Raw genomic sequence first — 113,185 nt, 5'->3', positions numbered from 1 at the left:
CTGAACCATCACTTGCATGTTCAAATGGATCAGCTCTTAAGTTGGTAATCAAAGGCCAAGCCGGAACTTTTCTATAGGCTTCGTTGATAGCACCCTCTTCAATAGCAAATGCCACTTTAAAGTCATCTATACGAATAGCATTAAGCATACCGCTTGCTGCGAAATAGTAGATCTCTCTACGAGGACCTTTTTTCTCTTTACCTTCAAAGTATGGCAAGAAGTTATATCCATCCAGGTGAACTCTAAATTTCTTACCATTGGCTTTCATACCCTCTTTAGAAGCAAGTTTCTCTTTTACATCAGGTACACCTGCAGCTGCAAGAAGTGTAGGCATCCAGTCTTCCTGAGACATGATGTCATTGTAGATGGTTCCCGGTTTGATCGTGCCTGGCCATTTAACCATTTGTGGAATTCTCATACCGCCTTCCCAAGTCGTACCTTTTTCTCCTCTATATGGTGAAGCACCACCATCAGGCCACGTAAATTTCTCTGCACCGTTATCTGTAGAGAAGATAACGATAGTGTTATCTTCAACACCAAGTTTTTTGATATGGTCAAGGAACCCACCCACCATGTCATCAAGCTCTGCCATTGCATCAGGGTAAAGACCAATACCTGTAATACCTTGGTATTTACTCTTTAAGTGAGTCCATACATGTGTACGTGTGAAGTTCATCCATACAAAGAAAGGTTTGTCAGCTTTAACTGCACGTGTCATGAAGTCTTTTGCCGCTGCACCAAACTCACCATCTACCGTTTCCATTCTTTTTTTAGTCAATGGTCCTGTGTCTTCTATCTTACCGTCTGCAAAAGAATGCAGTACACCACGTGGTCCAAACTTCTTTTTAAACTCTGGATCTTTTGGATAGTAGTATGTTTCCGGTTCTTCTTCTGCGTTCAGGTGGTAAAGATTTCCAAAGAACTCATCAAAACCGTGTGCTGTTGGCAAGTGTTTGTCCTGGTCACCTAAGTGATTTTTACCAAACTGACCTGTCGCATATCCCTGATCTTTAAGCAGATCAGCAATGGTAGGTGCCCAGTCAGGAATACCATGATCAGATCCAGGCATACCAATAGTAAGCAGTCCTGTTCTAAATGGTTGTTCACCCAAAATGAATGATGCACGTCCTGCAGTACAGGACTGCTGTGCATACATATCTGTAAAGAGTGCACCATCGTTTGCAATAGAGTCAATATTGGGTGTTTTGTACCCCATACTTCCGCGGTTGTAGGCACTTGTATTCCAGATACCTATATCATCCCCCCACATGACTAGAATGTTTGGTTTTTTAGCCAGAACTTGAGTTGGCATTGCTACAGCAGCCACACCCAAACTCAAAGCCAGCAGTAACTTTGAAGTTGTTTTTTTCATAGATTTTCCTTTAGATTTTAAGATCCTAAAGTATAACAGAACATAATGGCAGAAAAATGTCATTTTATAAAATCCCAAATCTCGAAATAGAAATTCAGCACTTTTCACCATCATCGTATCCATGGACTTTGCTTCATATTCATCACCGCACCTACGGGTGCGCCTCAAACATGAAAACAAACCCCATGGACACGAGCATGGTAAAGATTACAAGAATTCTATTTCGAGATTTGGGAAAATGAACAAAAAATAGCTAGCTATCTATGAAGAAGAGATGCGGTATCCCTCACCGTAAAGATTTTCTATGAGTGCTTCAGGGAGTTTCTTTCTTAGTCTTTTAAGAAAATGTCCAAAGGCATTATAAGGATCTTCACATACCTCATAATCCCATAAAGAGTGTATGATCTCATCCTTGTTTACAATATGGTTGAGATTATCTGTCAGCAGTGTTAAAAATTGACGCTCACGTTTGGTCAAAGTGATCATATCATTTCCATAAAAAAGTGTTTGACTCTCTTGTCTCCAAACATAAGGCCCTTGAAGCTGAAGATTATTCTCAGCACTTTTCTTTTTCTCATAGCCGGCTGCCATTTTTTCAAGTGATGTAAGAAGTTCTTTGTAGGGAACCGGTTTGATCATATACTGTGAGAGCCCCAAAGTCACTGCTTTGAGTAGTTTTTCCCGGTCAGAATAGGCACTCAGGATCATGATCGGTGTGTTTTCATCTTCTTTTCTTATCTTCTCTATCAACTCAAGCCCACTCATTTTTGGTATATTGATATCGACCACCATCAGATCAGGTTTACAGGTTTGGTACATCTCGTAAGCCTCAACACCGTCAGCAGCTTCATAGACTTCATTAAATGCAGGTTTGAGCACACGAAGAAACTGCTCTCTGAGCGCTTCGTCATCTTCAACATACAGTAAGTTCAACACTTTTGTTTTACTCATCTTTTTCCCTCCTCAGCTCTATTGTTACTTCTGTACCATCATCAACATTTCCAATTGACAGTTTCCCCTGCATATTTTTTTCAATGATCATTTTAGACATATAGAGTCCGAGTCCCGTACCATTGGATGAATCTTTACTCGTAACATAAGGTTCAAATACCTTATTTATCATATCAATATCTATGCCGCCTGCATTGTCGGAAATGCGTATGATCCCTCTGTTCCCTTCGTAAAAGATCTTTATTTCTATAGTAGGATGGGCAACACCTTTTTCAACCAGTGCATCTTTTGCATTCCCAATGATGTTGAGTATGACCTGCTGAAACTCACTGGCATACCCCAAGGTAGAAAAACTCTCTCCACTGATAGTGACAGTAATGTCATTTTCCTCTAACTGATACATTTTCAGGTCAAGTACAGCGTCTATCTTTTTTCTTACATCAAATATTTTTTTCTCTTTATCTATTCTGTAAAAATGTTGAAAATCATCAATAGTTCGAGACATATACTGGATGATACGGCTGTTTTTCTCGATAAAAGTCGATAAGAAGTTTTCATCAACCCTATTTTCCCTATAATCAGCCTCAAGCATCTCAATATTGATATGCAGCGTACTCAGTGGCTTTCTCCACTGATGGGCAATGGAGCCCATCATCTCACCCATGGCCGCCAGTTTTGTTTTTTCCATCAGTATGGCATCTTTGTAGTGCAGGAGCGCCACTTTTTTAGAGATCTCCTCTTCAAGGTTTTCATTCAGCTCTTTGAGTTCATTTTCAATAAATTTACGTTTTTCGACCTCTTTGGCAAGTTTTCTGATCCAGTAAATACTTACCAGCATAAGCAGGAAAAAAACAGCGGTTACCTGTACAAGAAGTACATAGTTAAACCCTTTTTCCACCTTTACCGATATCCAGCGATGGACGATATCACGTACTTTCTGCGGGTCAATTTGATCGATCGCTTTATTCATGACAGACAAAAGAAGGGGTTCATCCTTGCGAACACCCAACGCACCGGCCATAGGTTTCTCACTGACCCGGTCTATGATCTTCAGCTCATTACTGTACAGATTGAGAATATGGTATGCCAGCGTATACGTCTCATCTATATACCCGTCCGCTTTCCCTTTTGCGACAAGGTCGAGTCCTTCATCGATACTGTTGACAGTGATGACCTTTACTTCAGGGAACCTCTGTTTTACGAAGGCGGCAATACTCTTCTGCCCTTTCAGGGATGCAATACTTTTGATGTCAAGTTTTGATATATCCTCAGTCAACGGTGCCGTTATCTTTGTTGCAAGTCCGAGAGAGGCTTCTATGACTTTTTTGCTGGGAACAAGGTGTGTATGTCTGTTGGGAGAAGCAAGTATCAAAGCGGCAATGTCTACCGTTCCCTTTTTGCTCAAAGCAATACACTCTTTCCAGTCCTTGACTGGAACATAACGCAGGGGCACAGGCATTTTGTCTTCTATCAGATGCATCACTTCGGGAAGAATACCGATCTTCCTGTGATCTTTGGAACCATAAAGCGGCAGCCCCTTTGGGCTCAAACATACCTTGATCTCTTTTTTTTCTTTAAGATAGTTTTTTTCATCTTGGCTGAGGTCGAGATTTGCATGTGCATAGGAGAAGAGAATAAAAGCAGAGAATAAAAATAGTTTTAGGATTATCATAAATAAGAGTTTATCAGAATAATGATTAGAGGTGTTCACATAGTTAGTAAGCCCCAGAGATGCAAAAAGATTCTTCCATCTCTGTTATAAAGTTAGATCACCGATTTGATCGCTGACTTGGCTGTCTCTTTTTTGAGCGTCTCTTTCCCAACAGCTTTCTCAGCTTCACCTGCAGCCACATCTGCCGCTTTGTCTTTAGCCTGACTCATGGCATCATCTTTTAGTTTATCTGTTACAGATGACTTAGCTTTGTCTGTCACTGACTTGGTTGCATTGTCCGTCATTGACTTGGTCGCCATATCTGTCAAAGAGTTTGCAAAAAGTCCTGTTGCCGCGATCGCCGTAATAAGTATGATTCTTGTCATATTTTTCCTTTGTATAATGTATTTTACAATGTGTATTGTAACTAAAAATAGTGTCACAAAATTGTCATTTAGAAGAAGGGAAAACGGTCTATCTGAAAGAGCCGCTGAAAAGTTAAATACTTTATCCCCAAATTTTTTGCCATTATTTGAAATGACAATTTTGTGACAGCATTTTAGGCTATAATATAAATGAGATATCAAACAAAAGGATGAAATATGAAGATACATAAACAACTTCTTTTTCTTGCAGGAGCGGGACTTCTGTTAGGAAGTACGGCACTGATGGGTGCGGAAAAGTCAGCCCGGTCGATCTTGGACAATGCCAGCCAATACATCGGTGGGATGGACAGGTATGCTTTCAGTGCTGTCGTATCGGATACGGATCCCAAAGACGGAAAAAGCTATAAGCAAAATGTCTCCGTCAAGGTTGACAGACCTGACAAACTGCGTGTTGATACCAAAGGGGACATCAAGGATAGAAGCGTCTATGTCAATGACGGCATCTTCACCCTGATGGACCACAAGTTCAACTATTACGGACAGCTCAAAGTGCCTAAGACCATAGACGGGGCACTGGATTATATCTTCGAACGCTACGGTATCACGCCGCCGCTGGCATCGCTGATCTACAGCGACATGCACAAACGTGCGAAGTTCAGCAAAGGCAAGTATTTCGGTACGGTCGATGTCGCAGGGACCGAGTGTGACTACGTGGCTTTCCGAAACAGGGCTGGAGAGGTGCATATCTGGATCGCTACCGGCGACAAGCCTCTGGTCAAAGCCTACAGCATCATAGACACCCATGTGGAGGGTAAACCGAGAAAGAACACATCGATAAGATGGACGCTGGATCCGAAGTTCCCGGAAAGCGACTTCATCTTCAGTGCACCAAAAGGTGCTTTCAAAATCTCGATAGAACCGGCAAGTTAAGGAGGGGAAGATCATGAAAAAGTATAATAGATTTTTAGTCAAATTTGCAGTTATCGCTGTAGCCATAGGTGTCTTTTCTCCTTCGGTAAGCGTCAAACCCGATATTCGGACAGCCCATAATGGGTTCACCGCATTCCCTACAGCCCTCGATGTCTCACTGTTCAATACGGCAGAAGCGAGAAGGGGCGGCGGTGGTGCCAGAAGGGGCGGTGGTGCCAGAATAGGCAACGTCCACAGAGGCGGAAACCGTGCGCATACACGGAACAGAACAGCCAACCGCGCCAACACCAGAAACAGGAACAGGAACGTGAACCGGAACAGAAATGTCAACAGAAACGTGAACCGGAACGTCAACAGGAACGTGAATGTCAATCACCGTTACTATGGCGGAGGTGGGCATTATCACGGGCATGGACATTACGGATATTACCGTGGTGCGCCGATCCTCGCCTTTGCAACAGGTATGGCCATCGGTTCTGTTGTTGCCGCTTCCACGATGCCTTCTACCTGTACGACAGTTCATGTCGGCGGCGTCAGTTACAGAAGATGTGGAAGTTCATACTATCAGCCGTTCTATGAGGGCGATACACTGGTTTACAGGGCCGTTGCCTCTCCGTATTGATTGGAGCAAGACTCATTTATTCCCTGTTACAGCTGCCCTTCCAGGGGGAGCAGCTGTAAAAGATTCACTTTCACTTTGTCCCAGGCGCTTACATCTGGTTCAGAGGTATAGATCACCTTCCTGCCGTTCTCGATCGTGGTCCATGTAATATGTCCCTTCGCATCGAGCCCGAGCCGGTATGCATTTCTCAGGTCGATCCCTTCATTCATGTAGCTCTCTATCTTTTTTGTCAGGGCAGGGCTGTTGACATAGAGTCCGCCTTCGGTGTTGATGACGGATGATCGCGGATCAAGATTGAAACTGCCTACAAAAACATCTTTTTCATCAAAGATCATTACTTTGGAGTGCAGCCCCGTACGGACATCAGTCTTGACCGCATGATGGTTGATGATCCTGCTTGATCCTGCGTCGTCCCGCAGCTCATAGATCTCTATACCCTGCTGCAGGAGCTCTTTCCGGTACTTTTCATACCCAGCATAGGTGGCGAGTACATCGTTGGCCCTCAGTGAATTGGTCAAAATGCGTATGCGTACACCGCGTTCTCTCATGGCGGCCAAACGTTTTACTCCGTTCTCCTGAGGAACGAAGTAGGGGTTCTCTATCAAAAAGCTCTTCTTGAGATGTTCGAGACGGTTCTGAAGCTTGGTTATCATCGTGTTGATCTGCTTCTCCCTGTCCCGCTGCATCTGTACAGGATCGTTCCATATAATTTTCCCTTTGGCCCATACTGCCTGCTGCAGAATCTTTCTCATGTCGTGTTTCAGACGCTTATTGTCCTCTGACAGAGGATACGGATATCGGTCTTTCTTTACCTGTGTTTCGAGTCTTTGCCGCTCTTTTTCGAGGTCTTCCATAGTATAGTGTTTTTTCACCAAAGCAGAAATAGGTACGGACCATTTCCCGTTCCAGTAATAGTCGTACATCTTTGAGACGTCGCGTACGACAAGCCCTACCGTAGCGATATCGAGGTCCCTGAAGTTGATGTCGTCGGAAACGCCGAAATAGTGGTTCCCTATATTCCGTCCACCGACAATAGCAAAGGTATTATCCATGATAACGGTCTTGTTGTGCATACGGTGGTTCACCCTCTCCATGTCGGTCATGAAATCAACCAGATGCATTCCGCGGCTTGAAAAAGGGTTGAAGATACGTATCTCTATATTCGGGTGGGCATCCATGGCCGCGATCATATCGTCACGACCCTGCAGGCCGATATCATCAAGAAGTACGCGCACCTTGACTCCTCTGTCTGCGACACGAAGTGTATGAAGGGCAAGCAGACGGCCTGTTTCATCCTGGTCCCAGAGGTAGTACTGCAGATCCAGGGTTTTATCTGTCAAATCGGTCATGGCGATACGTGCCGTAAAAGCGTCGCGTCCGTAGGGGATCATATTGAAACCCGATCTTCCTGGGTGTTTTGATACTTCCTGCTCAATGCGCTTTCCCAGATCCGTAGATCTGTAGTTTTTCAGGGCATGGGAGGAGGTCCGGGAGTAGAGTTCAGGCGCGGGGGTGCATCCTGCAAGAAAGAGTGCAACGGTGATAGGTATGACATGGGACAGTCTCATCTTTCAGATCTTTTTACTTGCTATAAAACGTGATACTTTTAATAAATGCTTGCGCACCGCCGCTGGTGTCTTCTGTATTCATCTGGAAGGCAAAAGCTGTGACCGGCGGGGCAGGTTTTTTGAACTCCTGCTGGTACTTTTGGCTGATGCCGAAATGGGTTGTGACCGTTGCTCCGCTATTTTTGTTGGAAACACAGTAGTAGCGGCCACCCTTTTTGTAAAGCTTACCGAGGTAGCGTCCCCCCACACGTTCTTTCTCTCCTATAAAGGGACCGAAAAAAGGAGGAGCGGCGTTGATGCCCAGCGGAAGGCCGGAACTGAGTTTTTCCGTTCCCAGGGCGATTAGTGCTCCGATGGCAAGCCGGTTGTTCCCGCCGGCCCAGTCCGCGCCTTTGGGGAATTTGTCCACGCCCCAGACGATCTTGACGGACCCTATATTTTTAAGATACCTACTCGAGGGCAATTTTACACCGATCATGCCTGCATATTCGCCCGAAGTTGAGATGACCAGTTTCCCGCCTTTGAATTTCATAGAAAGCTTGGAAGCCTCGAGCATAAACTTGAAACCTTTGGAGCGCAGCCACGCTTTGGCGTCACCGTCTTTCTGTTTCGTGAAATCGAGAGAGTAGAGTACGTTCCCTCCTGCAAACGAGAAAGTACTTGTGATGAGCAGGAAAATAAGTATCTTTTTCATTGTCCTTCCTCCCATTTGCATGTACCGTAAACAGTGAACCCGTCCTCTTCGGTATTGGTAGCGAGCAGAACCATCTTTTTGCTTTTCTTGTTGATCCGGAGGACCCAGTCATATTCCGAATCGGCATGGGTCCCGAAAAAAATGAAATTTTTTTCGTTTCCGTGTCTGCTGATGATATTCTCTACATCCACCGTAGCATTACCGATCTTCCCTGCTAGTGATTTCTTTGCAAGGTCGATCTCAAAATACTGGATATCTGCTTCATCAATATTTACCACTTTTATTTTTTCACATCCCTGCAGGGTACATTTGTATACCATGGAAGGTTCACATGAAATTGTGCTTACCTTTTTTTCGGCTGCTGATGTAAAAATCGTCAGAGTGATCAGGGGTATCAGTATGTATCGTAACATCTTTCCTCCTTTTGTTATAAAAAGATCTGTTCGATCGGTATTCTTTTTTATAATATCTTAATTTACGTTAAAAAATGGGGCTGAAAAAAGGGCAAAAATAAGCCTGTTTTTTATTTTTTCCATACCAAAGGTCGAGAAAATGTTTAAAAGATGTTATTTTGCGAGGTAGAGGGGTTATTTTGGATTTTAGGGGTATTTGCAGGGTGCTGTCCCCTGTTGGCACCATTTCTTTTTAATGCCCAATATATTGATGGGTGCTGTGAGGATACAGCACCCTACAGTATCAAACGAAAACTATTGGCATCCGACGCATTCCTGGCTTCTGTCTTCCACGTCGTTGGAACTTTCAGGCGACTGGCTTCTCAGATAGTACGTTGATTTCAAACCGAACTTCCAGGCGTTCATATAGATCTCGTTGAGGTATTTACCGCTGGCTTTGTCCAGAGTGATGAAGATGTTCAGACTCTGACCCTGGTCGATCCACTTCTGCCTGATCGCACCGGCTTTAATGAGTACGTTCTGGTCAAGGTCATACGCCGGTGTATAGTACTGCCAGGTATCCGGAGAAAGCTTTGGTGCAGTTACAGGAATGAGTCCTGAGAGATTCTCTTCGAACCATTTTCTTTTGTAGACCGGTTCAATTGCCTGGGTGGTTCCGGTAAGAATGGAGATGGAAGAGGTGGGTGCGACTGCCATCAGGTAACCGTTTCTCATACCGTCTGTCTTGACCTTTTCTCTCAGTGCCGTCCAGTCATGGCTGTATCCGAAAAGGCCACCTCTGTCAACGAGTTTACAGGCATTTTCATTGGCCTTGTCAATAGGAAAGATCCCTTTGGACCAGTCGGAACCGTCAAAGGTAGGGTACTTTCCTTTTTCAAGTGCAAGGTTGCTGGATGCCTCTATAGCGTAGTAGGAGACGGACTCCATTACTTCATCGATCTTGGTAAAATGGTCATGGCTTCCCCAGGCGATCTGATTTTCCGCAAGCATCTGTGCTTCACCCATAACACCGAGTCCGATAGACCTTGACTTCTCATTGGTCCTCTTCACTTTGGCCAATGGGTAGAAGTTGAGGTCGATGACGTTGTCAAGCATACGTACAGCGGTAGGCACAACGCGTGCGATGTCCTCTTTGGTATGGATCTTGGAGAGATTGATGGAAGCGAGGTTACATACAGCCGTATCCCCGTCGATCTTCTCTTTGTCAACGATCCAGATCTGTTTGCCGCCCAGACTGTCAAGTGCCGTGACCTTCTTGGCAGGCTTGGTCGTACCGTTGTCAACTGTCAACATTTCGTTCTCGTCATAGGACTCTATGCTGCCGTCTGTAAAGGTAAAACGTGTCTTGTAGGTGTTGGGTGCTGTATTCTGGAAGATTTCCGTACAGAGGTTTGAAGACCTGATGATACCGACATGTTTGTTCGGGTTGGCTCTGTTGGCAGCATCCTTAAAGGTCAGGAAAGGGTTCCCCGTTTCAAAATAGGACCGGAGGATCTCTTTCCATAGACCTTTTGCAGAGATGACTTCCCTGGTGATGTCTGCATCGGAGTGTTCAAGCTCCACATATCTTTTTTCGAACTCCTCACCGTAAAGTTCTGTCAACTCTGTCACTTCGAACGGATCGAAAAGTGTCCACGTTGCATCTTCTTCAACTCTTTTCATAAAGAGGTCGTTCAGCCAGAGTGCAGGGAAGAGATCATGTGCTCGTCGGCGCTCTTCACCGGAGTTCTTCTTGAGATCAAGGAAATCCCGGACATCCACATGCCATGGTTCCAGGTAGACGGCTATGGCACCTTTACGTGTCCCCAGCTGATCCACCGCAATGGCAACGTCATTGGCGATCTTGAGGAAAGGTACGATACCGCCTGCAGCATGTTTGTGACCGTCGATATAGGAGCCCATACCGCGAACAAGCGTCCAGTCCCAACCGATACCGCCACCGAATTTGGAAAGCAGCGCCATCTCTTTGTATCCGTCAAAAATACCCTCGATGTTATCAGGCGTGGACCCAATGTAGCATGAGCTGAGCTGGTGTCGTGGTGTTCTGGCATTGGAGAGTGTCGGGGTTGCCGCCATGACCTCGAATTTACTCAAAATGTCATAGAATTTCTTCGCCCAGGTCTGACAGTCGAATTCATTCTGTGCAAGGAACATCGCAACACCCATGAAAAGCTGCTGCGGCAGTTCGATGGGTACACCGTTCCTGTCTTTGAGAAGGTATCGGTCATACAGTGTACGAAGGCCAAGATAGTTGAACTGCAGATCACGCTCGGGCTTGATGTAGTCATTGAGATCATCAAGGTCATACTTGTCTTTAAGCCCAAGGACGATACGCCCTTCTTTCTCGCCACGTTCAAAGTACTCACGCAGATGGTTATACCCGGTAAAGCCTGTTGCTTTATGATAAATGTCATAGAGGAAAAGTCGGGCGGCAACGAAGGTCCAGTTCGGTCTGTCAATATCGATCTTGTCAACAGCTGTTTTGATGAGCGTTGTCTGTATCTCTTCGGAAGTGATCATGTCACGGAACTGCAGTTTGGCATCAACTTCCAGTTCACTTTGACTTACGTCGTCAAGCCCTTCGACAGCTGCCGATGTATATTTCTGGATCTTGGATACATCCAGTGTCTCTACTCTTCCGTTACGCTTTACAACTCTGACCATTGTTACTCCCAGGTAGTTAAAAAATACGCTCATTTTCGAGCGAAAACTTGAAACGATTTTACAGAAAATATACTTGTAGATTTGTTAATTTCTGTATCATTTTTAGCCAATATTGTTATAAGGAAAGATGATACTTTCTGAAAGCTTGTCTGGGTGGGCACTGGTGAAAATATAAGAAATTTTTTTGAAGAAATATTATGATTAAAAAGGTAATTTTGCAGGGCGGGATTCCCCACCCTTCGCGTATCGTGTTACTTGTTGAACACTCTGTCGAAGATCCTGTCAACGTTCTTCGTATAGTAGTCGTAGTTGAAACAGTCACGGATTTGCTCTTCGCTGAGAGATTTGCGTAACTCGTCATCTGCAAGAAGGTACTGAAGGTAGAGAGATTCTCCTTTTTCATTGACGGTAGGTTTTCCCTGCTGGATCTCTTCCCATACTTTCATGGCATTGCGCTGCACGATCTTGTAAGCATCTTCACGGCTTACACCTGCTTTAGGCAGTTCAAGCAACACACGCTGGGAAAATACAAGTCCGCCGGTCTGGTTCAGGTTCTTCATCATATTTTCCGGCATCACGGTCATGTTGGCGATCACACCATTCATACGGTGGAGCATGAAGTCTGAAGTGATGAATGAATCCGGAAGCCAGAAACGCTCCGTAGAAGAGTGGGAGATATCTCTCTCATGCCAAAGCGCCACATTTTCCATAGCCGGCACAGCATAGGCTCGGATGATACGTGCCAGTCCTGTGATGTTCTCCGTAAGGATCGGGTTTCTTTTATGGGGCATAGCCGAAGACCCCTTCTGTCCTTTGGCAAAATATTCTTCCACTTCATAAACCTCTGTACGCTGCCAGTGACGTACCTGTACCGCGAATTTTTCAATGGAAGAGGCCAGAAGCGCCAATGCAGATGCCAGACGTGCATAACGGTCTCTCTGGATCACCTGGTTGGATACCGGAGCAGGTTTGAGTCCAAGCTCTTCCATGGCGTACTCTTCAAGCTCGAGCGGGGCGTGTGCGAAGTTACCCATAGCGCCTGAGATCTGACCTACCCTGATCACTTCCATGGTCTGTTCGAGGTTCTCGAGATGTCTTGCCATTTCGTCATACCAGACGGCCAGAACTAGGCCGAATGTGATGGGCTCACCATGGATCCCGTGGCTTCTTCCCACCATCAGCGTCATTTTGTGCTCAATCGCTCTTTTCTTGATGGACTCCATCATCATCTTCACATCTTCGATGATGATCTTGAGGGAACGTACCATTTGAAGCGCTACGGCAGTATCGACAGTATCGGAACTTGTCATGCCGTAGTGGAACCAGCGGCTTTCTTCCCCCAGTGTTTCGGAAACGGATGTGGTAAATGCAATAAGGTCATGCTTGGTGACCGCTTCGATCTCATCGATACGCTCTACGGAAAAACCCGCATTCTTTACGATCTTCTCTGCATCCTCATCAGGGATAAGCCCTATCCTGTTCCATGCTTTGACCACGGCAAGCTCTACATCGAGCCATGCCTGATACTTTGCTTGCATCGTCCAGTTCTTCGCCATCTCTTCTCGTGAATATCTTTCTACCATGCCATACCTTTATGTCTGTAAAATTTTGGTATTATTCTACCAAAATAGCAGTTACATAAGGGTTAGAACATATGCCATTTGTCAAAGAGAAGTTTCACGTGAAACATAAGATGCCTGCCTTTCTGTTCATTATGAGACAATTCAACTTTACACAGGGACAGGCACAGCGGGTATTGGCAAAAGGACGCTTACTGATAGACGGTGAGTCCATCTTCAATACCGGTGCCTCCGTAGAAGGTGAAGTGGAAGTAGTATATTTCAAAGCGGCTTCACAGGGAAGATGTCCACTCTTCTCTAACAGGGACTTTATGATCTTTGAAAAACCCTCCGGCGTACTGGTGCATCCCAATACCATGTCAACCCCCTATTCAATGCTTGACGAGATACGTCATATCAGTGGCGACAATGCCAATGCGACACACCGCATAGATATGGAAACATCGGGATTGCTGCTCGCTAGCAAGCATAAAAAAGCAGAAACGCATCTGAAGAATTCCTTTGAGGCCAAAACGATCAAAAAGAGCTATCTCGCCTGGGTGGATGGCAGGCTAAACGAACCTTTTTCGGTCTCGGAAAAGATCAAGATAAACAATGACTACAGTCGGGTCAAGCACAAAGTTTTTATCTCTGATGCGGGCAAGGCATCACACACAGATTTTATACCTCTTCGATACAATGAAAGACTTGATGCCACACTGGTAGCCTGCTACCCACAGACAGGACGAACACACCAGATAAGAGTACATTTGTTTCACGTGAAACATCCTATTCTTGGTGATCCGATCTATGGTACGACATTTGATACTGCCAACCGATATCTCGAAGATGAGATCAGTGAAGAAGAACGTTTCCTGGAGACGGGAGCACGACGTCTGATGCTGCATGCGCATACACTCTCTTTCACTTATGGGAATAGGTTTCATATAAAAAGTAAGAGTGATTTTGGACAGATGTATGACCTTATCTGTCCGAAAGATGAACGTACCTTCAACAAGAAGTAAATCATTTTCTCTGTAGGGTGCGTAAACACGCACTGCTAAAACAATTTTCATACGATCAAAATTTTCTAAAAGGTAAAGCTAATTTGTGTTTGTTTGTAAAGTTGCCTCCAAGTTATTCTCGAGGCGTGCTACTCTCTTCATTTTTTTAGAAAAAACGAAGCAAAAAAGCGTCGTGTCTCTCGAATCGCTTCGCTTTCAAGGTCGTTCGACACGACAATGTATTGTATTAATAGATAGGCTATCGCCGAATATGAAATTGTTGAGTAAATATGCTTCTTTTGTCACTGAGCAGCAGTGTACCGATGTGACGTTTTTTTCCCTACTTTTTTAAAAAAGAGTAGGGAGAAGAAATTTGAATAAAGTAAAAGTCAAGATAACTTTTGTGGAGGTGATTTCAGATGTTATGCTTTTGTTTCACAGGAAACAATAACCTACTCATCCCTGTTCGCTTCATAAATAAACCAGCCGCCGCCGACACCCACAACCAAAACGATAAAAACCAATAACGCTATCTGCACATCAGGCATTTATATCTCTCCCTCAAGTTCTTGTTCCCGCAGTTGTCCGCAGGCGGCTGAAATATCAAGCCCCTTGGACTCACGGATGGTGCAATGTAGTCCTCTTTTGGTTAAATACTCCTGAAACTTTTTCATATCTGCTTCGGAAGGCCGTTTGAATTCCGTACCCCCGTAAGGATTGAAGTAGATCAGGTTGACCTTGGCTTTGATGCCGTCAAGCAGGGAGAGCAGTTTCTTTGCCGCTGAGATATCGTCATTGACATCCTTGATGACAAGATACTCGAACATCACACGCTTTCTGTCGTTGACAGGGAAATTCTTTACTGCGGTAATGATCGACTCGATATTGTAGGCTTTGTTGATAGGCATAAGCTGTTGACGTAGTTCATCATCAACAGCATGCAGGGAGATGGCCAGGTTGACGCCAAGCTCCATTTTGCCAAGCTTCTCGATCTTTGACGAGAGGCCGGAGGTTGAGATGGTCTGGCGATGTGGGGCAATAGCCATACCTTCCTCTTCTGCGAATATCTTGACAGACTTTGCTACGGCTTCGAGATTGTCAAGAGGCTCACCCATTCCCATAAAGACGATGTTGACACGACGGTTGGCAGCGATGTCATTGTCCTTTTTGATCATACGGAGCTGTTCAACGATTTCACCGGCAGTCAGATTTCGCATAAAACCGCCCTTTGCGGTCAAACAGAAGGCACACCCTACCTTGCACCCTACCTGGGAGGAGATACACACTGTATAGCGCTCCTGATGCTTTACAGAGCCATCTTCATGATATTCTTTGTCACGCATCAGGAGAAGCACGGCTTCGACTGTATGTCCGTCATGGAGTTCAAAGAGATACTTCCGACTGCCGTCCATACTGTCCTGTACCGTAACTGTTTTAAGGGGTGCAAGCGTGTATTCTGCGTCTAGTTCTTCCCGCATTGCTTTTGGAAGATTTTTCATCTCCTCAAAGGAGGCAGCGTATTTGTGGTAGATCCAGTCATAGATCTGTTTGGAGCGGAAAGCAGGCTTGATCTTTTCTGCAAGTTCTTCTTTGGTGAGGTCCTGTATGATTTTTTTATGCGTCGGCATTGCTTGCCTCCATATACTGTATTTTAATTCTTGATTTCATTTCAATTCTTTCGTAGGTCGGGATGAGGACACCCCGACCTACACTTTTACTTCTTTGCCCGCTCTTTTACGTAAGCATCCAGACGCTTCATCGCCTCTTTCTGATTCTTTTCAAAATCCTCATGCGCATTTTCATCACAGTAATTCGTCACACAGAAGATACCTCCGGCGGAGATCTTGTAAAACTGGGCGACTTTCATCACGGCAAAGAACTCCATATTCTCGATATGCACATTCTGTGCTGTATAATAGGGACCCATCTTCTTGTCTGTGGTGATATAATTCGAGGAGTTCACGATTGTTTCACGTGAAACATCCATAACACTTGTAACAACATTGTCAAGCGGGCTGTATGAACCACCTGTAAAGAAACTGTTCTCTATGTTGGCTGCGGTCTTGGACTCGATGATGTCGAAGATCTTCTTCTCCCCGTAGGAACCCGCTGTACCTACAAATAGGATATAGTCCGGTTTTTTGGCTTCGCAGAGTCGGGTGAGGTTGATCGCAACCTCCATCATTCCCACCCCTACGGGCATAGCGAAATCGAACTGTTCGCTCTTTCCTGCACAAATGATCATCTTATATCCTTACCGGTATGTTTTTTGTTTTGAGATAGTGTTTGAGTTCCATGATGTCTATCTCTCTGAAGTGAAAGATCGAAGCGGCAAGTGCTGCATCGGCATTCCCTAAGGTAAATGCCTCCTCAATATGCTGCATGGTTCCCGCACCACCGCTCGCAATGACAGGAATGTTGACCAGTTCTCCGATCTTTCTGTTGAGCTCGTTGTCGAACCCTGCTTTGGTGCCGTCCGCATCCATGGAAGTGACGAGCAATTCACCGGCACCTCTCTCGTACGCCTCTTTGGCCCACTGCAAGGCATCGATGCCGGTGTCATTTCTTCCACCATGTGTAAAAATATGCCATTTGCCATTTCCGACTCTCTTTGCATCAATGGCCACAACGATACATTGTGAACCGAAACGCTTGGCACCTTCCTCGATGAATTCGGGACGTTTGATGGCAGCCGAATTGATGCTGACCTTGTCACAGCCGACATTGAGAAGGTTGTAGATATCGGGCAGTTCACGTATCCCTCCGCCTACGGTCAAGGGGATGAACACTTCCTGTGCCACTTTCTTTACGACATCGACAATGGTGTCACGCCCTTCATGGCTGGCGCCGATATCGAGAAAGGTGATCTCGTCTGCGCCCTCTTCGTTATAGCGTTTGGCCACTTCCACCGGGTCGCCTGCATCGCGCAGGCCTACAAAATTGACACCTTTGACCACTCTTCCTTCATTGACATCGAGACATGGGATGATTCTTTTTGCGAAATAATCCATCTATTACCTAATATTACTGTATTTTTATGGTAGAATTATACAAAAATTATCCCAAATAGGGGATTAGCATCAGGTATAAAGGTAGATTATAGTATGATTATTGAAAATTTAGCCGAATTTGCGAGTAAGAAATTTGGCCAGAATTTTCTGAAAAGTGATTATTACCTTCAGCAAATCATCCAAGCGATGCCCAATGACGGCCTTCGGGTCGCAGAGATCGGGCCTGGCTTAGGTGATTTAACCAAAGAGCTTGTAAAAGCTCGAAATGTCACAGCATTTGAGGTTGATAAAAGATTATGCGAGCATCTTACATCGGAATTCGAGGAGCCTATCCACAACGGGAGCTTCGAACTGCGCTGCGGAGATGTGCTTGAGCGTTGGGCGTCGGGGAGCCTGCTGGATGAGCCTTATCATCTAGTAGCCAACCTGCCCTATTATATCGCGACCAATATCATCTTAAAAGCATTGAAGGATGAACACTGCCGGTCCGTACTGGTCATGGTTCAGAAGGAAGTTGCCGTAAAATTTGCGGCAGAGGCAGGAGAGAAGGCGTTTTCCGCTCTCTCTGTACTGGCCTCGACCGTAGGGAAGGCGACGCTCTGTTTCGAGGTTGAGCGCGAAGCATTCGTCCCTCCCCCGAACGTCACTTCCGCCGTGCTTTTAATTGAGAAGAACCGGTCATTCGATGATGAGAAGTTTGAAGCGTTCCTGAAGATCGCTTTTTCGCAGCCGCGAAAAAAACTTTCCAAAAATCTTATGACGGCTTTTCCCAAAGATTTGGTAAAAAAGACTTTCGCAGAACTGGAACTTCCTTCCACGATGCGGCCTCATGAAGCTGGGACATCTATTTATCATCACTTATACAATGAATTAAAGGATAATTTAGATGGAAAACAACAAACCAAACAGCGAAAACTCTCAAAATCAAGGGCCAAAAACCGGGGATAATAAAGCGCAGGAAAACAAATCTCAGCGTAATAGAAGACCTAACCCCCACAGACAGAACAGAACAGAGAGCAGCCAGGGCGAAAATAGACAAGGTAACAATCCCAACAGAAAGCCCAACCAAAACCGTAAACCAAACCCGAATAGACAGCAGAACGCTTCTGAAGGCCAGGGAAACAACCAGAACAGAAGACCAAACCCTAACCAAAAGAATAATCAAAACAGAAAATCTAATAACAGTCAGAATAGAAATAGCAACCAGAACAAGAACAGGAGCAAACGCAAGAATGTCACGACAGTGAATGATGCGATGCGCGCTTCTATGGAAGAGAATAAACGTGTCCAGGAAGCCAGAATGGCACCATGGAAGCAGATCGACATCAATTCCAAGGGCAAGGTACGTTTTACACCGCTTGGAGGACTTGGCGAGATCGGCGGGAATATGGCAGTACTCGAAACGGAAAGTACTGCGATCGTCATTGATGTGGGCATGAGTTTCCCGGATGAAACGATGCACGGTGTAGACATCCTGGTACCGGATTTCTCTTATCTGCATGCGATCAAGGACAAAATCAAAGGGATCGTGATCACACACGGGCACGAAGACCACATCGGCGCAATGCCCTACCTCTTTAAAGAGCTAAAGTTCCCAGTGTACGGTACACCGCTGGCTTTGGCGATGATCGAGAACAAGTTCAATGAACATGGGCTCAAAGCAGATGCGAAATACTTCAATTTTGTGACCAAAAGAAAGCAGTACACTATCGGCGACATGAAGATCGAATGGATGCATAACACCCACTCAATTATCGATGCCTGTTCTCTTGCAATCGAAACACCGGCAGGCACTTTGATACACACGGCTGACTTCAAAGTGGACCATACGCCTGTGGATGGCTATACAATGGATCTTCAGCGTTATGCCTATTATGGTTCCAAAGGGGTATTGTGTCTCTTTTCCGATTCCACGAACTCGCATAACCCGGGATTTACCAAGAGTGAGACAGTGGTCGGTAAAACCTTCGATTCCCTCTTCGAAATGGCCAAAGGGCGGGTCATAATGTCGACTTTCTCCTCGAATGTCCACCGTATCTTCCAGGCGATGGAACGTGGGGTGAAGCACGGAAGAAAGATCTGTGTGATCGGGCGATCCATGGAGCGAAATGTCGAAACCAACCGTGCACTCGGCTTTGTAGATATTGAGGATAAACATTTCATCGAGGTACATGAAGTACCAAAATATGCAGACCATGAAGTCCTCATCGTTACTACAGGTTCTCAGGGGGAGACTATGGCGGCATTGAATCGTATGGCGACCGATGAACACAGACATATCAAGCTCAAGCCGTCTGATACGGTCATTATCTCCGCTTCAGCAATCCCGGGGAACGAAGCTTCCGTTTCCAAACTGATGAACCTGCTGGTCAAAGCAGGTGTGACGGTACGTTACAGAGAATTTTCCGATATCCATGTCTCCGGACACGCAGCACAGGAGGAGCAGAAACTTATCCTCAGACTGGTACAGCCAAAGTTCTTCCTCCCGGTACACGGTGAGTACAATCACATTGCAAAGCATGCGAAAACTGCGGTAAGCTGTGGTGTGGATGAGAGAAATATCCTTCTCATGAGCGATGGTGACCAGGTCGAGATCACACCGAAGTACCTCAAGAAGGTCAAAACGGTCAAATCAGGCAAGACTTATATCGACAACCAGAACAATATGACGATCGAGAACGATGTAGTACTCGACAGACAGAAGCTGGCAGAAGACGGTATCGTGACCATCGTGGCACAGATCGCACAGAGTAACGGAAAAATGGTCGGTAAACCGGTGGTTTATACCCATGGCCTTGTTCCTGACAAAGAAGACAAGAAATTCGCCAAAGAGATCGAAGTACTGCTTGAAACGATGCTTCTCAATATGAAAGGAGAAGGCCTGAAAGACCATATCCATGTCGAGAACGAGATCCGTAATGCAGTGCGCAAGCATGTGATCCGCAGCAAAAAGCGCTATCCGCTTATCATCCCTACGGTCTTTATCGTATAATTCCCATTTGCCGGGGTAAGGGGTACCCCGGTTTACATCTATGTTATAATCACAAATACATATCTTATTTTAAAGCAGAAGCATGGATCTTATTCAAATCGCACAGGAAACATTTCAGACGGAAGCAGAAGCCCTGCTGACCATGACAGAGCGTCTTGACCAGAATTTTTTGGATGCGATAGAGACGATCTTTTCCACCAAAGGCAAGCTGATCGTTACCGGGGTAGGAAAATCAGGTCTTGTCGGTGCCAAAATGGCGGCGACGTTTGCCTCTACGGGCACTTCGAGTTTCTTTCTGCACCCTACCGAAGCCTTACACGGTGACCTCGGGATGATAGGAAAGGATGACACGCTGCTTGCGATCAGCAGCAGTGGGGAAAGTGAAGAATTGACCAAGATACTGCCACATATCAAACGCTTTGAGATACAACTGATCGGCCTGACAGGCAATGCCGATTCGACACTGGCACGTTATGCGGATGTCTGGATCGATATCTCTGTGGAGAAGGAGGCCTGTCCGCTCAATGTGGCTCCAACGACCTCTACAACCCTTACGATGGCTCTGGGAGATGCTCTTGCGGTCGCACTGATGCACAAAAGAGGATTCAGAAAAGAGGATTTTGCCTCATTCCATCCGGGAGGTTCCCTGGGCAAAAGGCTGTTTGTCAAGATCAAAGACCTGATGCGCACGGAAAACCTTCCTGTTATCAAAGAGAATACACCACTCAAAGAAGCCGTAGTAGCTATGAGCGAAGGGAAGCTCGGTACCGTACTCGTTGTAGATGAAAATGATGCTTTCACCGCTTTGCTAAGTGATGGTGACCTCAGGCGTGCCTTGATGCGTGAGGATTTCAGTATGGAGCAGCCTGCCATTGACTATGCAACGCAACACCCGAAGAGTTACAGCAATACCGAGCTGCTTGCGAGTGAAGCATTGGAAATTATAGAGAATGAACGTATACAGCTTCTTCCGATCACGGATGAAGCCGGAAAGATCATCGGAGTACTGCATATCCATGACCTTGTCAATGCGGGGATCAAAAGCAGATAAACAAGACAGGAACACACATGAGACTGAACAAATACATTGCACACCACACAAAATACTCACGACGTGAGGCCGACAGGCTGATCGAAGAGGGAGAAGTCACTCTGAACAAAAAAGTGCTTCGGGATTTTGCCTATGATGTGCAGGAGGGTGACCATATCTATGTCAAAAGCAGACCGATTAAGCCAAGCAACGAGATAACCGTCATTGTCTATAATAAACCCAAAGGGGTGCTGGTCACTAAAAAGGACGACCGGGGACGTGCAACCATCTACCACAAGCTTCCGGGTAAATTCAGGCATTTTGTGCCTGTAGGAAGGCTGGACTATGCCTCAGAGGGACTTTTGATCCTCACGGACTCTGTAGAAGTTGTTACGGCGCTTATGGGGAGCGATCTGGAGCGTACCTACAACCTCAAGATCGATAAACCTGTCACACAGGAGATGGTTGCGGCGATGAACGAGGGGCTGGTCCTGGACGATGCAAGAGCCGGAGGCCATGAAAAAAGTAAAATATATGGTATGGAGTTCGCCCCTTTTGCGCACTTCGAGATCCGCTCCGAAGGAAAGAGCTATACCAAGCTCCGTGTAACAATTACGGAAGGGAAAAACCGGGAACTGAGACGATTCTTCGGACACTTTGATGCCAAAGTCCTTGACCTAAAGCGCGTAGCATACGGCGGGATAGAGCTCAACAACCTTCCTACGAACAAAACACGATTCTTTTCACGTAAGGAGTACGATGACCTGCACAAGTTTATGAAGCAGCTCAAAGCGGAAAAGAAAGTCGAAGTGAAAAACCGAGCCAATGCCCTCAAGCAGGAAGAGGCGAACAAAAAAGCCAAAAAGTCCGACAGAAGAGATTAGATCGTGGTCAATCTTGCACTGAAATACCGCCCCAAAACACTTGATGAGATGGTGGGGCAAAGACACCTTCTCGGCGAAGAAGCACCGCTGAGAAAGCTCATAGAAGCGGATGCCCTGCCCCATATTTTTCTCTATGGCCCTCCAGGCTGTGGGAAGACTACCCTCGCACGTATCATCGCGACACAGCTTGGTAGACCTTTTTACGAAATGAATGCCACCACCCTCAAGATTGATGATTTGCGCAAGATATTCAAAGAGTATGCCAATGCTCTGCAGAAACCTCTTATCTTCATCGATGAGGTGCACCGTTTGAGCAAGAATCAGCAGGAGGTATTGCTTCCTTTCATGGAGAATAATGCTGCCCTAGTTATCGGTGCTTCTACGGAGAATCCCTACTATTCCCTGACGGCGGCTATGCGTTCCCGTTCACATCTTTTCGAACTTGAAGCCCTTAAGCAGAAAGAGATGCAGGATTACTTGGCCAAGATCATAGCACTTCAAGCAATGGATGTAGAAGAAGATGCTGTGGAATACCTGGTCTTTTCAAGCGGTGGGGATGTCAGAGCGATGCTGAATCTGCTTGAAAGTGCACAAATGGTTGCTACCCCCGTTACATTGGAAACACTCAAACAAATACGCCCCCACGCCATGCAGGCAGGAAGCAGTGAGAGTGAAAGTCATTATGAACTCACTTCGGCCATGATCAAAAGTATCAGAGGCTCCGATATCGATGCGGCACTCTATTACCTTGCTCGCTTGATAGAGGGAGGGGAGCCCGCAGAGTTCATTGCCAGACGGCTGGCAATACTGGCAAGTGAAGATATAGGCAATGCCAACCCCCCTGCCCTGAATCTCGCCTCATCCGCCTTGAATATCGTGAAACACATTGGATATCCTGAAGCGCGTATCTCGCTATCACAACTGGTGATCTACCTGGCCTCCTCGCCCAAGTCGAACAGTGCCTATAAAGCCATCAACAATGCGCAGAAAGTTATAAAGAATGGGGAGATACACCCTATTCCGGATCACATCAAGACCCATGCAAAAAGTTATCTCTATCCGCATAATTTTGGGGGGTGGGTTGCGCAGAAGTACCTGTCTGTCCCGATGTATTTCTATGAAACGGAACAGATCGGGTTTGAAAAGACACTTTTTGAATGGCATGAGAAGATTGTCAAGGGCTGATGCCCTTCTTGTTTTAGATAAAAAAGATTATTTGAATGATGCAAGAGCGGCTTTAGCCTGCTCAGTGGTTAGTTCCCCTGCAAAGAATTTGGTCTCGACATCATCCACATGTTTCAGGAGTCTGCTTTTAATGGGTTCACCATGGACACGATTCTTGATGAAATCTTTCATCAGTGAGAAATCCGGGTAAAGATCAAGGAACTCCTCTTTCAGTGAGCCTTCGTTCCAGGCACCAATCTGTGTAGCGGTATCCACTCCTTCCACATTAAGTACGGCACGTCCCACGCTGTCCATGCCTTTATAGGTATCATATTTGTGTTTCTGCTCATAGGTATTGTTCCTAAAACGCTCATCCTCTTCCTGAATACCCCCGACAAAGTGGGTGATAAAGTAAAGAAAGGCCAACCCAATTGCAAGAAATACTAAAAAACTCTTATCCATTCTATTATCCTATTGATGATCTCTATGATATTATTATACAATGATTTTTAGAAATTAGGTAGGCTGAAAAGGTTTTAGAAGATTCTGGTTAAATGTGTTTTTTAGATTTTTGTAGATGGTGCGGATGAGAGGACTCGAACCTCCACGCCGTAAAGCACCAGATCCTAAGTCTGGCGTGTATACCAATTTCACCACATCCGCACAAATAACCTAACAAAAATAAGGTGGTACACCCGTCAGGATTCGAACCTGAGACCGCCCGCTTAGAAGGCGGGTGCTCTATCCAGCTGAGCTACGAGTGCATGTATAAGTATAATAAAATTAAAAAAAGTGGTACGCCAGAGAGGACTCGAACCCCTAACCCTCAGATCCGAAGTCTGATGCTCTATCCAATTGAGCCACTAGCGCTTCACTGGTAGAAAGGTTTTCTCTTCATTACCAATATGGGGTGGACGACGGGGCTCGAACCCGCGACAACCTGTGCCACAAACAGGTGCTCTACCAACTGAACTACGTCCACCATACAATTGTTTTATTATACTATCGATTTTAAATATCTAAATGGTCGGAGTGAAAGGACTCGAACCTTCGACCCCCTGGTCCCAAACCAGGTGCGCTACCAGACTGCGCTACACTCCGTTACCTCAAATCTAAGAAGATCAGATTTAAAAAGGACTGCAATTATAGTCAAAAGGTTTCGATTTGTCAATAGATTTTGCAAAAAAATGTAAAAAAATCAAAATATAGGCTACTTTATGCCGGAAAGTGTATAATAATCCATTACAGTTTGGGGAGAATTATTTATGGACAGTATCTTTGATCAGATCAATAGTATTCTGGCATCCGTCTTCTTTTTTGATATATTTTTCGGACAGGTCAAGGGGGCGACTATGCCCTTTATCGTTGCCTGGCTGGTAGTAGGAGGGGTATTTCTCACCTTCCGCTTCGGTTTCATCAATGTCCGAATGTTCTCCCATGCTTTCAAGATCATTACCGGGCAGTACCGTACGGCGGATGATGTGGGAGAGATCACTCCTTTCCAGTCTCTCACAACGGCACTCTCCGCGACCGTAGGGCTTGGTAACATCGCCGGTGTTGCCATTGCAATTGCCGTGGGAGGGCCGGGAGCAACATTCTGGATGATCCTGGCAGGGTTTTTCGGTATGACCCTGAAGTTTACGGAAGTCACATTGGCCCAGATTTACCGGGAAAAAAGACCGGATGGTCGAATCATGGGAGGTGCGATGCAGTACCTTTCCAAAGGCCTGGCCTCCAAGGGGCATGCAAAATTGGGGAAAGTCCTGGCAGTCCTGTTCGCCATTCTTGCCATAGGGGGAAGCCTGGGGGCGGGGAATGCTTTCCAGACTTCCCAGGCTATGGGTGTATTGACGGACCGTGTGCCGTTCTTCGCTTCCTATCCCATTGTGTTTGGTCTCATTATGGCAGCCATTGTCGGTTTTGTCATTATCGGGGGGATCAAACGTATCGCGAGTACGGCTGAAAAGATCGTTCCGCTCATGGTGTTGATCTATCTGGCAGCATCACTGTGGATCCTGGTGGCGAATGCTTCAGCCGTGCCTGCGGCCATTGTGACCATTTTTCATGAAGCCTTTACTCCTACTGCCGCTGTCGGCGGTATGATAGGTGTACTGGTCCAAGGCTTCAAACGTGCCGCCTTCTCAAGTGAGGCAGGTATCGGTTCAGCTGCCATCGTCCACTCTACAGCGTCGGTAAAGTATCCCGTAAGACAGGGGATGGTCGCACTGTATGAACCTTTTATCGATACGATCGTTATCTGTACTATGACAGCACTGGTCATCGTGACCACAGGTGTGTATGACCCTTCCGGAGAATTTGCCAACCTGGTAGCTGCGAAGCAGGGTGCTGCGCTGACGGCGGCAGCCTACGGTACTGTGATCTCATGGTTCCCGGTGATCCTCTCTTTCTCCATCATCCTTTTTGCTTTCTCTACGATGATCTCCTGGTCCTACTACGGTGAACGTTCATGGACCTATTTGTTTGGAGAAAAATACACACTGGTCTACAAACTGATCTTTATTGCCTTTACTGTCATGGCATCAGTCACCAGTGCTTCAGCGATGCTGGAGTTCTCCGACCTGCTTATCTTGACGATGTCCCTGCCGAACATCATCGGGCTCTATATACTGCAGGGAGAGGTCAAGGCGAACCTGAATGCCTATCTGGCGAAATGGAAAAATGGGGAACTGGACAGGGAAGCGATACGAAAGTAGGGTGCGTAAACACGCACCCTACGCGAGAAAGCGTGATTTTAAACTAAATCTACACCCTTCTCACCGGTGGCTAGCGCCCCGATAACATATCCGTCTGTGTTGGCAAGTACGGCATCTACCTCTTCGGGCTCTACGACCCATACCATGCCCACTCCCATATTGAAGGCTCTGAACATCTCCTCTTCATCGATATACTGGCTCATGAACTCAAAGATCGGAAGTATGCGGATGGAATCTTTGTCTACGACCGCTCTAATGCCTTCTGGAAGGACTCGGGGAAGGTTCTCGACGATCCCTCCGCCCGTAATGTGTGCCAGCGCTTTGATATGTGCTTTGTTGGCTTTGTACTCTTTGACATAGATGCGTGTCGGCTCCAACAGTGTCTCAAGCAATGGTTTGCCTTCGAACTCTGTCTCAAGACTCATTCCAAGTTTGTCGAAAAAGAGTTTTCTCACCAGTGAATATCCGTTGGAATGTACTCCTGAGCTTGGCATGGCAATGAGTATCTGTCCCTCTTTGACATTGGCGACCGTATCCATTTCGGAACGTTCTGCGATCCCTACGGCAAATCCGGCAAGGTCAAAGTCGTCATCGGAGTACATTCCGGGCATTTCAGCCGTTTCCCCGCCTACGAGGGCGCATTCGCTTCTGCGGCACCCTTCGGCGATACCTGCTACGACATCTTTGGCATTTTCGGGAAGCAGTTTGCCTGTGGCATAGTAGTCAAGGAAGAACATCGGCACACCGTTGTTGCAGATGAGGTCGTTAACACACATGGCGACCAGATCGATCCCCACCGTATCAAGCTTACCGCTCTCTATAGCGATCTTCAGTTTGGTACCCACGCCATCTGTTGCTGAGAGAATCACCGGCTCTTTGTAGCCGGAGGGCAGGGTATAGGCACCGGCGAACGAACCGATCCCGCCAATGACATTGCTGTCAAAAGTCGATTTGACATCGGCTTTAATCGCCTCTACGAACTCGTTCCCCGCATCGATATCGACACCGGCATCTTTATAGGATATATTTGACATTATTGTTCCTTTCTTTCTTCTGACTCACAAGGAGGAAAGATCTTTTTTAAAATTTTAAGCCCTGGACAAAAGCCAGTCAGTCCAGCTATAACCAACATCACCATCATTGCTACTTGAAGTAAAAAAGCGATTTGAAGCATGCTTCTTTCTCCACCTTGTATACCCAGTGCAGCAAACAATAGTACAAAACCCAATATGCTCGCTTGAATTAAACGTTGTAACCTTTCAGCACATAACATCTGATATCCTTGTGAAAAATTACGCGTATTATATCTAATCTTAGCTGTTTAACTTACGTTCGAGTTTGGCTTCCACCGAACCGACTTTTTTGTTCAGTCTGCCGATCGGTCCCTCTCTCCAGTCGATCTTTATGGAGGAATAGATACGCCCGCAATCCTTCTGAAGCTCTTCATAGGCGGTGTTGATCACGGCAAGGACCTCTTCGACCGTTTCTCCCTCGATGATGGTTCCCATAGGGGTGAGCTGATATTCCAGCCCGCTTTTGTCCACGATGTTCAGAACTCTTGCGACGAAGGCGCTTTTGCTTTGGGTCTGTTCTGTTGGGAACATTGAAAATTCAACCAGTGCTGACATGTTAATCCTTGATAGTATGATTTGGGATATAATATCGTATGAATAATGAAGAGTTGATAATCATCGGGGCAGGGGCGGCAGGGCTATGTGCTGCCATTACGTCGGCAAGGGTAGGGCGGCAGGTTCTGCTGTTGGAACAGAACAGTAAAGTGGGTAGAAAGATACTGGTATCGGGTAACGGGAAGTGCAATATTACCAACCGGCACATCTCTGCATACCGTTTCCATTCGGAAAAACCGGCCTTCATCGAAAATGTACTGGATGGGTACGGGTACGATAGGGTTGAAGATTTTTTCAGATACATAGGACTTGAACTCGTTGAAGAGAAGGAAGGGAAAATGTTCCCGATGTCCCTTCAGGCCTCTTCAGTGGTCGACCTGCTGGAGTATGAAGCGAAGAGGGCAGGGGCGGAGATTCTTTGCGACTGTAAAGTGAAACGCATTGAGAAAGAGGCTGACGGTTTTGTACTCGATACGACTCAGGGCAAGAAACGTTCTTCGCAACTTCTGATCACTTCGGGTTCTCCTGCCGCGCCGCAGCTTGGAGGGAACGACTCAGGATACATCTTTGCTACGACGATGGGACATACGCTGATACCTAGACACCCCTCACTGGTACAGCTTTGTTCGGAAGAGAGCTGGGTCAAAGAATGTGCAGGTGTAAAGATTGCCGGCGTAGCCAAACTCTATGCCAACGGAGAATATATCACGGAGAAAGAAGGTGACCTGCTCTTTACCAATTACGGCATCAGCGGATTGGCCATTCTTGACCTGAGCCGAGAGGTCAGTGTGCGGTTGGCAGCATACGATTACTGTGAACTCAGCCTTGATCTGATGCCCAAGCTCAGCAAAGAGAAGCTGACGAACCTCCTGCTTTCCCGAATAGGGAAGGGGAGCGAAAAGCCCATAGGGCTCTGGCTGCAGGGTATACTTCACAAAAAACTCATCAGGATCGTTTTGGAGCAGTCCAAATGCAGAAGCAGGGTGGAGTCGGATCTTAACAGAAAAGAGATCAACAAGATCGTACACAGCATCAAGAACCTTAAACTTAGCATCAATGATACCAAAGGTTTCAAAGGTGCCGAGGTCTCAACCGGAGGTATCGATACCTCCGAAGTGGATTTGCAGACCATGGAATCGAAAATCGTTCCCAGTCTCTATTTTGCCGGAGAAGTACTCGATGTGGACGGAGACAGGGGAGGGTTCAACTTTCACTGGGCGTGGGTAAGCGGCATGAGAGCGGGAAAAGCAATTAAAAATTAAAAGTTAAAAGAGTTTTTTATAAAAGGAATAGTCTTTTAGTTGGCTGTAGATTTGGTCTGATGGAGTATACGTAGAGAGGGAGCTTACATGTAAGTAAGTGACCGAAAGGAGCAGGCTCCATCCGATCAAAGATATAGGGAAATAGAAGAACTATTTTGCGTTCTTTTTGTCTCTCGCCTGTCTTTTTCTTACCACCGGATCAAGTGATTTCTTACGGATCCTGATGCTCTCAGGTGTGATCTCGATCAACTCATCATCTTCGATCCACTCCATGGCATTCTCAAGTGTGATCTGTCTTGGCGGGACCAGTTTAATGGCATCATCAGCACCGGAGGTTCTCATGTTTGTCAGCTGTTTTCCTTTGAGCGGGTTCACGTCGAGGTCTCCCGGTCTCGCACTTTCCCCGATGACCATACCGGAGTAGACTTTGTCCTGCGGTTTGATAAAGAGGGTACCACGTGCCTGAAGGTTGAAGATGGAGAAGGCAACAGCCTCACCGTTATCCATGGAGACAAGCGCACCCGGCGTACGGCTGACCACTGTACCGCTGTACGGTCTGTACTCGATGAAGGAGTGGTTCATGATCCCTTCACCCTTCGTGTCTGTCAGGAATTCCGAACGGAAACCGATGAGGCCACGTGCAGGGATCTCAAACTCGATCCTTACCGTACCATCAGGCATAGGCGTCAATGATGTCATCTCCGCTTTTCTTTTACCGAGCTTTTCAATGGCTACACCCTGGAATTCTTCAGGAACGTCAACGACAAGGTGCTCGAACGGCTCCATTTTGACTCCGTTCTCTTCTTTGACCACGACTTCCGGACGGGCAAGCAGGAACTCGAAACCTTCTCTTCTCATGTTCTCCGCCAAAATACCGATCTGAAGTTCACCCCGTCCTGATACCTTGAAAGAGGCGTCTCCCATTGGCTCCATACGCATTGCGATGTTCGTTTCCATCTCTTTTTCCAGTCTTTCCTGAATCTTGTTGGATGTGACGTGCTTTCCTTCCGTACCAGCCAAAGGACCGTCATTGACCGACATGATGACTGACAGTGTAGGTTCTTCCACATGCATAGGATCCAGGGCAACAGGATTGACAGGGTCACAGATGGAGTCACCGACATCGATATCGTTAAAACCAGCGATCGCCACGATATCGCCTGCCTCGGCTTCCTGGATCTCCATTCTCTCGAGGCCTTTGAATCCGATCAGTTTGCTAACACGTGACTTTGTCTTCTCCCCTGATGCCTTAACCAGGAAATATTCGTCTCCCTTTTTGATTTTCCCGTTGAAGATACGTGTAATACCGATACGCCCTACAAAGTTGTCGTTGTCAAGTGTAAAGACCTGTGCCTGCGTATCTGCATCCGGTGAACCCTGTGGGTAGGGGACTTTTTCAAGGATTGCTTCAAAAAGCGGTGTCATATCCTTGTTCTCATCTTCAAGGTCCCATTTCGCATACCCGTCTCTTGCCGCAGCATAGAGCACGGGGAATTCGAGTTGCTCTTCATTGGCGTCGAGTGCGACGAGAAGATCGAACATTTCATCGAGAACTCTGTCCGGCTCTGCACCATCCTTGTCGATCTTGTTGATGACGACGACAGGGATTAGGCCGAGCTCGATCGCTTTCTTGAGTACGAATTTGGTCTGAGGCATAACACCTTCCTGTGCATCTACAAGCATCAGAACACCATCGACCATTTTGAGTACACGCTCGACCTCACCACCGAAGTCTGCGTGGCCCGGGGTGTCGATGATGTTGATCTTATGATCACCATAGGTAATGGCTGTATTCTTGGAAAGGATTGTGATCCCTCTCTCTTTTTCAATATCGTTGGAGTCCATGGCTCTCTCTTCGACCTGCTGGTGTGCTTCGAATGTACCTGACTGCTGGAGCAGTTCATCGACAAGAGTTGTTTTCCCGTGGTCAACGTGTGCGATAACCGCAATGTTCTTGATTTTTTGCATATAAAGTATCCTAAAAATGGGCAGTGCCCTATATATATTTCGCGCATTATATCCAAAAATTACTATAGTGCAGATTTTGTATCGAAATTGGGAAAAAGATAAAAGTATCGAAGAGACAAAAGAATATAGAAAAAATGATTTTTATAAGAGATAGCGAGGGTGCCTGAACACCTCTGAAGGGAAGAATCCCAATTAGCTTAAGATGCTACTCTTCGTGCCAGCTTGAAGCGTTGGCTGTAGAACGGCTTGTTAAGGCTGGTGATAATGACTTTTTTCTTCGCAGAGCTTGCATGGATGAATTTGTTATTGCCAATGTAGATACCCACATGGTTCACATATCCTTTTCTGTGCTTGGAAGTATCGAAGAAGATGAGATCACCCGGCTTGAGGTTCTTTCTGCTTACGTATTTACCATACTTAGACTGTTCAATGGCCCTACGCGGTATCTTGATGCCGTTTTTCTTGCAGACATAAGAGGTAAGTCCGGAACAGTCGAAGGTGTTTTTCTGTCCTGTTGCACCCCACACATACCTTCTTCCCAGTTTCTTTTTGGCGATTGAGATAAGTTTTTTGCCTTTGATGCTTGAGCCATGCGTGCTGAAAAGTATATCGGAAAGTGCGAATTTATTGGATTTTTTAACTTTAGATATTTTTTGGGACTTGATACCTTTGAGTGCCTGAGCCAATTTTTTTTCAGTATGCCGTTTTTTCGCTTTGCTGGTCTTTATGGAGTGTTTTTTGCTCTTCTTGGCAAGCGTAACAGGTTTTTTCTTTGATTTGGAAATTGTCGGTACTTTAATTGTTTTACCTACTTTGAGAACAACACTTTTTTTGAGATGGTTGACCTTCCTGAGCTTTGTGACCGTAATATGATTTTTATGTGCGATCGAATAAAGGGTGTCACCCTTTTTGATCTTATGTGTCAGCGTTTTTGTTGTAGCGCTTAACGACGCTGTACCTAAAGTCAACATTAACAATAGTGTAGAAACTCTTTTCAATAAATCCTCCTCATTTATCAATGTAGTATTGATCAATCATTTTTTAATACTAAAAAATATTTCTCAAACTGTTACCAAATTGTAACTGCTTTTAATTAATGAATAATAAATCCAGAATAAAAATGATCTTAAACAAAAATGCTTGAGATTGAAAGCATCGCATAATATAATACGTTATATTGGCAACCTTAATCAGACAAGGCCGATGCTTTTTGTTCTCGCTTCACAGTCTGGTTTAGCGTTTCAACTTCTCGAAAAAAGTCTACAGAATCAACTTTCAAAATAAAATAAAATTATACTGTTTTTAATGAACGAATAATATAATCAGCCACCCTAAAAGCATTGGCATAGATGGTCCAGGTGTATGGAACGGAGCCTCCTGTCGGCATAAAGGAGGCATCCGCAACATACAGATTCGTGATGTCATGGGCCCGGCATTCCAGGTTCAGGACGGATGTTTTCGGGTCCTTCCCGAACCGGCAGCCACCTGCAACCAGATTTTGTGGCGGTGCTGCCGAAACGGAGGAATAGATATTCTTCGCTCCCATCTCTTCGAGGACCTTTTCACATTTCTTGGCAATGTATCTGCCTACTTTCAGATCCTGAGGATGTCCCTCTATACGTAGTTTTCCTACCGGCATGCCATATTTGTCTTTATGGGTCGGATCCAGTGAAACGAAACAGTTGTCGTTGGGTAGCCAGTCGTTAAATACCTCAAAACGGATGCTTTTGCTCTGGGTGAAGCGTTTGACCAGCTTCTCTCCTAGTGCCTTCCCCCAGACCATTTTACCGTCCTCTTCATTGTTCTTTCTGGCACGTGAGATGATATTCTGGTGTTCGAACATGAATTCCACGGAGCCTCCTTTGAATTTTCCGTCCCACCAGTGGTCCACAAAATACCAGTCGAGTATGGATCGATTGACAAAGTATCCTGTCTGCATCAGCTCATCAAAACCTATCTCTTTGAGTGAATCCTTGTGCAGTTCTCCCTGGCCTGACCCGCCGGCTGAAAAGATCAGGTTCTTTCCAAGTTCTCCACTGCTGTTAGCCAGGCCGTTAGGGTGATGCTCGTTGGCAGAGTTGAGAAGAAGGCGAGCACTCTCGTGTGCTTGTGCCGCGACCACAAAGATTCTAGCCGCTATTCTGCGCTCTTTGCCTGTGATCGTATCGATGACGATGGCATACTCCACTTCGTCTTTTTTACCTGCATGCAGTCTCTTGACATAGGTATTGCTCATCAAAGTGAGGTTTCCTGTGGCCAGTGCCGGTTTCAGCAGGGCTTCACGGGAGCTTCCCTTCGCACCAGAAGAGCATCCGTAGCTGCCGCAGAAGTTGGAGTAGTAGCAGGCGTTTCTATCCTCTTTGTCTTTAGAAAGAACCGCACGGGGTGTTACCAGTGACTTGATATTCAGTTTATCACAGCTTTTGTCCAGCAGTTTTACCACAGCATTCTCCTTGGTGGGAGGCTGGGTGAAGTTTTTTGTGCTGCGCGGCGGTTCAAAAGGGTGGGGCGTAAAGTGTCCCGAAATACCGATGATCTCTTCGGCTTTGGCATAATAGGGCTCAAGTTCCTCATAGGAGATGGGCCAGTCAACGACATTGGCACCTTCTATAGCTCCGTATTTGCTTTTGAGACGGAAATCATCAGGATGCATACGGTGCAGCATGCCGCTCATCAGATTGGATGATCCGCCTACGATGTTCCCGTTCCAAAAGCTCCATCCCGACTCGTAGGTAGGGGTAGCCACCCATTCCTCATCCACTTTCTCTTCTATGGTATGGTATTCGTCAAAGAGATTTGGCGTGACGATATCTCTGCGTACATAGGCGATCTCATCTTTGGAGAACTCATCCCTGTTGATAAGTCTTCCTTTTTCCAGTACAGCGACCTTGTACCCGGCTTTGCAAAGCGTATAGGCCACTGCTCCGCCGCTGGCACCTGAACCTACGATGACGACATCGAATGTCTGTTCTTTCATAGTTCTATATACCTGCTTTTGGGCCTCGGCTGTCCGCCAAATGCATGTAGTGCCTTCCATCCGGATTCTTTTATATTGGATCCGTAGATAGGATCGCCGAATATACCTTCCATTGTGAGCGTCATGATACGCGAAAGCCAGTTGCTTCCATAACTGCTCTCCTCATAATCGCGCAGTGCTTTCTCTTTTTCTTTTGTATTCATTGAGGCGAACTTCCCTTTTTCCCTTATTTGCAGTTCTTTGGCCCCTTCGATGACAAAGGCCCTGATATCCCTGTCATAGGTCCTGTGTGAAACGGTTTCAAAAAGAAACTGTGTTGCATTCATTTCCCTGGCAGAAGGGAGTTCACTGCCTTCGGGGAACATGTGTTCCTGCACGGACGCTATAGTCGCTTCCACCTTGTTGAATTCCTGTGTGAACCGGTCGGGCCTTTTTGCGTTCAGTGCGGAAGAGAGGCCAAGTACCGAACCCAGTATCAAAAAATTTCTTCGTTGCATTTTTATATCACTTTCTAACTATAATGTGTGCCATTCTAATGGATCTCTGTGTACACAAAGTGCAGTGGAGAGTACACAGACCCTCCACGTAGAATAGATTATACTTCGAACTGTCTAAAGGATATCAATCCAAATCTAAAGGAGACACTATGAAAAAGATTCTATTTGGTTCATTGATCGGCTTGTCACTGATCGCCTTGAGCGGATGTACAGATGCAAAAGATGCAGAAATGGCCAGCAGTGCCCAATCCGGGAAATGCCAGGGTGACAAGACCATGGCTAAAAAATGCGGTGATGCCAAAGCAGCATCCAAAAAATGCGGTAGTTAAAAGAGACATCCCAAGGAGGTGAATTATGTTAAAAAACATTTATCCCGTCGCAAAAAATATTTTGAGTTATGGCCAAAGTCTTTCTCTATTACTGGCTAGACTGGCAGTGGCGTACGGATTCTATGAACCGGCCATGCAGAAATGGTCGGATATAGGAGCGATCGCAACATGGTTCGGTTCCATGGGCATTCCTTTTCCTACGCTGAACGCCTATATGGCAGCAACGACAGAGATCACGGGAGTCGTATTGTTAACACTGGGTCTTTTTACCCGTCTTATCTCACTCCCTCTTATGGTTGTCATGATCGTTGCGATAACGACCGTACATTTGGCACACGGATTCTCGGCAGGAGACAACGGCTTTGAAATACCATTGTATTATATGCTGTTCCTCTCGATATTTGCTTCATTTGGAGCCGGAAAATTCAGTTTGGATCACCTTATATTTGGTGACGAACAATAAACAATAAAGGAAATACAATGAAACAACTACTTAAAGCAGGACTTATTATTACAGCAGCCACGGCACTTTCCATGACTGTGGCAAATGCTAAATGCGGGGGTGAGAAAAAAGAGGCTCCCAAAACAATGAAATGTCAGGCAGGCAAATGTCAGAGCGGCAAATGCGATTCAGGTAAAACCGGTATGAAAAAGAAAGCGGATGAGAATAAATCGGCAAGCACAAAAGCAGCCGGCAAATGCGGTCAGGGCAAATGCGGCGCAGGAAAATAGCTTCTCCGTCTAAAACTTCCTTCCACATACAGTATCTTCTTGAACGAGAAGATACTCTACTCCACATATCCTACACAAATAACAGTATAATATTCTTCCATAACCTCACAGTCAAAGGATATACTTATGAAACATACATTTATCACCATCATACTTGCTGGAGGACTGCTTCTCTTTAGCGGTTGTCAGGAGAGCCAGAAAGAACATGATGCCAAAGTGGCACAGCAGGCAAGGGAAGAGTTGCTCAAAGAATTGAAAGCCAAAGAAGAAGCCCGGCAAAAAAAAGAGGCTAAGCTTGAAAAAAAGAGCAAACTCTCACAGATTGGGTTCAGAAAGACATCCGACGGAAAGATCATCATCGATACGAACAAGACCAAAAGCTATTTTCAAGGGCTCGCAAAACAAATGAAGGCAAAGGTCGAGGAGATGAACAAAGAACTCGAGAGTGGGAATATCGATGAGAAAGAGGCGGGCATTGAAGTCAATCAGACACACATCAATATAGACCTGAACAAAACCAAAAGTTTTCTTGACATTATGGGTAAAAAAATGCAAGGATATGTAAAAGAATTTGAAAGTGTTGTTCAGGAATTGAATGACACATCCGTAAAATCCAAATAATACACAAAGGACATTGTATATGGTACAGATAGATATGAATTCTGATGAATTTCAGGCAGAACTTGAAAAAACATGGAATTTCGTAGAGAAAGTGAACAAACAGTTCGATTTTGTGCAGAACCCCAATGAGGAAGTTAATGAGGGAGTTGCCATGGGCCTTGCCCGCAACAGACTTATCTATGGGAAACGCTACTGTCCCTGTTTTATGGTCATAGGCGAGACGAAAGAGGAGCAAAAAGCAGCAGACAACCGCATCTGCCCCTGCAAACCCGCTTTGGAAAAGGAGATCCCCGAAGACGGCCTCTGCCACTGCGGGATATTCTGCACACCTGAATATGCAGAAGCAGAAAAGAAGAAGCATGAAATAGAAGAGATCGTTCACCAGCACTCCAAAGGTCTCACCAAAGAACAGGCAGAGCAACTCCTGAAGGAAGAGCAGCTTGACGGTGATGAACTGGAGGCCCTTATTGAGGCACGCTCGCTGGGTATGGTAGACTTTACATTGATGGACGTTCGCGAATTCATGGAGTTCCAGATGGGGCACATCGTCGGAACGGATGTATTGGTCCCCACTTCGCAGTTCTACGCCAAGATCGAAGAACACGTTGACAAGAAAAAACAGCCTATTATTGTCTATTGCCATACCGGCAGTAGAAGTTTCCAGGTTCAGCATGCCATGAAATCGCTAGGCTTCGAACACGTCAGCAATCTCAGACCTGGTATCATCGGCTACACCGGAGAGATCCAAAAAGGATAATACCCAACGTCTCTGTGCCCAAGGAACAACATGTTTAACGTACATAACGTTACGGTGTGGAGAGAGGGAATTACCGACATATTATGGCACCTTGGTAGGTTTGGCCATGCCAAACGTTCAGGCAATGTCTGAATTATATGATCGTTGAAATGTAAAGAGATGTGATTAAATAGTGAAGGTCGTATTCAAGGCGGTGCCTTGAAATACTGAAGTGGGATTATACGAGTTCGATAATCGCCATTGGTGCAGAGTCGCCTTTTCTCATACGAGTTTTGATGATTCTTGTATATCCACCGTTTCGGTCTGCATACTTGGGTGCAATTTCATTTACGATAGTGTTCGTAGACTCTTTGTGCTGCAACATTGCGAAGATCGCTCTGTGTGCGTTGAAGTCACCAGATGCTGCTTTTGTGATCAGCTTCTCATAATAACTTCTCAGTTCTTTTGCTTTTGGCAAAGTGGTTTCGATTTTACCTTCTTTTGTCAAAGCAATAGAAAGGTTCTTGAGAAGTGCCGCTCTGTGAGCAGACGTTCTGTTTAACTTACGGTAACCATGCTTATGTCTCATGTCTGTCCTTTATTTACTGTTACGTGAACAACTATGCTTTAAGTTGTTCTAATTTTTTGACAAGATTCGCTCTTGTGTTCTCTTTGAGTTCAAATTCAGGACCAAATCCGTGCTCTACAAGACACTCATTGGTCTCGTCAAGAGATTTCTTGCCGAGATTCTTGATATTCTTGATCTCATTTTCACTCATCAATACCAGTTCGCCAAGGAACTTGATACCAGCTCTGTCAAGTGAGTTGAATGATCTTGCACTGAGCCCAAGGGCATCTACCGCTGCAAGGAATGGTTTAAGTTCATTGTCATCATTCGTTCTCTTTGGTAAAGTTGTGCTGATATCCACATCCAATACACCATTAAATACAGAGAGTTGTTTATTCATAACTTCCAATGCATTGGTAAATGCTTCAACTGGACCTATCTGTGCATCTGTTTCGATGTCAAAAGTGATCTTCTCGAAGTTTGGATTGTCTTCTACTAGTACAGGCTCGATCTTATAGTTTGCTTTTCTTACCGGCGTAAAGAATGCATCCAGTGCAATGCTGTCTGGCGCAACTTCATCTCTGAGGTCTTCACTTGGTACATAACCGATACCTTTGGCGATGACCATAGTGAAGTTCAGTTCCGCATCTTCATTTAAAGTCGCCAACGGAAGGTCACCGTTCACTACTTCGATCTGATCATTGTTCAGATCCTGTGCCGTAACTTCTTTATAGCCGGAAAAACTATATTTAAGCTCTACCCTGTCACTTCCGTCTTTGATTTTGAAACGAATGTTCTTGAGGTTGATGATAAATACAGCGACATCTTCGTGCATACCTCTGATGTTGTCAAACTCGTGTGCAGCACCTTCAATCTTTACAGAGATCGGTGCATACCCGATGGAAGATCCAAGAATGAGTCTTCTGAGCGGGTGAGCGAGTGTAACAGCATAGCCACTCTCGAAAGGATAGGCTACAATCTCAGCACGGTTTGCGCTGATCTCGTTGACTTCTACCTCTGTTGGCATAAATGGTGCAACTTTAATTTTTCTCATTAACAGGCCTTTACTAAGATTATTTAGAATAAAGCTCGACGATTAGACGCTCTTCAACTGGGATTGCTATCTCTTCTCTCTCTGGAACTCTGCTGAAGATTCCGAAAAGTTTCTCTTTATCAACATCAACCCACTCAACCATACCTGTTTGGTTGGTCAATTCGATTGCTCTAAGGATCTGAGAGTTTGTTTTACTTTTCTCTCTGATCTCGATCTTCTGGCCTGCTTTTACTCTGTAAGATGGGATGTCAACTCTTTTCCCGTCAACAAGTACATGCCCGTGGTTTACAAATTGTCTTGCAGACGCTCTTGTCGTTGCAAAACCCATTCTGTAAACGACGTTGTCAAGTCTCTGCTCAAGAAGTTGGATAAGGATAGAACCTGTGTTCCCTTCTTTTCTGTTTGCTTCTTTGTAAAGTGCTCTAAACTGCTTTTCGCTTGTTCCATACATGAACTTTGCTTTTTGCTTTTCCTGAAGCTGAAGACCATATTCGCTGATCTTCGTTCTTCTCTGCCCATGTTGTCCCGGAGCATATGGTCTTTTTTCCAATGCAGATTTGCCAGCGAGTCTTCTCTCGCCTTTCAAACCAAGATCAACACCAAGTCTTCTTTCAAGTCTTTCAACTGGACCTCTATATCTTGCCATGCTTATACCCTTCTCTTCTTAGGTGGTCTACAACCATTGTGTGGAAGCGGAGTGATGTCTTTAAGGAATGTTACACGGATTCCTTCTGTTGCACCGATCGCTTTAACTGCTGTATCTCTACCAGAACCAGGACCCTGAACTTTGATCCCTACTTCTTTAATACCGTTCTCTTTTGCTTTAGCCATTGCATCCGCAACCGCTTCAGTTGCTGCAAAAGGAGTTGATTTCTTTGAACCCTTGAAACCAAGTGCTCCTGCAGAACTCCAAGAGATAACATTTCCCATTTCGTCAGTCACTGTGATCACAGTGTTATTGAAAGTTGCAGCTACATAAACTACACCTTTAGCAATACTTTTTTTTGCTTTTTTCTTAGCCATACTTCGCTACTCCTTATGCTGCGCCGACAGTTTTACGCTTACCTTTTCTGGTACGCGCATTTGTCTTTGTTTTCTGACCACGACAAGGTAAACCTCTTCTGTGTCTGAGACCTCTGTATGATCCAAGATCCATAAGTGCTTTGATGTCAAGTGTCACTTTTTTTCTAAGGTCACCTTCCACCATAACATTTTCTTGGATGTCATTACGGATCGTTGCCGCCTGAGCATCTGTAAGCTCATGCACTCTTGTATTGTAGTCAATACCTGTTCTGTCAAGGATTTTTCTTGACGTTGTCAAACCGATACCATAGATGTATGTCAATGCATACTCTATTCTTTTCTTTTGTGGTAAATCAACACCTGCAATACGTGCCATGTTTATCCTTGTCTCTGTTTATGTTTTGGATTTTTACAAATCACGCGTACGATACCCTTGCGCTTGATCACTTTACAATCGTCGCACATCTTCTTTACTGATGGTCTAACCTTCATGGTTTGCTCCTAAATAGTTACGAACAGGACCAGGGTCCATATTCGTGATGGTTGTGCACCTTTGTTTTGCGTGGATCATTGAGTCTATCATGGTCCAACCCTTGAGTAATCGGTGCGAATTAATCAAAGATTCTTCGCGCAGTTTCCTACTACCCATAGTAATAGGGAGGAGGATTATACCGAAATGTTTCTTGATGTTTTCTTATATTGAAAGAGTGTATGAAAAATAGGGGGGGAAGGTGTAGGGTACTGTGTCCCCACAGCACCAATTTTATTATTTGTATCTGAAAGTGATTCGCCCTTTGTCAAGACTGTAAGGTGTCAGCTCGACTTTTACCTTATCTCCTGGAAGGATCTTGATATAGTGCATTCTCATTTTGCCAGCAATGTGACAAAGAACGATATGCCCGTTGTCCAACTCTACTCTGAAGGTTGCATTTGGCAATGCTTCAACCACTTTCCCGTCAATCTCTATTACGTCATCTTTTGCCATTTTGAATTCCTTGTTTTTCTACGTTATTTCGCTTCTGTCAGTATGACAGCTTTGCCGTCAACCACCGCTACCTGATGTTCATAGTGACTGGTTCGAAGACCATCTTCGCTCACGACTGACCACTGGTCTTCAAGCAGTACGGGTGTACCGCTCTTCTGACATACCATGGGTTCAAGACAGAAGACCATTCCATTCTTAATCTTGGGCCCCTGATTGGGTTTACCCTCTAGATAGTTTGGAATATTGGGTTCGTCATGAGGTTTGGTCCCGATACCATGACCACAATAATCACGTAACGGTACAAAGCCCGCTTCGGTGATATAATCCTCAAGGATCTTGGTCAGCTCTTTAAAACGCATGCCGGGTTTTATCGATTTGATCGCATGGTAGAGTGCACCTTTGGAACACTCGATAAGTGCTTCATCTTCTGCGGAGATTTTGCCTATTGCCATCGTGATGGCAGCATCGCCAAAATATCCATCGAGTTTCGTACCGATGTCAAGTCCGAGGATATCTCCTTCCTGTATAACGGTATCATCGGGTACACCATGGATACATACTTCATTCAAAGAAGTACAGACAGAACCGGTAAAACCGTAGAGGCCTTTGAATGAGGGGATCGCACCGTGTTCACGGATAAAGGTTTCACCCAAAGTATCGATCTCTTTGAGTGTCATACCTGGTTTGATAATGCTTTGGAGATATTGGAGTGTTTTGCCAACGATCTCGCCAGCTTTTTGAAGCTTAGCGATCTCGTCTGGTTTTCGTAGTGCAATCGCCATTATAGACCTACATTACCTAATGTATCATATTGGTTCATGGTTCTTTGCGCTTCGATCTTTCTCATCGTGTCAAGTGCGACCTGAACGATAATAAGTACGGAAACCCCACCAAAGTAGAAGCTCGCACCCATACCCGAAATGACCGCAAAAGGAACAGTAGAAATAATCGCAAGATAGATAGCACCTGATCCCGTCAGTCTGCTTGCAACTTCGTTCAGGAATTCTTTAGTGTGCTCACCCGGTCTGACACCGGGAATAAAACCACCCTGTCTCTTGAGATTGTCCGCAATATCCTTGGCATTGAATGCGATCGATGCATAGAAAAAGGCAAAGAAGATAACCAGGAAGAAGGTTGCCACATTAAAGACAATACCTCCCGGTGCCAAAATATCTGCGATGGCAGTGACCCATTTTGTTGTACTCGCCTGAAGTACCGTAAGCGGGAACATTAGTACAGCAGAAGCAAAGATAGGAGGAATAACACCTGAAAGGTTCACTTTGACAGGGATGTAGTTCATCACTCTCTTTGACTGGTTCTGCATGATTGTCTTTCTTGAATAAGAGATAGGAACCCTTCTCTCGCCAAGCTCAACATAGATAATGACAAATACCGTAAGTAGCATTACCGCCAAAATAGCTATGATCAACAGGAAGTTCATTTCACCGGCGTTCACTGCTCTAATCGTATTGGAGATCGCTGCGGGAAGCCCGGATACGATACCTGCGAAGATGATCAGTGAGATACCGTTACCGATACCTTTCTGTGTGATCTGCTCACCGATCCACATAAGGAGCATTGTACCTGTCAACATGGAGAAAGTTGCCAAAATGGTAAATGTCATAGGATCGATCATTACTGCACTCTGTCCTGCAGTACCTGTCATACTCTGAAGCCCCATCGATACACCGATAGCCTGAACTACAGTGATAAAAATAGTGAAATAACGGATGATCTGCATATATTTCTGCATACCGTCACGTTCTTTTTTCATTTGGCCAAGTGCTGGGAAGGTTGCTGCAAGAAGTTCCATAACGATGGAAGCAGTAATGTAAGGCATAATACCTAGGGAGATAATACTTAAACGCTGAACGGCGCCGCCAGAGAACATATTTGCCATCCCCAAAGCGTTGCCTGAGTTGCTGTCAAAGAAATCTTTGATAACGCCCAGGTCAACACCTGGAGTTGGGATATAGGCTAAAACTCTGTACGCAAAAAGGAATCCTAACGTAATGAGGATTTTTTGAGTTAAAGCGTTACCCATCTTATTTTCCGCTTGTAGTAACAGCGTCGTCTTTGATCTTAGGTGCAAGGTCTTTGGCAGACGCACCGATCAATTTAACTCTTTTCACTGTTTTTTGCAATTTATGAACAGATGCAATACTCTCAAGAGTGATCTCGTCCAATTCAGCGATCGCTTTGATCTTTTCGACATTGATCACATACGGTTTCTCAACTTTGGAAGTGAAACCGACTTTAGGCAATCTTTTGTAAAGTGGCATTTGACCACCCTCGAAACCTCTTTTTTTACTGTAACCGGATCTTGCTTTCTGACCTTTGTTACCGCGTCCAGCTGTTTTACCTGTTCCTGAACCCTGACCACGACCTACTCTTTTTCTGTTACGAGTTGACCCTGGAGCAGGTTGTAAATTATGTAAACCCATATTTTACCCCTTACGCTTTGATTCTGGTAAGTGCTTGAATCGTTGCTCTTACCAGATTATTTGGGTTGTTAGAACCGATAGACTTGCTCAGTACATCTTGAATACCTGCAAGTTCGAGTACTGGTCTGGCAGCACCACCGGCAATAACACCTGTACCTTCACTCGCCGGTCTGAGCACGATTCTACTTGCGTTGAATTTGTGCTCGATGTCGTGAGCGATAGTTGTACCTTTGATGTTGACTTTCACAAGGTTTTTGTGTGCATCATCAACCGCTTTTTTGATCGCATCAGGAACCTCTTTGGCTTTACCAAATCCGTATCCTACTGTACCTTTCCTGTCACCAATGACAACAAGTGCAGTAAATCTGAATCTTCTACCACCCTTTACAACCTTGGTAACACGACCGATATTTACGATCACTTCTTCAAATTCTTTTTCGATTTCTTCGTTATGATTGTTCTTTTGCATCATGCTTCCTTAAAACTTGATTCCGGCTTCTCTAAGCGCATCAGCAAATGATGCGACAACACCGTGGTATAAGTAACCATTTCTGTCGAAAACAACAGTTTCAATGTTTGCAGAAGCAAGGTTTTTAGCCATCTCGGCAGCTACTTTTTTAACATCTTCCCGGTTTGCACCAAGGCCGAGTTTTCTACCGTCTGCCGATGCGAGTGTCGCACCGGCATTGTCATCGATAGCCTGAGCATAGAAATGCTTGTTTGACTTGTAAACAGTCAGTCTTGGAAGTTCGGCAGTTCCGAAGATCTTCCCTTTGACTCTGGCTTTTCTCTGAGCGCGGAGTTTATTTTTTCTTTTTTGAATACTTTTTAACATTTATCCGCTCCTTACTTACCAGCTGCTTTACCAGCTTTTCTGATGATAACTTCATCTGTGTACTTCACGCCTTTACCTTTGTATGGTTCAGGTGGTCTGTATGCTCTGATCTCAGCTGCAGCCTGACCGACTGCCTGCTTGTCCGTACCACTTACAGTGATGATGTTCTTGTCTACTTTGATATCGAGTCCCTCTGGGATCTCGAAGTTCACATCGTGAGAGAAACCAAGTTGCAATTTAAGTGTTTTGCCTTCAACTGCCGCTCTGTAACCAACACCGTTGATCTCCAAAGATTTGCTGTAACCTTTGTCAAGTCCGACCATAATGTTGTTGAACAATGCTCTGTATGTTCCCCAGAACGCTGCATCCTGCTTCTCGTCACCTACTCTTGTAAATGTCACTTCCGAACCATCAATGTTGATGCCTACTCTTCCGTGCGTCTCAAGTCTTTTTTCAAGATTGCCTTTTTTAGCCACGAGAGTCGTACCGTCGAGTGATACTTCAATACCACTTGGAACAGTTACTGGTCTTTTTCCTATTCTTGACATCTTGTCTCCTTACCAAATACTACAGATTACTTCGCCGCCGATTCCACGTTTATACGCTTCATCGTTTGCGAGTACACCCTGGCTTGTCGAAACAACCAGCGTACCGTAACCGTTTTTAAATGTTCTGATCTCGTCTTTACCCTGGTGAACACGACGTCCGGGCTTGGAGATCTTCTTTATCTCATTGATAACGCTTTTTTCATTGTCGTCATATTTAAGAACCACTTTGATAGTTTTCTTGTTTCCGTCTTCTTTCACTTTATAGCTCTCAAGGTACCCTTTGTCTACGAAAATCGCAACGGTCGCCTCGATTGTATTTGAGTGAAGAAGTGTTGTAACGTCCAGTCTTCTCTGCGCAGCGTTTCTTATACGAGTAAGAGAGTCTGCAATTATATCTGTCATCATCTTTTTCTTCTCCTTACCAGCTTGCTTTACGCATACCAGGAATTAGACCTTCATTGGCCATTTTTCTTAAACACACACGGCAAAGACCGAAGTCTCTGTATACTGAGTGAGGTCTACCACAAATGTTACATCTTGTATACGCCTGAGTAGAGAACTTTGCTTTTCTCTGCTGTTTTGCGATCATTGATTTCTTAGCCATTAGTTTCTCCCTTTAGCGAAAGGCATACCGAGCTTTTCCAAAAGCGTGAATGCCTGTTTGTCGTCTTCGGTACTTGTCACAATAGTGATGTTCATACCGTGGGTTTTGATGATATTGTCAAACTCGACTTCCGGGAACATCAACTGCTCCTGAAGACCGAAGTTGTAGTTACCGCGTCCGTCAAAACCTTTTCTTGGTGTACCTCTGAAGTCTTTTACTCTCGGAAGAGCGATAGATACGAGTTTGTCAAAGAAGTTATACATGTTGTCACCTCTAAGTGTCACTCTGATACCTGACGGGGCACCTTCTCTTGCTTTAAAACCTGCAACAGATTTCTTAGCGTTTACGATGACCGCTTTTTGACCGGCGATCAGTGAGATGGTATCTGCCATGTTGGCGATGAGTTTGGAGTCTCTACCTTCTTCACCTGCACCGACAGAGATAACGATCTTCTCAAGCTTCGGAGTCTGCATCGTGTTCTGTACACCGCACTCTTCTCTAAGTGCAGGAACGATGTCATTGTACTTTTGCTTCATTCTACTCATAAGATTATGCCTCTACTTTTTTTACGTTCGAGATGTGGATAGGCATTTCAGCGTTTGCAAATCCACCCTCTTTGTTCTGTTCGCTTGGTTTAATAGCTTTTTTAGCCATTTTGCAACCTGCAACGATTACTGCTTCTTTTTTAGGAAGAACCTGGAGAACCTCTCCTGTCTTACCTTTGTCATCACCAGCGATAACCATTACCTGGTCACCTTTTTTGATTTTGAACTTAGTTGCCATTACCATACCTCCGGTGCAAGGGATACAATTTTCATGAATCCTGCATATCTTGTTTCACGACTTACAGGGCCAAAGATACGTGTACCTATTGGCTCTTTTTTGTCATCGATGATTACTGCAGCGTTGTCGTCAAATCTGATAAGTGAACCATTTTCTCTCTGGATCTCTTTTTTTGTTCTGACAACAACGGCTTTAACAACCTTACCTTTTTTCACTTTTCCGGTTGGAAGCGCTTTTTTGACTGAAGCAACGATCACGTCACCTACAGATGCGTATCTTCTTTTGGATCCGCCAAGAACCTTGATACACATGATCTCTTTCGCACCAGAGTTGTCTGCTACATTTAGTCTTGTAAAACCTTGGATCATTACACTTCTCCTCTCTTCACGATTTCAAGAAGTCTGAAGCTCTTTGTTTTTGAAAGTGGTCTACACTCGATGGCAGTCACTGTATCTCCAACATTGATCTCGTTCTTCTCATCATGGATAAGATATTTCTTAAATCTTTTTACTGTTTTGTGATATCTTGGGTGAAGTACTCTTCTCTCAACCAATACGGTTGCAGTTTTGTCTCCGGCCTTTTTAATCACAGTACCTGTTATTTGTCTTTTTGGCATAAATGACCCCTTACTTCGCTCTAGCAGCAGTCAATGCTGTCTGGATTCTAGCGATATCTTTTTTCGCTACTCTCAACTCTGAAGTGTTTGTAAGCTGCATAGTCTTCTGCTTTGCATTCAATGTAAACAATTCAAGTTTTTTCTCTTTAAGCATCGCAAGCAATTCTGCTTCGCTTTTATCTTTCAAATCAATATAGTTCATGACTATCCTTTGCAGTGATGATTTTACACTTAAATGGCATTTTATGGATCGCCAGTGTGAGTGCCGCTCTTGCAAGCTCTTCTTCAACACCTGCCATTTCGAAGATGATTCTTCCCGGCTTGATATTCATAACCCATCTGTCAACGGCACCTTTACCTTTACCCATTCTTGTTTCGAGTGGTTTGGCAGTCAAAGGCTTGTCAGGGAAAACCCTGATCCAGGTCTTACCTGTTCTGTTGATCTTTCTTGTCATCGTAATACGTGCCGCTTCGATCTGGCGGGAATCGATTCTACCCGCTTCAACCGCTTTGATCGCGATATCGCCGAACTCAATCTTGTTACCTCTGAAAGACTTGCCGCGGTTACGGCCTTTTTGTTGCTTTCTCCATTTGGTTCTTTTAGGCATTAACATGATTATTCACCTCTTTTTCTTGATGGTCTGCGACCACCTTTTTTCTCTTCTGCCGGCTCAGGTTGAATACCTTTAGCGAGGACTTCACCTTTGAAGATCCACACTTTGATACCAATGATTCCGTACGTTGTTTGTGCTTCGGCAAAACCATAATCGATCTTTGCTCTGAGTGTATGCAAAGGAACTCTTCCCTCGAGATACCACTCAGTTCTTGCCATTTCAGCACCACCGAGTCTACCGGATACAGAAATTTTGATCCCTTTTGCACCTGATTTCAGGGCGCCCTGGATCACTTTTTTCATTGCACGTCTGAAGGCAACACGTCTTTCAAGCTGTGTCGCAACGTTCTCAGCTGCCAACTGGCCTGAAGCTTGAGGACGTTTTTCTTCTTTGATGTTGATCGCAACATCTTTGCCAAGCATCTTGACAAGCGTTGTTTTCAATTTTTCAATATCAGCACCTTTTTTCCCGATGATGATACCAGGACGTGCAGTAATGATGTTGATTCTCAGTTTTTTTGCAGTTCTTTCAATGATGATGTTGGAAACACCTGCATAGAAAAGCTCTTTTTTCAAGAATTTTCTGATCTTGTAATCTTCTGCAATAAAATCAGCTGTTCTCTCTTTTGCCGGGAACCATCTTGATTCCCAGTTTCTGTTGATTCCAAGTCTAAGACCTATCGGATTGACTTTTTGACCCATATTATGCGTCCTCCCCATCTTTTTTAGCTGGACCAACTTCTACCAGGATGTGTGCTGTTGGTTTAATGATTCTTGATGCAGTACCTCTTGCTCTTGGTCTCCATCTTTTCATTACGGCTGCTTTATCCACTCTACAGGATGTGATCTCTACCTCTTCAGGTTCGAAATCACCGTTCGCAACCGCTGATGCGATCACTTTAGAGATGATACCCGCCGCTTTGTTAGGCATGAATTCAAGAGATGCCAATGCAAGCTCTGCATTCATTCCCTGAACTTCTCTGGCGATAAGTCTAGCTTTAGTAGGAGAGACTCTTACAAATTTCAATAATGCTCTACTCATAATTAACCTACCTTCTTCTGAACAGAACCTTTGTGGCCCTTGAACGTTCTTGTTGGTGCGAATTCACCCAGTTTGTAACCTACGTGGTTCTCGGTAATGAACACAGGGATGAATTGTCTACCGTTGTGAACATTGATTGTCAAACCGATGAACTCAGGGAAGATCACAGATCTTCTTGACCATGTTTTGATCGGTTTTTTATCTCCAGCTTCTTTAGCTGCTAACACTTTTTTCATTAGGTGACCATCGATGAATGGACCTTTTTTTGTCGATCTTGCCATATCTTAGCCCCTTACTTTTTTCTCTTAGAGATAATTAATTTATCACTAGCTTTTTTCTTACGAGTCTTGTAACCCTTAGTTGGCATACCCCAAGGAGATACCGGATGACGACCTGAGTTTGTCTTACCTTCACCACCACCGTGTGGGTGATCTATCGGGTTCATTGCAGAACCACGTGTCTGAGGTCTGATACCAAGGTGTCTGCTTCTACCGGCTTTACCGATCACGATGTTTGAGAAGTCTTCGTTCCCAACAGTACCGATCGTTGCCAGACATTCACCAAGAACGTATCTCATTTCACCAGATGGAAGTCTAAGGGAAACGTATTTGCCGTCTCTACCCATGATCTGTGCGTAACCACCTGCAGAACGTGCGATCTGACCGCCATGTCCCGGGCTAAGCTCGATATTGTGTACCAGGGTACCAACAGGGATGTTCTTCAATTTCATTGTGTTACCGGTCTTGATATCAAGACCAGACTCAGCTGACATGATCTTGTCGCCGACGTTTAGACCTTTTGGTTGAAGAATGTATCTTCTGTCACCGTCAACATAATTGACAAGACAGATTCTACAGTTTCTGTACGGATCGTATTCGATCGTTGCTACAGTACCTTCGATACCAAATTTATTTCTTTTGAAGTCGATGATTCTGTAAAGTTTCTTCGCACCTGCTTCTCTGTGACGAGAAGTGATTCTACCGTTACTGTTTCTACCTGCAGATCTTGGAAGATTCTTCAGTAGAGCTCTAACACTTGCTTTGGCAGTGATGTCACCACTGTCAAGGTTAGTCATATAACGACGGGAAGGTGTGGTTGGTTTATATGTTTTAATTGCCATCTTCTATCCTTATACCGCTAAGCTTTCGATTTTTGCATCTTCTGGAAGCTTGACATAGAACTTTTTCAAGTCCGGTCTTTTCCCTTCGATACCTTTAAATCTTTTCACTTTACCGTTGACTCTCATGGAGTTAACTCTAAGTGGAGTGATCCCGAAGAACTCTTTGAAAACTTCTTTAAGACCATTTTTAGTCATTCTTGGAGTTGTTTGAACTACGATGACACCTTCTTCTTGAAGAGCCAAGCTCTTCTCTGTATACATAATTGATTTAATATCTGTAATATCTGCCATCTTAAGCCTCTTCTGTCAATTTATCAAATACTGCTTTTTCGATCACTACCGAGTGATATGCAGCTGCAAGATAAGCGTTAAGCTCATTTGCTTCAACAAGATATGCATTTTGAAGATTTCTGAATGCCAAGAATGTTTTGTCATCGATCATCTCTTTTACTACAAGCACATCTCTCTGCTCAAGACCGTTTACGAATGCCAAAGCATCTTTCGTCTTGCCGGATTCGATAGCGACATTGTCTACAACGAAAAGTCTTTCGTTTGCAGCCAATTCAGCCAATGCGTGATACAGTGCAAGTTTCTTCTGCTTCTTGTTCACTTTCTGATCATAGTTCTTGTTCGTGCTTGGTCCGAATGCCACACCACCGCCAACGAAGATCGGAGATCTAAGTGAGCCGGCACGTGCACGTCCGCCACCTTTCTGTGCCCATGGCTTTTTACCACCACCGCTGACTGCAGATCTGTTCTTGGTTTGAGCAGTGTTTGCTCTAAGACCAGATGCATACGCTTTACAGTAAAGGTAAAGGTTATGAGGGTGAACTTCCAAAAATGCTTTTGGCAGGTCTGTTGTTTTAATTACTGTTGTTTTCATTATTTAACTATCCTTACCAATCCTCTGGCACCGTTGTGACCAGGAATTGAACCTTTTAATACTAAGATGCCGTTCTCAGCATCGAATGACACAACGTCATTTTTAACTGTAACTTTAGTGTTACCGTACTGTCCAGGCATTTTCTTGCCTTTCTGTACACGTCCAGGCCATTCAGCGTTACCGATCGAACCGATTCTTCTACCGAATCTGTGTCCGTGCGAACCTGGTCCACCACCAAAGTTGTGACGCTTCATACCACCGGAGAAACCTCTACCTTTGGTGTTAAGGGAAGTTTTCACTGCTGCTGCTTCAGCCAATGCCGCTGGGTTGAGATCACCCGCTTCAGTACCTTCAGCCACTTCGATTGTCATGAATTTGTTGAACTCTTTGGAGACACCGAATTTGGTCTGCTGACCTTCGATGCTCTTGTTGAGTTTCTTGCTCGAGTTGTACGCTACAAGTGCTTTTCCGTCTTCTTTCACTTCACAAACTTTCGTATCAACGACTTTAAGAAGTGTAACTGGAACACTTGGTACGTCAACAGTTCTGCTCATACCAATTTTTTCTACAATAAATTCCATTCTCTACTCCTACTTGTCCATTGATCTGATTTCAACTTCGATTTCAGGCGCAAGATCCAACTTCATAAGTGAATCAATTGTATCTGAAGTTGCCGAAACGATATCGATCATTCTTCCATGAATTCTGATCTCAAACTGCTCACGCGCATCTTTATTGACGTGAGGTGATTTAAGAACAGTATAACGCTTCATCTTAGTTGGCATTGGAATCGGCCCTCTAATCTCAGCACCTGTACGTTTAACTGCATCAACGATAGCAGCAACTGACCTGTCTAACACTCTGTGATCGTAAGCTTTAAGCTTTAATCTAATTTTTTCCATATTTACCCTTTAAAGAACTCGTCAGCATGGCAAAGCCAAGGTGCCTAAAACACAGGGTTTGGACCCTCTAACATAAATTTAGGAACGCGAATTATATCCAAACTTTTTGAAAGGTGCAATGGTTTTAACAGCAAAAACGCTACAATATGAAAATTTATTTCCTTATAAAAAGGAAGGATAGGAGATTTTTTAATGGATCTACTGGAACATTATCATGAACATCCACCCCAAAATGACCATTTCATATTACGAAAAACAGTCATCCCCGCTGAAGGCAATGTCAATCTTTACGGGGCTAGGGGAAGCGGTAAAACAGCTCTGGCACTTGATTATCTCAAAGAGAGGGATGATGTGACACTCTATATCGACCTGGAAGATCCCAATCTTATCCTCAATACACTCGATACACTCCCCCTGCAGGCGTATATGGACGAATACCACATCAAAGAGCTGATACTCGACCACTACGAGGAGGGGATGATTGACGATTTTCCTGTTGTGGAGCGACTCATCGTTATCAGCCGTATTCCCCTGCATGATGCATGTTTTGTACCGGTCCAGCTTCTCCCTTTGGATTATGAGGAGTTCTTCGCCTTTGAGAATGCGAGTTCGGATACTGTGGCATTCAACCATTTTCTCAAGGCCGGTACCCTCCCTGCTATGGCAAAACATACCAAAAACACTACGCTCTTTATGAAACAGTTCTTCCAGCAGCAGTTCAGCCCCAACGAACAGTCCCTTATCCTCATTCTCGCACGCTACAACACACAGCCCATGACCACGCATCAGATATACAGTTTTACCAAAGAGCACTTCAGAATCTCCAAAGATTTTGTCTACAGTACCATAAAGCGCTTTCAGGAAGAGGGACTGCTCTATTTCATTGACAATGCCATCAAGCGAAGCGGAAAGAAGATGATCATGTACGACTTCGCTTTTGTTAAGTACCTCACCGCCCAGCAGTCTTTTGGTAACCAGTTTGATAGCATGATCGCCCTTACACTTATAAAGCACGGCATCCAATTTAAAACACTGGGCGTACACGGGTATGTCACTGAAGAACATGAACTTATTATCCCTGCTCCTTTTGAGAGTGAAGAAAGTCTCTGGGTAAAATCGCAGAACAAGTTTTCCATTTATAAAAAACATGGTATCCGGAAGATCACCATTGTCACGGTAGCCAACAGCTATGCCTTTGACATTGAAAAGCTCCATTTTGAAGCGTTGCCGTTCAATGAGTGGAGTATTGCTCATACAGAAAAAGACGCGTAGGGTGGGTTTACCCACCATGAATAAATTCATTTTCTCATGGACACATTAAACTTTTTGGTGGATAAATCTACCCTGCATTAACCTCGATTAATGGTTCTTTTGCTATAATTCGCGTGCCTCTTTTCAGACCTGTGCAACGGGACTGAGGGACAACGGGTCAGGACGGGAACGTAGCAGCCCACCCCTCTTTCTCGTGTGCCGCAGCCATCTGGGGAGAGGTCTTACAGACCGTAGAGAGGTGGCCGAGTGGTCGAAGGCGCACGACTGGAACGCGGAAATAAACTTCTATATATTTCATCATAATTCTTCACAATAACCTATAAACCGTATCTCAAATAGAATTCCACTATTCACACTACTATACAGTTCAATATTTCTATGCTATCAAGAGGTTATCACAAGTAAAATTTGCAAGCTGTGCTAATGTTAGCACGAACCTCTTTATACTCCAACGGAAAAGAATACATAGCTATATCTGGATAGGGAGTGTTAGAAGTTTTGTGTCAGTTCGATCTAAATAAAGTACTTGAACAGATCAGGGCAGGTGCAAAAACAGAAAGTAAAGATGGAGTACTTGCTCCGCTTATCAAACAACTCATCCAAGCAGTTCTCGAAGCAGAGCTTGAATCCCATCTCTCAACTGAAATACGAAACCGTAAAAACGGGGAATCCTCCAAGACGATGAAAGTAGTGTTGAAGAGTTTGAGCTTGATATGCCCGGAGGTCGTAACGGCTCATTTGAACCACAATTAATCAAGAATACTCAAAAGAAATGGCCACTGCTGATGAGAAACCGGAGTCTGACAATATCACAATTATCTATCTTTTTTGGAGTGGGAAGGCTTGATGATTATTTAGAGATGTAGTTATCTATTGGATACGGTAGTCGAAATAGAGCTTATACACTTCATTTGGCTGCCAATTGAAAACCTCATAAAATTATATATTTTATAAGGTTTTACAAAGAGGATATTTTGTCTTTTATTACCAAAAATTGACAATTAATGGAATACTGTGTCCAAATAATGGCTATTTTTAGGCTGAAAGGACATTAGAAATTGTTATAAAAAGATGGAATATTGTTAAAATGTACAAATTTGATCTATTTTCTCAAATAACAAGACATATTGGATATATACTTTTAATACTTGAATATTTTAATAGAAGGACATTGTGTTCCTTAAATAAATAGTTAGGTGATTATCGTGCATCCAAAAACTGGAGAAAAACATGGCTAATACTTTTCTTGTTGGCATCCGTGGAGAATCGCATCAAAACGGTGATGGAACTGACAGACAAGAGATAATAAAAGAATTAAAAGTTGGCCAGCCGGTTAATCTTGTTGCAGATCCAATGAATAAACACGATAGAAATGCTGTTGCTGTATTAACGGTGGCTGGAAAACAGATAGGTTTTCTCCCTTCTGATGCAAGAGATTCAAGTTCAATTCTGAGGGGCGAGCCAATTAAGGCGACTATTCACAAACTTACAGGCGGAACTAATTGGTTTGCTCGCTCTATATTAGGAAAAAAGAATATTGGCGTTGTTCTAAAACTATCAAAACCAGAACCAGATTGGTCTAGATTTAATAAGTTACGGGAAATCGCTGAGCAGTTTGATAAACGAATAGAAAAAGCCGAAAAAACTGAGAAAAACGGAAATATTGAACAAGCTGTATCGGATTACAAATCAATAACTGAGGAAATTTACAAACTAACAGAACAAGACAAATACGCCTCAGCCCATCGTTACAAGCCTTCTCCCATTAACAGGCTTAGCATGTGTCTTGAGAAGCAAAAAGATTATGTCGGAGCACTAAATGTAATTGAACGGTATGAAAAATCATTCGATCCAGTACAGCCAACAAAATCAGAAAAGAAAGCAATTGAGAAAAGAAAAATAAGGTTGGTCAAGAAATTGAAAGGGACGCAGTAATGGTATTAATACATCACCTAACAAGGCACTCGTTCGGATACAAACAACGCTGGGCTTCGTTTGTGCCGCACAGCTTGGTTGTGCGACGTTTCAGCATAAAGAAGAAGAAAAATTGGCTCTAACAGAACAGCAGTTACTTGCACAGGCTGAATACTTGCTCAGAAACCGACCGAAAATTGACGATATTGATAACGAAGAGGGCCTTGCTTGGCGAGCAGATATTAGAGCATTATTTACCATTGCAAATCGTATAGATCTTAAAAGCGAGTTTTTGACACTTGAGCCAAGATTGAAAAGCAGTACATTTCGATACGACGCACTACCTCAAATTCTTGTCATAATACAACAACTTATATCAGAACTTAGACTTAAAATGTTTGGACCAATTAGCTCTGCCATCAGCTCAGGGCAAATGTTCGATTATTTTGACTCTGTTCGCAAGATCATTGAAACTGCAACAAAAGATATTCTCTTTATTGATCCTTACTTAGATGCAGAATTTGTTTCTCGGTATCTACCTCATGTTCACTCAGATGTATCTGTACGCCTTTTGGGAGGTAAATTCAAGACTCTAGTTCCAGCAGTTGATATGTATTGTAAACAACATGGAGTCTCTGTTGAAATACGAGATAGTGGAGAGTTACATGACAGATTCGTAATGGTTGATAAAACCAACTGCTATCAATCTGGTGCTTCGTTCAAAGATGGGGCAAAGAAAGCGGACACAATCATTACAGGAATTACTGATGCATTTGAGCCAATTTTAGATATGTACGAAACTCGATGGGAAAAAGGGGTTGTAAAGTATCCGTAACATATTGGCTTTTTTGTTTTCCATTTCTGCGAATAAAATGAGCCTAACAAATCAGTGGAGCCAATAAATTACCCTGCAGGCAATTTATTGGTCATTTTAGACGCTATAAATTAAAACCTTATAATCTAATATATTTTATAAGGTTATTCGCTGTAGCGACGTTTGCGAGTCATAATTTTGTACACTTCAATAGAAAAACTTATAAAATGTTCTATATTGGGATATTTTATAAGGAAAACCATCAAAGGAAATGTGGTTTAAAAAACGTATAAAAGCAGATGTTTCAATTTGTCTAATTTTTCCTCTTGTAATATCAAAAATCAAACCAATTCCTCCAAGCATAAATCAGTTGAACTGAAATATTATTATAATCCAGCAAGCAGCAAACTATAAGAGTACAAATTTTTCTGTATTTTAAATGCAGGGTTTTCTTTTATGAAATAAGTATCTAAATTTTTTACTAGTCCATAAATTTGCCACATTGGACCATCTTCAAAGTCTGTTAAATCCTGAGAAAGACACAGGCAAGCCCCTTTTGCTTGATCGAATTTGTCTTTATGCCTTTGTAAGTTTTTCAATAGTGTATGAAGAGATATATTTTGCTTTGTTTCACCAAATATTTCCCCATCAATACCCAATATACTTACAAAATCTTCAATTTGTATAACGCGTAAGTATTCATCAAAATCCATTTTGTTCCTTTGTGTAGCATTAATATTGTATATCCGTTCTGTATCTATTTTGCAGCCATGACTCTTAATAGGTTCTATAAGCTTCTTCGGGTACTTATAGGCTGTTGAAACATTACATTGTCATATAATCTCTCAAGATTCTTCCGATTTTAGGGTTCCTTAACTTCTTCAATGCGGAGGACTCTATTTGCCTTACTCTTTCTCTTGTCACTCCGAGAACCAAACCGATCTCTTCAAGAGTTAAATCGGTGGATCCGCAATATTTTAAGGCATGATTGATGCATTTGATATCATGCTGACATTCCAAAAGCCTGCTCATTATTCTGTCTGATGCAAACCTGTACTTTAGTGCAATTTCTTGTTCAATTTTTGACATGGGTATATCCTCCATTTATTTGGATTTGTTAGAAATTATTTGGTGATGCAAATTATATTTAATTGTCGGGAGTGTTAATCAGGTCGATGGTTTCCTGAATTTCCCTCATTGCTTCTCTATTGTTTGGATGCCGAAGTTTTCTAAGTGCTCTCTGTTCGAGTTGCTTCACCATGGTTTTGCCAAGACCAACTATTTCGGCTATTTCCTGATAAGTCAAAGGTTCATCAACGTCTAACCCATAACGTAAACGGATAACTGCAGATTCTTTTTGAGTTAACTTCATGTGGCTCCTTCTCTTTATCTATATATATTTTTCCTGATCTAAACTTAAATTAGTCATAAATGAATAATTTGTTCCAAATATTAAGAAGAGGGGATCATGAATGATTTTATAAGCTCATAATCTTTTTCACTGTATCCATAGATTACTACATTACAGTCAAAAGATACATCCCTTGAAAGGAAAGATTTATAAAGATTGCTTACCTTACAAACATCTAAACCGCCGGTACCACAGCCAAGCAAGGGAAGTACTAATTTCATTGGTTCGGTATGCTCTTTTGCATACCATTCCAGATAGGGCTCAATATTTTCAAGGGCTATTTCAATATCGTTAAGTGCAGGGTACTTGTTACACTCCTTGGTGCCTTTATTGTAATCCATAATGGCTACATGAAGAGCATATCTGAAATTTTTGGCATTGGCTGATGAGGTCGCAACTATATCACCTTTGCGTAGTTCCTCTCCGATAGCATCAAGTTTAAAACCCATCTCTTCTTGCAATTCGTGTCCACAATGCCTTTTAAATGACATTGATACACCGGAACCAAGGATCAAGCGTGTATTGGAAGCATTGACAATAAAAGTGGCATTCTCTTCTTCCAGAAGATTACCCTGTTTAACAGTGATCTTGTAACCCATTTTTAACCTTTCGTATTTTTTTAATGGTTCACCTATTGGTTGATAGCAAATTCTAATAGTTCATCCAATAGCTTTCTTAATATGCTATGGTTTATGTACTTGGAAAATTTTTCAAGCTTTGGAAAAGTTCTGAGTTGATGTATTTATGGATGTAATGAAGTTTGTGTTTTTATGGCTGAGAGGAAGGGATTCGAACCCTCGGTGGGTTGCCCCACACAGACGTTCCAGGTCTGCACCTTCGACCACTCGGACACCTCTCAACATTTTGAAGAATGGCATTATACATAGATTAGGCTAAATATCTAATAAAGCCAGACAAAAGTATACCGAGTCTCCATCATCCACATTTCATCTGTTATTGGAACCACTCTCTAAACCAAGCATCAATCAGTAATTTATCTTTATTTGGCACCTCCTTATTGTATTTTCCGGAAGACTGTTCTGTGACCTCCCTATAAATTTCTACAGCATAAACAATTTCATTACCTCTGAATATTCCGTAGATTGCAGTTGTGCCCGATAAAATATCATAAGCATATCCTGTCATGCAATTATGAAGAGTTCGAGCCCAACTTGAGAGTTCCGCACCAGTGTAAGGCAGTTTAAATTCCAAATCGTTTATTTTGGAACAGGCTGAACGGTATTTGGGTTTGTATGAAAATGTAATAGCTTGAATCTTTTTATTCTCTTTATACTCACTGCATCGTATTATTTCACTATGTAGATTTCTGATTGTAGGCTTTACTTTTCTAAATACCTTTTTGATGACATTTTTAAAATGTTTTGCAAGCAGCAGCGTGTCCATCCATTTATCCAGATCTCTTTCAGCTTTTAACAACAGTTTTGCAATCTGTTTTTCCGTATAGTAGTTTTTTAGAAACAATATAAACCAAATAAGATCATGCAGATACAATTGATGTTCATCTTTCATAGATGATTTGGTTTTTTTATATGAAATATCCGAACCAAAGCGTAAATCACCATGTCCATATCTGGTATCAAAAATAACGAAATCTTCTGCCAGCAAATTTGATGCAATATTCGGATCATCAATGCATCTACAAATAACAAATGCGGTTTTAGGATCGAAAGTGTAGTCATCCGGAGTAAATGGGCAGAGCTTGTCGGAACTTTTGATATTGTCTTGCAGTTTTTGATGCTTTTGGAAAAGAGCACGCTTTACGGTACGCTCTTTTCTTCCGTTTAGGACATACTGGAGCATCTCTTCTGTATTGACAGGTTTTTCAGGCTTGTAGAGTTTTGGTAAACTTTGATCTATATCCCAATAATAAAACGCAAAGTTCAATAATTTTGGATTGGATAAGAAGAATAAGATCGCCTCTACTTTTTCTTTCTTGCTCTTAAATAGTATCTTTGGAAATCCTTGATACTGACTTATAATATATTCATGCAACATTGTCACTAAAGTATTTTCAATATTTGTATTTTCTAAATAAATTTTTGTATGTTGTTCAGTTTTCCCGTTTAGATATATAGTGTAATATACGACCGGATATTTTGCAAACACCATCTTTTTACGCATAAAATCTGTATCTTCCGGTATATCAATAAATGCCGCAGCCCTGAAACCATTTTCAATTTTTTTGCATTCATAAGTTACTTCCAGCTCTTTTCCATACAGGGAGAAGTCGCTTTTATCGACATAGTATCTGTTGGCAAACTCTTTATTGTCACAGGCTTCACATGCATATACTGGGATATCACTCTGGGCGGTAATAATAACCTCACTCCAACCGCACTGACAATGATAGAAATGTGCTAAATATCCCCGATCTTCTTTTTGGAAAAGGTTTCTACACTCACAAAGAGGCTTGTTTAGGTACCAGCTGTTTTTTGTTAAACCATTTATCATTCTTTGCATCACAATATCTATTTCATCTCTAATGTATCCGAAGAATAATCAGTATAGATTTCTTGCATTGTTTTAATGGCTATATGATAGATATTTATATGACTGATGCCTTTTTCTTCTATTGTGATGCCATCTGCCTTAGTTTCATCAACAATAAATTTTGCCGGTATCATATACATTAAATGCGTACTGGACGTTTTCACTGATATCGGCTCAATTAGGTGGACGTAATAATCTTTTGACCAATAGTGAATCTTGCCTTTTAAAACGGTTCCATCCGGTGCCACTGTTTCTATTGGGTATTCTTTGTATGCTATTTTTGCCATTGGTATCCCTTTGTATTTTGTTTACAGGTCTTCTATATGGTTTTTTACTGTAAGGAAAGTTTCTTGTTTGGTTTTTCTGCCCTTTAAAATACCATGCTCAAATTCTAAAACTACAAGCTCCATCGTAGTTTCATATCGAGTTTTCTCATTTATGAAGATTGATTTCTGTTTGGATTCTTTCACCAATAGCCTCATGGGTTCATTAACCCATTTTGCAAAGATCTTGTCTTTCCCAAATATCTTTTGCATATTGCTTCTATGGTCTACGGAAGATATGCATTTTGTTCTTCCTACTTTTAGTTCTCTGGTCTCTCCATTCATATCCCCTATCATCTCAATTCTTTTTTGTCCTTCATAGCCAACCGAATAACTTTTTGACATGTCAACGGACAAGTCAATATCTGTCAAGTATAATTTACCGTCTTCTATTTCCCATTGAGGCTGATTATTTGTCCATGGTGCAGTCAAGGAACGTGCAAAGGGTTCTCTTCCCTTCAGAAATTTCTTTATTATGTTTTTTGTTGTCTCATCTAAGTATGTCTTTTCAAGTACTCCGAGACATTGACCATCAAGTAGAAATTTTCCAAATATAGTATTTTGTCTTAGTATGCTCATGCAGTCCTCCATTGGGGATGAATATTTTTATCTTTCTGTAGCTCCCATCTTCATAATGATACTTTATACCGATGATGTCACCATAACTATTCAATATCTTTTCCGTTGCGATAATCACTCTCATCTGGCTACGAAAGTGCCGCCTCATTCTTGTGGGCAATGTGTTTACAAATTCTGTCAACATGGTAAAGCAATGCCATTTTCAAAGGTTTACCTTCTGAATAATCTGCGGGGAGTAACTGTTCGGCACGTTTGCTTTTTATGGCAAGCTCATATCCTGCTTCATAATTTTTAAATGTCTGTTCCGGATTAACACTGCCGTCACCGTTTTTACTCTCTCTGTAAACAGCTATACTGGTGCCTCCCATTTTCTGAACCAAAGAGAAAGCGGGGACATCGGTCAGTCCATCACCCACAAAGATCATGTGTTCAAACGGTATTTCATAACCATCAACGACTTCATTCACATCTTTCTCCAATCCTTTGGCAATCTGAAAGATTTTCTGTGTTTTTATTGTGTGTCCGACAGTCTCTTTTGGAAAAGCAATATTCCCATCGCTGTTTTCAACCAACCTGCAAGCATATATTTTTTTGAAGAATGGTGTAAGCTCATGACTTTCAATAGCACCATTTATCATTTCTGTTAACCCGCCACTGATACAGTAGCATTCTAATTCAACATTCAAATCACCATATGTTTTGCTATTCACTATATCAAGCATATCATCGAATATATTTTTCTTACTCTCCCTTCGACTTAAACCATCATATAGGGATATTGACCGCCCTAAATTAAAGAGATCGTTGTTTGATAGGCTCAAGCTTTGTTCTGCTATGTATTCGGTAATGACCTTGATATATCCGTGTTCCAGATCATACTCCTCATCCGTTACTTTCTTAGTACATCGTTTCCAGAATTCACTCTCATCTATATTCCAATGTTCTATCAGTTTTTTCTGTTGATAATACGGTGACATTGTTATATCGAAGTCAAAGATTAATGCTATTTTTTTACTCATATGAATACCCTCCATTATTTTGGATTTCTAAATTTTTTAGTGGAATAAGTTTTTCAAGATATCTTGGTTATTGGCTTTTCTATCTCAAAAGAATATTCGCTCTATATATACAATGTGTTTTTAGAGTCGATTCTTTAACCCCTAAATAGGTTTTTGGGTTGAGAAGTGTATAGCGTGTTACTATTTGATACATAAAAGAGTGGTTTGGAAGGAATTTATATCTTCCATTTTTTAAAGTATTTATTTGATTTTTGGGATATAGATAAAGCTATTTGTAAACTTTTTAATATCTTTTTCATCTGGTTTTTCATAACCATTTTTATCTATTAAATATGCAGTTAAAGCACAAATAATTGCATCATAATCATCATCTGTTTTTATCAAGTCTTTATCAAAAATAACATCATTTTCTATAAGTTTTAACATTCTGTATTCATTTTTTTTATTCCAACAAGGGCTACTCTTTTGTAGGTTTTTTATAATTTCCTGCTTACTTTTATTGAAATTCTTTAACTTTTTTATAGAATAATTATCTTTTATTTTCTTCTTCCAATATGTATTTTTATATGAGATTAATGTAGTACTGCTTAGTTCTTTTTCTATCTGATCAAACTCTTCTAGATAATTTTGAATATTTATTTTTTTATTTTTATAAAGATAAGTTATGTATAAATATAAAGTTGCTGCAGGAAATACCTCAATTGTAGATACAGATTCATTTTTTTTCAATGTAGGTGTTTTATGTATTTTTAAAGTATTGGAATAATTATCAATGATATGAACCATTCTTGCAGTCATTTTTCCAATTTTATCTCCAGCTGGAGCCAATGGTTTTTGATAAGTGTGTTCAAATACAAATCTTGCAGAGTTATCAAAGATATAAGGATTTGAAATTTCATTATAAACCTTATCCCATTTATAGTTATATGATCTTTCCTTATTACCTTGCTCCAGCATAGAGGGTACAGAAAAAGGGCTATCTATAGCTATTAGTGCATTACCTTCTGCTTCTTCTAATAAAAAATCAACTAAATATTTATTTTTATTATCTGGGGTTAAATGTGCATTCCAATTAGTTGCATTTAAATATTTCTTCTTAGTATTTTTAAATATCTCTTGTATTTGTGATTGACTATAAAAAGTTTCACTACCATACTCTTTATAAATAGAAGTAATTTTTAGTTTTCCTTTGCTCTCCACACCAATAGCAATACTTGTTTTATTCTGTGTATGGTACCAAGCTCCCAAGTCAACCCCAATATATTTTCTTCCCGACATATTTCACTCACCTATAAATGATTAATATGTCATGTTAGCCGTTTTTGTATTATCAATCACTTATACATGATTGATGAATAGGTGCTTATTTACGTAGAATCTTCAAATGATAAATGAGGATGAGTTTTTTGACAAGATCACTGAAATTGTTAAAATGGAGAGGAAAAAGAGAAAGGTCAGCCAACTATCTTTAGCTTTGATATTGGGCCACCAATCACCTTCCTACGTTGCAAGAATAGAGCTCAGGCAAGATAACGCAAATTACAATCTTCATCACCTTCTTCTTATCGCCGACGAATTCCAAATGGATATTTTACAATTGATTCCATCTGTTCTTGAAAATTGATTTTTTCTACTGAGGAGATGGGTTTATTATTTAAGAGCCAGATATAATTTTTCTGACTCTTTCTGGATGACTGTATAGATTACAGTATTCAGTAGTAATCCACTTTTTCCCCAATCACAAAAGTAAAGTCATTGTAATTGTCATCCATGAAACACTAAATCTGCCTTGTGCTGAATAACCCAAGAAGCATGTCAAGTTGGAATACCGCAGAACAAGCATTATAACTCATTTATTTCTATATTTGAATCCTCATAATTGTCATCATCCTCCCATTTGTCTACGTTAGATGGTAGGTAGTAATAGGTAACTGTACTGTCATATCCAAATTTTCTTGTTTCTGACTTTATCCCCTCATCTTGTGTGGCACATTCTAGTACTTTATTAAAGTTTGTTTTATTTAATGCCTTTATCCCCCTAATAAGTTTTGAGGTTGCCAGCGGTTTGCTTTCATCATATCCATATTTTTTAAGATAATTTTTTATCTTATGTGCAATGTCTCTATAGTTATCTTCACGATACTTTTTCTCATCTTTTGCCGATCGTCTGACAAGTAGAAAATTTTTAATTTGGCACATTGCCTCTTCTGCAACTATAATACCTATATTCATATATTTTAAATCAATTTCTTTGGGAAGTGTTTTGTCACCATTATAAAAAGTATCAAAAATTTGGATAATCATCGCATATTTTATGGCTGCCGTTTTTTGTCTTACAAGAAATGCAGTAAATTCTTCACTTTCCCATATGAGTTCAAAAGGATCATAAGCCCCACCTTCATTATTACGCCATATCTCCTTAAATGTTTTGCTAGAAGCTAATTCATACCAGCTTTGATATCTCAAGACAGACTCTTCTGATAATTCCATTTCAAGTTTGTTTTCTAGTTTGTTCAAATAGTCCCATATCATTATTGAAACATTCTGAAACTTCTCAAAGTCATGCTTTTTTCTGCTTGCGAATGGTTTCATTTCAATATCTTTGTTTATGCGATAAATAGAGAATCTATTGAGGAATCCACTGACAAAATCATTGTTTTTTACATCAGAATTGAACCAGTGCGGATTTGAAATCAAAATCAAGGAAATGAAAGGATTGTCGATCCAAATTTGTTCACCACTGCCTTCTTTCCCTACTAAATCCTTTCCATAGCTTTGCTGTGCATACAGCGATGTAAATGATGCCTTATTTTGTTTGTCATTTAACATTTTATTTAAAAATTCAGAACCTTCGTCATACACAGAAAGGAGACCATGTTCATTAAATGAAAGTTTTTTGATCATGCCGGCAAATGTGGAACCTTGCCCGGAATATATTTGCTGAAGTCTCGGATTTTCTGCATTTTCTCTTTCCTCAAATGACAACTGATTATATGTTATTTTTGCTATTTTATACTCATGTTTTAGCTTTTTCTCTAATGCACCAAGAACAATATCTTTAAGCATTCCTAATGTTGTACTTTTAGCAGAAGCACCACTGCTCCCAATGACAATCCCCCATAAATTTACTCTCATTTTTTCCATAGCACCATTAAATGTTGTGGCTTTTGTACCTATGGCAGCACTCATTATTGGAAGAATGATTGATAAGATCATACTTTTAGGTACATCAATATAGGATCTAAGTTCTTCTGCTGCATCTTTTATGAAGTCACCAGTCATATCCGTTATATCATCTTTCGTGTAGCTATAATCACAGCTAAACATTTTTGCATCGATACCTTCGTCTTCAAATGTTTCGTCTTCAAATGTTTCGTTTTCAAATGTTTCTTCTTCAAACGCTTCTTCTTTTAACATGTTTATTCCTTTATAGTGTTTGTATTGTATTTTTATCAAGATATTTTAAAAGATCACTCTTTTTATATCTAACTACAGAACTTCTGCTCTGACCTAACTTTATATACGGTATCCCTACTCCAAGTGATCGCCATTTTTGCAGTAAATGTGTTGAGATACCAAGAAGCGTTGCTGCTTCTTTTGGAGATAAGTATTTAGAGGATTTCATATTGCTCCACCTTATGTAATAATTTGTGAAGGTCAATTTTCACTGAAGTCTCAAGATCAGACAGTAGCATCTCATAATCATGTTGAGCAATATATGTATTGATTGCGCCTCCAACACTTACCAGATGCTTCCCCGCTGAATGATATTTTAAGATAAGAGACAATTCCACATATTCACCAGCCTGAGTAGGAATTTTCCACCCACGCCCTCCAGTTTTGAGTAGCAAGTAGAATCGTGTAGCATCAAGAAGATAAACTCTTCCATCTTCTCTATTATTTGTTAGTCTAACCGTGTTGTTTAATAGTACCTCTATACTTAAGTTGTTGGTGAAATAAATTGATTTAATCATTTCGTATCCTTTGTTTATTTAGTGAATTCAAAGAGATAACTTTAAATTCCTGCTCGTATACTAACGGAAATATGTGATTAATATTTTAGGAGGAAAGTGTATATAATTTACCAAAAGGAGTATTATAAGTTTTGTGTCAGTTCGATAGAAATATTCTAAATGATTAACACATGTGCGGACAATTCGATTTAAATGAAGTCCTTGAACAGATCAAGGTAGGCGCAAAATAGAAGGTAAAGATGGAGTACTTCCTCCACTTATTAAATAAGTTACCTAAGTAAAGCTTGAATTCCATTACCTCAACTGAAATACTGAACCATAAAAACGGGAAATCCTCCAAGACGAAGAAAAGTAGGGGAGTGTTTGAGAATTTGAACTTGATATACCCACTATCTATTCCAAGCACGATTAACTTTTGCTGGTAAAAATCAAGATTGTGTGTGATATGGTTTCAAGATATATCTAAAAACTTTTAATGATTTTAGTTTAGTTTGAGTATCTCTCGAGGTAGTTCTTCCAACTGATTATGGGATAGATTCAAGTTTTCAAGAGAGGACAACTCAAATATATGTCGGTATTGAATTTTTTGAATGATAAATCTAAACTTTTTACATTTTGATTTTTTTGTTTCCTCATCTTGTAACATTTTAAATTCCTAATATTATGTTATTAGAAGTTTAATCTATTTCATAGACAGTTTTGTATCTGTTTATTTATATTTCTTTAGAATTAAATACACCATTATAATCCTCAAAATCTTTAACCCATAATTCTCCAGATATTTCAGGTATTAAGCTCCTATAATTGTCATAATTGAATATCCTTATATTTTCGAATTCTTTTAATTTGGCCCTATTTCTTGTTATGGATAAAATATTAGAAGAGTTTCGAGCTGGTTCATGTGCATAAATAAGCATTCTTTCTGCTATATCTATCATCTTATCCCATTCCTTTTCTGAACTTGGTTGTTTCTTTGCAAATAGTCGCCCAACATAAAATTTAATATTTTTAGAATCTGCATTAAACTCCCAACCTTCCTGAGATAATCGTTTTGAAAATGTTTGTTGTGCAGATTGTCCAATATAGAGTAAAACATCGTTTCCATATATTGGATGATATCCATAAACTTGATATATTCCAAAATCTGTATACTCATTACATAAAGAAGGATTAACTTTACCTTTGTAATTCTCGTTTGTCTCATCATAGCCAATATCTGTCAAACTATAAGGTCCATCCCATTCAATTCTAATATTTTCAATTTTTTTATTCATCTTTTTCCTTTAAATATTTTTTGAGGTCTGCATTTATCAACTCTTGAATCCACAAAGGCTCTAATATCCTCAAATGAGGCAACCAATATTTAACAATAGGTATAATCTCCATCTCGTCAGTAATAGTCACAACAAACTCCATAGTACCGTCTTCCCTTAAGGTCTCTATGCTTTGTGTGGGTAATGCTCTGCGTTTAAAATATTTTGCAGCAACTTTATCTGCATAAATTTTCACTTCAAAAGGTTCAATATCTGATTTGAACCATATGTTTATTGAGTTCTTCAATAACTCTTCTATATCTTCATCTACTGTAAACGTTTTAGCCGTTGGCTGTATGTTTGAGAGAGTTTTAATGTAGTACTTTTGAACAGTCCCATCTTTAAAGGCAACCAAATACCAAAAGCCTTCATAATTAACTATTTTAAGAGGTTGTATATTAGCTCTAAAAGTTCCCTCTCTTTCATTTTCATAACTACATTCTAATTCGGTTTTATCTTTGATGGCTTTTTCTATGAGTTGTATATCATCAAACCTATCACTAATATCTTCTATATTCAATTTTGTATAGATGGGGTTAAAATCTTCATTTTTTATTTTAGAGAGTAACTTATGTGAGGTTGTAGCAAATTTACCACCTATACTTTCAGTCATTTTTTCTATTATGTCCAAAACAAGCTGTTCTTCAATGGATTTGATTTTTTCTATTCGAAACCCATCCTGCATCTTCCATTTCTTTTTATCCTGATAGATAGGAAAAGAAATGAGTCTTTCATTGAAATCTCTTTGGATGGTGCGCCCACTCACATTGAACTCTTCGGCAAGCTCCGTAACAGAAAGTGCTTCTCTGTCGTAGAGGCGGGAAAGTATAACCGTCAGACGGGTCAGTATTTTGTCGTAATCTTTTTTATATGGCATTTGTTTTTCCCTGCATATTTAAATTTATCATCAGGACGGTTCACTTGATAAATTGTTTTGACGGACTCCAACCAATGCAAGCATCGGAGTAGCGCTTTCAGATTATAATAAAATATACCTATTTTCTTTCACTTTTTTTGAGGTGAGTTGTTTTTTCTCTTCATTTTTAAACTCTTTGACTAGTTGCTTAATAAGTGCAATATCAACTTTTTGTCCAAGCAGATCAGACAATGCATATGCTTTATGTAAAATTCCCTCTATTTTCGGTATCTCCTTATGGTACTTACTAATACGATGAACCATTTTATCATTTAGTTTCAAACCAAGTTCATGACATTTTTTGTGAATAAGTTTGTCTATTGTTTCTCTGTGCATTCCTTTTAGTTCACAAGATAGACCTCTTAGTAAATGGTTCTTTAACCTATCAGAAATAGAAAACGTTCTGACAGGATGCCTACTCATGGCAATCACTATATTTTTATGGTTTTCGTTATAAAATTCAATAAATTTTGACAATTGCTTTTGCGTTTCAAACATATTGGATATATCGTCAAAGTTATCGAGGAGCAAAACATCATTCCTTTGATATTTATTTCTAAACCGATTCATTGTTTGGGACATTAAATACATCGCATATTTATTAGCGAAATCTTCAACGGTAACATATATTGCTTTCCTCCCCATTTGATGCACTCATTGTAAATGGCTTTTAGCAGATGTGTTTTCCCATTGGGCGAAGAGGAGTAAAAAACAACGGGGCTTGGTAGGATATCCCTGGAAGAACACACCTTCTTCGCTACTTCAAATGCAAGATGATTACTGTCAGCAACCACAAAATTCTCAAAACTTTTTTCTTTAATCACAATAATTCCTCCTAGGAGTCTGTCGGACTCACTTTTCAAATAGGCAAAATAAGACACTTTTGGGATACAGAAAATTTTGCATAAGAGAAAGTACGCTTATTTTGTCCGTAGGGGCTTGGATTTTCCTTAAAAACAGTCTATTTTTGCAAAAATGGCTTCAGTCCGACAGACTCCTAGTTATGTAAGTCATCAAAATCTATGTTTTAAGCATCCGGATCAATAAACATCCGTTTCAAATAGTCAAACACCCTCAACTCTTTACTCATCTTTTTTGCTAACTTGAAGGAGTGCCGGGTACCCTTACTCTCACCATCCCAAAAGGCTATGCCTACATCTGCTTCTTTCCAGATCTGTGCATTTCTCATATATCCTGCTCGTTTGCCATAGCGTTTCCATTCAGGCTTGAAAACGATCACCTCTATGCCATGCTCTTTCGCATACCGTTCTGCCAAACTATCCGCACCGCTGGCACCACCACTTACAAAAGCCACTGACTCAAAATCTGCAAGGAACTTGTCCATAACGGTTTTAAACAGTACATAATCCTCAAATCCCCGGCTTCCTACAACTGCCACTTTTGTTATATTTTCCATTTTTATACTCCAATATCTTCGTTGGAGTATTGTGACAAATGGGTTTGACGGCTTTATGTCTGGATTATGTTTTTATAATACTTATTAAGTTCTTCTGCTGCTGTTTTAATCTTTTCATAAACATCATTAAGATTTTTGTAACAACCAACCCTAAAATACCCGATTTTGCCTTCCCACTCCATCCTACCCAGCATAGCAAGTTTTGATTCCGCTACTTCCGGTCTGTCATATACATAAATTATTATCGAAAAAGAGCCATTGGATTTTAATACAAGTGCAATATTTGTATTTGGCCCCCATTCATTTTTGTTGTTTTTTATTCTTATTGCCTTATCATTATTTTCCCATTCCTCTATTTTATAAGCATTAAAGTCATTCTCGCCTAGTGCATAAACAGCTTTTTCTTTAACAGAATCAATATATTCTTTCATCATCTTATCAAATTCAACAAGTGTTTCATAATGTTCTTTTGCAAACTTTATTTTTTCCATTTTTATACCTCCAGTATATGTATTTGTGAGCATTTTTATAACATCAATGTATTGCTGTATTGCCAAATTTAGATTTGTAATATTTTCAATCTCTTCTTTGCATACTTTCAGCCAATTCAGTATTTCTGCACCATAATGAATGGATTTATAGTTAAATTTTCTATCTTTGAGATTATTCTCAGAACCTATATACTGAAGTTGTTTTTCTGTATTAATCTCAAAATATCCAGAAGTTTGATTTTTTTTCTCTTTCCCAAGACTCAATTCGGTAGGCTTGTCTCTATCTATCGATAGATAAATAACAACCAGATCCTTCTTGCCCATCTTAGGATTTTTCTTCACTATTTTTTCGATGTATCTCTTAATTTGAGCCGGCTGATCACCTGTATACACTTTGTTTTCTATGATTATATGTTTCTTTCCGTCTGTCAGATACAGATCAATATTTTCACATTCTCTACATAGTGTAACTTTTTGTGTATCATCGAAAAAATCAGGTAAATCAATTAGATTTAGAAATTTATCTAAAAAAAGTGTGTTTTGGTAATGTAACCCTTCAGGATTTAAAAGTGAGCCGATCATTCTGGAATGAAGTCTAACTTCATCATGTTCTTTCAGTACCGTTGTCAACAGATTGTAATCATTAACCCCTCTAAGTTTTTTTTGATTTAATTTATTTTTAAATCTTTCATATGTTGTTTGAATAAATTCTTTATATTCTCTATCTTCCATATTTATTATACCTCCTGTATTTATTAAGCATTCTCGTTAACTGCATCCCTCAACTTCTCCCATATCCTCACCATCGCCAAAGTATCCAAACGGCAATAGGCAAGCAGGTCTTTTCGTATCTCCTCTCGTTTGTTTTTATCTTTCAAAAGATGCAGCTTGGCAAAGGTATTCATTGCATCACTGCCATTTTGTACTGAGCCAAGTTTTTTATAGTCAAGTTCATCATTGTCAGGGAACAGTGTCGGCAAAACCACTTTGATGGAGTACCTGCCATTGAACCCTGGATGATAATAGTACTTATGTTGAAACGGGTATGCCAAGTCGACAAATCTGTCGATGAGCGCAAGCAGTGCGTCACTCAAATTGGGATTTGCCTGTGCAAGATTTTTAATCTGTGTGATCTCGAAAGATTGGCTGAACGCTACTATCGACCCAGTCGAAGCAATGTCTTGAAGTATTTGCTGTGACAAAAGCTCTCTGGGGTCACTGTTTTCATCCCCAAGAAACTCTTTGTGCTCCAATATGCCGTCTTCATGGAGAATATGCAGAGAGTATTGAAAAGGGATCTTCTCATAAGGTCTTTGGTTATCAAATCTGGGTACAGCCTCCTGAAACGTCTCGAAGTCAAAGAAATTAATGGGATATACTATAGTATCCAGAAACTCTGAGATCTTCTCTTTGTCAATCTTTACTTCACCCGATTTGTGATGTTTTACCTGGAGTGCTGTATTGACACCAAGGTAAAAGTCATCCGGAATCTCTTCAATGCTCAGTACTCCCTGCCTATAAAGATCCCACTGTTTCCCTCTGGCGTATGAGAGGTCAAATACGGAGTTCTTTTGAGGAATGTGCCTCCAACAGAATGGAACAAAATCACACTCAAACGGATTGAAACAGTGGGGTCCTATATCTATATGAGGTTCATTGCCTTTCAGTATCTCTTCCATCTCATGAAGCTTTTGGGGAATCTCTTCCTGCCGTTCAAGAACGATATCGGTCATATCCTCCCTCTTTAGCAGCTCTCTGATACTTAAATCCCCTGTTCGGACATATTTGTTGTTGATATGCACGATATAGGCACGACCAAGATCGAGCACTTTCGTGATGGTATACCACTGGATGGAGATGTCATCCAGGTAATATTCTTTGACATATGTGGAAGCCTTAACTTCATAGATATCCCAAATATTGCCGTTTCTAACCAAGATATCTGCCATAGCAAAAATGCCATCCTCCATGAAAGTCGCCTCATAGATCACCTCTGCACCACTTTCGATAAGCTCCTTGGTTTTTGCTATCATGCCGTTAAAGTTATCGCTATTGAAAGTTATCTCGATACCATTTGGGAAAAGCTCTTTTGCAAGATCACCGACTTCGCAGCCTGTTTCAAAAAGAGATTCGGTTTGCACATCTGGCTTTTGTCTGAGTTCGGGTTGATGTTTATAAAGCCAGAGTGACTTGTAGCATTGCAAGCCACGGATGTATTGGGATTTGGATAGGGTCATATTCTGCTCCTTCTGTTCAATTATAACCTCAGATTCTTAATGGTCAAACTTCATATAAAAACTTTTTATCGACATATATATAAAGCCATTTTCACAAACCCTGAGCCACATATTTCAATTATCGTAATGAAATCCCGACAACAAGACCTCATACTCCACCATATTGCCAGAGATGCCATTATCTGTTTCAGTGTTAAGCATTATGCTTGCACCTGGGTGAATCAATGCCTCTATCTGCAACCACATATTTTCTATATCCGATTGCTGCATACGTTCATTCATATACAACAGGACTGATACTCCCTGCGCCGACAAAAGAGCCTTCCCTAGTTTTACCTTGACCTCTTCTGCAACTTTATCAATAGAAGTGCTTCCATAATATCCGTTGATGTATCCTTTTTTACGCATAATTGTATAGTAGTCAGCCATACTCAGCGGATCGTTTCTGTCTGCGATCATTTTACCTCCCAATATTTTTATTTTGAACAGCCTCCAGGCTTTGACACCGCAACATTCTCTGTTATAGTTGTGTACCTGCTTATCCATCCCAGCTATGCTCTCTTTAATAAAACTGGAACATCAAGAATTTCATCCTGTTCACACTTACGGGGATCTGATTTGGCAATCACTTCCATGTCAGCATCAAAACCCACTGCGATTAATGCAGCTTTATACTCATATGGGTCCATGCATTTATTTTCTGAGACAGAAAACTTCACCAGCACGCCTTCCCCGCTATGTTCTTTCAATATTTCCATTGCTTTAACAATCTCATCGTAAGAGTAGTTTGAATGTACATCAAAATGAACCAAAATACCTTTGGCTTCATCAAGGGATACATCATGAAGCAGTGGAGACCCAATAGCCTTTTCCAATGCAGATGTGGCACTCATGCTGTTTATATACCCCGATGTACCTACCCATGCAATGCCTTTGTGCCCCAATACGGCTTTTATATTTTCTAAATCAAGACAGACATCTTTTTCTCCACAAGAAACCATACTTTTCGTAATGCTGCCTGCAATCCAACAAACAAGCTTGTCTATTATATAAAAAGCTTCACGGATACCCAGATTGTCTAGTACCATTGATAAAATTTCTTCATTTGGAACTACGATAACCAAGCCACACTCAGCCAACAGGTCTTCAATTCCCTGGTTGGCGATATTTCTTCTCTTTCTGCCTTCAAATTTAAATGGGGTCGTCACAATAGGGATTGCCAAAGCACCTACTTTTTTAGCAGCTCTGGCAACAATGGGTGCAGCACCGGTTCCTGTGGCTCCTCCAAATGCGGCAATTATCAAAATCAGGTCTGCTCCGTGAAGCTTTGTTTTTATCTCCTCATAATTCGCCAAAGCAGCCGATTCCCCTGCGGCAGGATCCATCTCTATATCTGTACCCCCACCCAATAGTATTTTATTTTCTATAGGCGAAGCATCAAGAGCTGACTTGTCTGTGTGAATAACCATAAAATCAACATTTTCAAGTCCCGTATCTGCCATATAGGCAACACTGCTCCCTCCACCGCCACCAATACCAACAACTTTGATGTTAATTTTATCCATGGAATGTCCTTTTGTTTGGGAGTTAATATTCTATACTACAATAGAAGTATGACAACTTTATGTCTGGTTTGTGTAAAAGATTGCGTTTAGCTCTTGATAAGATGATGATTGGGTATTTCGGAATCTTTATGGAATTATGTGAGTATGGATTTTATAAGGCAATTTAGGATATTACCAAAGCCCAAATAGGAGCTTGGTAATTTAGTGAGTTAAATTTAATAAAGATTCTATTATTTCTGTTTGTTTTTTTATCTCGTTTTTTAGTACAGAGTAGGTGATTACATCTCTACTTCTATATACTAGATTCTTGCAAGGTTGCATGTCAGTCGTTTTTGATTTTTCTGAGTATGCAAATAAGAATGCATGGAAAATAAAAATATACCAAGCATCTTTGCTATCTAATACTTCTTCTCCATCCTGAGTATACTGGTATAGAATAAGTGCTTTTTGTAACATATTAATAGATACAAATTTTTCTTCTTTGTGATTTATGGCACTAAGAAGCCTACTCTTCTCTGATGATGATGTAATCCTATGAAATCTTTTTTCTTTCCCATACGCTTCTTTTAGCATATGATCAATATACTTTTTATCATCAAGGATACTAAATTCTAGCACCACTTTGGTTGACTTAATGACCTGAAGAGGAGGCAATCCATAATTTTGCTTATAAATTGGATATATCTCTTTTTGTTTTAGTCCATGCTCCAAGATGGAGTATCCAAAATCACTGGATTTCAATAATTCCTTTTTGTTATTTTTAAGTATGGAGAGAATTGCCTCTGTCATTCTTGAAGAATTATATATTGGTTCATTTCCATACAGTAAATCATCCTCGGAAGATTGTTCATTAATTTTAAATCCATTTGATTTTGCTTGCTGATATTCCTTGGCATCAATACCATATTTATTGTTGAGATATTGGGCAAAGTCTACATATGATTTATAGCCATGATTATAAAGATATTCTGATACTGGTTTAGAATTTTCTATACTTTCTAGTGTACTAATTGTATCAAGAAATATGGCTATAGCTGTATCGAGAATCTGTAAATCCTTTTTACTCTTTTTGTTTGCACGTAGGAACCCCCAGAGTATACGATTCAGTTCTCTTGCATATGGTTTTTCCCTGTCTAAATCTCCTGCTTCTCTTGCTTCTTTATAATAATTACGGACACCATCATATTTCCCCTCTTTTAATTTTTTCATTATTATTTGGCAATTATCTCTATAGATATAGTAGCCTTTTTTATCTACTTGTATCATATCTTTCGCATCGTTAATTATAGTATGTTTTCCCATCGTGTTGATTCTCCTTCGATAATAATATATAAAGAAGATATCATTCTTTTTGATCAAACACAAACATGTATATATGGGCTACTTATTCTATAAACTTCTCTTCCAAACTATTTACTGCCTCTACGCCGGCATCAGGACTTAGCTTCGCATATCGAAGTGTCATATTGATGTCTTTATGCCCCATAAGCTTTTGGATTGTAAAGATAGGTGTTCCATTAATGGCAAGCCAACTTGCAAATGTATGCCTAAGCGTATGGAAACATACCCTATGTTTTGTATCTCTTGAATCCAGCTCACTATTGAATAATTCTCCTACTATGATAGAGTATATGTTTGGTATAGCTTGAAGATGATCATGTTTGCTACCTGCAAACAGGTACTTGTTTGGACTTTCAAACTCTATTTCATTTAGAATATCATAGACTTTTGAGGTAATTTTTATTTTGCGACTAGATCCATTTTTGGTTTCAACCAAGTTAATATATCTGTTTTCAAGGTCGATATCCTTATACTGAATTTTCAATATTTCTCCAGCTCTTGCCCCAGTAGTTAAAGCAAGCAAAGCCATGAAGTAAACATCAAATCTTCTTAGCTTGAGTTCGCTAAGCAGAAGATTGGCTTCATCCTTGGAAAGGTACCTTTCTCTTGCATTATTAATGCTTTTCTTGTTCAAACGCATCAAGGAGCTGCTATCAACTCTTGATACACTTGCCGGATTGTTTCTGCATTTTTCTTTCCCTATTGCCACATTAAATGTAGCAGATACCTGCTGTCTGATCCGGTCAATTGTTGCAGGTGCCAAATTTTTATCTTTAAGCAGCATAATCAAATTATTGATATCATTTTTAGTAATGCTTTCTACGGGTAAATGCCCAAGACTATCCTTGATATGATCTCTATAGCGATTAGCAAATGATTGAGGTTCTTTAAAGTCTGCATACTTCACATACTCAAAGTAATCTTCTGTGATATCATCAAACGTTATAGAAGATTTCTTTCTTATGTTAGATACATCTTCTCCCAAATATTTCATATTGATAATTTTACTTCTATACTGTTTGCAATAGGCAACGGTGACCCCATCTGACTTTCTTCCCACTTTAAGAAACTTATTTTTCCCAAATTCATCCCTGAAATTTATATCATAAATAATTTCACCCTTTGCATCGATTCTTTTATAGATCCCGGTTGCAACCCGTTCTCTTTTTCTTGTATTTCTCATCATCATTCCTTAAGATACATTTTCAATATATATATGCATCTGGAATGTTTTGATTAATAGTGAAATTATGAAGTGTGAGACGTTAGACGGGTAGACCGTAAGACAACTTTTCTCCCCTTGCCCTCCCAAATAACATCACATATTATTATTTTATTTTTATTTTTATATAAATTGATATTTGTACTGGGAGGGCAGGGGGAGAAAAGGATAAAACCTCTCCCCGTCTAACCGTCTAATGGTCTAACACTTCACTACTAATATTGGGGTGTTATTATTGAATTAGAATATTATTCGAATATATTTGAGAGGGTATTTGGTTATCTACTTGTTAGCACGGAGAGAAAAAGGGTGAAGTTGAAACTCTGTAAAGTACGATAGGAACGGCTTTCTGGGGATATTGATTATTTTATAATGGACACGACTGGAACTCGTGTATGGGGCAACTCATCGAGGGTTCGAATCCCTTCCTCTCTGCCATATATCTATACTAAATTTCAATCAATATTCCATGCATTATAATAATCCCTCATCCGAAAAACTGTAGTATCCGTTCTTTGAAAGAATTACATGATCCAAAAGTTCTATCCCCACCAGTTTGGATACTTCTTTGAGCCGCTGGGTAATTTGTATGTCAGCTCTGCTGGATTCAAGTGTTCCTGAAGGGTGGTTATGTGCGATGATGATGCCGGCAGCTCTGTCGGAAATGGCATCTGAAAAAACTTCTCTCGGGTGTACCAGTGACTGGTTCAGTGTACCGATGAAGACGGTTCTCGTGTTGATAATATGTGAAGCGCCGTCAAGAGTGATAGTAAGAAAATGCTCTTGGGTTTTGGTGCTGAACTGCTTAAGCTCATCATAGACGTCCCCTGCAGAGCAGATACGTTTGTTGGAACGAATGAGATAGCGTTTGCTCAATTCCACGGCGGCAAGTATCTGGGATGCTTTTGCCATACCGAGGCCATGGATATCGCAAAATTTATCGAGAGAGAGGTTCTCAAAGTCATCATCAAATAGGGAGATGATCTCTTTTGAGAGTTTGCGTACATCTTTCCCCTGTATACCTGAACCGAGAAGTACAGACAGCAGCTCATCGTTCTTCAGTGCTTTGGCACCTTTGCCTGCCAGTTTTTCTCTGGGTTTATCCTGCCTGTGCAGCTCTTTTATCGTCTTCATATATGAAGTATAGAAGATTTTTCCCGACAGACTTCAAAAAATGTCATATTGACATATTTTTTGGAATTCCCTAATTCCTTCCTGTGGCCAGATCGGTGATCCTGTAACCTACTTTCCAGTATTGTCGTACAGCCCGTCGGAATGCTTTATAGTCATGTTTTCTGATGTAAAGTTCCTCCGGTGAAATTTTGCGTTTGGCATAGAGTGAGAACCATCGATTTGAACCATATTCAAGGTTGACGATCCTGTTCCCTTTTTCCCATTCCTTGTCAATTTGCCTTGTCAGGTCTTCCCATGTTTCGCTAAAAGCATAATGCGATGCAATGAATCCTGTATTCCTGGCAAAAAGGGCAACCCAGGATCCTTCCGCCGCTTCCATATCTATAAGGTCAAATCCCATTTCTTTCTGTTGATTGATGATCTTTTCCATCTCTTCAAGGTCTCGGGTGATGCTCATCCTGCTCTTTTTGAACGTACCTCCTTTTTCCAGAACAGCTATCCATTCACCAACACCGTTCTCGACATTGACGACTTCATAACCCTGTCTGAGGAAATGAAGGACCTCCTTCTTAAAGTCAGACATCAGTCTGCGGTGGATGTAGAGCTGTTTTTCTATGTCTGTACCTTTGCTCAAAACCACGCTCCAGCGTCTGGGAGAATGTGAAAAGTCGGTGATCCTGTACCCTTCTCTCCACGCATCGCGTATTGGGTTTTCCAAATGGCCAAGCTTTGCTTTTGAAAGCAGCATCTGTTCACTGTATCCTGTCTCTTTTTGTAGAACGCCCACATAAAAGAGTTCCGCCGAAGCCAATACGGGTAGGAAGATAAATAGTAGTACAAGACGAGGTAGATGTTTCATGGTATTCTCCGGTAGTTTTAGGGCAACTATAACTATATGATAGCATATAAATCCAGAATAGATGCCGAAATGTGGAGCCGAAGTATTGATGTGGATTCTGTATCAAGTACGGAATAGCACGAAAAAAAGGGTCGGACAAATTATTTCAGCAGGGCTTTCATCGCATCTTCCTGCTCTTTGTTTCGATTGTTGCTCTCTGCCACAGCGGCTTTTGCATCGTCCATGGCATTTACACGGCTGTCCATGTACGTATCGACAGGATTTTTGAATGTCTCTGTTTTTGTTTCTTTGCCTTCATCCCCACAGGCGGTCAAAACAAAAAGAGTTGCCAGGGCCATACTTAGTTGTGTTATTGTTCTCATTGCATCACCTTTTAGAATTTAGTTCGATACGGAAACTTCTTTGACCCGGCCCATACGCTTTTTGGGCATGGTAAATGTAGCTTTCTTGTGTCCTGCCGTAGACTCTTCGATGATCTTGTCGTAGAGGTAGATATCGTTCTTGAAATATGCCAAACCATCCTCTTCGAAAACCGTGAAATAGAGTATGTGCACAGGAATGGCTTTTTTCAGTCTGATGGTCTTTGGTTTGTCCGTTGCTATGATCGCATCGATGTCTTCTCTCGTATACCTGCCTTTGGCATGTTTTAGCAGAATGTCCATCAGATCGAAAGGTTTGTCAACACGCATACACCCTGAACTGTAAATCTTGTAACGTCTTGTCAACAGGCTTTTGTTGTCGGTGTCGTGAAGATAGACGGAGTACTTGTTCGGGAACATGAATTTGATGCGCCCCAGCGCATTGCTGTCTCCGGGGTATTGAACGAAGCGGTAGGGTACTTTTTTGTCGCTGTGCTCGTAGGGGTCGAGCATCTCCTGTGTGACAGTGATCTCCTTGTTCCCCGAAAAGACATGGATGTTATTCTCCTCGAGATAGGCAGGATTCTCCCGAAGCACATGGATGAGATCCCGCTTGATCAGGTTGTCGGGGATCGTCCATGTAGGGTTGATGACCATATATTCTATCTTGTCGCTGAAGATCGGTGTCGGCCTGTCGATGCGCCCTACGACAATACCTGTTTTAAATATCATCTCTCCGTTTCTGTAATAACGCAGGTTGAAGTCGGGCACATTGACGGCGATATATTCATTTTCAAAATGTTTGGGGTAGAGTTTGGTCTTGTCAAGGTTGACGATGATCGCTTTGATGTTCTTCGAGGCAGGCTGATTGAGGTAGTACATCGTTGTTTTGTCAACCTGTCCGGTTATTTTCAGCAGATAACGTTTCTGGTAGGTTTTGACCGCCTGTTCCAGTCTCCGGTCGAATTTCCAGTCGACAGGTGCATTTTTTGGGTAGTCACCGGAGATCTGCAAGCGTTTTTTGACCTCCTTGACACGGGGGCTCCAGTCACCGAGTTTGAGCGGATCGTTGCTGTACTTGATCTTCGGAAACTTCTCCATAACCCGGTAGTTCTCAAGCCGTTTCACCAGCCGTCTGTACGATTTTTCCATCGGAAGCAGGGAGTTGAGGTAGGCATGTATGTTTCCGCCGGAAACTGCCTGGGCCAGCGCCTCTTCGCTTGGAAAGGACTTGGGTGATATCTCCCAGTCCGCACGGATGTCATCACTTTCTCTCAGGGCTTTGAACTTCTTTTGCACCAGGTCCCAGTCTACATCTCCCTGCACTATAAAACGGACAAGGTAGACAAAAGCAGAGCTAAGGACAATGTCAAGCCTGCTGTACACAGCAGCTTTTTTTACCGCAGAGTACTGGTTGTTGTCCAGCATGTAAGTGAGTTTTTTTATCGCGTTCTGGTTGAATGCTTTGTTCTTGTAGTTGTAGAGCGGATCGTTCAGTGCCTGTATAAGCTGGCTCATTTTCTGCTTGTTGGCAGTGCCTACCCATAAAGGTTTCTTCCCTGTCCTGGCATAAAGGTTCTGTACGATCGCTCTGTTCTCGCCTTTGAGCTTGGTCTGCAGGTCGTTCTGTATATTGGCAGAAATAGTATCGACCGAAAGTATCTGTGCAACAAGAGGATGGCTGAAAAAAACAAAAAAGAGTAAAAAGAGAGTAAAGCGCAAAGAGTGCTCCTATAATAAATTCTATACAGAGAGTATTATAGTCAAATAGTTTAAATAAAAGTTGGAAAGTTATGAGGAAATGTTTGGAGAAAGATGCCAAGCCCGAAGGCTCAGCTTTTGAAAAGTGTTTCTTAGAAGTTGTAAGTTACACCAAAGTTCCAAGATTGAATCGTATTATCAACATCATACTCATATCCTGTAGAGGCATTATAATAATTATCATTATCATCATAAATATTTACATAATCAACGAAGAATGCAACATTCTCTGTTACTTCGTATGATGCACCAAGACCCCATGAGAAACCATCAACACTGTCAGATACATAATCTAATCCTGTGCCTGCAACATTATCGATAGAAAGGTCTGCTGAACCATAACCAAGAAGTGCATAAATATTGAATGCATCCGTTACAGGGTATTGTGGCTTAACATAAATTCCCCATGCATCGATAGTTGTGTCTTGGTTCCCAACAAAGGTATAATTTATAGTTTCAGACATACCAAACCAATATCTACCTTCCACTGCAATATAATCGTTGAAGTTGTAACCAGCCTGAATCATGACTTCACTGAAAGTATCGTCAATTGGAGTATTCACGAAAGTAGCACCACTTGGAGCAGTGGCTGTTTCAGTTGTTTCACCATTCAATGCACCATATGCAAGTCCAAGATAGAAGTTACCTGTTGACTCGATGACTGGCTCTTCAACTACTGGCTCTACTGGAGCGATATCACCACCCGCTACTGCGAATGTACCCATTGCAAAAATTGCTGCTAACGAAAGATTTAACTTTTTCATTTTTATTCCTTTAGAATGTTTTTTATTTAACGATATAATTATATCTCTTTATATTAAGGAATGTCAAGTTTTTTAACAAAAAAATAACAATTTGGTTGTTTCTTTGTTAATTTTATCATATTTACTAAGCTTTTTTTCAGAATATGATAATTTTTGAGGAAAGCTCGGTCAGAATTTACACGTTCCGGTACTCTTTGTCGATCAGTTTGAGGTATTTTACCGGGGTGACCTCTTTCATCGCCTGGGCAAGCCACTGTATCTGGAACCATGCCGCGCCTGAATCCCTGAGGTCGAAATAGTTCTTGAGACTGCGTATATTGAAAGTGACCACCATATCGACCTTCCAGTTGTCCGAGACAATGTGTTTGAACTTGTCTCCGACATTTCGTTTTTTCTTGCCTTTTTGCAGTAGCTCAAAAAGCTTCTCTGCATCTCCCTCATAATCCTTAATATAATGCAAGGAGGATTTCGCAACGGCAGAATCTATAAATTCATCATCTCTTTCGTACTGGAACATCAGCTTGTTGAAGATGGCACGGATCTCTATGGCAAGGTACTCCTCATCGCTGATGACAAAGAGTTTGAGTGCAAGCACTTTCTCCAGGAAGAAGGCAAAAGGATCCTCACTCTCGATTGAAGCAACGAACGCATTGATGACAGAGGACATCGTGTAGCGTGTACTGCGTACAGAGATAGCCTGCAGTCTGTGCCTTGCATGCTCCTGTAGCACACCTCTTGATGTTCCCTGAATGAGGTAACTTAGTGTAGCATGCTCTATGATGGAGTGATGGTGATGTACCCAGGCAAGGTTTTTCAGAAGGTCGGAGTCGTCTATGCTGTTGACGGCATCTCTGTCAAGATGTTCCATGGCATGTTTGACAGACGCGTTCTCCGAGTTCTCAAAACTGTCATAACAGGTCCTTGCCGCTATTTCCGCAACCCCGAGACCGGATTCCTGCAACAAGGTCACTTTTGGTTTCTCATACGCCAACTGATACATCTTCTCTCCCGATCCATAATTTATTGAAAAGATTATAGCGAAATATAGTTTGTATCTTTAAAAAAATATTGTGCTCTATTGTTATATATAATGTAGGCAAAGAAAAAAAACACAAAAAAACATAAATATTTCGTAAAAACCCTTGACAAATAAGAACTTCGGTGCTATAATACGCGTCCAACAACACATGGACGGCTAGCGAGTTGCTAGAAAGAGTGTTATTGAGTGATCTTTGACAACCAAATATAAGTAAACAAATCAACGTCTATTTGAGATTTAATTTTTGCACTTTTTAACAAAAAAGTGATATGAATTAACTTAAGTAGAAATAACTTAAGTGATTCTGACAATGGTTCAAACCATTCTATTTTATAATGGAGAGTTTGATCCTGGCTCAGAGTGAACGCTGGCGGCGTGCTTAACACATGCAAGTCGAACGAGAACGGCTCTAGCTTGCTAGAGTGTCAGCTAAGTGGCGGACGGGTGAGTAATGTATAGTTAATTTGCCCCTTGGAGAGGGATAGCCACTGGAAACGGTGATTAATACCTCATACTCCTTCTTTATTAATTAAAGTTGGGAAATGTTTTTTCGCCAAGGGATGAGACTATATGGTATCAGGTAGTTGGTGGGGTAAGAGCCTACCAAGCCAATGACGCCTAGCTGGTCTGAGAGGATGATCAGCCACACTGGAACTGAGACACGGTCCAGACTCCTACGGGAGGCAGCAGTGGGGAATATTGCACAATGGAGGAAACTCTGATGCAGCAACGCCGCGTGGAGGATGACGCATTTCGGTGTGTAAACTCCTTTTATATGGGAAGATAATGACGGTACCATATGAATAAGCACCGGCTAACTCCGTGCCAGCAGCCGCGGTAATACGGAGGGTGCAAGCGTTACTCGGAATCACTGGGCGTAAAGCGCGCGCAGGCGGCCTTTTAAGTTGGATGTGAAAGCCTATGGCTCAACCATAGAACTGCATCCAAAACTATTAGGCTAGAGTCTGGGAGGGGAAGATGGAATTAGTTGTGTAGGGGTAAAATCCGTAGAGATAACTAGGAATACCAAAAGCGAAGGCGATCTTCTGGAACAGTACTGACGCTGAGGCGCGAAAGCGTGGGGAGCAAACAGGATTAGATACCCTGGTAGTCCACGCCCTAAACGATGAATGTTAGTCGTCGGAGGCCTAGTGTCTTCGGTGATGCAGCTAACGCATTAAACATTCCGCCTGGGGAGTACGGTCGCAAGATTAAAACTCAAAGGAATAGACGGGGACCCGCACAAGTGGTGGAGCATGTGGTTTAATTCGAAGATACGCGAAGAACCTTACCTGGCCTTGACATTGAGAGAATCCGGCAGAGATGCTGGAGTGCCTTCGGGAGCTCGAAAACAGGTGCTGCACGGCTGTCGTCAGCTCGTGTCGTGAGATGTTGGGTTAAGTCCCGCAACGAGCGCAACCCTCGTCACTAGTTACTAACGGTTCGGCCGAGGACTCTAGTGAGACTGCCTTCGCAAGGAGGAGGAAGGTGAGGACGACGTCAAGTCATCATGGCCCTTACGGCCAGGGCAACACACGTGCTACAATGGGCAGGACAATGAGACGCGATACCGCGAGGTGGAGCAAATCTATAAACCTGTTCTCAGTTCGGATTGTAGTCTGCAACTCGACTACATGAAGCTGGAATCACTAGTAATCGTAGATCAGCTATGCTACGGTGAATACGTTCCCGGGTCTTGTACTCACCGCCCGTCACACCATGGGAGTTGATTTCACCCGAAGCGGGGAAGCTAAACTGGCTACCCTCCACGGTGGGATCAGCGACTGGGGTGAAGTCGTAACAAGGTAACCGTAGGAGAACCTGCGGTTGGATCACCTCCTTTCAAGAGTATAGATGATATTTCCTCACAGAGTATTATCACAATCGATAAGACGATGGTTTGTTTGCACTGTTTATTCAGTAGCTTATGTTTGGTTGATAAAGATCATTGGGATCTTTGACTTAATTTGGGGAATTAGCTCAGCTGGGAGAGCGCCTGCTTTGCACGCAGGAGGTCATCGGTTCGATCCCGTTATTCTCCACCATTTCATGCATATTGCACGAAAGTTTGAAACTCACGTACCTTGGTACGCTTCGTTTAAAATATTTCGCACAATCTACACGAAATCATGTGGAAGAAAAAACTTAATATAAATATTCATCCAAGAGTATTTATATTAGGTTTTACACCTAAAGTTATTTAACTTATTATTGTTAAGAGTCTAACGTAATGTTGCAAAACGCGAAGAGAATGTTTATTTATAAACGTTTGAATCAAATTTTACAAAACAATTACAATTTAACAGAAAATATTAACAAGAAGAACTTGTTCTTCAGACTTAATATCTTTCATGTGCAAGAAACTCAATAAATTAGAAGACGTAAGAAATCTTCAACTTATTAAACATACAAAAAACGAACCAAAGTGGTAAGACACAAACAGTTCATTTTGCATTTAATAAGGTAGTACCTTAGAATTAAGTCAAATTAATCTAAGGGCAGATGGTGGATGCCTAGACCAGGAGAGGCGATGAAGGACGTACTAGGCTGCGATAAGCCGGGGGGAGCTGCCAAGAAGCTTTGATCCCCGGGTTTCCGAATGGGGCAACCCAGCATGGCGCGAGTCATGTTACTCTTTCGAGAGAGCGAACGCAGGGAAGTGAAACATCTCAGTACCTGCAGGAAAAGAAATCAACCGAGATTCCCAAAGTAGCGGCGAGCGAAATGGGATTAGCCCTAAACTCTGTGGGGTGTTAGTAGAATAAGCTGGAATGCTTGACCGTAGAGGGTGAAAGTCCCGTAAACGAAAACTAACCATGGACTATTCGAGTAGGTCGGGACACGTGTAACCCTGACTGAAAATGGGAGGACCACCTTCCAAGGCTAAATACTACTCCAGGATCGATAGTGAACCAGTACCGTGAGGGAAAGGTGAAAAGAACCGCGGCAAGCGGAGTGAAATAGAACCTGAAACCATCTGCCTACAATCATTCAGAGCCCTATGTTTTATACAGGGTGATGGACTGCCTTTTGCATAATGAGCCTGCGAGTTATGGTGACTAGCAAGGTTAATCAAACGAGAAGCCGTAGCGAAAGCGAGTCTGAATAGGGCGCCAAGTTAGTTGCTGTAGACCCGAAACTAAGTGATCTATCCATGGGCAGGTTGAAGCTGGTGTAAGAGCTAGTGGAGGACCGAACGGGTGAAGGTTTAAAACTTCTCCGATGACCTGTGGATAGGGGTGAAAGGCCAATCAAACTTAGTGATAGCTGGTTCTCTCCGAAATATATTTAGGTATAGCGTCATGTTCGAAACATGAGGGGGTAGAGCACTGATTGGGCTAGGGCCTATACCAAGGTACCAAACCCAGTCAAACTCCGAATACCTCATGTGAATTCATGGCAGTCAGGCGATGGGTGATAAAATCCACCGTCGAAAGGGAAACAGCCCAGACTACCAGCTAAGGTCCCAAAGTTCTATTTAAGTGGAAAAGGATGTGGAGTTGCTTAGACAACCAGGAGGTTGGCTTAGAAGCAGCCATCCTTTAAAGAAAGCGTAACAGCTCACTGGTCTAGCGATTCTGCGCCGAAAATATAACGGGGCTAAAATAGACACCGAAGCTGTAGATTTGAACAATAGTTCAAGTGGTAGGAGAGCGTTCTAGTCAGCATTGAAGCCATACCGGTAAGGAGTGGTGGAGCGGCTAGAAGTGAGCATGCAGGCATGAGTAGCGATAAAACGGGTGAGAATCCCGTTCGCCGAAAACCCAAGGGTTCCTACACGATGCTCGTCAATGTAGGGTTAGTCGGGTCCTAAGCTGAGTCCGAAAGGGGTAAGCGATGGCAAATCGGTTAATATTCCGATACCAACTATTAGTTTAGTACGAAGGGGGGACGCATAGGGTTAAACGAGGTCACTGATGGAATAGTGGCTCGAAGGGTGTAGATAAGCCGGATAGGAAAATCCGCCGGCTGTTTTCGAGACCTGACAGGCTGGCTGCGCTCTTCGGAGTAAAGCCAGAATCGTTGATACCGTCGTGCCAAGAAAAGCCTCTAAGTGTATTAATAGTTGCCCGTACCGTAAACCGACACAGGTGGGTGAGATGAGTATTCTAAGGCGCGTGGAAGAACCCTGGTTAAGGAACTCTGCAAACTAGCACCGTAACTTCGGAATAAGGTGTGCCTCCTTTGGTATAGGACTTCGCGTCCGAAAGCCAAAGAGGTTGCAACAAAGAGTCCCTCCCGACTGTTTATCAAAAACACAGCACTTTGCTAACTCGCAAGAGGATGTATAAGGTGTGACGCCTGCCCGGTGCTTGAAGGTTAATTGATGGGGTTAGTTCTTCGGAACGAAGCTCTTGATCGAAGCCCAAGTAAACGGCGGCCGTAACTATAACGGTCCTAAGGTAGCGAAATTCCTTGTCGGTTAAATACCGACCTGCATGAATGGCGTAACGAGATGGGAGCTGTCTCGACCAGGGATCCAGTGAAATTGTAGTGGAGGTGAAAATTCCTCCTACCCGCGGCAAGACGGAAAGACCCCGTGCACCTTTACTATAGCTTGACACTGCAATTGGGATATATTTGTGCAGGATAGGTGGGAGGCTTTGATGCTGTGGCGCTAGCTGCAGCGGAGCCATCCTTGAGATACCACCCTTATATATTCTGATTGCTAACTTGCGCCGGTTATCCCGGCGGAGGACAATGTCTGGTGGGTAGTTTGACTGGGGCGGTCGCCTCCTAAAAAGTAACGGAGGCTTACAAAGGTTGGCTCAGATGGGTTGGAAATCCATCGCAGAGTATAATGGTACAAGCCAGCTTAACTGCGAGACGTACATGTCGAGCAGAGACGAAAGTCGGTCATAGTGATCCGGTGGTTCTGTGTGGAAGGGCCATCGCTCAAAGGATAAAAGGTACGCCGGGGATAACAGGCTGATCTCCCCCAAGAGCTCACATCGACGGGGAGGTTTGGCACCTCGATGTCGGCTCATCGCATCCTGGGGCTGAAGCAGGTCCCAAGGGTATGGCTGTTCGCCATTTAAAGCGGTACGCGAGCTGGGTTCAGAACGTCGTGAGACAGTTCGGTCCCTATCTGCCGTGGGCGTTGGAAGATTGAGGAGAGTTGCCCCTAGTACGAGAGGACCGGGGTGAACGAACCACTGGTGTACCAGTTGTCCTGCCAAGGGCATCGCTGGGTAGCTATGTTCGGATGTGATAACCGCTGAAAGCATCTAAGCGGGAAGCCAACTCCAAGATGAATCTTCCCTGAAGATCCGCAGAAGACTACTGCGTTGATAGGCTGGGTGTGTAAGTGATGAAAGTCATTTAGCTGACCAGTACTAATAGATCGTTTGTATTTACTTTATTCTTCAATAGGTACTACCTTGCTAAGTGCAAGGCAGAGCGTTTAGCGCTTAGCGCTGAGCGTTCAGAAAAAGGTACTTGCAGATTGTAATTGTAAACATTATTTAGGCTCTTAACAATACTAAGTTTCTCAAGCTTTCCAAAAGCAAAGAGAGACATGCACACTACGGTGTTCATCTCTCTCTTAGTGGTGGGGCTAGAGGGAGGGTCATACCCAGCTCCATTCCGAACCTGGAAGTCAAGCCTCCCATCGCCGATAATACTGCAGGCTACGTCTGTGGGAATGTAGGTCGCTGCCACTTTGAGTTTTACATTGACTTCTTCTTTTTACAATCATTTTTTTTATTATCAATTGCTTCATATACGTGCTATCAGGATTAATCAATTATCAATAGAAATTTTACTATTCATTTACCCCCCAAGGGTTATAATATAATTAGAAAAGGTAGCCAATCCTTTCAAGAGATTTTTTGTTTTACTCCTTGTCCAAAAAATTGTAAGACTTCTTTGTTTTTATCTCTTGGCCCTCCCCTTGGCTGTCTTTTGAAGAGCCCATTTCCCCCTTTTACTTCATTGTAAATTCCTTGTTTTTTATTTCGGGCTCTTCTATTTTATAAAAACAGTTCAAAATATCCTAAATACATTGACAAAACAGAACTTTTAGTGTATAAACTTTAACAGATAGTATGCCATAGGCTTTTACTATGAATTTGTTATAATAATAACTATAATATAGGTTTGCAGTATATGCAGAGCCGCCAAAATGTAAGGAGATACATTGATCCCGTTTACTGATGAAGAGTTGGAACCGGCTGTAAAAGATGTGATTGAGAAGGTGAGGCCATCCATCAAGCTTGATGGTGGTGATATAGAACTGGTTGATATTAAAGATGGTGTAGTATATGTACAGCTGCAGGGAGCATGTGTGGGATGCGGAAGTGCCGGCACGACCATCAAGTTCGGTGTAGAACGACAGCTGAAGACCCTGATACACCCTGAGATCACTGTTATGAGCGTTCCACAGGGATGGGAAGATAAACTGGATCAATTAGGATAAAATGAGTAAAGTAAGTCAAGATATATTATTACAGCGTGCCGAGAAGGAATTTCTTCAGGGTAACTATGCAAAAGCTTTGAGATCATATGCTCTGATCCTGAAGGATTATCCTTCTCTGGATGAAGCAAAAGTCGGTGCCTACCTGAGCGATCTCGGAGACGAGAGTGGAGAAGAGGCACAGGCACTGTTCGATTATTATCAGATGATCAAAGAAGAAAAGAAGAATGCAGTAGAGATCATACACTCGCTCATCAACTCTCTGGATACAACGAAAGAAAGTATTTACGAATTGCTTGATGTACCAGAAGAAGAACAGATCGAGTATGGTGATGGTATCAGATATAGTGATTTCCTCAGATTGGTTGAGAGCAGAGGCAATTTTAGACAGGCCTTTGAAGATATTATGTTCTCTACAAAAGTGGTGATCACGGATAAAGATGAGTTCATCGATTTTGTGACTAAGCTTGCTGATGAAGGATTTGATGAAATGGCATTGGGATACCTTGATGCGACTGCAAGCCTTTTTGGTAATGACCAGGAAGTGCTGGCACTCTATAATGTAGTGCAGGGAATGAAAAAGTGAAAATTGACTTTGACAAAGAAGGGTACAGTTACCTCACTGATAATACGATGTTGTTGGATGAAGAGACTCTTTTTCTCCTGACCTCCCAAAATAGACCCTATTATGAAAAACTTGAGAGTAAACCTGCTTCCATTACCCCGGATGAATTAATAGCTTTCTGGGGACTGGATGCTATGAAAGTGGTGGGTGTAACCGGAACGAACGGAAAGACGACAGTTACTGCAGCGATCTACTCTTTTCTGCTTGATCTTGATAAGAAACCTGCCCTCCAGGGAACACGGGGGCTTTTCGCCGAAGAGAAGCGTATAGAAGAGAAGAGTATGACAACGCCGTCCATTCTTGAGACGTTACACAATATGAAGCAGACGATGGATATGGGATGTAACTACTTTATTATGGAGGTGAGTTCCCATGCGATCGATCAGAAGCGTATAGAGGGGATCACTTTTGCGCTGAAAGTGCATACGAATGTCACCAGTGACCATTTGGATTATCATGGAACAGTGGAGGAATACAGACGTGTCAAAAGTCTTTTCTTTGCTGATGACACGATGAAATTGCTCAATAAAGATGATATCAATAATATCACCTATAACCCGAAGAATGCTTACAGTTACGGTGTCGATGAACCGGCAACCTATAAAGTGCAGGCATTTTCCCTGCTGCACGGTATTACAGCGGGGATCAAGTATATGCAGGAAGAAGCAACCTTCCATTCACCGATGATGGGGCTTTTCAACCTCTTCAACCTTATGGCGGCGATCGGTTCAGTACACCTGCTTACCAAGAGGCCTATTCAGGAGATATGTGATGTGGTTGAGAACTTCGCTGGTGTAGCGGGGCGGATGGAAGTGGTAAGCCGTGATCCTCTTGTTATTGTTGATTTTGCTCATACACATGACGGTATCCATGCAGTATTGGAATCCATGAAAGACAGAGATATTTCGGTGGTATTTGGTGCAGGCGGGAACCGTGACAAAGAGAAGCGTCCTCTCATGGGTGCCGCAGCCGGAAGATACGCCAATAAGATCTATGTGACATCCGATAATCCGCGGGATGAAGTCCCTGAAATGATATTGGAAGACATTCTGGTAGGCCTACATGGTAAAGAAAATGTCACAGCCACACCGGACAGACGGCTAGCGATCAAAATGGCCCTGGAGGCCCTTGAACCCAATGAAGTACTGCTCATTCTTGGAAAAGGCGATGAGGATTATCAGGAGATCAAAGGGGTGAAACATCATTTTGACGACAGAGAGGTCGTTCGGGAACTTTTGGCAGAAAAGAAGGATTGAGTGCTAAGGTTTAAGAAAGGGGAGGTGCACCATTGTTCTTAACTCTTAACTCTTAACTCTTAACTCTTAACTCTATACCCCCGGCATTTTCATCTCAAACTTCTCCCCGGTTTCCTGCGTATGTCTGTAAAGTTTCCATGCATGAATGATCTGGTAAGCCATCCATCCGAAGGAGAGTATTGTTAATAGCCCGGCAAGATAGATGAAGGGTGCAAGGAAGGTTGACAACAGAAAGGTGACAAGTGTTGCCAAATGAATGTAGAGATGCTTATTGGCAGTTTTTGGGTGTATGACCTCGTGCATCATGGGTGCAGTGAAGTAGCCCTGCGAATTGAGGTGGAACCATGTCAGGAAGGGGATGATCTTGTAGAACATGGCAAATACGATACTGAGGGCAAAAAAAGTAAAGAAGAGATAGCTGGCTGTTTGAAGCAGGCTGACTGTCGTAAACAGTGTTATGATCATAAGGAACATAGAAACGATAAGTGAAGTCAGTCCGATCCTCCAGAACCAGACAGTGGCATCGGAGAGAGGGCGTTTTTTCTGTGTCAACCGTTTCAGGGTCAATAGGGCGTAGCTGCTTAGCAGTATGGCAAGCAGAATATCTGTTACGATCCATGTCACAGGGATGAAAAGCCCAACAATGAATGTGACAACAAGCAGGCTAAAAAGTACTGTAGGCAGATAATAACTGACCATTTTCGGATAGGGCGGGGTAACATAGAACATTTCTATAACCTGGAAGGAAATGGAAATGATCAGCAGGATGATCCATCCGAAAAGTCCAAAGGAGTAGTGCCCCTCTTTCATTTGACTAAAGTAGGTACCGTTAATCGTTCCGGAGAGTGTGGCGGTCATATAGAGAGCCAAGATCACGACAACAGCAAGCGCAAGAAGTGCTATGACCATACCTTTGGATGAAGCGCTGTGATGTACCAATTCAAACAGGTTTTTTAGCATGACAGCAACGATATAGAAGATGCTTCCACCCAGGAGAAGCGATGCAGGACCGTAAAGCCAGGGCAAAGAAGTCTGAAAAGCCAAAAGAAGCGTGATAACACCGGTTGTAAAAGGATATTGAAGCCAGTTGGCTTTTTGTACAGGAGAAGTGAGTTTGACTCCTGCGATCACGGGGAGCATCTGGAAAAGGGCTGCGAACATGAAAGAGAGCATCACCCCAAGTGTCAAGGTGTGCGTGAGAATGACAGCCTGGGTAGTATGTGCATCAAAAATGGAAGTCCCGAAGATCAGTATCAGGATGCCTGCGAGGATACCAAACAGTGCACCGGAAAAGAAAAAACGGAATACAACCGAGATCGGGGGTGCCTGATCGAGGGAGAGTCCGTTCTGGTTAAACACGCAGCAGCTCCTCCAGCGTAACGGAAGGGTTTTTGGCTATCAGAATATGCCAGTTCCCTGTTTCATCTTCTCTGCTGAGTGTCTGGAATCCCTGTTCACTGGCAAGGTCTATGAAAGGAATGGGGTTTTTGCGATGAAGCATGTAAAGATAATTTTCATCATTAAGTTCTCTGAGTGCCCTGATAGCCTGTTCCAACGGTTTTGGATGCTCCAGTGCTCTGGCATCCAGGTCGATCTTTGTGAATTCGGACATTTTAGAGCTCTACCGCTTTCATCTTGTCGAGTGTCTCGGTTTTAAGTTCCGGAGGCAGGACTCTGTCACACATGGCATAGAGCATCTGCTCTTCTTTCATGTTGTGCTGTTGCAAAAGGATCATCATAGATTCACACAGAGAGAGATAGGTATCTTTATCCTGGGACTCCACTGCTTCCGCCAGCTTTCCAATGAGTCCCTTGACCTGTTCATGTTCGTAGCGCATTACCTGTGTCGGTCCTTCAGAGCTTCCGGTCTGTGCTTCAAAAGCAGGAAAAAGTTCCTCTTCCTCTCTTTTGAAATGTCGGAGGGTATCGTTCGCGAATACCATGAACTTCTCTTCGGCTTCCGCCCAATTCCCGTTTGCTGCTGCCTGCTCGGCTGCAGCAAATTCTGTATCGCAGTCTCTATGTTCCTGTGTCATGAATTGTGAAATAATCATTGTTTTATCCTTTCGTGATGGTGATCATCTGATCCCAGAGTTCTTTATTGAGAAGGATCTTCTCTACGCGGGCCTGCCAGAGTCTTCCAAACTCTTTTCTCTCACCAGCGGAAGCCAGCCCCTGAAGAGATTTCCCCATAAGCGGCTGCATGTTTGGATCTGCCGGTACCATGGAGGCACTATAGGTAAGTGTAATACTTGAGTCATTGTCCAGTCGTGTCAGTTTGACTTCGCCTTCCATTGGTACATTATAACTTACAAGATTGTCTCTGGAAAAATGTCCGCCGATACCTTTGAAACCGCCAGCACCGTTCGCTCCTACAATAAATGAGATGACATTGCAGATCACACCGGTCACTCCTTCGGCTTCCCCATCCCTCATGGAGACGTGGATGGATCCTCTCTGCGGGAGGCTGTCTCCGTAAAGTGCTTCCAGACCCTTTTTCGCCATGAGATAGGCACCAGCGACCGTTGGGCATGAATGTCCTGCAAGTTTGACGCAGTCCAGATAGGTGATCTCCATCTCGCCATTTTCAAAGGCACCGAGAAAATCACTCAGTGGGTCCTGCAGCTGTATCGGTTCTACTTTGTCAAAAAAATCAGGATATTTCATTGGTTTTTGTCCCCTTTGTATATTGACTGTATTATAGGAAAAAAAGAGTTTGCTTCTATTGATATTTATCAAGAATTAAGTAAATCAGAGTAAAATACTCCTAATTAAACTAATTTTGAGCAAAAGGCGAAGCTTTAGTGAAAGGAATTGGGTAGGAGCTTCGCTTCTGCACAAGGAAAAATTATATAAAAAGGATCCACAATGATGCAAGGTGTACCACAACCAGCGTTCTATATATTCAAATGTCAGCAGTCGGCACCTCCGGGAATGCCAAAGCCAAGCTGTGTTAGCCAGAACGACCCCGAGTCTCAGCAGCTTTTCCAGCATTTGGCGCAGAGTCTGATGATGAAAGGTATCATCGGAACTGTTCAGCCGATCCAGACAGGCTGTCTGAATCGCTGCCAGCAGGGGCCGGTTATGCTTGTAGAGCCAGGGCATACGATGTATGTCGGCTTGACAAAAGAGAAGATAGACAGGATCATCGATGAGCATATCATCGGCGGGAATGTTGTAGAAGAATATGTGATCCCTGACGAGTTTTGGGGTGAGCCTATACCTCCGTCACAGATGGCCCGTTAATACGCGACTTTTATGTACTCCTTCCGGTGTGATACAGCGGAAGGGAGTGTTTCCCCATATCGCTTCTCGATTTCTTCACAATTACTGTATAATATATTTAGAGATATGCGTAGGATTTTGGTATAATCCCAACAATTTAATTAGACAGGAATGATTATGAACATTACAATGCTTTATTCTAAACTACATAGAGCGACTGTAACAGATGCAAATCTTAATTATGTCGGTTCCATTACCATTGACCAGAATCTGCTGGATGCAGCGAGTATGCGTGTCGGGCAGAAGATCGATATCGTCAATATCAACAATGGAGAGAGATTCTCCACCTATATCATCTCGGGAGAGAGAGGCAAAGGCGATATCTGTCTTAACGGGGCAGCGGCAAGAAAAGTCCATAAAGGCGACAAGATTATCATTATTGCCTATGCGACAATGACAGAAGAAGAGGCGGACAGTCACAGTCCCAAGATCGTGATCCTGGATGATGACAATGGCATTGCACAGGAATTTGAGGGATTGGAGTAGCAGATGTTTGAAGGAATGGATCTCGGTAAAATGGGAAAGATGATGGAGCAGATGCAGGAAAAAGCAAAAGAGCTCCAGGAGCAGGCGAAGAATGTTGAGTTCACTGCGAAAGCCGGGGGTGGTCTTATCGAAGTGACTGCAAACGGTGCAGGTGAAGTGATCGATATGAATATAGATGATTCTCTTTTGGAAGACAAAGAGTCATTACAGATACTATTGATTTCAGCGATGAATGATGTGAACAAAATGATAGAGGATAATAAGAAATCTCAGGCGATGGGGATGATGGGTGGAATGAACCCCTTTGGGTCATAGCTGACAGATGTTATGCCCGTTTAATATCTACAAGATAGCTGAATTCTTTTGAAGATTTCAGTTTATTTACTGTTCTGCTGCTCAATGAGTGGCTGCCATCTTTTTTAATGATCTTCTTCAATGTATTACTTATTTTCATTTCTGACTCCTTTCTCGGGCACCTCTAATAACCCTGCAAAGCCCACCCTGTGGGCACTTCACCCTTCCGTCTATGCTGCGTATCCAGGGTTATTAGAGTTGCCCTAATATTTATATGTCTCGATGTCTGAGACAACGGCAGTATAGGCAAAGCAAATAACATTTTAATAACAATAAAGGGAAAACAATGAACGAAGTAACACAGGCGATCGAAAATGACTCCATAGCCAAGCTCAAAAGCCTGGTCGAAGAGGGTGTGGACCTCAATAAGCCTATCCTTATAGGCGAGGAGTACGACCTTGAGGATTATGACGAGATCAGTCCCCTTTTTTATGCTATCAGGAAATATGCTTCCCTGGAGCTGATAGAGTTCCTGCTTGAGAACGGTGTCGATATCCATCAGACGGACAGTGATGGTATCTCGGCTCTGGATATGGCGATCAAATTCAAACGTAAGGACCTGGTACGGTTCTGTATGGACAAAGGGATCGATATCAATACAACCAGACGTAAAAGCGGTATCCTCCCCTTGCAACTGGCATCCTGTTTCAACGATACGGAACTGATACAGATGTTCCTGGATGAAGGAGCGGACATCAATGCTACGGATGCTTCAGGTATGAGTGCCAAGGACTATGCCCGAAAACTCGGGCAGAAAAAAGTGGTTGAGTACCTTTCCGAGCGCGGTGGCAAACATAATCTTTACCCTGAAAAAGCGTGATCTTCTTCTCTGCAAGACGGCTCTCTTCTTACCAAACTATTATCTTCGCTCAAAGTCTGTAATCATTCTGTAACTATTTTTTTCTATACTTCCGCCATATTAAACTAAACAAGGAAGATAAACTATGAAAAAAACCATACTTTCACTGGTAACTATTTCTGCTATTGCGACTACTGGTGCATTGGCGGACAGTGCAACGGATATTGCTGAACTTAAAGCGATGATGACACAGATGAACAAGCGTCTTGCCAAACTCGAGGCTGAGAATAAACAGCTTAAATCTGAAGTTAAAAAGAAGTCCACTAAAAAGAAAACTTCTATGGCCAAAGCTACGCCGTCCGAGAAACAGGAGAGAACGGATGCTGTTGTAGAGAAGTTTGAAAAATCCACACCTGTATTTGCCAAGGCATCCAAGCTCAAGTTTTCCGGTAGGCATTATCTTGGATTTGTACATGGTAAAAATGAAGACCACTTGACAGGAGAATCAAATAGTTACAATGACTTCGAATCAAGAAGAAACTATATCCAGGTCAAGGCATATTTGTTCGATGATCCGAAGAGCTATATGAGAGTAACACTCGATACACATCAGGTAGGCAACGGCAAAGATGTCAATAATGGGGATATTGTTAAAGGAGGTAATACCGGAGACTGGGAAGTACGTCTGAAGTATGCATATCTTTACATCAATGATATTCTTCCCTACACCGGCGTAGAGTTTGGACAGGCACACAGACCGTGGATCGACTATGAAGAGCACCACGGATGGTTGTACAGATCTATTTCAAAAACGTTCGTTGAGAAAAAACAGGATGCCGACTTTACCAACTCCGCCGACCTTGGTGTGAACTTCAAGACAAAAACGGAATACTTCTCATCTGAAATTGGCCTATTCAATGGAGAAGGGTATCATGGGCTTCTGGATAAAGACGATACCAGTGGTTTAAGTTTTGAGTGGAGACTGACAGCAAATCTTCTCGGAACAGGTGAGAAGCATGTACATAAGCACGACCAGTATGCAGATATCTCTTTTTATGGACAGTACAATACTGATTTGACAAAAAAGGGCGAATTCAATCCCGATACAGGAGAGTTTGATGGTGATTTCGTCTGGTACGGCTTTAATGCCGTGTATAACCAGCCTGAATTCCTCATCGCAGGAAATTACCTGAAGTCAACCAAAGCAAGCCCGGCATTCAAGGGTGACGGTTTTTCTGTGAACGGCGAGTTGAGAATGTTGACCTTTGACGAGAGCCTTGATGATTGGAATATCATTGGTAGATATGATAAATGGGATCTTGACAGTGGTGAAGAGAGAGAAACATGGATTGCCGGTCTCGCCTACACATGGAACAAAAATATCGAGTTCATTCTGAACTACGAGGATGATACTGATACGCGAACAGTGGCTATAGACAATGAAACACAAAGAGTCCTTTTTACTGCTGATGTAAAGTGGTAATTCGTTTCTTTTCCTATGCAGTCTGTGCATGGGATCCACAAACTTCTAAAACAGGGTGTACCCACCATCTTCACGTGGGACATCTCTTCTTCCAAATCTACTTACTACAGCATAAATCGGTAACAGTTTTGTAATCATTTTCTTCTATACTCCTGCCATAATCCCAACCAAGGAAGAAAAATATGAAGAAAAGTGTATTATCAACAGCCGTGATGGCGACCGTGTCAATGGCCGCTTCGGACATAAGCACACCACATGAACGAATGGCAGAGACGAACAGTACAGCCCCAATAGCTGAAAAAAGCCCCTTCGATAGAATTCATTTCAAAGGTGATCTAAGATTAAGATATGAGAGTATCGAAAGAGATGACAAAGATAATAAGTATAGAAACAGATATCGCTTAAGACTGGGAGTGAAGATTGATCTAATAGAGCATCTTCAATTCAAAGTTGGTATGAGAAGTGGTTTTGCAAATCCTACTTCAGGAAATCAGACATTCCTGGATGACGAACCTTTGAGTGACTACTTCTTTCAGTCACTTAGATTTAACATTTTAGGTTTAAAGTATAAGTCCAGTAACTCTACTTACAACGTAGGGCGACTACCATACATGATGTACAGACCTATTAAATCGCAACTTATTTGGGATAACGATGTTTCACTGAACGGGTTGAATTACCAGTATAAAGATGATACAAAGATCATTACTGTAGGTGTGAACCAACCAACTTTGGAAGAAGCTGCCACAGATAAAGTAGATACGGTTAACCTCTTTTTGGCGCAGTATGTACATAAAACAAAATTAGGCTCAGCCAAACTTCATTTGGGTACAGGTATTTATTATTATGATGGTCTAAAAGGCAACATACCTCTTTTTGGTTCAAGAAAAGGTAATACCCTAGTTGATGGGGTGTATGCAAATGATTACCACATTGTTGAAGCATTTGGTGAATTGCAGTATAAAGATGTATTTGGTATGCCATTTAAAGTCGCAGCAGGCGTTACATATAACGTAGCAGCAGACGACAAAAACATTGGGTATGATCTGGCATTTCAATTGGGTAAAGCTAAAAATATCGGTGACTGGCAAGTAAAATACTCGTATACATATCTTGAAGACGATTCAGCATATGGTGCATATACTGACTCAGATAACTTTGGTGGGGGTACTGCTGCTAAAGGTTCTGCGATCAGAGCAAAATACAAAATGGGTAAAAATCTATATCTTGCTGGTAACTTCTTCTTCGATACACTTTTTGCAAGCAAAAGCAAAACAGGAGAAGAGGCAGACTATGAACGCGTACAATTAGACGCTATTATTAAGTTTTAAAAATATCACTCAATTTATTTGATTACATTTTGGTAACAAAATTGTAATACTTTTTTACTATACTCCCGAAAATTTTATTTGACAGGGGAACAGTAATGAACAATACGATCAAACTTCTGCTTGGGGCGGCTTTTGCCGCAGTAGTGGCTTTTTATGCCAGCAGTATCATGGGGCATGGTGCCCATGCAGGATTTATGGTACTTGCAGCGGTATTTGGTGCCTATATGGCAATGAATATCGGTGCAAATGATGTAGCGAACAATGTTGGGCCGGCTTTCGGTTCGGGTGCGATCACCATGGGCGGCGTTATCGTCATCGCTGCCATCTTTGAAGCGACTGGTGCGTTGGTTGCCGGCGGTGATGTTGTGGGTACGATCAAAAAGGGTATCATCGATCCTGCGGCATTCGGAAACGATCCGATGCTGTTCGTGTATGCCATGTCTGCAGCACTGCTTGCTGCAGCACTCTGGTTGAACCTGGCAACCTGGCTCAAGGCACCGGTCTCTACGACACACTCCATTGTCGGTGGTGTCGTTGGTGCAGGGATCGCAGCGGGCGGATTTGCCATCGTTTCATGGGGAACCATGGGCAAGATTGCGGCATCATGGGTTATCTCTCCGGTACTTGGCGGTGTGATCGCGGCGATCTTCCTCTATGTCATCAAATCGCAGATCCTCTACCAGAAAGATATGCGCAGTGCAGCCAAAAAAGTGGTGCCGATCCTTGTAGCGATCATGGCCGCGGCTTTTTTGACCTATCTAACACTTAAAGGATTGAAACATGTATGGAAAGACCTTACGCATGTGATAAGCTTCCTGCCTCAAACCAAAAAACCTACGTTTGGTATTGCTGTGATTATTGGATTGATCGGCGGCTTTATTACGTATGTAATGGTTAAACCCAGAATACTCAAAAAAGTGGAGAACGGACTTGGTGAGAATAGAGCCGATATCAACATTTTGTTCGGTATACCGCTTGTCTTCTCCGCGATCTTCCTCAGTTTTGCACACGGTGCAAACGACGTCGCCAATGCCGTTGGACCATTGGCAGCGGTGTACGATGCATTGACACATGCAGCGATAGCAACAAAAGCAGCCATTCCGTTGTGGGTTATGGTTGTAGGTGGTGTGGGTATCTCTATCGGTCTGGCACTTTACGGTCCAAGACTGATAAGAACGGTTGGTTCTGAGATCACCGAACTTGATGAGATGAGGGCCTTCTCCATTATGATGGCTGCAGCGATCACCGTTATCATCGCATCACAACTGGGACTGCCTGTTTCCTCTACGCATATTGCAGTAGGTGCGGTATTTGGTGTAGGCTTCCTTCGTGAATGGCTTGACAGCAAGAACATGGATGAGAAGCAGCAAAAACTGCAGGTCGAAGTCGAAAAACTCGATCAGATCAAAGCGGAACTCAATGCCCTGAAAAGCGAAGAAGACTATAAAAAGCAGGTTGAGCTGATCGATGCTCAGAAAAGACAGAAGAAAAAAGTGAAAAGTATCAAGCGTTCACTCCGTGAGAACTACGTTAAGCGCGGCATGGTGAAAAAGATCATCGCGGCATGGATCATCACCGTTCCTGCGGCAGCCTTCCTTTCAGCGATTATTTTCTTCATGATCAAAGGTTTTGCTGCCTAAACCAGATATTTCTGACGGGCCTCCGTCAGAACACCATTCTCTCCCCATTCTTTCCCAAAAAACTGTAATAAAAATGTTATCAATCCATACTATTATTGCAGCATGGAAAATAATAATATTGAAATCGTAGTGATCGAAGATGAAGAAGATATCCTGGAACTGCTTGAGTATCACCTTTCAAAAGAAGGCTATAGTGTAACTGGCTTTCTCTCTACAGAGAATGTAGAACAGTTTATAGAAGAAGAAAGTCCCGTATTGTTGATAGTAGACCGGAACCTTCCCGGTGTAGAGGGTAGTGAGTTTGTTTCCCAGATACGTGAGACAGGGTACGATATTCCGGTGATCTATCTGACGGCAAGAGACAAGGATAGTGATATAGAGGAGGGTTTCGTCTCCGGTGGTGATGACTACATGACCAAGCCATTCAAACCCAGGGAATTGCTACTACGCATTGAAGCGCTCTTGAGACGTTCCGGGGCAAGCAGTAGCGAGAAGATCAGATACCGCGATATGACTTTGGATATGCATCAGCATACACTGAGGATAGAGGATAAAGAGATTGAGCTGACCAATTTGGAATTCAGGCTCCTGTATACATTTGTCAAAAATCCGAAGCAGCCGCTTGAGAGAGATTTTTTAAGGGATGAAGTATGGGGAGGTGACAGTGCGGACTTTCATGATAAGACCATTAATGTGGCGATGAACCGCCTCAGAAAAAAGATAGACCCGGAAGGGAGCAAAGAGTACATCACCCCGGTTTGGGGCATCGGGTATAAATTCGCTTGAAAGCAGACTGGGAAAACATGTAATAAAAATGTTTCCAAGTTGTATTATACTTCGCACAATCCAATCGGATACCACACTTTTCTAAAAGGAAAAAACACATGACATTCAAGAAACTTGTAACAGCAGCAGTAGTGGCTTCAGTAGCACTTACAGCGGCAAATGCAGATGAGCTTAAGGGAAGAGGGGCTTCATTCCCCGGACCGGTATACAAAGCATGGACATCAGGATATTTTGATGCGACAGGTAAAAAAGTGAACTATACACCGACAGGTTCCGGTGACGGTATTAAGTCCATTACAAAAAGAATGGTCGATTTCGGTGGTTCGGACAAACCGCTTAAGCCTAAAACACTTAAAAAGAAGAAGCTTTACATGTTCCCTTCTGTAGTAGGTTCTATTGTACTTGCCTATAATATTGACGGTGTCAAGGACGGCGAACTGAAGCTTTCCCGTGCTGCAATCGATGCGATCTTTACAGGTAAAGCAAAATTTTGGGATGATGCAGTCATCACAAAAGAAAATGCAGGTCTCAAGCTTCCACACGCACCTATTACAACCTGTGTAAGAGCGGACAAGTCAGGTACAACATTCAACTTTACTTACTTCCTTAACAAGATCAACCCTGAATTTAAAGTCAGCAAGAAGCCGACATGGAAAGCAGGAAAAGTAGTGGCAGGGAAATCAAACTCCGGTGTTTCTGCGAACATTCAGCAGGTCAAAAACTCCATCGGTTACATTGAATACTCTTACAAGATCAAACTTGGTCTTCCTGCAGCGCAGGTAGAGAACAAAGAGGGCAAATTTATCAACCCGACAGTCAAGTCTTTCCAGGATGCAGCGAAGTATGCTACATGGACACCTGAAAATGACTTCTATGCCGTTATCGGAGACCCTGCTGGTGCAACTTCCTATCCGATCGTTGCAGCAACGTTCATCCTTCTTCCACAGGAGAAGACAGAAAAGAACAAAGAGGTAACAGCCTTCTTTGACTGGGCATACAAAAACGGTGACAAAGCGGCAGCTGACCTTGGGTATGTACCGCTTCCTTCCTCAACAAAAGATCAGATCAGAAAATACTGGGAAGCAAAAGGCATCAAGTAAGCCTCTTTTCTATGCTATTTCAGGCGGGATAATTTATCCCGTTTGATCCAATTTACCTACCCTGCACCTCTATCTATGTAACTCCTTGAATATGACAACTGCATACGATAGAGGGGCTTGGTAATAAAAATGTTACCAACTTATTCTATACTCCCGCACATTAAATATCTTGAAGGCAAACTATGGGTGGAAAACTCTTTAAAAACTTTTCCTTATTTTCAGCAACACTCTCCTTTTTTCTTCTTGTAGGGATCTTCGCGATACTCTTTACCTATGCGCAGAAGTCAATGCACACTTTCGGTTTTGATTTCCTCTATACGGAGATCTGGGAACCGGGTGAAGATGATGAAGGCGGTATATTCGGCGGATACATTCCTATCATGGGTACGCTGATGAGTACGCTTATAGCAATGCTCCTTGCAACGCCGCTGGCGATGGGGATCGCTATTTTCCTGACAGAGATCGCCCCCGGTCAGATCGTCAAACCTTTTTCGATCGCCATTGAGCTTCTTGCCGCGATCCCGAGTATCATTTACGGTATGTGGGGTCTTTTCTATTTTGCACCGATCGTACAGCAGATCTTTGGAGGAAACGGTGTGGGGCTGTTGACAGCAGGGATTGTGCTTGCGATCATGGTCATTCCCTTTATGGCGGCGATCACGCGTGATTCCATGAATACGACACCGGACGTACTCAAGGAGTCCGCCTATGCGATAGGTGCGACCAAGTTCGAAGTGATCAAAGATGTAGTCATGCCTTATTCCAAAGGGGGGATCATCGGTTCGGTTATTCTCTCCCTGGGTAGGGCTTTGGGTGAAACGATGGCTATAGCCTTCCTGATCGGTTCTGTGATGACATTTCCGAAACACATTACCGATCCGACCACGTCCATTCCAGTCCTACTGGCGAACAACTTCGCAGAAGCGCAGGACCTTGAAATGTCGAGTATGTACTATCTGGCGCTGATCTTATTTGTGGTCAGTTTTACGGTGATCACTTTGGCAAAATTCTACTTTTTCGGTAGAAAAAACACGCATAGGAGCGGAGAATGAACAGATTATTGCTCAATAAAATCATTTTGATCCTTTCTACGGTTTCGGCCCTCATCGGTATAGGATTTCTTTTCTGGATCCTCATTACCCTGACCTATAAAGGGGTGGCGAGCATCCACATGGAGACTTTTACGAAAGACCTTGTGGAAGGTGGCATAAGGAACCTGCTTGTCGGACAGTTCACCATGGCGCTCATGGCGACCCTGGTCGCGGTACCACTTGGTGTACTGGCGGGCATCTATCTGCGCGAGTACGGGCGCGGCAGCAAATTTGCATCCGTCATCCGTACCCTGAGTGATGTCATGACCTCTGCACCCTCCATCGTGATCGGTGTTTTTGTCTTTGCTATTCTGGTCGATCCTTTTGGAAGCTATAACGGATGGGCAGGTATCGCGGCACTGGCCATCATGATGCTGCCCATCATCATCGGGACGACGGACAATATGCTGGCACTGGTACCCAAAGAGTTGAGGGAGGCCGGCATCGCCCTTGGTGGAAGCAAGCATAAAATTATTTTACAGATCGTACTTCAGGCGGCAAAAGTGGGTGTGACAACCGGTATCCTCCTCTCCTTTGCAAGAATCATCGGAGAAACGGCACCGCTGCTCTTCACTTCGGCAAACAACCAGTTCTTTACGATGGACCTGACAGGACAGTTCCCTTCTCTGACGGTGAGCATCTATAACCTGGCCACCTATCCTGATGCACCGAGCAGGGACCTGGCATGGGCGGCCTCTTTCATTCTGACAGCGATCGTACTGTTCATCAATCTGACGGGACGATACTTTACCCGAAACAAACACTAAGGAAAAGCGTATGGCAAACAGTGAATTGAAAAAAGTGATGGAGGTAAAGGATCTCTTCTTTACCTATCCGGGGGCACCGGAACCGACACTGAAGGGGAATAACCTTCCCATTTACAAGAACAAGATCACGGCACTGATCGGGCCGAGCGGATGCGGAAAATCGACACTGCTCAGAGCGATGAACCGCATCCACGACCTCTACCCCGGGTTTACCTACAAAGGAAAGATCAATCTTCGTAACAGGGAAACAGGAAAAATGGAGAATGTACTCGAACTCAAAAAGGAAAATGAGCTCATTAGGCTCAGACAGCGTGTGGGGATGATCTTTCAAAAGCCCACGCCGTTCCCGATGAGCATTTATGACAATGTGGCCTATGGCTTGAGACTTCAGGGCATTAAGAACAAGGGTGAACTTGACGGACTGGTGGAAGAAGCACTCAAGGGTGCGGCTATCTGGAAAGAGGCCAAAGACCGTTTGAAAGACAGCGCCATGGGAATGAGCGGCGGGCAGCAGCAGCGACTGTGCATCGCACGTTCTGTGGCACTTAAGCCTGAAGTACTGCTGTTTGACGAACCGACCTCTGCGCTGGATCCTATCTCCACAGGAGCGATTGAAGAGCTCATTACCGAGATCAAAAAAGATATTACAGTGGCTATCGTCACACACAATATGCAGCAGGCAAGCCGTCTAAGCGATTTTACGACCTTCATGTATCTGGGGGATATCATAGAGTTCGACAAGACAGATAAGATCTTCTTGAACCCTTCTGAAAAGATGACGGAAGACTATATTACAGGTAGATTCGGATAAACCAAAAAATAAAACCATGTATAAAAGGATACGGATGTTAAGTAAAAATGAAGAGAAACTCAAAGAAGTACGTGAAAAGATTGTAGAGATACTGCAGGACCTTACCATCTCCCAGAAGTTGGCACTTAGGGCACTGGAGGAATGTGATCCCAAAAGTTTTGAGCAGGTAAAAGTGCCGTTGAAGCAGATCAATAAAAAAACAGAGGAGATCGACAATCTTGTACTGATCATCTTTGCGCGCTATGCTCCGGAAGCCTCTGATCTCAGAGAAATGGTCGCTGCACTGAAGATCACGTCGGCCTTGCAGCGTATCGCTACGAATGAGAAGAACTATATCAAGAATATGGCGGTATGCAATCCTCAGACAGATGAAGAGATCAAACGTGTCATCGTCGAGTCTCTTACCATTAACCGCTGTACCATCAAGGCGCTGGAATACACCATTGAAATGGTCAACGAAACAAAAGACAAGGATAGGATCACGGAGCTTGAAAGCAAAATTGCCGTGGAGTACAGTAAAACGGATGATGTCTACAGTATGATCGAAAAGGATGTACTGCAGCTGATGCACCAGAACCACGAGATCAATGAAGAGTACATGAATCTGTTAAAATACATCAGAAAGAACCTGAAGATCATCGACCGTCTGGAAGATATCGCTTCAAGAATAGAGTTCGCACGTCTGGGTGGTACGCTATAGGCGTATAACGCAAGGCTTTCTTGTACCCTCTATGCTATAATGATGTATGCAGAAAGATAGTATAGAGATCATCGTTATTGAAGATGAAGAGGACCTTTTGGAGCTTTTGGAGTATCACCTCTCTAAAGAGGGGTATACTGTAACGGGTTTTCTTTCAACAGAGAATGTAGAGCAGTTCCTTGAAGAGGAGACTCCTTCTCTTATGCTGGTAGACCGCAATCTTCCGGGAATGGAGGGAAGTGAATTTATAGCTTACCTTCGTGCTATAGGGTATGACATTCCCGTCATTTTCCTGACGGCAAAAGACCAGGAGTCGGAGCTTGAAGAAGGGTTTAATGCAGGCGGAGATGACTATATCTGTAAACCGTTCAACCCAAGAGAGTTGACACTTCGTATCAAGGCATTGCTTAAGCGTGCCGGTGTCCTTCAGAAGCAGGAACGTATCAAATATAAAATGTTGACAATGGACCTTGTACACAAGAAACTTTTTGTCAATGACGAGTTGATTTCTCTTACCAATCTTGAATTCAACCTTCTCCATACTTTTTTGAAAAATATAGACAAACCCCTGACACGTGATTTCCTCCGGCAGGAAGCGTGGGGACAGGAGGGAGAAGGTGTCAATGACAATGCGGTCAATGTGGCCATCAACCGTTTGAAGAACAAAATAGACCCGCAAAATGATCAGAATTATTTCCATCCGGTATGGGGTGTCGGATATAAATTTCATTAAAAATATGTCAATATGACATTTTTATGTATCTATGAAAAGAAAGAAGTTACACTGCCATTATGAATAAACTGCAAACACTCGAAGATTATTTTGGACACAAGACTTTCAGACCGCTGCAGGAAGAGGTAGTGGATGCCATCCTGAACAGAGAGGATGTGCTGATGATCCTTCCCACAGGAGGAGGAAAATCGCTCTGCTACCAGCTTCCCACGCTGTTGATGGAAGGCGTGACGGTCGTCGTTTCTCCTCTTTTGGCACTCATGCATGACCAGGTGATCGCGCTCAGAGCGAACGGCATCTCTGCCGCCATGCTTTCAAGTATGCAAGATATGGAAGAGAGCCGGCAGATTGAAGCACAGCTCCAGCGCGGAGAGATCAAATTGCTTTATGTTGCACCGGAACGTTTGACCAATGCCTATTTTCTCAATATGCTGCATCAGCTTGACATCAACTTCTTTGTTATAGATGAGGCACACTGTGTGAGTGAATGGGGGCATGAGTTCAGGGAGAATTACCGGCGGCTTTCCCTCCTCAAAGAACAGTTCGCTACAACCCCCGTCGCTGCTTTTACGGCGACAGCGACCAAGGCGGTAGAAGAGGATATAGCATCAAATCTTGGTTTGCAGAACCCCAAGCGTGTCAGGGGTTCTCTCTTTCGTGAAAACCTGACCATCCACTCCCGACACCGGATTAAAGACGGGCGTGAACAGTTGCTGGAATTTCTCAAGTCTCATCAGGGAGAATCCGGGATCATCTATACCCTTTCACGCAAATCTACCGAATCGGTTGCCCATTTCCTTCAGAACAAAGGCATAGAAGCAAAGGCATACCATGCAGGGCTGCCAACGGCGGAGAAGAATGCGACCTATGCGGACTTTGTGGCCGATCGGGTGCAGATCGTTGTGGCGACCATCGCATTCGGTATGGGGATCGACAAGAGCAATATCCGTTTTGTGGTACATATGACACTGCCCAAAACACTGGAGAATTTTTATCAGGAGATCGGACGTGCAGGCAGGGATGGCCTGGAAGCGGAAACCCTGCTGCTCTTTTCTGCGCAGGACATTGTACAGCAGAAGATGTTCATAGAGGACCTTCCCGAAACACCTTACAAGCAGCATGCATTCAACAAGCTTGACAGCATGGTGCGTTTTGCCAACTCGGAGAATTGCCGTCACCAGAGCATCGCCGCCTATTTTGATGATCGTATTGAGGCCTGCGGTGAGAAGTGTGACAACTGTACGACAACACAGAGTGAAAAGGTTGACATTACAACGGCTTCACGGATGCTGCTTTCGACCATCCTGCGTACCGAACAGAAGTTCGGACTGCATTATGTGATCGATGTGCTCAGGGGAAGCAAAGAACAGCGCGTGCTTCAAAACGGGCACGATACGCTTTCCGTCTACGGCATAGGAGAGGAGTACAGCAAAGCACAGTGGATGACCATCGGAGACAAGCTTCTGGAACTCGGTGCGGTAGAAATAGGTGAGTTCAAGGTTTACAAATTGACGAACTTCGGGGTTGAGGTCATCAAGGGTGCACATGGTATCAAGTTGAAAAAAGAACGCTTGGCGGTCCAAAAGGCCAAGCCAAAACGCAAGGTCACTTATTTTGACGACTATGATGTCGAGATGTATGACAAACTGAGAGACTTGCGCACGAAGATCGCATCGGAGAAAGGCATACCTCCTTACATCGTCTTTTCGGACAAGACGCTCAAGGACCTTAGCAATAAGCAACCGCAAACAAAAGATGAGATGCTGGAGGTGCATGGCATAGGAGAAGTGAAGTTCGAGAGGTACGGAGAGGCGTTTTTGGAGTTGTTGGCAGTGTAGGGTGTTGTGCCCTCACAACACCATTTATCGAAATATGTTAATGAGTATCAAATGTTTCACACGTTTTATTTTTCGGTGTTGTAGGGGTACAACACCCTACGGGTTTTTTATGAATGATGAATATTGCCATTGTTTCCAAGTCTCGGCATATTCATGTTTTACCGCATTATGTTGTATATAGTTCATTTTCTCTAGCCAATCTTTTTCATCTCTTATGGTGTGTTCATAAAATCTTTTTTGCCAGATGCCAGAGAGTTTACGATGGTAGCTGGAGGAGGTGAGTTTTTCTCTGGCTTCTTCTTTTAGGTTTTTGTCTAAGCCGTAAACAAAACTTCGTTTGATGTGTGTGATAATTTTAGAGTAGTCTTGGGGGTGTTTGGGAGTGATGATCATATGGATATGATCCGGTAAAATAATGATGGCATCTATATGATAATCATACCTTTGTTTGCTTCGTTTGAAGCTGTCACGTAACAGGGAAATGTTGTCAATAAGTATAGGGTTTCTGCCTTGCGTGACAATGGTGATGAAGTAGCTATAGCCATCAAGGTATAATCGGGTGTAATTTGACATAATGTAGAATAGCACAGATGCTAATGGAATATTAAAAATATGTCAAATTGCTATATTTTGATATATCGTAGGGTGTTGTCCCACGACAACACCGCAAATATGAATGATTGTGTATATACGATTTTTGTATACGTTTGAATTTTCGGTGTTGTAGGGGTACAACACCCTACGGTTGGTATGTAAAATAGGTTTGATAATAGTGGTGTGTTGTCATGGGGACAATGCCATCAATATGAATGTGTGACGTATGTATGATTATATTGCCGTTTAAATTATCGGTGTTGTAAGGGTACAACACCCTACAGTTAGAATGTAAAACAGGTTTGATAATGGTGAAATATTTGGTAGGGTGTTGTCCCACGACAACACCATGAATTTGGGTATAATTATTACAATGATTTCAAAGGGAAAGTATGGAGCTTGTCTATTTGTGGGTGGAGGAGTATAAAAATATTCATAGGCAGGGGTTTAATTTTTCTCCAAAATTTAATTGTCATTATGATGAAGATAAAAATGAATTAACCATAGATGAGAACGATGACTACATAGAAAATTTCTTTGGTGACAATATTAATGTAACGGCTATTGTTGGAAAGAATGGGAGTGGGAAGAGTAGTGTTTTAGAGGTATTAACATATTTGTATTGGCAAGGGCAAATTAGAAGTGAAGAAGATAAAACCTATTTTCTTTATAAAAAAGGTGATAACTTTAGTCTCCAATGTAATAATTATGAGATTCATAGTAGAAAACCTTTTAAAGATTTTATTAATATTAATAATAATACTAAAATCAAATCCCCTGCACATTTTTCTGATAGAACTCAAATGTCACTTATATCATTTTCCAATTGTATTAGTGATATAACTCACAATAAGCAACTAAAGAATTTGAAAACTTATGATAAATTTTATAATGGTATCCAGCCAGATACTCCAATGATGAAGAGCAAAGATGTATATGATAATTTTAATCAAAAATTTCTAAATATACTCAAATATAAAAAAGACTTTTTTGATTTTGTGGATAAAAATCTAATATTCACTGATTTTCAAGTAGAGCTACATATAAATGAGCTAGGTGCATGGTTCATTGGTGATAAATTATATGAAAAATTAATAATTTCAGAAGATAGCAATGAGTTATTATCTTTTGGACGGACAGAAGAAGATACTAAAAGTGCGTTATATAGGGCTCTTTCCTTATTCTTGATCGAAAAGAGTAGAAGCATTAGAAGATATGATGATTTGGATCAGCGTAGTAACGAAGAAGATGAAGAGTATTTAAAGAAAAATATTTTTAATAAAGTTAAAGAGCTATTTAAACAAAAGGATTTTGGAGAGGAGGAATACAAAAAAGTTTTAGATGTTTGCCTTGAAGCACTGAAACCATCATTTAACAATCTAAAAAAAAGAGTAAGAGATAGTTTCTTGCCTGAGGATTATAGTGTAGAAGTAGTTGATAGAATCATAAAAAAATATAATTTTGATAAACCTAATATTTATAAAAGTAAGACATATAGTATTGATGATGTAACAATTGAAAATGTTATCGAAAGTGCGCTAGAAAAAGATTTATTGAATGAAAAAGTATTAAGGGTTAATTTTTTTAAAAACAACGATAAAAGTCATTCGTTTTTAAATCTTAGCTCGGGAGAAAAACTTTATTTGAATATTCTAACAAATTATGCATATACTTTATTCAAGCTAGAAGATAATTATAAAGGGATAGTATTATTTGATGAGATAGAGTTGTCATTTCATCCTGATTGGCAAAAAAGAATACTAAAACATTTAATGTATATTTTTCATAATATACAAGAATCAAGAAAAGTAAATTTACATTTACTTTTCACAACACACTCACCATTCCTCCTATCCGACATTTCAAAACAAAACATAATCTTCCTAGATAAAAATGAAAAAGGAAACTGTAAAGTAGTTAATGGACTAAAAGAAAAAAAACAAACCTTTGGAGCAAACATCCAAACCTTATTAAGTGACAGTTTTTTCATGGAAGATGGGCTTATGGGAGAGTTTGCTAAGGGGAAGATAAATGAGATTATAGAGTTTCATAACGAGATAGAGGAAGAGGAGAAAAAAGAAAAAAGTAACTTTGACCTAGTAAAAGCCAGATATAAAGAAAAGAAAAAAAGATTTTGGCAAACACAGTCAATCATTGGTGAAGATTATTTAAAGCAGGTTATCAAAAACCATTTAAGAGATATAGAGAATATTTTATGGGGACATGATGAGGCTAAACAAGAAGAGATAAAACGATTAAGGGCAGAAGCTGATAAGTTGGAGCGTTTGCCATGATAAAAGTATCGTATCCTAAAAATATAGCAGATGAGTACTATGAGCTTATTGCAAATACAAAAATGCAAAAATTTCAAAATAGAACATTCGAAAGCTATTACAATCAATATATTAAAAAAAAGTTAGATGGATGTGAACTTGAAGATTTACTTTATGGGGAATATGAAAAATTAGTAAAAATAAAAAATAAGATAGATACAAAATATAGTTCTAAAAAGAATATCGTCAAAGAATTTTTTAATTATGATAAATCGTCAAATGTAAAACTTTCAAAATCACAACCCAAAATATCAAAGTTTTTTGAAGAAAAAGTAGAAGTAGATACTTGCTATTTCTGCAATATTGAGTTTATCAATAAGTTTAAAATATCTGATGGAAAATTTAAAAATGGTTTTACGCTTGATCACTATATAGATAAGGAGAAATATCCTTACTTGGCATTAAGTCTATATAATTTGATACCCTCTTGTTATACATGTAACTCTAAGGTAAAAAGTATAGATGAAATTGATAATCTCTCTCCTTCATCCGCGAAGTTTGATTTTGATGATAAAGTGAAATTTAGAACTTTTATGATGAATAAGAATCTACAAGTAGAGAAAGAAAAAGATTTTGCTTTATTGTTGAAAGAAGATTTTTCGTTGGATTATAAAAAGTATATAGATGGATTTATGTTAAATGAACGCTACGAATACCACAAATACAAAGTCATAGAAATGATAAATAAACGAAAACAATATCCGGATAGTCGCCTAAGAGAATTGGCAGATTTGACACAAAAAACAGAAGAAGAGGTTAAGCATGATTTGTTTGGGGAATATCTTTTTGAAGATGATTTGCATAAACGCCCACTATCAAAACTAACAAAAGACATAGCAATAGAATTAGGCTTGGTATGAGGTTCAAATTAAAAAGGTGTTGTCGTGGGACAACACCCTACGGAAATCATGAATAATGAAGATATATAAAATGCATGGAGACATTCGTAGGGTGTTGTGCCCTCACAACACCAAAAATGTGAATGAAATATCAATATGATTTTGGAAAATGAAATGAGATATAGCAATAGAATTAGGCTTGGTATGAGGTTCAAATTAAAAAGGTGTTGTCGGGGGACAACACCCTACGGAAATCATGAATAATGAAGATATATAAAATGTATGGAGACATTCGTAGGGTGTTGTGCCCTCACAACACCAAAAACCTTGGGTTGTCACAAAATATGAAATGTTTTTGAATGTTCGGATAATTGGTGTTGTCATGGAACAACACCCTACGGTTGGAATGTAAGTTGAATTTAATAGGGTGAAATACTGTAGGGTGTTGTACCCTTACAACACCAATAATATAAACAACAAATAAACACAAATTTGGAGATAAAATGCAAAATGAAACAAAACCCCTCTGTGGCATTGATGAAGCAGGGCGTGGGCCTTTGGCTGGGGCGCTGGTCATGGCGGGTGTTGTCCTGAAAAAGCCGATAGATGGTCTGATGGACTCCAAGAAGTTGACAGAGAAAAGACGGGAAGCTCTCTACACGATCGTGCTTGAAAATGCCGAGTATCATATTGTCTCTTTTTCGGCAAAAGAAGTGGATGATCTTGGTATCTCAAAATGTTTACAGAAAGGTTTACAGTCTATACAAAATGCACTTGACGGATGTAAATATCTCTTTGACGGGAACAGCACTTTTGGTGTAGATAATGTCAGTACAATGGTCAAGGCAGACGACAAGGTCCCTGAAGTCTCAGCGGCAAGTATCTTGGCCAAAGTAACCCGTGACAGGGAGATGATAAAAATGGCCGAGATTTATCCAGAGTACGGCTTTGAAAAGCATAAAGGGTATGGTACCAAAGCGCATATCGAGGCTTTGATGAAGTATGACAGGTGTGAAATACACCGCAGGAGCTTCCGGGTGAAAGGCCTGGACGAACCTACGCTCTTTTAGAAAGAAATTCCGTTCACAGTTATTTTTCCTTTCACAAAAACGATATCGTATATTTTCTTTCCCTCTTTTGTCGCAGGCGGAACCATCATCATCATGATCATCGCTCTTGGGTCCTGGAAAATGTGGGCATAGAGTTCGTCAGAGACGGAAATATGCGTCCTGATATCGATCGCATCGAGTGCAAGAAGAGGATTCTGGGATACGGCATTCATATCGAAAGATTTGGCAATGCTGACTGTACCGTTCATATCGAAGCCGTTCAGATTTTTTCCATTCTCTGTGATCTTTTTGGCAGAAAATTTATTCAATGTCAGGACAATGCCTTTTGAAAGCAGCTGCTGGGTGAGTTGATTGATACGTGCTTCATCTCCAGGGTCCGTCTTCTGTAATGCTTCAAGCGCAGCAACATCGAGGTTCTCAGCGGTAAAGTCAAACAGGCTCTTCTCGATCGTATATTTTTTTTGTGCCTGATTGATCTCCACCGTTTCAGCTTTGGTGGTTACAATGCTTTTGAGCAGGCCCTGGTTGACGCTGTTTTTTGTTTCATTCTCAATATTTTTGATCTGTAGTGAAAGTTGCGGTTCCATATGAACGGCAATGGACCCGGTGCGGTAGCGTGAAGTGATATCGTAGGGTGTGGTACCTGTGCGGATATAGCCACCGTCGATGTCAGAGACTTTGACCTGAAGCGCTTTGCCGGCATCAAGAGAGAGCAACGCGATCTTCTGGGAAAACTGACTGATCTTCTCCTCTTTGGTCTCTCCTTCAAAAGTCATCCCTTTGGCTGCAATAGTTGCTTTTTCACCATCCTCTTCAATGGTTTCATTGATATCTTTGATATAGCCTTTGAAACCTGAAAGCATTTTGTTGAAATCAACATGAAGCAGCAATGCCTTTTGGGCAAGCATATCTCTGAGATGATTGACCAGCTTTTTGTCTTCCTCTTCCAGCTCTTTCATCATATCATTCGGTAGCGCAACAGGATAAAGATCAAGAGAGACTGCGCTGTAACTATCGGGCAGGTATTTGGCATCCACACCGACCTGAAGGCCTTTGAGTGCTTTGGCATCTTCAAGGGCCATCTCTGCACCCTGTGTATTCAGGTACTGTACGATCTTTTCTGGGTTATCGAAAGAGATGATGAAATGATCTTTTTTCTTTTCACTTTTTCTCTCTTTGACAGAGAAACCGCTCTGCTGCAGGGTGCTCAATTCGTTGTTGAGCTGCTGCTTTGCCTGCCTGATGACCTGTGCAGATCCGTTCGTAAAATAATAGACCGCTGCGATCAGAACAAGTCCGATGAGCCCAAAACCGAGTTTTTTCATGCTGTTTCCCTTAACCATAGATACATTTGAGGTGATCCATCTTTTTGCCCATGTTGAGCAGGGCCATATCGGCAAGCGTGAGCGCCATCATCGCTTCACAGACCACCGCGCCGCGTATGGCGACGCAGGGGTCATGTCTTCCTTTGAGGTTGCATACCACCTCTTCATCGTGCGTGGTGATGGTCTGCTGTTCGCGGAAGATGGAAGGTGTCGGCTTGAAGTGGGTCTTGACGATGAGCGTGTCACCGTTGCTGATACCGCCCAGCGTTCCGCCGGAATGGTTGCTTTTGAATCCCTGAAGCGTGATCTCGTCATTGTTCTGTGACCCCTTAAAATGGGTGCTGGCAACCCCGTCACCGATCTCAACGGCTTTTGCGGCATTGATGCCCATCATTGCGTCAGCCAGAACCGCGTCGAGCTTGTAGTAGAGCGGTTCGCCAAGCCCGACGGGTACACCGGTTGCCGTAGTCAGAACCACTCCTCCCACGGAATCATGGTTCTCTTTGGCGGTCAGTATCGCCTCCTCCTGTGCCGCTTCGACAGCGGGGTCGAGTGCATAGAGTTTGGAACTTTTGGCATACTCGAAATCCTGTACATTCCCTTTGATACCGTCCACTTCACACAACCCGCTCTGTATCTCCACTCCAAGCTCTTTTAGCATCAGTTTGGCAACGGCACCTCCCGCCACACGCGCAGCGGTCTCTCTGGCGGAACTTCTCCCGCCGCCGCGGTAGTCCCTGATACCGTACTTATGAAAATAGGTGAAGTCTGCATGCCCGGGACGGAAAAGGTCCTTGACGTTGTCATAGTCTTTGGATTTCTGGTTGGTGTTGAAGATGATCATCGCGATGGGGGTACCGGTACTCAGGCCTTCGAAGACCCCCGAGAGTATTTCGACCTTGTCGTCTTC

General features: G+C 42.4%; 125 protein-coding genes, 7 tRNA genes, 3 rRNA genes, 1 other RNA gene and 1 pseudogene (2 of these 137 only partly in view). 46 read left to right on the top strand and 91 right to left on the bottom strand.

Going from position 1 to position 113,185, the window contains the following annotated elements; all coding sequences use genetic code 11:
- The 4 genes from SUN_RS12400 to SUN_RS12385 form a co-directional block, all read right to left on the bottom strand.
- Positions 1 to 1,372 carry the 5' portion of an arylsulfatase gene (locus SUN_RS12400; protein WP_012084157.1) on the bottom strand. The gene continues 206 nt to the left of window position 1, outside the view, so 1,372 of the gene's 1,578 nt are visible here — the first part of the coding sequence; its start codon is at positions 1,370 to 1,372; the stop codon falls past the left edge of the window.
- 261 nt (positions 1,373 to 1,633) lie between these two features.
- Entirely contained in the window at positions 1,634 to 2,323 is a 690-nt protein-coding gene (locus tag SUN_RS12395) for a response regulator transcription factor (RefSeq protein WP_012084156.1), read from the bottom strand.
- Positions 2,316 to 3,995, bottom strand: a complete 1,680-nt coding sequence (locus tag SUN_RS13225; protein WP_012084155.1) for an ATP-binding protein — start codon at positions 3,993 to 3,995, stop codon at positions 2,316 to 2,318. The genes SUN_RS12395 and SUN_RS13225 overlap by 8 nt, the downstream gene beginning before the upstream one ends.
- A gap of 92 nt (positions 3,996 to 4,087) precedes the next feature.
- Positions 4,088 to 4,360 (bottom strand): hypothetical protein, encoded by a 273-nt coding sequence (locus SUN_RS12385; RefSeq protein ID WP_041672794.1) that lies wholly within the window; start codon positions 4,358 to 4,360, stop codon positions 4,088 to 4,090.
- Between the two features lie 216 nt (positions 4,361 to 4,576).
- On the opposite strand from SUN_RS12385, the gene SUN_RS12380 reads away from it, so the two are divergent.
- Positions 4,577 to 5,290, top strand: coding sequence for a DUF2092 domain-containing protein (locus SUN_RS12380; RefSeq protein WP_012084153.1), 714 nt, complete (start codon positions 4,577 to 4,579; stop codon positions 5,288 to 5,290).
- Between the two features lie 13 nt (positions 5,291 to 5,303).
- Positions 5,304 to 5,912 carry a hypothetical protein gene (locus SUN_RS13220; RefSeq protein ID WP_012084152.1) on the top strand — a complete coding sequence of 203 codons (609 nt, stop codon included), beginning with the start codon at positions 5,304 to 5,306 and terminating at the stop codon, positions 5,910 to 5,912.
- A gap of 26 nt (positions 5,913 to 5,938) precedes the next feature.
- On the opposite strand, the gene SUN_RS12370 is transcribed toward SUN_RS13220, so the two are convergent.
- The 5 genes from SUN_RS12370 to purB form a co-directional block, all read right to left on the bottom strand.
- The gene (locus SUN_RS12370; protein ID WP_012084151.1) at positions 5,939 to 7,480 is read right to left on the bottom strand and encodes a phospholipase D family protein; all 1,542 of its coding nucleotides are present in this window, start codon (positions 7,478 to 7,480) and stop codon (positions 5,939 to 5,941) included.
- 13 nt (positions 7,481 to 7,493) lie between these two features.
- A complete protein-coding gene (locus SUN_RS12365; RefSeq protein WP_012084150.1) occupies positions 7,494 to 8,174 on the bottom strand; it encodes a hypothetical protein in 681 nt (226 codons plus the stop codon).
- A complete protein-coding gene (locus SUN_RS12360) occupies positions 8,171 to 8,587 on the bottom strand; it encodes a hypothetical protein (RefSeq protein ID WP_012084149.1) in 417 nt (138 codons plus the stop codon). The genes SUN_RS12365 and SUN_RS12360 overlap by 4 nt, the downstream gene beginning before the upstream one ends.
- 294 nt (positions 8,588 to 8,881) lie before the next feature.
- The gene (locus SUN_RS12355; RefSeq protein ID WP_012084148.1) at positions 8,882 to 11,251 is read right to left on the bottom strand and encodes a ribonucleoside-diphosphate reductase subunit alpha; all 2,370 of its coding nucleotides are present in this window, start codon (positions 11,249 to 11,251) and stop codon (positions 8,882 to 8,884) included.
- Positions 11,252 to 11,502: 251 nt separating this feature from the next.
- Entirely contained in the window at positions 11,503 to 12,834 is a 1,332-nt protein-coding gene (gene purB / locus SUN_RS12350; protein WP_012084147.1) for an adenylosuccinate lyase, read from the bottom strand.
- A 71-nt stretch (positions 12,835 to 12,905) separates the two neighbouring features.
- Here purB and SUN_RS12345 point away from each other — a divergent pair, with 71 nt between their 5' ends.
- The gene (locus SUN_RS12345; RefSeq protein ID WP_012084146.1) at positions 12,906 to 13,835 is read left to right on the top strand and encodes an RluA family pseudouridine synthase; all 930 of its coding nucleotides are present in this window, start codon (positions 12,906 to 12,908) and stop codon (positions 13,833 to 13,835) included.
- A gap of 527 nt (positions 13,836 to 14,362) precedes the next feature.
- Here SUN_RS12345 and rlmN read toward each other — a convergent pair.
- From rlmN to hisF, 3 genes are all read right to left on the bottom strand, one after another.
- Positions 14,363 to 15,442 (bottom strand): 23S rRNA (adenine(2503)-C(2))-methyltransferase RlmN, encoded by a 1,080-nt coding sequence (gene rlmN, locus SUN_RS12340; protein WP_012084145.1) that lies wholly within the window; start codon positions 15,440 to 15,442, stop codon positions 14,363 to 14,365.
- Positions 15,443 to 15,528: 86 nt separating this feature from the next.
- Positions 15,529 to 16,059: a purine-nucleoside phosphorylase gene (locus tag SUN_RS12335; protein ID WP_012084144.1), complete on the bottom strand. Its 531-nt coding sequence runs from the start codon at positions 16,057 to 16,059 to the stop codon at positions 15,529 to 15,531.
- Between the two features lies 1 nt (position 16,060).
- Complete coding sequence (gene hisF, locus SUN_RS12330; RefSeq protein ID WP_012084143.1) at positions 16,061 to 16,825, bottom strand: imidazole glycerol phosphate synthase subunit HisF; 765 nt, start codon at positions 16,823 to 16,825, stop codon at positions 16,061 to 16,063.
- Positions 16,826 to 16,918: 93 nt separating this feature from the next.
- Between hisF and rsmA the strand changes: the two genes are divergently transcribed.
- The 5 genes from rsmA to SUN_RS12305 all read left to right on the top strand — a co-directional run bounded on the left by rsmA (position 16,919) and on the right by SUN_RS12305 (position 22,916).
- Complete coding sequence (gene rsmA, locus SUN_RS12325) at positions 16,919 to 17,773, top strand: 16S rRNA (adenine(1518)-N(6)/adenine(1519)-N(6))-dimethyltransferase RsmA (protein ID WP_012084142.1); 855 nt, start codon at positions 16,919 to 16,921, stop codon at positions 17,771 to 17,773.
- Positions 17,712 to 19,817 carry a ribonuclease J gene (locus SUN_RS12320; RefSeq protein ID WP_012084141.1) on the top strand — a complete coding sequence of 702 codons (2,106 nt, stop codon included), beginning with the start codon at positions 17,712 to 17,714 and terminating at the stop codon, positions 19,815 to 19,817. The genes rsmA and SUN_RS12320 overlap by 62 nt, the downstream gene beginning before the upstream one ends.
- 82 nt (positions 19,818 to 19,899) lie before the next feature.
- Positions 19,900 to 20,868: a KpsF/GutQ family sugar-phosphate isomerase gene (locus SUN_RS12315; RefSeq protein ID WP_012084140.1), complete on the top strand. Its 969-nt coding sequence runs from the start codon at positions 19,900 to 19,902 to the stop codon at positions 20,866 to 20,868.
- 17 nt (positions 20,869 to 20,885) lie between these two features.
- Positions 20,886 to 21,731, top strand: coding sequence for a pseudouridine synthase (locus tag SUN_RS12310; RefSeq protein ID WP_012084139.1), 846 nt, complete (start codon positions 20,886 to 20,888; stop codon positions 21,729 to 21,731).
- 3 nt (positions 21,732 to 21,734) lie between these two features.
- A complete protein-coding gene (locus SUN_RS12305; protein ID WP_012084138.1) occupies positions 21,735 to 22,916 on the top strand; it encodes a replication-associated recombination protein A in 1,182 nt (393 codons plus the stop codon).
- 27 nt (positions 22,917 to 22,943) lie between these two features.
- On the opposite strand, the gene SUN_RS12300 is transcribed toward SUN_RS12305, so the two are convergent.
- The 6 genes from SUN_RS12300 to SUN_RS12275 form a co-directional block, all read right to left on the bottom strand.
- Positions 22,944 to 23,357 carry a hypothetical protein gene (locus SUN_RS12300; RefSeq protein ID WP_041672792.1) on the bottom strand — a complete coding sequence of 138 codons (414 nt, stop codon included), beginning with the start codon at positions 23,355 to 23,357 and terminating at the stop codon, positions 22,944 to 22,946.
- A 116-nt stretch (positions 23,358 to 23,473) separates the two neighbouring features.
- Positions 23,474 to 23,558 (bottom strand) — tRNA-Leu (locus tag SUN_RS12295).
- Between the two features lie 24 nt (positions 23,559 to 23,582).
- Positions 23,583 to 23,659 (bottom strand) — tRNA-Arg (locus SUN_RS12290).
- Positions 23,660 to 23,688: 29 nt separating this feature from the next.
- A tRNA-Arg gene (locus SUN_RS12285) sits at positions 23,689 to 23,765 on the bottom strand.
- 36 nt (positions 23,766 to 23,801) lie between these two features.
- A tRNA-His gene (locus tag SUN_RS12280) sits at positions 23,802 to 23,877 on the bottom strand.
- A 42-nt stretch (positions 23,878 to 23,919) separates the two neighbouring features.
- A tRNA-Pro gene (locus tag SUN_RS12275) sits at positions 23,920 to 23,996 on the bottom strand.
- A gap of 164 nt (positions 23,997 to 24,160) precedes the next feature.
- Between SUN_RS12275 and SUN_RS12270 the strand changes: the two genes are divergently transcribed.
- Entirely contained in the window at positions 24,161 to 25,609 is a 1,449-nt protein-coding gene (locus tag SUN_RS12270; RefSeq protein ID WP_012084137.1) for an alanine/glycine:cation symporter family protein, read from the top strand.
- Between the two features lie 38 nt (positions 25,610 to 25,647).
- Here the strand turns inward: SUN_RS12270 and purM are convergent, their stop codons facing one another.
- Genes purM through SUN_RS12255 form a run of 3 tightly spaced genes read right to left on the bottom strand, consistent with a single transcriptional unit; the run spans position 25,648 to position 27,237 of the window.
- Positions 25,648 to 26,643 carry a phosphoribosylformylglycinamidine cyclo-ligase gene (gene purM / locus SUN_RS12265; protein ID WP_012084136.1) on the bottom strand — a complete coding sequence of 332 codons (996 nt, stop codon included), beginning with the start codon at positions 26,641 to 26,643 and terminating at the stop codon, positions 25,648 to 25,650.
- A complete protein-coding gene (locus tag SUN_RS12260) occupies positions 26,643 to 26,882 on the bottom strand; it encodes a YgaP-like transmembrane domain (RefSeq protein ID WP_012084135.1) in 240 nt (79 codons plus the stop codon). The genes purM and SUN_RS12260 overlap by 1 nt, the downstream gene beginning before the upstream one ends.
- Positions 26,883 to 26,922: 40 nt before the next feature.
- On the bottom strand, positions 26,923 to 27,237 hold the full coding sequence (locus SUN_RS12255) for an MTH1187 family thiamine-binding protein (protein WP_012084134.1): 315 nt from the start codon (positions 27,235 to 27,237) through the stop codon (positions 26,923 to 26,925).
- A 38-nt stretch (positions 27,238 to 27,275) separates the two neighbouring features.
- On the opposite strand from SUN_RS12255, the gene SUN_RS12250 reads away from it, so the two are divergent.
- Positions 27,276 to 28,499 (top strand): NAD(P)/FAD-dependent oxidoreductase, encoded by a 1,224-nt coding sequence (locus tag SUN_RS12250; RefSeq protein ID WP_041672791.1) that lies wholly within the window; start codon positions 27,276 to 27,278, stop codon positions 28,497 to 28,499.
- Positions 28,500 to 28,649: 150 nt separating this feature from the next.
- Here SUN_RS12250 and typA read toward each other — a convergent pair whose 3' ends face one another.
- The 4 genes from typA to SUN_RS12230 all read right to left on the bottom strand — a co-directional run bounded on the left by typA (position 28,650) and on the right by SUN_RS12230 (position 33,941).
- Positions 28,650 to 30,467, bottom strand: coding sequence for a translational GTPase TypA (gene typA / locus SUN_RS12245; protein ID WP_012084132.1), 1,818 nt, complete (start codon positions 30,465 to 30,467; stop codon positions 28,650 to 28,652).
- A 197-nt stretch (positions 30,468 to 30,664) separates the two neighbouring features.
- Positions 30,665 to 31,438 (bottom strand): C40 family peptidase, encoded by a 774-nt coding sequence (locus tag SUN_RS13215; RefSeq protein ID WP_050748063.1) that lies wholly within the window; start codon positions 31,436 to 31,438, stop codon positions 30,665 to 30,667.
- Positions 31,439 to 31,758: 320 nt separating this feature from the next.
- The gene (locus SUN_RS12235) at positions 31,759 to 33,444 is read right to left on the bottom strand and encodes a GMC family oxidoreductase (RefSeq protein ID WP_012084130.1); all 1,686 of its coding nucleotides are present in this window, start codon (positions 33,442 to 33,444) and stop codon (positions 31,759 to 31,761) included.
- Complete coding sequence (locus tag SUN_RS12230) at positions 33,441 to 33,941, bottom strand: gluconate 2-dehydrogenase subunit 3 family protein (protein ID WP_012084129.1); 501 nt, start codon at positions 33,939 to 33,941, stop codon at positions 33,441 to 33,443. Before SUN_RS12230 ends, SUN_RS12235 begins: the two co-directional genes overlap by 4 nt.
- Positions 33,942 to 34,090: 149 nt before the next feature.
- Between SUN_RS12230 and SUN_RS12225 the strand changes: the two genes are divergently transcribed.
- From SUN_RS12225 to SUN_RS12205, 5 genes are all read left to right on the top strand, one after another.
- On the top strand, positions 34,091 to 34,270 hold the full coding sequence (locus SUN_RS12225; protein ID WP_041672790.1) for a hypothetical protein: 180 nt from the start codon (positions 34,091 to 34,093) through the stop codon (positions 34,268 to 34,270).
- 25 nt (positions 34,271 to 34,295) lie between these two features.
- On the top strand, positions 34,296 to 34,733 hold the full coding sequence (locus SUN_RS12220) for an HvfX family Cu-binding RiPP maturation protein (protein WP_012084128.1): 438 nt from the start codon (positions 34,296 to 34,298) through the stop codon (positions 34,731 to 34,733).
- Positions 34,734 to 34,750: 17 nt separating this feature from the next.
- Positions 34,751 to 35,002: a hypothetical protein gene (locus SUN_RS12215; RefSeq protein WP_012084127.1), complete on the top strand. Its 252-nt coding sequence runs from the start codon at positions 34,751 to 34,753 to the stop codon at positions 35,000 to 35,002.
- A gap of 126 nt (positions 35,003 to 35,128) precedes the next feature.
- The gene (locus SUN_RS12210; RefSeq protein WP_012084126.1) at positions 35,129 to 35,623 is read left to right on the top strand and encodes a hypothetical protein; all 495 of its coding nucleotides are present in this window, start codon (positions 35,129 to 35,131) and stop codon (positions 35,621 to 35,623) included.
- A gap of 19 nt (positions 35,624 to 35,642) precedes the next feature.
- Positions 35,643 to 36,380 (top strand): ferredoxin-thioredoxin reductase catalytic domain-containing protein, encoded by a 738-nt coding sequence (locus SUN_RS12205; protein ID WP_012084124.1) that lies wholly within the window; start codon positions 35,643 to 35,645, stop codon positions 36,378 to 36,380.
- Positions 36,381 to 36,597: 217 nt separating this feature from the next.
- On the opposite strand, the gene rplQ is transcribed toward SUN_RS12205, so the two are convergent.
- The 29 genes from rplQ to rpsJ all read right to left on the bottom strand — a co-directional run bounded on the left by rplQ (position 36,598) and on the right by rpsJ (position 50,379).
- Positions 36,598 to 36,948: a 50S ribosomal protein L17 gene (gene rplQ, locus SUN_RS12200; RefSeq protein ID WP_012084123.1), complete on the bottom strand. Its 351-nt coding sequence runs from the start codon at positions 36,946 to 36,948 to the stop codon at positions 36,598 to 36,600.
- Positions 36,949 to 36,979: 31 nt separating this feature from the next.
- A complete protein-coding gene (locus SUN_RS12195; RefSeq protein ID WP_012084122.1) occupies positions 36,980 to 37,981 on the bottom strand; it encodes a DNA-directed RNA polymerase subunit alpha in 1,002 nt (333 codons plus the stop codon).
- 19 nt (positions 37,982 to 38,000) lie between these two features.
- Positions 38,001 to 38,627, bottom strand: coding sequence for a 30S ribosomal protein S4 (gene rpsD, locus SUN_RS12190; RefSeq protein ID WP_012084121.1), 627 nt, complete (start codon positions 38,625 to 38,627; stop codon positions 38,001 to 38,003).
- Between the two features lie 2 nt (positions 38,628 to 38,629).
- Complete coding sequence (rpsK, locus tag SUN_RS12185; RefSeq protein WP_012084120.1) at positions 38,630 to 39,004, bottom strand: 30S ribosomal protein S11; 375 nt, start codon at positions 39,002 to 39,004, stop codon at positions 38,630 to 38,632.
- Positions 39,005 to 39,017: 13 nt separating this feature from the next.
- Positions 39,018 to 39,380, bottom strand: a complete 363-nt coding sequence (gene rpsM / locus SUN_RS12180) for a 30S ribosomal protein S13 (protein ID WP_012084119.1) — start codon at positions 39,378 to 39,380, stop codon at positions 39,018 to 39,020.
- A 2-nt stretch (positions 39,381 to 39,382) separates the two neighbouring features.
- Complete coding sequence (rpmJ, locus tag SUN_RS12175; RefSeq protein WP_008244830.1) at positions 39,383 to 39,496, bottom strand: 50S ribosomal protein L36; 114 nt, start codon at positions 39,494 to 39,496, stop codon at positions 39,383 to 39,385.
- Positions 39,497 to 39,770: 274 nt separating this feature from the next.
- On the bottom strand, positions 39,771 to 39,989 hold the full coding sequence (gene infA / locus SUN_RS12170) for a translation initiation factor IF-1 (RefSeq protein ID WP_008244832.1): 219 nt from the start codon (positions 39,987 to 39,989) through the stop codon (positions 39,771 to 39,773).
- 23 nt (positions 39,990 to 40,012) lie between these two features.
- Positions 40,013 to 40,771, bottom strand: coding sequence for a type I methionyl aminopeptidase (gene map, locus SUN_RS12165; protein ID WP_012084118.1), 759 nt, complete (start codon positions 40,769 to 40,771; stop codon positions 40,013 to 40,015).
- On the bottom strand, positions 40,771 to 42,033 hold the full coding sequence (gene secY / locus SUN_RS12160; RefSeq protein ID WP_012084117.1) for a preprotein translocase subunit SecY: 1,263 nt from the start codon (positions 42,031 to 42,033) through the stop codon (positions 40,771 to 40,773). Before secY ends, map begins: the two co-directional genes overlap by 1 nt.
- Before the next feature lies 1 nt (position 42,034).
- Positions 42,035 to 42,433, bottom strand: a complete 399-nt coding sequence (gene rplO, locus SUN_RS12155; RefSeq protein WP_012084116.1) for a 50S ribosomal protein L15 — start codon at positions 42,431 to 42,433, stop codon at positions 42,035 to 42,037.
- Between the two features lie 10 nt (positions 42,434 to 42,443).
- Entirely contained in the window at positions 42,444 to 42,902 is a 459-nt protein-coding gene (gene rpsE, locus SUN_RS12150) for a 30S ribosomal protein S5 (protein ID WP_012084115.1), read from the bottom strand.
- A gap of 9 nt (positions 42,903 to 42,911) precedes the next feature.
- On the bottom strand, positions 42,912 to 43,268 hold the full coding sequence (rplR, locus tag SUN_RS12145) for a 50S ribosomal protein L18 (RefSeq protein WP_012084114.1): 357 nt from the start codon (positions 43,266 to 43,268) through the stop codon (positions 42,912 to 42,914).
- An 11-nt stretch (positions 43,269 to 43,279) separates the two neighbouring features.
- Complete coding sequence (gene rplF, locus SUN_RS12140; protein WP_012084113.1) at positions 43,280 to 43,816, bottom strand: 50S ribosomal protein L6; 537 nt, start codon at positions 43,814 to 43,816, stop codon at positions 43,280 to 43,282.
- 9 nt (positions 43,817 to 43,825) lie between these two features.
- Complete coding sequence (gene rpsH, locus SUN_RS12135) at positions 43,826 to 44,221, bottom strand: 30S ribosomal protein S8 (protein WP_012084112.1); 396 nt, start codon at positions 44,219 to 44,221, stop codon at positions 43,826 to 43,828.
- A gap of 13 nt (positions 44,222 to 44,234) precedes the next feature.
- On the bottom strand, positions 44,235 to 44,420 hold the full coding sequence (locus SUN_RS12130; protein ID WP_012084111.1) for a type Z 30S ribosomal protein S14: 186 nt from the start codon (positions 44,418 to 44,420) through the stop codon (positions 44,235 to 44,237).
- Entirely contained in the window at positions 44,420 to 44,965 is a 546-nt protein-coding gene (gene rplE / locus SUN_RS12125) for a 50S ribosomal protein L5 (RefSeq protein WP_012084110.1), read from the bottom strand. The genes SUN_RS12130 and rplE overlap by 1 nt, the downstream gene beginning before the upstream one ends.
- 4 nt (positions 44,966 to 44,969) lie before the next feature.
- Complete coding sequence (gene rplX / locus SUN_RS12120) at positions 44,970 to 45,203, bottom strand: 50S ribosomal protein L24 (RefSeq protein WP_012084109.1); 234 nt, start codon at positions 45,201 to 45,203, stop codon at positions 44,970 to 44,972.
- Positions 45,203 to 45,571, bottom strand: coding sequence for a 50S ribosomal protein L14 (gene rplN / locus SUN_RS12115; protein ID WP_012084107.1), 369 nt, complete (start codon positions 45,569 to 45,571; stop codon positions 45,203 to 45,205). Before rplN ends, rplX begins: the two co-directional genes overlap by 1 nt.
- Positions 45,571 to 45,819: a 30S ribosomal protein S17 gene (gene rpsQ, locus SUN_RS12110; RefSeq protein WP_012084105.1), complete on the bottom strand. Its 249-nt coding sequence runs from the start codon at positions 45,817 to 45,819 to the stop codon at positions 45,571 to 45,573. Before rpsQ ends, rplN begins: the two co-directional genes overlap by 1 nt.
- Positions 45,820 to 45,829: 10 nt before the next feature.
- Positions 45,830 to 46,021 carry a 50S ribosomal protein L29 gene (gene rpmC / locus SUN_RS12105; protein WP_012084104.1) on the bottom strand — a complete coding sequence of 64 codons (192 nt, stop codon included), beginning with the start codon at positions 46,019 to 46,021 and terminating at the stop codon, positions 45,830 to 45,832.
- The gene (rplP, locus tag SUN_RS12100; protein WP_012084103.1) at positions 46,008 to 46,433 is read right to left on the bottom strand and encodes a 50S ribosomal protein L16; all 426 of its coding nucleotides are present in this window, start codon (positions 46,431 to 46,433) and stop codon (positions 46,008 to 46,010) included. Before rplP ends, rpmC begins: the two co-directional genes overlap by 14 nt.
- A 2-nt stretch (positions 46,434 to 46,435) precedes the next feature.
- Positions 46,436 to 47,134, bottom strand: a complete 699-nt coding sequence (rpsC, locus tag SUN_RS12095; protein WP_012084102.1) for a 30S ribosomal protein S3 — start codon at positions 47,132 to 47,134, stop codon at positions 46,436 to 46,438.
- Between the two features lies 1 nt (position 47,135).
- The gene (gene rplV / locus SUN_RS12090; RefSeq protein ID WP_012084101.1) at positions 47,136 to 47,474 is read right to left on the bottom strand and encodes a 50S ribosomal protein L22; all 339 of its coding nucleotides are present in this window, start codon (positions 47,472 to 47,474) and stop codon (positions 47,136 to 47,138) included.
- A 2-nt stretch (positions 47,475 to 47,476) separates the two neighbouring features.
- Entirely contained in the window at positions 47,477 to 47,755 is a 279-nt protein-coding gene (rpsS, locus tag SUN_RS12085) for a 30S ribosomal protein S19 (RefSeq protein WP_012084100.1), read from the bottom strand.
- An 11-nt stretch (positions 47,756 to 47,766) separates the two neighbouring features.
- Entirely contained in the window at positions 47,767 to 48,594 is an 828-nt protein-coding gene (gene rplB / locus SUN_RS12080) for a 50S ribosomal protein L2 (protein ID WP_012084099.1), read from the bottom strand.
- A gap of 9 nt (positions 48,595 to 48,603) precedes the next feature.
- Positions 48,604 to 48,885, bottom strand: a complete 282-nt coding sequence (locus SUN_RS12075) for a 50S ribosomal protein L23 (protein WP_012084098.1) — start codon at positions 48,883 to 48,885, stop codon at positions 48,604 to 48,606.
- Position 48,886: 1 nt separating this feature from the next.
- Entirely contained in the window at positions 48,887 to 49,477 is a 591-nt protein-coding gene (gene rplD / locus SUN_RS12070; protein WP_012084097.1) for a 50S ribosomal protein L4, read from the bottom strand.
- On the bottom strand, positions 49,477 to 50,058 hold the full coding sequence (gene rplC, locus SUN_RS12065; RefSeq protein ID WP_012084096.1) for a 50S ribosomal protein L3: 582 nt from the start codon (positions 50,056 to 50,058) through the stop codon (positions 49,477 to 49,479). Before rplC ends, rplD begins: the two co-directional genes overlap by 1 nt.
- A 9-nt stretch (positions 50,059 to 50,067) precedes the next feature.
- On the bottom strand, positions 50,068 to 50,379 hold the full coding sequence (gene rpsJ, locus SUN_RS12060; RefSeq protein WP_012084095.1) for a 30S ribosomal protein S10: 312 nt from the start codon (positions 50,377 to 50,379) through the stop codon (positions 50,068 to 50,070).
- A gap of 192 nt (positions 50,380 to 50,571) precedes the next feature.
- Here rpsJ and SUN_RS12055 point away from each other — a divergent pair, with 192 nt between their 5' ends.
- From SUN_RS12055 to SUN_RS12040, 5 genes are all read left to right on the top strand, one after another.
- On the top strand, positions 50,572 to 51,651 hold the full coding sequence (locus tag SUN_RS12055) for a hypothetical protein (RefSeq protein WP_012084094.1): 1,080 nt from the start codon (positions 50,572 to 50,574) through the stop codon (positions 51,649 to 51,651).
- Between the two features lie 120 nt (positions 51,652 to 51,771).
- Positions 51,772 to 51,869: signal recognition particle sRNA small type (gene ffs, locus SUN_RS13280), an RNA gene on the top strand.
- 268 nt (positions 51,870 to 52,137) lie between these two features.
- The gene (locus tag SUN_RS12050) at positions 52,138 to 52,404 is read left to right on the top strand and encodes a hypothetical protein (RefSeq protein ID WP_148154705.1); all 267 of its coding nucleotides are present in this window, start codon (positions 52,138 to 52,140) and stop codon (positions 52,402 to 52,404) included.
- A 477-nt stretch (positions 52,405 to 52,881) separates the two neighbouring features.
- Positions 52,882 to 53,586: an HIRAN domain-containing protein gene (locus SUN_RS13210; RefSeq protein ID WP_012084093.1), complete on the top strand. Its 705-nt coding sequence runs from the start codon at positions 52,882 to 52,884 to the stop codon at positions 53,584 to 53,586.
- A 112-nt stretch (positions 53,587 to 53,698) separates the two neighbouring features.
- Positions 53,699 to 54,400, top strand: a complete 702-nt coding sequence (locus SUN_RS12040; RefSeq protein ID WP_012084092.1) for a hypothetical protein — start codon at positions 53,699 to 53,701, stop codon at positions 54,398 to 54,400.
- Positions 54,401 to 54,765: 365 nt separating this feature from the next.
- On the opposite strand, the gene SUN_RS12035 is transcribed toward SUN_RS12040, so the two are convergent.
- The 10 genes and pseudogenes from SUN_RS12035 to SUN_RS11990 form a co-directional block, all read right to left on the bottom strand.
- Entirely contained in the window at positions 54,766 to 55,092 is a 327-nt protein-coding gene (locus SUN_RS12035) for a hypothetical protein (RefSeq protein ID WP_012084090.1), read from the bottom strand.
- A 112-nt stretch (positions 55,093 to 55,204) separates the two neighbouring features.
- Positions 55,205 to 55,342 (bottom strand): annotated as a pseudogene (locus tag SUN_RS13825) (sigma factor-like helix-turn-helix DNA-binding protein); the annotation flags it as partial.
- 184 nt (positions 55,343 to 55,526) lie between these two features.
- Positions 55,527 to 55,751 (bottom strand): sigma factor-like helix-turn-helix DNA-binding protein, encoded by a 225-nt coding sequence (locus SUN_RS12025; protein WP_041672787.1) that lies wholly within the window; start codon positions 55,749 to 55,751, stop codon positions 55,527 to 55,529.
- 80 nt (positions 55,752 to 55,831) lie between these two features.
- The gene (locus tag SUN_RS12020; RefSeq protein WP_012084089.1) at positions 55,832 to 56,389 is read right to left on the bottom strand and encodes a macro domain-containing protein; all 558 of its coding nucleotides are present in this window, start codon (positions 56,387 to 56,389) and stop codon (positions 55,832 to 55,834) included.
- Positions 56,390 to 56,561: 172 nt separating this feature from the next.
- Positions 56,562 to 56,649 (bottom strand) — tRNA-Ser (locus SUN_RS12015).
- Between the two features lie 95 nt (positions 56,650 to 56,744).
- Positions 56,745 to 58,271, bottom strand: a complete 1,527-nt coding sequence (locus tag SUN_RS12010) for a PcfJ domain-containing protein (RefSeq protein ID WP_012084088.1) — start codon at positions 58,269 to 58,271, stop codon at positions 56,745 to 56,747.
- An 8-nt stretch (positions 58,272 to 58,279) separates the two neighbouring features.
- Complete coding sequence (locus SUN_RS12005; RefSeq protein ID WP_012084087.1) at positions 58,280 to 58,588, bottom strand: hypothetical protein; 309 nt, start codon at positions 58,586 to 58,588, stop codon at positions 58,280 to 58,282.
- Between the two features lie 21 nt (positions 58,589 to 58,609).
- A complete protein-coding gene (locus tag SUN_RS12000) occupies positions 58,610 to 59,203 on the bottom strand; it encodes a hypothetical protein (RefSeq protein ID WP_012084086.1) in 594 nt (197 codons plus the stop codon).
- 128 nt (positions 59,204 to 59,331) lie between these two features.
- Complete coding sequence (locus tag SUN_RS11995) at positions 59,332 to 60,222, bottom strand: HAD family hydrolase (protein WP_012084085.1); 891 nt, start codon at positions 60,220 to 60,222, stop codon at positions 59,332 to 59,334.
- Positions 60,223 to 60,462: 240 nt separating this feature from the next.
- Positions 60,463 to 61,500: a hypothetical protein gene (locus SUN_RS11990; protein WP_012084084.1), complete on the bottom strand. Its 1,038-nt coding sequence runs from the start codon at positions 61,498 to 61,500 to the stop codon at positions 60,463 to 60,465.
- A 106-nt stretch (positions 61,501 to 61,606) separates the two neighbouring features.
- Here SUN_RS11990 and SUN_RS11985 point away from each other — a divergent pair, with 106 nt between their 5' ends.
- Positions 61,607 to 61,846 carry a helix-turn-helix domain-containing protein gene (locus tag SUN_RS11985; protein WP_012084083.1) on the top strand — a complete coding sequence of 80 codons (240 nt, stop codon included), beginning with the start codon at positions 61,607 to 61,609 and terminating at the stop codon, positions 61,844 to 61,846.
- Between the two features lie 218 nt (positions 61,847 to 62,064).
- Here SUN_RS11985 and SUN_RS11980 read toward each other — a convergent pair whose 3' ends face one another.
- The 19 genes from SUN_RS11980 to SUN_RS11890 form a co-directional block, all read right to left on the bottom strand.
- A complete protein-coding gene (locus tag SUN_RS11980) occupies positions 62,065 to 63,639 on the bottom strand; it encodes a DUF3987 domain-containing protein (RefSeq protein WP_012084082.1) in 1,575 nt (524 codons plus the stop codon).
- A gap of 10 nt (positions 63,640 to 63,649) precedes the next feature.
- Positions 63,650 to 63,847 carry a helix-turn-helix domain-containing protein gene (locus SUN_RS11975; protein ID WP_041672786.1) on the bottom strand — a complete coding sequence of 66 codons (198 nt, stop codon included), beginning with the start codon at positions 63,845 to 63,847 and terminating at the stop codon, positions 63,650 to 63,652.
- Positions 63,834 to 64,196, bottom strand: coding sequence for a hypothetical protein (locus tag SUN_RS11970; RefSeq protein ID WP_012084081.1), 363 nt, complete (start codon positions 64,194 to 64,196; stop codon positions 63,834 to 63,836). Before SUN_RS11970 ends, SUN_RS11975 begins: the two co-directional genes overlap by 14 nt.
- 713 nt (positions 64,197 to 64,909) lie before the next feature.
- Positions 64,910 to 65,470 (bottom strand): hypothetical protein, encoded by a 561-nt coding sequence (locus SUN_RS11965; RefSeq protein WP_012084080.1) that lies wholly within the window; start codon positions 65,468 to 65,470, stop codon positions 64,910 to 64,912.
- On the bottom strand, positions 65,463 to 66,386 hold the full coding sequence (locus SUN_RS11960) for a helix-turn-helix transcriptional regulator (RefSeq protein ID WP_012084079.1): 924 nt from the start codon (positions 66,384 to 66,386) through the stop codon (positions 65,463 to 65,465). The genes SUN_RS11965 and SUN_RS11960 overlap by 8 nt, the downstream gene beginning before the upstream one ends.
- A gap of 102 nt (positions 66,387 to 66,488) precedes the next feature.
- The gene (locus tag SUN_RS11955) at positions 66,489 to 67,070 is read right to left on the bottom strand and encodes a DnaA ATPase domain-containing protein (RefSeq protein WP_041672785.1); all 582 of its coding nucleotides are present in this window, start codon (positions 67,068 to 67,070) and stop codon (positions 66,489 to 66,491) included.
- A gap of 382 nt (positions 67,071 to 67,452) precedes the next feature.
- Complete coding sequence (locus SUN_RS11950; RefSeq protein WP_012084078.1) at positions 67,453 to 67,842, bottom strand: DUF2493 domain-containing protein; 390 nt, start codon at positions 67,840 to 67,842, stop codon at positions 67,453 to 67,455.
- A 53-nt stretch (positions 67,843 to 67,895) separates the two neighbouring features.
- Complete coding sequence (locus tag SUN_RS13205; RefSeq protein ID WP_012084077.1) at positions 67,896 to 69,065, bottom strand: PD-(D/E)XK nuclease family protein; 1,170 nt, start codon at positions 69,063 to 69,065, stop codon at positions 67,896 to 67,898.
- Positions 69,066 to 69,088: 23 nt separating this feature from the next.
- Positions 69,089 to 70,570, bottom strand: coding sequence for a DUF2779 domain-containing protein (locus tag SUN_RS11940; protein ID WP_012084076.1), 1,482 nt, complete (start codon positions 70,568 to 70,570; stop codon positions 69,089 to 69,091).
- Positions 70,571 to 70,684: 114 nt separating this feature from the next.
- Positions 70,685 to 71,116: a hypothetical protein gene (locus SUN_RS11935; RefSeq protein ID WP_012084075.1), complete on the bottom strand. Its 432-nt coding sequence runs from the start codon at positions 71,114 to 71,116 to the stop codon at positions 70,685 to 70,687.
- Between the two features lie 5 nt (positions 71,117 to 71,121).
- On the bottom strand, positions 71,122 to 72,135 hold the full coding sequence (locus SUN_RS11930) for a cell division protein FtsZ (RefSeq protein WP_012084074.1): 1,014 nt from the start codon (positions 72,133 to 72,135) through the stop codon (positions 71,122 to 71,124).
- A gap of 201 nt (positions 72,136 to 72,336) precedes the next feature.
- The gene (locus SUN_RS11925) at positions 72,337 to 73,437 is read right to left on the bottom strand and encodes a hypothetical protein (RefSeq protein WP_012084073.1); all 1,101 of its coding nucleotides are present in this window, start codon (positions 73,435 to 73,437) and stop codon (positions 72,337 to 72,339) included.
- 82 nt (positions 73,438 to 73,519) lie between these two features.
- The gene (locus SUN_RS11920; RefSeq protein ID WP_012084072.1) at positions 73,520 to 74,659 is read right to left on the bottom strand and encodes a tyrosine-type recombinase/integrase; all 1,140 of its coding nucleotides are present in this window, start codon (positions 74,657 to 74,659) and stop codon (positions 73,520 to 73,522) included.
- Between the two features lie 513 nt (positions 74,660 to 75,172).
- Positions 75,173 to 75,832 (bottom strand): RadC family protein, encoded by a 660-nt coding sequence (gene radC, locus SUN_RS11915; protein ID WP_012084071.1) that lies wholly within the window; start codon positions 75,830 to 75,832, stop codon positions 75,173 to 75,175.
- Between the two features lie 70 nt (positions 75,833 to 75,902).
- On the bottom strand, positions 75,903 to 76,691 hold the full coding sequence (locus SUN_RS11910; RefSeq protein WP_041672783.1) for a hypothetical protein: 789 nt from the start codon (positions 76,689 to 76,691) through the stop codon (positions 75,903 to 75,905).
- Between the two features lie 140 nt (positions 76,692 to 76,831).
- Entirely contained in the window at positions 76,832 to 77,053 is a 222-nt protein-coding gene (locus SUN_RS11905; RefSeq protein WP_012084069.1) for a hypothetical protein, read from the bottom strand.
- 18 nt (positions 77,054 to 77,071) lie between these two features.
- The gene (locus SUN_RS11900) at positions 77,072 to 78,772 is read right to left on the bottom strand and encodes a L,D-transpeptidase family protein (RefSeq protein WP_012084068.1); all 1,701 of its coding nucleotides are present in this window, start codon (positions 78,770 to 78,772) and stop codon (positions 77,072 to 77,074) included.
- 131 nt (positions 78,773 to 78,903) lie between these two features.
- The gene (locus SUN_RS13200; protein WP_012084067.1) at positions 78,904 to 79,575 is read right to left on the bottom strand and encodes an outer membrane protein; all 672 of its coding nucleotides are present in this window, start codon (positions 79,573 to 79,575) and stop codon (positions 78,904 to 78,906) included.
- 175 nt (positions 79,576 to 79,750) lie between these two features.
- A complete protein-coding gene (locus tag SUN_RS11890) occupies positions 79,751 to 80,575 on the bottom strand; it encodes an FAD-dependent thymidylate synthase (RefSeq protein WP_012084066.1) in 825 nt (274 codons plus the stop codon).
- 371 nt (positions 80,576 to 80,946) lie between these two features.
- Here SUN_RS11890 and SUN_RS11885 point away from each other — a divergent pair.
- From SUN_RS11885 to SUN_RS11855, 7 genes are all read left to right on the top strand, one after another.
- A 16S ribosomal RNA gene (locus SUN_RS11885) occupies positions 80,947 to 82,457 on the top strand.
- A 126-nt stretch (positions 82,458 to 82,583) separates the two neighbouring features.
- Positions 82,584 to 82,659: transfer RNA gene (locus SUN_RS11880), tRNA-Ala, on the top strand.
- A 435-nt stretch (positions 82,660 to 83,094) separates the two neighbouring features.
- Positions 83,095 to 85,975: ribosomal RNA gene (locus tag SUN_RS11875) — 23S ribosomal RNA — on the top strand.
- A gap of 186 nt (positions 85,976 to 86,161) precedes the next feature.
- Positions 86,162 to 86,277: ribosomal RNA gene (gene rrf / locus SUN_RS11870) — 5S ribosomal RNA — on the top strand.
- Together the 16S, 23S and 5S rRNA genes with 1 tRNA gene alongside form the textbook arrangement of a ribosomal RNA operon.
- 476 nt (positions 86,278 to 86,753) lie before the next feature.
- Entirely contained in the window at positions 86,754 to 87,032 is a 279-nt protein-coding gene (locus SUN_RS11865) for a NifU family protein (RefSeq protein WP_012084065.1), read from the top strand.
- 1 nt (position 87,033) lies between these two features.
- Complete coding sequence (locus SUN_RS11860; protein WP_012084064.1) at positions 87,034 to 87,615, top strand: hypothetical protein; 582 nt, start codon at positions 87,034 to 87,036, stop codon at positions 87,613 to 87,615.
- Positions 87,612 to 88,910 carry a UDP-N-acetylmuramoyl-L-alanyl-D-glutamate--2,6-diaminopimelate ligase gene (locus tag SUN_RS11855; protein ID WP_012084063.1) on the top strand — a complete coding sequence of 433 codons (1,299 nt, stop codon included), beginning with the start codon at positions 87,612 to 87,614 and terminating at the stop codon, positions 88,908 to 88,910. Before SUN_RS11860 ends, SUN_RS11855 begins: the two co-directional genes overlap by 4 nt.
- Before the next feature lie 72 nt (positions 88,911 to 88,982).
- On the opposite strand, the gene SUN_RS11850 is transcribed toward SUN_RS11855, so the two are convergent.
- The 4 genes from SUN_RS11850 to SUN_RS11835 are packed head-to-tail and all read right to left on the bottom strand — an operon-like array spanning position 88,983 to position 91,577.
- A complete protein-coding gene (locus SUN_RS11850; RefSeq protein ID WP_012084062.1) occupies positions 88,983 to 90,269 on the bottom strand; it encodes a hypothetical protein in 1,287 nt (428 codons plus the stop codon).
- Complete coding sequence (locus tag SUN_RS11845) at positions 90,262 to 90,522, bottom strand: DUF2249 domain-containing protein (RefSeq protein ID WP_012084061.1); 261 nt, start codon at positions 90,520 to 90,522, stop codon at positions 90,262 to 90,264. The genes SUN_RS11850 and SUN_RS11845 overlap by 8 nt, the downstream gene beginning before the upstream one ends.
- Position 90,523: 1 nt before the next feature.
- Positions 90,524 to 90,964, bottom strand: coding sequence for a hemerythrin domain-containing protein (locus SUN_RS11840; RefSeq protein ID WP_012084060.1), 441 nt, complete (start codon positions 90,962 to 90,964; stop codon positions 90,524 to 90,526).
- A 4-nt stretch (positions 90,965 to 90,968) separates the two neighbouring features.
- Positions 90,969 to 91,577, bottom strand: a complete 609-nt coding sequence (locus SUN_RS11835) for a hypothetical protein (RefSeq protein WP_012084059.1) — start codon at positions 91,575 to 91,577, stop codon at positions 90,969 to 90,971.
- Between the two features lie 201 nt (positions 91,578 to 91,778).
- Between SUN_RS11835 and SUN_RS11830 the strand changes: the two genes are divergently transcribed.
- The 3 genes from SUN_RS11830 (at position 91,779) to SUN_RS11820 (ending at position 92,996) form a co-directional block, all read left to right on the top strand.
- Positions 91,779 to 92,156, top strand: coding sequence for a (2Fe-2S) ferredoxin domain-containing protein (locus SUN_RS11830; RefSeq protein WP_041672779.1), 378 nt, complete (start codon positions 91,779 to 91,781; stop codon positions 92,154 to 92,156).
- A 156-nt stretch (positions 92,157 to 92,312) separates the two neighbouring features.
- Positions 92,313 to 92,681 carry an aspartate 1-decarboxylase gene (gene panD, locus SUN_RS11825; RefSeq protein WP_012084057.1) on the top strand — a complete coding sequence of 123 codons (369 nt, stop codon included), beginning with the start codon at positions 92,313 to 92,315 and terminating at the stop codon, positions 92,679 to 92,681.
- Between the two features lie 3 nt (positions 92,682 to 92,684).
- The gene (locus SUN_RS11820) at positions 92,685 to 92,996 is read left to right on the top strand and encodes a YbaB/EbfC family nucleoid-associated protein (protein WP_012084056.1); all 312 of its coding nucleotides are present in this window, start codon (positions 92,685 to 92,687) and stop codon (positions 92,994 to 92,996) included.
- 10 nt (positions 92,997 to 93,006) lie between these two features.
- Here the strand turns inward: SUN_RS11820 and SUN_RS13885 are convergent, their stop codons facing one another.
- Positions 93,007 to 93,135 (bottom strand): hypothetical protein, encoded by a 129-nt coding sequence (locus SUN_RS13885; RefSeq protein WP_255322708.1) that lies wholly within the window; start codon positions 93,133 to 93,135, stop codon positions 93,007 to 93,009.
- Between the two features lie 186 nt (positions 93,136 to 93,321).
- Here SUN_RS13885 and SUN_RS11815 point away from each other — a divergent pair, with 186 nt between their 5' ends.
- The 12 genes from SUN_RS11815 to recQ all read left to right on the top strand — a co-directional run bounded on the left by SUN_RS11815 (position 93,322) and on the right by recQ (position 106,114).
- Positions 93,322 to 93,855: an ankyrin repeat domain-containing protein gene (locus tag SUN_RS11815; RefSeq protein WP_012084055.1), complete on the top strand. Its 534-nt coding sequence runs from the start codon at positions 93,322 to 93,324 to the stop codon at positions 93,853 to 93,855.
- 124 nt (positions 93,856 to 93,979) lie between these two features.
- On the top strand, positions 93,980 to 95,317 hold the full coding sequence (locus SUN_RS11810) for a hypothetical protein (RefSeq protein ID WP_012084054.1): 1,338 nt from the start codon (positions 93,980 to 93,982) through the stop codon (positions 95,315 to 95,317).
- Positions 95,318 to 95,499: 182 nt separating this feature from the next.
- The gene (locus SUN_RS11805; protein ID WP_012084053.1) at positions 95,500 to 96,648 is read left to right on the top strand and encodes a putative porin; all 1,149 of its coding nucleotides are present in this window, start codon (positions 95,500 to 95,502) and stop codon (positions 96,646 to 96,648) included.
- 95 nt (positions 96,649 to 96,743) lie between these two features.
- Positions 96,744 to 98,288, top strand: coding sequence for an inorganic phosphate transporter (locus SUN_RS11800; RefSeq protein ID WP_012084052.1), 1,545 nt, complete (start codon positions 96,744 to 96,746; stop codon positions 98,286 to 98,288).
- 102 nt (positions 98,289 to 98,390) lie between these two features.
- Entirely contained in the window at positions 98,391 to 99,074 is a 684-nt protein-coding gene (locus SUN_RS11795; protein ID WP_041672777.1) for a response regulator transcription factor, read from the top strand.
- 98 nt (positions 99,075 to 99,172) lie between these two features.
- Positions 99,173 to 100,174: a phosphate ABC transporter substrate-binding protein PstS gene (pstS, locus tag SUN_RS11790; RefSeq protein ID WP_012084050.1), complete on the top strand. Its 1,002-nt coding sequence runs from the start codon at positions 99,173 to 99,175 to the stop codon at positions 100,172 to 100,174.
- Between the two features lie 182 nt (positions 100,175 to 100,356).
- Positions 100,357 to 101,226, top strand: coding sequence for a phosphate ABC transporter permease subunit PstC (gene pstC / locus SUN_RS11785; RefSeq protein WP_012084049.1), 870 nt, complete (start codon positions 100,357 to 100,359; stop codon positions 101,224 to 101,226).
- Complete coding sequence (pstA, locus tag SUN_RS11780; protein ID WP_012084048.1) at positions 101,223 to 102,032, top strand: phosphate ABC transporter permease PstA; 810 nt, start codon at positions 101,223 to 101,225, stop codon at positions 102,030 to 102,032. Before pstC ends, pstA begins: the two co-directional genes overlap by 4 nt.
- Before the next feature lie 10 nt (positions 102,033 to 102,042).
- A complete protein-coding gene (gene pstB / locus SUN_RS11775; RefSeq protein WP_012084047.1) occupies positions 102,043 to 102,843 on the top strand; it encodes a phosphate ABC transporter ATP-binding protein PstB in 801 nt (266 codons plus the stop codon).
- A gap of 34 nt (positions 102,844 to 102,877) precedes the next feature.
- Entirely contained in the window at positions 102,878 to 103,543 is a 666-nt protein-coding gene (locus tag SUN_RS11770; protein WP_012084046.1) for a phosphate signaling complex PhoU family protein, read from the top strand.
- Positions 103,544 to 103,589: 46 nt separating this feature from the next.
- Positions 103,590 to 104,276, top strand: a complete 687-nt coding sequence (locus SUN_RS11765; protein WP_041672776.1) for a response regulator transcription factor — start codon at positions 103,590 to 103,592, stop codon at positions 104,274 to 104,276.
- A 59-nt stretch (positions 104,277 to 104,335) separates the two neighbouring features.
- On the top strand, positions 104,336 to 106,114 hold the full coding sequence (recQ, locus tag SUN_RS11760) for a DNA helicase RecQ (RefSeq protein WP_012084044.1): 1,779 nt from the start codon (positions 104,336 to 104,338) through the stop codon (positions 106,112 to 106,114).
- 96 nt (positions 106,115 to 106,210) lie between these two features.
- Here recQ and SUN_RS11755 read toward each other — a convergent pair whose 3' ends face one another.
- Positions 106,211 to 106,687, bottom strand: a complete 477-nt coding sequence (locus SUN_RS11755; RefSeq protein WP_012084043.1) for an REP-associated tyrosine transposase — start codon at positions 106,685 to 106,687, stop codon at positions 106,211 to 106,213.
- A gap of 413 nt (positions 106,688 to 107,100) precedes the next feature.
- On the opposite strand from SUN_RS11755, the gene SUN_RS11750 reads away from it, so the two are divergent.
- The 3 genes from SUN_RS11750 (at position 107,101) to SUN_RS11740 (ending at position 110,950) form a co-directional block, all read left to right on the top strand.
- Positions 107,101 to 109,002, top strand: coding sequence for an AAA family ATPase (locus SUN_RS11750; protein ID WP_012084042.1), 1,902 nt, complete (start codon positions 107,101 to 107,103; stop codon positions 109,000 to 109,002).
- Positions 108,999 to 109,901: a hypothetical protein gene (locus tag SUN_RS11745; protein ID WP_012084041.1), complete on the top strand. Its 903-nt coding sequence runs from the start codon at positions 108,999 to 109,001 to the stop codon at positions 109,899 to 109,901. Before SUN_RS11750 ends, SUN_RS11745 begins: the two co-directional genes overlap by 4 nt.
- Before the next feature lie 482 nt (positions 109,902 to 110,383).
- Entirely contained in the window at positions 110,384 to 110,950 is a 567-nt protein-coding gene (locus tag SUN_RS11740) for a ribonuclease HII (RefSeq protein WP_012084040.1), read from the top strand.
- Here SUN_RS11740 and SUN_RS11735 read toward each other — a convergent pair.
- Positions 110,947 to 112,275 carry a hypothetical protein gene (locus tag SUN_RS11735; RefSeq protein WP_012084039.1) on the bottom strand — a complete coding sequence of 443 codons (1,329 nt, stop codon included), beginning with the start codon at positions 112,273 to 112,275 and terminating at the stop codon, positions 110,947 to 110,949. The two genes, SUN_RS11740 and SUN_RS11735, sit on opposite strands and share 4 nt — an antisense overlap.
- Positions 112,276 to 112,285: 10 nt before the next feature.
- On the bottom strand, positions 112,286 to 113,185 hold the 3' portion of the coding sequence (gene aroC, locus SUN_RS11730) for a chorismate synthase (protein WP_012084038.1). The gene runs 174 nt beyond the window's last position; only the last 900 of its 1,074 coding nucleotides appear in the window; its start codon lies off the right edge, out of view; the stop codon is at positions 112,286 to 112,288.

It is taken from the genome of Sulfurovum sp. NBC37-1, assembly GCF_000010345.1.
Lineage (GTDB): Bacteria > Campylobacterota > Campylobacteria > Campylobacterales > Sulfurovaceae > Sulfurovum.
Note: the sequence above shows the minus strand (reverse complement) of the source record. Positions and strands in the feature narration are given on the sequence as shown.

Coding starts and splice junctions, on each gene's coding strand:
- SUN_RS12310 (WP_012084139.1), top strand. CDS start 20,886: ATGAGACTGAACAAATACATTGCACACCACACAAAATACTCACGACGT.
- SUN_RS11995 (WP_012084085.1), bottom strand. CDS start 60,222: ATGAGTAAAAAAATAGCATTAATCTTTGACTTCGATATAACAATGTCA.
- SUN_RS12020 (WP_012084089.1), bottom strand. CDS start 56,389: ATGGGTTACAAGATCACTGTTAAACAGGGTAATCTTCTGGAAGAAGAG.
- rpsC (WP_012084102.1), bottom strand. CDS start 47,134: ATGGGTCAAAAAGTCAATCCGATAGGTCTTAGACTTGGAATCAACAGA.
- radC (WP_012084071.1), bottom strand. CDS start 75,832: ATGAAGACGATAAAAGAGCTGCACAGGCAGGATAAACCCAGAGAAAAA.
- SUN_RS12055 (WP_012084094.1), top strand. CDS start 50,572: ATGGATCTACTGGAACATTATCATGAACATCCACCCCAAAATGACCAT.
- pstC (WP_012084049.1), top strand. CDS start 100,357: ATGGGTGGAAAACTCTTTAAAAACTTTTCCTTATTTTCAGCAACACTC.
- SUN_RS11905 (WP_012084069.1), bottom strand. CDS start 77,053: ATGAGAACAATAACACAACTAAGTATGGCCCTGGCAACTCTTTTTGTT.
- SUN_RS13210 (WP_012084093.1), top strand. CDS start 52,882: ATGGCTAATACTTTTCTTGTTGGCATCCGTGGAGAATCGCATCAAAAC.
- rpsH (WP_012084112.1), bottom strand. CDS start 44,221: ATGATGACAGATATAATTGCAGACTCTCTTACTCGTATAAGAAACGCT.
- SUN_RS11795 (WP_041672777.1), top strand. CDS start 98,391: ATGGAAAATAATAATATTGAAATCGTAGTGATCGAAGATGAAGAAGAT.
- SUN_RS11950 (WP_012084078.1), bottom strand. CDS start 67,842: ATGGAAAATATAACAAAAGTGGCAGTTGTAGGAAGCCGGGGATTTGAG.
- SUN_RS12220 (WP_012084128.1), top strand. CDS start 34,296: ATGTTAAAAAACATTTATCCCGTCGCAAAAAATATTTTGAGTTATGGC.
- SUN_RS11860 (WP_012084064.1), top strand. CDS start 87,034: ATGAGTAAAGTAAGTCAAGATATATTATTACAGCGTGCCGAGAAGGAA.
- SUN_RS12005 (WP_012084087.1), bottom strand. CDS start 58,588: ATGGCAAAAATAGCATACAAAGAATACCCAATAGAAACAGTGGCACCG.
- rpmJ (WP_008244830.1), bottom strand. CDS start 39,496: ATGAAGGTTAGACCATCAGTAAAGAAGATGTGCGACGATTGTAAAGTG.
- SUN_RS11750 (WP_012084042.1), top strand. CDS start 107,101: ATGGAGCTTGTCTATTTGTGGGTGGAGGAGTATAAAAATATTCATAGG.
- rplX (WP_012084109.1), bottom strand. CDS start 45,203: ATGGCAACTAAGTTCAAAATCAAAAAAGGTGACCAGGTAATGGTTATC.
- SUN_RS11805 (WP_012084053.1), top strand. CDS start 95,500: ATGAAGAAAAGTGTATTATCAACAGCCGTGATGGCGACCGTGTCAATG.
- rpmC (WP_012084104.1), bottom strand. CDS start 46,021: ATGAACTATATTGATTTGAAAGATAAAAGCGAAGCAGAATTGCTTGCG.
- rplO (WP_012084116.1), bottom strand. CDS start 42,433: ATGGGTTTACATAATTTACAACCTGCTCCAGGGTCAACTCGTAACAGA.
- SUN_RS12000 (WP_012084086.1), bottom strand. CDS start 59,203: ATGAGCATACTAAGACAAAATACTATATTTGGAAAATTTCTACTTGAT.
- SUN_RS12195 (WP_012084122.1), bottom strand. CDS start 37,981: ATGAGAAAAATTAAAGTTGCACCATTTATGCCAACAGAGGTAGAAGTC.
- SUN_RS12025 (WP_041672787.1), bottom strand. CDS start 55,751: ATGAAGTTAACTCAAAAAGAATCTGCAGTTATCCGTTTACGTTATGGG.
- rplE (WP_012084110.1), bottom strand. CDS start 44,965: ATGAGTAGAATGAAGCAAAAGTACAATGACATCGTTCCTGCACTTAGA.
- SUN_RS12345 (WP_012084146.1), top strand. CDS start 12,906: ATGCCATTTGTCAAAGAGAAGTTTCACGTGAAACATAAGATGCCTGCC.
- SUN_RS11800 (WP_012084052.1), top strand. CDS start 96,744: ATGAACAATACGATCAAACTTCTGCTTGGGGCGGCTTTTGCCGCAGTA.
- map (WP_012084118.1), bottom strand. CDS start 40,771: ATGGCGATTGCACTACGAAAACCAGACGAGATCGCTAAGCTTCAAAAA.
- SUN_RS11765 (WP_041672776.1), top strand. CDS start 103,590: ATGCAGAAAGATAGTATAGAGATCATCGTTATTGAAGATGAAGAGGAC.
- SUN_RS11965 (WP_012084080.1), bottom strand. CDS start 65,470: ATGAATAAAAAAATTGAAAATATTAGAATTGAATGGGATGGACCTTAT.
- SUN_RS11955 (WP_041672785.1), bottom strand. CDS start 67,070: ATGGGGAGGAAAGCAATATATGTTACCGTTGAAGATTTCGCTAATAAA.
- SUN_RS11920 (WP_012084072.1), bottom strand. CDS start 74,659: ATGAGAAATACAAGAAAAAGAGAACGGGTTGCAACCGGGATCTATAAA.
- infA (WP_008244832.1), bottom strand. CDS start 39,989: ATGGCAAAAGATGACGTAATAGAGATTGACGGGAAAGTGGTTGAAGCA.
- rplF (WP_012084113.1), bottom strand. CDS start 43,816: ATGTCAAGAATAGGAAAAAGACCAGTAACTGTTCCAAGTGGTATTGAA.
- SUN_RS11735 (WP_012084039.1), bottom strand. CDS start 112,275: ATGAAAAAACTCGGTTTTGGGCTCATCGGACTTGTTCTGATCGCAGCG.
- SUN_RS11810 (WP_012084054.1), top strand. CDS start 93,980: ATGAAAAAAACCATACTTTCACTGGTAACTATTTCTGCTATTGCGACT.
- hisF (WP_012084143.1), bottom strand. CDS start 16,825: ATGGATTATTTCGCAAAAAGAATCATCCCATGTCTCGATGTCAATGAA.
- SUN_RS12255 (WP_012084134.1), bottom strand. CDS start 27,237: ATGTCAGCACTGGTTGAATTTTCAATGTTCCCAACAGAACAGACCCAA.
- SUN_RS12010 (WP_012084088.1), bottom strand. CDS start 58,271: ATGCAAAGAATGATAAATGGTTTAACAAAAAACAGCTGGTACCTAAAC.
- SUN_RS11830 (WP_041672779.1), top strand. CDS start 91,779: ATGATGCAAGGTGTACCACAACCAGCGTTCTATATATTCAAATGTCAG.
- SUN_RS12270 (WP_012084137.1), top strand. CDS start 24,161: ATGGACAGTATCTTTGATCAGATCAATAGTATTCTGGCATCCGTCTTC.
- SUN_RS11770 (WP_012084046.1), top strand. CDS start 102,878: ATGTTAAGTAAAAATGAAGAGAAACTCAAAGAAGTACGTGAAAAGATT.
- SUN_RS12250 (WP_041672791.1), top strand. CDS start 27,276: ATGAATAATGAAGAGTTGATAATCATCGGGGCAGGGGCGGCAGGGCTA.
- rpsJ (WP_012084095.1), bottom strand. CDS start 50,379: ATGGAAAAAATTAGATTAAAGCTTAAAGCTTACGATCACAGAGTGTTA.
- SUN_RS12320 (WP_012084141.1), top strand. CDS start 17,712: ATGGAAAACAACAAACCAAACAGCGAAAACTCTCAAAATCAAGGGCCA.
- SUN_RS11985 (WP_012084083.1), top strand. CDS start 61,607: ATGATAAATGAGGATGAGTTTTTTGACAAGATCACTGAAATTGTTAAA.
- SUN_RS11975 (WP_041672786.1), bottom strand. CDS start 63,847: ATGAAATCCTCTAAATACTTATCTCCAAAAGAAGCAGCAACGCTTCTT.
- SUN_RS12300 (WP_041672792.1), bottom strand. CDS start 23,357: ATGGATAAGAGTTTTTTAGTATTTCTTGCAATTGGGTTGGCCTTTCTT.
- SUN_RS11925 (WP_012084073.1), bottom strand. CDS start 73,437: ATGGGAAAACATACTATAATTAACGATGCGAAAGATATGATACAAGTA.
- SUN_RS11990 (WP_012084084.1), bottom strand. CDS start 61,500: ATGTCGGGAAGAAAATATATTGGGGTTGACTTGGGAGCTTGGTACCAT.
- SUN_RS11970 (WP_012084081.1), bottom strand. CDS start 64,196: ATGATTAAATCAATTTATTTCACCAACAACTTAAGTATAGAGGTACTA.
- rpsQ (WP_012084105.1), bottom strand. CDS start 45,819: ATGCCAAAAAGACAAATAACAGGTACTGTGATTAAAAAGGCCGGAGAC.
- SUN_RS11940 (WP_012084076.1), bottom strand. CDS start 70,570: ATGACCCTATCCAAATCCCAATACATCCGTGGCTTGCAATGCTACAAG.
- rlmN (WP_012084145.1), bottom strand. CDS start 15,442: ATGCCGACGCATAAAAAAATCATACAGGACCTCACCAAAGAAGAACTT.
- rplB (WP_012084099.1), bottom strand. CDS start 48,594: ATGGCAATTAAAACATATAAACCAACCACACCTTCCCGTCGTTATATG.
- secY (WP_012084117.1), bottom strand. CDS start 42,033: ATGGGTAACGCTTTAACTCAAAAAATCCTCATTACGTTAGGATTCCTT.
- rpsD (WP_012084121.1), bottom strand. CDS start 38,627: ATGGCAAGATATAGAGGTCCAGTTGAAAGACTTGAAAGAAGACTTGGT.
- rplR (WP_012084114.1), bottom strand. CDS start 43,268: ATGTTAAAAAGTATTCAAAAAAGAAAAAATAAACTCCGCGCTCAGAGA.
- SUN_RS11890 (WP_012084066.1), bottom strand. CDS start 80,575: ATGTATCAGTTGGCGTATGAGAAACCAAAAGTGACCTTGTTGCAGGAA.
- SUN_RS12260 (WP_012084135.1), bottom strand. CDS start 26,882: ATGTTATGTGCTGAAAGGTTACAACGTTTAATTCAAGCGAGCATATTG.
- SUN_RS12210 (WP_012084126.1), top strand. CDS start 35,129: ATGAAACATACATTTATCACCATCATACTTGCTGGAGGACTGCTTCTC.
- SUN_RS12365 (WP_012084150.1), bottom strand. CDS start 8,174: ATGAAAAAGATACTTATTTTCCTGCTCATCACAAGTACTTTCTCGTTT.
- panD (WP_012084057.1), top strand. CDS start 92,313: ATGAACATTACAATGCTTTATTCTAAACTACATAGAGCGACTGTAACA.
- SUN_RS13205 (WP_012084077.1), bottom strand. CDS start 69,065: ATGGAAGATAGAGAATATAAAGAATTTATTCAAACAACATATGAAAGA.
- rplC (WP_012084096.1), bottom strand. CDS start 50,058: ATGGAATTTATTGTAGAAAAAATTGGTATGAGCAGAACTGTTGACGTA.
- pstS (WP_012084050.1), top strand. CDS start 99,173: ATGACATTCAAGAAACTTGTAACAGCAGCAGTAGTGGCTTCAGTAGCA.
- SUN_RS11740 (WP_012084040.1), top strand. CDS start 110,384: ATGCAAAATGAAACAAAACCCCTCTGTGGCATTGATGAAGCAGGGCGT.
- SUN_RS12355 (WP_012084148.1), bottom strand. CDS start 11,251: ATGGTCAGAGTTGTAAAGCGTAACGGAAGAGTAGAGACACTGGATGTA.
- SUN_RS12385 (WP_041672794.1), bottom strand. CDS start 4,360: ATGACAAGAATCATACTTATTACGGCGATCGCGGCAACAGGACTTTTT.
- SUN_RS11820 (WP_012084056.1), top strand. CDS start 92,685: ATGTTTGAAGGAATGGATCTCGGTAAAATGGGAAAGATGATGGAGCAG.
- purB (WP_012084147.1), bottom strand. CDS start 12,834: ATGGTAGAAAGATATTCACGAGAAGAGATGGCGAAGAACTGGACGATG.
- SUN_RS12035 (WP_012084090.1), bottom strand. CDS start 55,092: ATGGATTTTGATGAATACTTACGCGTTATACAAATTGAAGATTTTGTA.
- SUN_RS11840 (WP_012084060.1), bottom strand. CDS start 90,964: ATGATTATTTCACAATTCATGACACAGGAACATAGAGACTGCGATACA.
- rpsM (WP_012084119.1), bottom strand. CDS start 39,380: ATGGCACGTATTGCAGGTGTTGATTTACCACAAAAGAAAAGAATAGAG.
- SUN_RS11930 (WP_012084074.1), bottom strand. CDS start 72,135: ATGGATAAAATTAACATCAAAGTTGTTGGTATTGGTGGCGGTGGAGGG.
- pstA (WP_012084048.1), top strand. CDS start 101,223: ATGAACAGATTATTGCTCAATAAAATCATTTTGATCCTTTCTACGGTT.
- SUN_RS12335 (WP_012084144.1), bottom strand. CDS start 16,059: ATGATCATTTGTGCAGGAAAGAGCGAACAGTTCGATTTCGCTATGCCC.
- SUN_RS11745 (WP_012084041.1), top strand. CDS start 108,999: ATGATAAAAGTATCGTATCCTAAAAATATAGCAGATGAGTACTATGAG.
- purM (WP_012084136.1), bottom strand. CDS start 26,643: ATGTCAAATATATCCTATAAAGATGCCGGTGTCGATATCGATGCGGGG.
- SUN_RS12380 (WP_012084153.1), top strand. CDS start 4,577: ATGAAGATACATAAACAACTTCTTTTTCTTGCAGGAGCGGGACTTCTG.
- SUN_RS12130 (WP_012084111.1), bottom strand. CDS start 44,420: ATGGCTAAGAAATCAATGATCGCAAAACAGCAGAGAAAAGCAAAGTTC.
- rplP (WP_012084103.1), bottom strand. CDS start 46,433: ATGTTAATGCCTAAAAGAACCAAATGGAGAAAGCAACAAAAAGGCCGT.
- SUN_RS12075 (WP_012084098.1), bottom strand. CDS start 48,885: ATGGCAGATATTACAGATATTAAATCAATTATGTATACAGAGAAGAGC.
- SUN_RS13215 (WP_050748063.1), bottom strand. CDS start 31,438: ATGTTGACTTTAGGTACAGCGTCGTTAAGCGCTACAACAAAAACGCTG.
- SUN_RS12230 (WP_012084129.1), bottom strand. CDS start 33,941: ATGCAACGAAGAAATTTTTTGATACTGGGTTCGGTACTTGGCCTCTCT.
- SUN_RS11835 (WP_012084059.1), bottom strand. CDS start 91,577: ATGAAATATCCTGATTTTTTTGACAAAGTAGAACCGATACAGCTGCAG.
- SUN_RS12360 (WP_012084149.1), bottom strand. CDS start 8,587: ATGTTACGATACATACTGATACCCCTGATCACTCTGACGATTTTTACA.
- SUN_RS12370 (WP_012084151.1), bottom strand. CDS start 7,480: ATGAGACTGTCCCATGTCATACCTATCACCGTTGCACTCTTTCTTGCA.
- rplQ (WP_012084123.1), bottom strand. CDS start 36,948: ATGAGACATAAGCATGGTTACCGTAAGTTAAACAGAACGTCTGCTCAC.
- SUN_RS11755 (WP_012084043.1), bottom strand. CDS start 106,687: ATGTCAAATTACACCCGATTATACCTTGATGGCTATAGCTACTTCATC.
- rplV (WP_012084101.1), bottom strand. CDS start 47,474: ATGAGTAGAGCATTATTGAAATTTGTAAGAGTCTCTCCTACTAAAGCT.
- typA (WP_012084132.1), bottom strand. CDS start 30,467: ATGCAAAAAATCAAGAACATTGCGGTTATCGCACACGTTGACCACGGG.
- SUN_RS12315 (WP_012084140.1), top strand. CDS start 19,900: ATGGATCTTATTCAAATCGCACAGGAAACATTTCAGACGGAAGCAGAA.
- rplN (WP_012084107.1), bottom strand. CDS start 45,571: ATGATCCAAGGTTTTACAAGACTAAATGTAGCAGACAACTCTGGTGCG.
- rpsK (WP_012084120.1), bottom strand. CDS start 39,004: ATGGCTAAGAAAAAAGCAAAAAAAAGTATTGCTAAAGGTGTAGTTTAT.
- rsmA (WP_012084142.1), top strand. CDS start 16,919: ATGATTATTGAAAATTTAGCCGAATTTGCGAGTAAGAAATTTGGCCAG.
- SUN_RS13885 (WP_255322708.1), bottom strand. CDS start 93,135: ATGAAAATAAGTAATACATTGAAGAAGATCATTAAAAAAGATGGCAGC.
- SUN_RS12395 (WP_012084156.1), bottom strand. CDS start 2,323: ATGAGTAAAACAAAAGTGTTGAACTTACTGTATGTTGAAGATGACGAA.
- SUN_RS11935 (WP_012084075.1), bottom strand. CDS start 71,116: ATGGATAAGCAGGTACACAACTATAACAGAGAATGTTGCGGTGTCAAA.
- SUN_RS11960 (WP_012084079.1), bottom strand. CDS start 66,386: ATGCCATATAAAAAAGATTACGACAAAATACTGACCCGTCTGACGGTT.
- SUN_RS11815 (WP_012084055.1), top strand. CDS start 93,322: ATGAACGAAGTAACACAGGCGATCGAAAATGACTCCATAGCCAAGCTC.
- pstB (WP_012084047.1), top strand. CDS start 102,043: ATGGCAAACAGTGAATTGAAAAAAGTGATGGAGGTAAAGGATCTCTTC.
- SUN_RS11845 (WP_012084061.1), bottom strand. CDS start 90,522: ATGTCCGAATTCACAAAGATCGACCTGGATGCCAGAGCACTGGAGCAT.
- SUN_RS11980 (WP_012084082.1), bottom strand. CDS start 63,639: ATGTTAAAAGAAGAAGCGTTTGAAGAAGAAACATTTGAAAACGAAACA.
- SUN_RS13225 (WP_012084155.1), bottom strand. CDS start 3,995: ATGATAATCCTAAAACTATTTTTATTCTCTGCTTTTATTCTCTTCTCC.
- rpsS (WP_012084100.1), bottom strand. CDS start 47,755: ATGGCAAGATCGACAAAAAAAGGTCCATTCATCGATGGTCACCTAATG.
- SUN_RS13200 (WP_012084067.1), bottom strand. CDS start 79,575: ATGAAAAAGTTAAATCTTTCGTTAGCAGCAATTTTTGCAATGGGTACA.
- rpsE (WP_012084115.1), bottom strand. CDS start 42,902: ATGCAAAAGAACAATCATAACGAAGAAATCGAAAAAGAATTTGAAGAA.
- rplD (WP_012084097.1), bottom strand. CDS start 49,477: ATGAAAACAACAGTAATTAAAACAACAGACCTGCCAAAAGCATTTTTG.
- SUN_RS11910 (WP_041672783.1), bottom strand. CDS start 76,691: ATGAAACATCTACCTCGTCTTGTACTACTATTTATCTTCCTACCCGTA.
- SUN_RS12205 (WP_012084124.1), top strand. CDS start 35,643: ATGGTACAGATAGATATGAATTCTGATGAATTTCAGGCAGAACTTGAA.
- SUN_RS12225 (WP_041672790.1), top strand. CDS start 34,091: ATGAAAAAGATTCTATTTGGTTCATTGATCGGCTTGTCACTGATCGCC.
- SUN_RS12235 (WP_012084130.1), bottom strand. CDS start 33,444: ATGAAAGAACAGACATTCGATGTCGTCATCGTAGGTTCAGGTGCCAGC.
- recQ (WP_012084044.1), top strand. CDS start 104,336: ATGAATAAACTGCAAACACTCGAAGATTATTTTGGACACAAGACTTTC.
- SUN_RS13220 (WP_012084152.1), top strand. CDS start 5,304: ATGAAAAAGTATAATAGATTTTTAGTCAAATTTGCAGTTATCGCTGTA.
- SUN_RS12215 (WP_012084127.1), top strand. CDS start 34,751: ATGAAACAACTACTTAAAGCAGGACTTATTATTACAGCAGCCACGGCA.